Origin of the sequence: Xanthomonas cassavae CFBP 4642 (assembly GCF_000454545.1) — a bacterium.
Classification (GTDB): Bacteria; Pseudomonadota; Gammaproteobacteria; order Xanthomonadales; family Xanthomonadaceae; genus Xanthomonas; species Xanthomonas cassavae.
The window spans coordinates 5,063,210-5,176,086 of the sequence record NZ_CM002139.1 but is presented as its reverse complement, the minus strand read 5'-3'; the positions used below and the strand labels follow the sequence as shown (position 1 = coordinate 5,176,086).

Here is a 112,877-nt window from a genome sequence, read left to right as displayed (position 1 = left end):
CCTGCACGGCACGCGCTACTGGGCGAGGTTCGCCAGTGCCTCTGGCCCTGCGCGCCGCTGCCGTCCTGCGCTTGGATACCGCGCCTGGCCGCGATGGCTGCAGTGCAGCGCTGCCGCACCAGCGACCGGGAAGTTCCCGACTTGCCAGCGGCCCGGGCGGCGGCCAAGCTAGCGCGCTTTTGCGATTGTCGATACACATGCCCAGCCTGCCTGCTTCTGCTGTTTCCCACCCCATGGCCATCGGCGCGCCTGGCCGCCCGCTGGCGTGGCGCGCGGGGCAGTCGGTCGATCTGGCAACCTTCATCGCGCACGTGCACGGACTGGCGCAGCAGCTGCCCGACGGGCGCCATGCGGTGAACCTGTGCGAAGACCGCTACCGGTTCATGGTGGCCTTCTATGCCTGCGCGTTGCGCGGGCAGGTGTCGCTGCTGCCGTCCTCGCGCGCGCCGGCCGTGGTCGGCGAGGTGCAGGCGCGGCACGCCGATGCCTATTGCCTGGGCGATCTGGCGCTGGAGCTGGTGCCGCCACGCTACTGGCAACTGCCCACCGAGCTGCCACAAGCCGACGGCCCGATACCGCAACTGGCCGACGACGCCCTGGTGGCGATCGGTTTCACCTCCGGCAGCACTGGCAGCCCGCAGCCCAATCCCAAGACCTGGGGCAGCTTCCTGACCAGTACCCGGCAGGATCTGGTTGCGCTGCAAGGCCTGTGGGCGCACACCGACGCGGTGCCGCACGTGGTGGCCACGGTGCCGCCGCAGCACATGTACGGCATGGAATTGTCGGTGCTGCTGCCGATGGTGACCACGCTGGCGGTGCACGCCGGCCGGCCGTTTTTTCCGGACGATGTGGCACGCGCGTTGTCGGAGGTTCCGGAGCCGCGCGTGCTGGTGACCACGCCCGTGCATCTGCGCGCGCTGGTCGAATCGGGCGTGGTGTTGCCGCCGCTGGTCGGCATCGTTTCGGCCACTGCACCGCTGGCGCAGGAGATCGCGGCGGCGGCCGAAGCGCGCTTCGGCGGCGAAGTCCGCGAGATGTTCGGCTCCACCGAAACCTGCGTATTTGCGGTGCGCCGCACCGCGCTGGAGGCCGCATGGACGCCGCTGCCGGGCGTACGCTTGGAAACCCAAGCTGCCGGCACGCTGGTCCATGCGCCGCATCTGGCCTGGCCGGTGTTGCTGGCCGACATGATGGACGTTGCAGAAGACGGCCGTTTCCAGGTGCGCGGGCGCCAGGCCGATCTGCTGGAAATCGCCGGCAAACGCGCCTCGCTGGCCGATCTCACCTGCCGCCTGCTCGCCATCCCCGGCGTGGTCGACGGCATCATGGTGCAACTGGCACCGGAGTCCGGGCACGCCGTCGGCCGCATCGCCGCACTGGTGGTCGCCCCGTCCCTGGACGAGGAGCAGATCCTCGCCGCCCTGCGCGTCAGCGTCGACCCGGTATTCCTGCCGCGCCGCCTGCGCAAGCTCGCGGTGTTGCCACGCAACGAAACCGGCAAGCTGCCGCGTGATCTGGTGCTGGGCCTGCTCAACGGCTGAGCAGTACACGCGCAGCTGCGCCGTGGAGCGCGCATCCTGCGTGCCGGTCATCCAGGTGTTGGATGCGCGCAGAGATAACGCGAAAACTACGCCAGCAGATGGGTGCGTTGCAGCGCGTCCAGTGTTGCTTCGACCGGATATGTCAGGCCATTGCGATCGGCGCAACGCGCTGCCGCCGTGTCGGCTGCATCCAGGCGCGCGCGGTCGTGGGGTGCCAGTTGGTCTTCGAATGTTTCCTGCGTAAAATCCAGATCGCCAGGCGTCATCGACCTGGCCTGTCCGGATGGACACGCGGTATCGGTTTGCGCGGCCAGCGCCTCGAATGCCGGCCCGATGAACCGCTGTGGGCTGCTCGGTACAGCTGCGGCCAATACGATCGCAAGCAACAGCGTGGTGGTTTCCGCACGCGCGTCGGGTCGAAGGCCAGCTCAAAAGCGGCGAGATGTCTGCGTTTGTCAGCCGATGGCCACGGCGGCCTGGACGGCCTGGGCGGAACGGGCCACAGCGTCACCGACCAGGAATGTGCGGGGTCGGGTCCCTGGCGCGTTGCGCCATGCCTCGGGACGAGCGTTACCGCGCCGCAGGCGGCAGCTGCGGCAACCGGGGTTTAGCCATGCACCCCATCGATCTCCACCGCCAGCTCGTCGCGGCAGATCACCGCGTGCAGCAGCAGGCGCGGCACCGCATCGCCGAAGCGCGCATCCAGGGCGTGTGCGACCTTGGCCAGGTCGTCCTGCTCGCGCACATACACCTTCAGCCGGGTGCCGGCGCCGAACTGCGCGGGCAATGCAGGTGCATGCGCACGTGCAGCACCGAGCAGCGCATCGAAATTGGCGAAGGTTTCTTCCAGTTGCGCCAGCAATTGGCCGGTATGCATCGAGGCATGCCCGACCACGGCGGCGGTGCCCGAGAGCAGCAGCGGCATGTCGCTGCCGGCCGGAGGAATCATGGCGCGCGCAAAGCTCGGCGGCTGCGGGCCGTACTGACGCGGGTAGTGGTAGGCGCTGACCTGGCGCGGATTTTCCAACGGGGTGCCGGCATCGGCGGCGGCCAGCCAGTAGATCTGGATGATGCGTTCGGCATCGCAACGGCCCACCGCGGTAGCGGCCGGTAGCCGCGCGGTGTCGAACGCGCCCAGCCCACGCGCGCGACCCACGCAGAACTGACGGTAACGCTCGCGATCGCCGCTGCCCAGGGTGATGGCATCCAGGTAGTTCCAGATGCGCAGCAGGCGCGGGGTGTCGCTTCCGCTGACGAAGGCGGTGATCTCGGCATAGGCCTTGGCGGCGGCGTCTTCGATATCGACATCCCGCTCGTCGATTTCGATCACGCCGAACTGCAGGCGGCCGTCGCTGGACCAGGCGATGTTGCCATCGCGGCCGCTACGCACCGGCGCATCGGTACGCCACACTTCCAGCATATCGGCCTGGTACGGCTGCAGCGGCACACGCAGATAGCGCGGGTCGTGCAGGTGTGGCGCAGTTGTGCCAAAGCCGAATACCGCCAGCACCTGCTGATCGGTCAGTAGCGCGGCCGGATCGGTCTGGTCGACGTAATCGACCTGCAGGCGGGGGTGGCGCAGTGGCTGCGCGGTGTGGGCCGGGGAAGCGGTCATTGACTGTCTCGTTGCAGGGTGTCGCCGTCAAAATCCAGCCTGGCCTGGCGTCGACGCAGGCGCCACGAGTGCCAGGCACGCGGCAGCATCGACAGCGTGGTGAGTGCATAAATGGCGCGGAATGCCCGTAGGCGCAGGCGGACCTTGGGGCTGTCGAACACATCGCCAGCCAGCATTGCCACTACCGCCTGCTCCAGCTGCCAGGTGTTCTGCGGCTGCGCGAACAGGGTGCGCATGGTCGGCGAGGTGAAGCGGTAGATGAACCACTTGAACTCGTCGATGCCGCGGTTGAGCTCACGCTGCAGGGTGCGCTGCAGCCTGGCTTCGTGCTGCGGCGCGCGCAGCGCCGCGTCCACCATGGCTGCGCCGCGTTCGGCGCTGTGCATGGCCAGGAACACGCCGGAGGAGAACATCGGGTCGACGAAGGTATAGGCATCGCCCAGCATCAGCCAGCGCGGCCCGGCCATGCGCGTGCATTCGTAGGCGTAGTTGCCGGTAGCATGCACCGGCGCCACCCGCTGCGCATCGGCCATGCGCTCGGTGACTTCGGGGTTGAGCGCCAGCGTGCGCATCAAAAACCCCTCGCTGTCGCCCTTGCGGGTCTTCATGTATTCCGGGTAACAGACCGCGCCCACGCTCATGATGTCGTCGGGGAGCGGAATCAGCCACATCCAGCCATGCGCGTGCCGGTAGATGCTGATGTTGCCGGCATCCTCTCCCGGCCGCCGGGAAACGCCGCGGAAATGGCTGAAGAGTGCTGCGGATTGGTGCTTGGCATTGGCGCGTTTGAGCTTGAGCCGGTTGCCCAGGAACGTGTCGCGGCCACTGGCATCGAGCAGGTAACGCGGACGGAATTGCTGGATCCGGCCGTCGGCCGTGCGCGCCTGTAGCAGCGGTTGGTCGCCGTCCAGGTCCACCTGTTCGACGGTGACCTGCTCGCGCGCGTCCACCCCGACTGCCCGCGCGCGCTTGAACAGCACCTCGTCGAACTGCGCGCGCGGCACCTGGAAGGCGAAGTCGGCCTTGGCGTTAAGCGCGTGGGAAAAGCGGAACGTGTTGTAGCCGCCGGCGTCGTTGGGAAAATCCGCGCCGCGCTTGAGCACACCGATGCTGCGGACCTGATCCAGCACGCGCAGGCGTTCGAGGATCGGCATGTTCATCGGCAGCAGCGATTCGCCGATGTGAAAGCGCGGATGCTGTGCCTTCTCCAGCAGTGTCACCGTCCAGCCGAGCTCGGCCAGTACGATTGCCGCAGCGCAGCCAGCCGGTCCGCCGCCAACGATCACTACGTCCGGACACTCCGGTCCAGGGGCCGGCCCGGCTGCCGGCGTGGCGGTCGGGATGGGGCGAACAACGGCGGAAGTCATCCTGGAACGAACCTGCAGCGGGCGAGCGTCATGCAGTCATGATAGCCTGTCCGGCAGCCCGGGCATCTGTCTGGCTGCCGAGATCACGCTTGACCACCACCGCAAGGACAGGACGATCGCCGGTGCGCCGCGGGACGCGCTCGGACGCGACAGGTACGACCACGTACACTGCCGGCTCGATGCGCCGCGTGCACCAGACTGGTTGCGCGCTGTCGATTGCCTGCTCCGACGCCTGCCCGACCCTCACCCTGGAACTTTCTGGATGTCCTCGCAAACCGCTGCCGAACGTGAACTGGCCGAACTCCTGGTCGAAGGCCTGAACCTGGAAGACGTCCAACCCGCCGACATCGATCCGGAGGCGCCGCTGTTCAACACCGGCCTGGGCCTGGACTCGATCGATGCACTGGAACTGGCGCTGGCGATCAGCAAGCGCTACGGCTTCCAGTTGCGCTCGGACAACGACGAGAACCGTCGCATCTTCGCGTCGCTGCGCGCATTGTCGGCGCATGTTGAAGCCAACAAGACCGTCTGAGGTTCCGACCGCTGCGGCCAGTGACCCGCCGCCGTGGGTGCTGGGCGTAGGCGTCCTTCTGGCGGTGGCGTACTCGCCGCTGGCGCATTGGGCCAACGCCAGCCATCGCCCCGAACTGGCCGTGATCGCCGGCGCCACGTTGGTGCTGATGGTGTTGATCGAACCGTTGGTGGCGCGGCGGCCATGGGCCTGGGGCCTGGGCGTGCTGATCCTGGTCGGCCTGGGCGCATTGTGGCACTCGCCGTACGCCGTGCTGCTGCTGGCCGCACCGCCGGTGGTGTTCACCGGCTGGGTGGCCTGGTTCTTCGGGCGCAGCCTGCGACGCGGGCGCACGCCGCTGATCGCCCGTATCGTCGAAGGGCTGTACCAGCAGGCCGGGATGCCGATCACGCCCGAGCAGTACCGCTATACGCGCAGGCTCACCCTGGCCTGGGCGCTGCTGCTGTGCGGGCTGACCCTGGTCAACCTGGTGCTGGGGCTGTGCGCCGAACCCAGTGGCGTGCTGGCGCAGCTGGGCTATGCCTCGCCGTTGCCGATCAGCGATGCGCGCGCCTCGTTGTTCGCCAATTTGCTGGTGTACGGCGTGGTTGGCGGGTTCTTCGTTGGGGAATATCTATTGCGCGGGCGCTGGTTTCCCCAGCGTCCCTATCGTAATCTGCCGGACTTCATGCGGCAGATGGCGCGGCTCGGGCCGGCATTCTGGCGCGATTTGCTACGCTGAGGGCGTGGCCCAAGGGCACCGACGTACGTGCGCAGTTTCGGGGACAAGATAAAAATGCCGTTGGCAAGGATGCCGTCGCGCCTGGCGTGGGCTGTGTTCAACCTGTTGCAGTTGGCGTTCACGCTGGTGTTCACCGCCGGCGGCATCGTCTATGCGCTAGTGTTGCTGGCGATCACCCGTGATGCTGATCGCCTGCTGCGCATGGGCGGCTGGATGTGGTCGCCGGTGCTGTTCCGCGGCGCGGGCGCCAAGGTGATCGTGGAAGGCCGCGAGCGGGTCGACTGGTCCAAGAATTACCTGTTCGTCAGCAACCACCAGTCGATCATCGACATCTGCGCGCTGTTCCATGCATTGCCGGTGCCGTTGCGGTTCCTGCTCAAGGAAGAAATGCTCAAGGTGCCGTTCGTGAACTGGTATGCGCGCGCCACCGGCATGCTGTTCCTGGATCGCGACAGTCGGCGGGCCGGGGCGATGGTGCGGCGGCAGGCTGCCGCGCTGCTGCGTGAGGGCAAACAGTTGTGTCTGTTTCCCGAGGGCACCCGCAGCCGCAGCGGCGCATTATTGCCGTTCAAGGCCGGGCTGTTGCAGGCCGCTATCGATGCTGGCGTGCAGGTGGTTCCTGTGGCGCTGGATGGCTGCGGCAAGGTGCTGCCGGTGGATGGTGTATTCAGGGTGCGTCCCGGCATCATCCGCGTACGCATCGGCGAGCCGATCGCGGTGACCGGGCCGGATGTGCCGGATCGCCAACAACTGACCGAGCAGGCACACAAGGCCGTGGCTGCAATGCTTCAACCCAGGATCTGAGTTTCGCGCTATGGATTTCGTCGTGCCGCATGATCATCCCTGCCTGCCCGGGCACTTTCCGGGTCGCCCCGTGGTGCCCGGCGTGGTCGTGCTCGACCATGTGCTGCAGGCCGTGGAAGCGCTGCATGGCCCGCGCGCGGCGACACGGCTGCCGCAGGTGAAGTTCGTGCAGCCGCTGCTGCCGGGCCAGACCGCGTCGGTCACGCTGGAAGGCGACGGCCCGCGCTGGCGCTTTCGTGTGCAGCGTGCCGACCAGTTGCTGGTCAGTGGCGAACTGGTGGCGGAGGCGATGGTATGAGCAATCACTGGAAACAGCGTCCCGAAGGCGGCGGACGCTTCGCGCTATGGCTGATCCGCGGCATCGCCCGCCACGCCGGGCGCGCGGTGGGACGTGCGCTGCTGTACCCGATCACGCTGTACTTCCTGCTGGTGCGTGCGCCCGAACGCGCCGCCTCGCGGACCTACCTGGCGCGGGTGCTGGGCCGGAAGGCAACGCTGCGCGACGTGGCCCGGCATATCCACACCTTCGCCTCCACCATCCTGGACCGGGTGTACATGCTGTGCGGGCAGATGCAGCGCTTCCGCGTGGACATCACCGGCCTGGACCAGCTGCATACGCAGATGGATCGCGGCCGCGGCGTGCTGATCTTCGGTTCGCACCTGGGCAGTTTCGACGCGCTGCGCGTGCTGGCCACCGAGCGCCCGGACGTGCAGGTCAAGGTGGTGCTGGACAAGGCGCACAACCGCGCCATGACCGACCTGCTGGGCGCGCTGAACCCGCAACTGGCCGCCAACATCATCGATGCCGGCATGGACGCGACCTCGATCGTCATGGCGATCAAGGACGCGACCGATGCCGGCGCGCTGGTGGCGCTGCTGATCGACCGTCCGCGCGAGGGCGACCCGGCGCTGCCGGCGATGTTCCTGGGCCGCAATGCGATGTTCCCGACCTCGCCGTGGCTGATCGCCGCCGCGCTCAAGGTGCCGGTGGTGCTGGCGTTCGGCCTGTATCGCGGCGGCAATCACTACGAACTGGCCTTCGAGACCTTCAGCGAAGGCCTGGACCTGCCGCGTCGCCAGCGCGCCCCGGTGCTGGCGGTACTCATGCGCGATTACGCTGCCAGGCTGGAACATTACACGCGCCATGCGCCGTACAACTGGTTCAACTTCTACGATTTCTGGAATACCCACCATGCCGATGCGCCGCACCCTGCCGTGGATGCTGATACTGCTGTTCAGCGCCGCACCGCTATGCGCCGCACCGCCTGAGGCCTTGGACGTCGGCATGGTGCTGCAGCGCCTGGCGCGCCCTGCGCCGGTCAGTACCGAGTTCGTCGAACTGCGTGGCTCGGCGCTGCTGAAGACGCCGTTGCGCGTGCAGGGCCACTACCGCCGCCCGGATGCGCAGACATTGGTGCGCGAGGTCAGCGCGCCGTATCACGAGACCACCACCTTGCAGGGCGATGAGGGCGTGCTGGAACGCGACGGCAAGCCGCCGCGCCGCTTCTCGTTGAGCCGCGTGCCCGAGCTGGCCGGGTTGAAATCCGGCTTCGGCGCGCTGCTGGCCGGCGACCGCGCGCTGCTGGAACAGCAGTATCGCCTCAGCGGGCAAGGTACAGCGCAGACCTGGCAGCTGACGCTGCAGCCCAAGGACGCCGCGGTGGCCAAGCAGGTGCGCGAACTGCGTCTGTATGGCCGCAATGATGAGTTGCGGTGTATCGAAAGCGTACCCGCCAAGGGGGATGTGCAGCGCACGCTGCTGGCCGGCGCGGCCCGCGCGGCGGCCGACGTGACCGATGTCGTAGCGCTGACGACGCTCTGCCACGGTCCGGGCGCGTGACCGCGCGCGGGATGGCTGCTTGCCTCGTCCCCAGAAACATCACACCAGTCGCAGCCGGAAAGCGCACGATGCCGACGACGCCCGTTGCCGCGCGCTGGGCTAGTGGACGTTGCGCTGGCACAGCGAGGCGTGTCCATGGCGTTTAAGTTGACTGCAAACCGCCGCATCGGCCTGGCATTGCTGTGGCTGGCCTTGCTGGCGGTCGCTGGATTCTGGTTGAGCGAGACGCTCAAGGTCACCGGCGATCTGCGTAAATTCATGCCCGCCCCGCGCACGCCGGCGCAGAAACTCCTGATCGAAGAACTCGGCGAAGGCCCCGGATCGCGGCTGCTGCTGATGGCGTTGTCCAACAGCGACCCGGTCACCCTGGCCGAGCAGTCGCAGCAACTGCAGAAAGCGCTGTCCGCACAGCCGGACCTGTTCGAACTGGTTGGCAACGGTGGCAACGCCGGGCTGGAGGGGATTCCGGAACGCTTGCTGCCGTACCGCTACCTGCTCAGCGACAGCTTCGACACGACACGGCTGGACGCATCGACCCTGGAAGCGGCCCTGCAGGCGCGCGTGCAGGATCTGGGCTCGCCGGCGGCGGCGCTGGTGGAGCCACTGCTGCCACGCGACCCCACCCTGGAGGTGCTGCACCTGGCCGAAACCCTGCAGCCAGCGGCCGCACCGCAGACGCGCAACGAGGTGTGGTTCGACCGTGCCGGCAGCTCGGCTCTGCTGGTGGCGCAGACGCGTGCGGCCGGTTTCGATCCCACCGGGCAGCAGCGGGCCTACGACGCAGTGCAGGCGGCGTTTGCCACGGCCACCCAAGGCAGCAGCACACGGCTGACACTCACCGGCCCGGGAGCGTTTGCGGTGGAAATCACCGCACGCACGCAGGGCGAATCGCAGTGGATCGGCACGCTCGATACGGTGGGCCTGGTGCTGCTGCTGTTGATCGCCTACCGCAGCTGGAAGATCCCGGTCCTTGGCGTGTTGCCGCTGGCGAGCGCTGGCCTGGCCGGGCTGGCCGCCGTGGCGCTGCTGTTCGATGGCGTGCATGGCATCACCATTGCCTTTGGCTTCACCTTGATCGGGGTGGTGCAGGATTATCCGATCCACCTGTTCAGTCATCAGCGCCCCGGTCTGGATCCACGCGACAACGCGCGGCATCTATGGCCGACGCTGGCCACCGGCGTGGTATCCACCTGCATCGCGTATGTGACCTTCCTGTTCTCCGGGGTGGACGGCCTGCGCCAGCTGGCGGTGTTCACCATCGCCGGGCTGGCCGCCGCCGCGGTGAGTACACGCTGGCTGTTGCCGGCCTTGATCGACCCGGCCGCGCGCGACCACGCCGATTCGCGGCTGCTGGCCACGCTGTGGCGCGGCATCGCACGGCTGCCGCGGCCGCGCATCAGCCTGGCGGTGATGGCGGTGATCGGCATCGCGGTGATCGCGTTCGCGCCCGGTCAGTTCTGGCAGAACGATCTCTCCAAGCTGACGCCGGTACCGCCCAATGCATTGGCCCAGGACACCCACCTGCGCCAGGAGCTGGGTGCGCCGGATGTGCGCTACGTGCTTGCCGTGCCTGCGGCCAGCGACGAAGCCGCGCTGCAGGCCAGCGAGCAGCTGCGCCCGCGTCTGGATGCGCTGGTGCGCGCCGGCGCGCTGAGCGGCTACGACATGGCCGCGCGGTACCTGCCCAGCGCCCGGACCCAGCAGGCACGTCAGGCGGCGTTGCCGGATGCCGCGCAGGCGCGCGCCATGACCGAGCAGGCGGTAGCGAGCACGCCATTGCGTAGCGATGCGTTTGCGCCCTTCCTGCAGGATCTGGACACGGCCAAGCATGCCGCGCCGCTGCTGCCCAGGGATCTGGTCGGCTCGCCGCTGGCTACCTCGGTCGGTGGGCTCCTGCTGGGGCGTGGCGACCGCAGCACCGCGCTGGTGTCGTTGACCGGCCTGCGCGACCCGGCAGTGCTGGCAGCGGCGGTGCAGGGCAGTGGTGCGCAGCTGCTGGACCTGAAGGACGCGTCCGAATCGCTGGTGGCCGCCTACCGTGGACGCGTGCTCGGCGCGCTGGTGTTGGCCGCCTTGCTGCTGGCGGCGACGGTGGCGATCGCGCTGCGCAGCCCGCGCCGCATCGTGCGCGTGCTGCTGCCGATGGCGCTGACCACGGTGCTGATCCTTGCCATCCTGCGCGGCATCGGCGTGGAACTCACTCTGTTCCACCTGATCGCGCTGATCCTGGCTGCCGGGCTTGGTCTGGACTACGCGCTGTTCTTCGATCATGCCGGCGACGACCATGCCGATCAGCTGCGCACGCTGCATGCCCTGATCGTGTGCAGCCTGATGACGCTGCTGGTGTTCGCCTTGCTGGCCGCCTCCAGCATTCCGGTCTTGCGTGCCATCGGCAGCACGGTGGCGCTGGGGGTATTGTTCAATTTCATTCTGGCCTTGCTGGTGTCGCGCGAACCGGCGCAGGAACGCATGGCCAACGGAGAGCCGCATGCAGGGACGTGACGCGATTGCCACCTTGATTCCGCACCGGGGCGCGATGTGCCTGTGGGAAGACGTGGTGGAGTGGGATGCGCAGCGCATCGTGCTGCGTAGCCACGCGCACCGCGACCAGACGCATCCGTTGCGCGCCGCCGGGCGCCTGCGCGCGCTGCATCTATGCGAATACGGGGCGCAGGCGATGGCCGTACATGGCGGCTTGCTGGGCCGCGCCTCGGGCAAGCCGGTGCGCCCGGGCATGCTGGTGGCCCTGCGCGGCGTAGAGCTGCATGTGGCCTATCTGGAGCAGCTGCCCAATGCAATCGTGTGCGAGGCGCAGGTGCTGATGCAGGGCGAGGACAGCCAGCAATACAGCTTCCGCCTGAGCCAAGGCGCGCAACTGCTGGCCGAAGGCCGTGCCACGGTGATGCTGGGTCAGGCGCAGGCGTGATCCCACGCCTCGTGCGTGGAGCCGCGCTGCGCACGGATGCTGGCGCACAGTTGGCATCCACGCGCAATGGGCTCTGCACGCACGTCCACATGGACCTGGTGTGTTGCCCCGCGGCGTCGCGGCGATGCGAGGGCGCAACGCAGAGGTTGCGCTCGATGGTCAGACCTCCGGCATCCTCAACTGGAACGGCACGCGCGACCGGAACGACATGCACAGGGCCTGCACCTGGCAGCGGGACGCTGTTGCAGGAGTGACCACGTCGTCAGACGCACAGCGCATGCCGGGATGTGGCAAGGCTGTTCCGGCGGCAGCAGCGAATCGCTAGGATAACGGGCTCGCCGCTGCCGTTTGCGGCTTTCATCGAGGCGTCCATGAGCACATCCCTTCCACAGCGTCGTGCGCTGGTGACCGGCGGCAGCGGCGATCTTGGCGGCGCCATCTGCCGACAGCTGGCCGCGCAAGGCCGGCACGTCATTGTGCATGCCAACCGCAATCTGGCGCGCGCCGAAGACGTGGTGGCTGCGATCGTCGCCCACGGTGGCAGCGCAGAGGCGGTGGCCTTCGATGTGGCCGACGCGCAGGCAGCAACGGCCGCGCTGGAGGCCCTGCTGGACAGCGGCCCGATCCAGATCGTGGTCAATAACGCAGGCATCCACGACGACGCCCCGATGGCGGGCATGAATGCTGCCCAGTGGCATCGGGTCATCGATGTGTCGCTGCATGGGTTCTTCAATGTCACCCAGCCCTTGCTGCTGCCGATGGCGCGCACGCGCTGGGGGCGCATCGTCAGCGTGTCGTCGGTGGCGGCGGTGCTGGGCAACCGCGGGCAGACCAACTACGCCGCAGCCAAGGCGGCGCTGCACGGTGCCAGCAGGTCGCTGTCGCGCGAGATGGCCAGCCGCGGCATCGCAGTCAATGTGGTGGCGCCGGGCGTGATCGAGGGCGAGATGGTCGGCGAAAGCTTCGCCCCGGAAGTGATCAAGCAACTGGTGCCGGCCGGCCGCGTGGGCAAACCCGAGGAAGTGGCCGCACTGGTCGCCTTCTTGTGTTCGGAGACCGCCGGCTACATCAATGGCCAGGTCATCGGCATCAATGGTGGGATGGGCTGAGAGCGGCTAACAGCATGACTATGCCTGCCGCGAGATGGGCGCAGTCCGCTTTGTGGTTTCTATCGGCACACGACCACGTTGCCAGGTGCAATGTCCTCATCGTTTGCGGGACCGTGTGGCGGCATGGATGCCGCCACCGTGCCTACATGGACGTACTTGCGGCGTGTCCCGCAGGCGGTGAGGGTGTTGCGCCCTCGACGACTTTGGCTTGAGAACGTCCAGACTGCGCTGAAGTTAACGCTCTCGGTTGCCTTGAGAGGTCATTGAACGGCGCAGATGCGTCTGGTCTGGAGCGGCTGATCTGGGCCTTCGTTACGTGGCCGTTGCCCGCCCACTCTCACTGGAGACGCTGCAAGTACGCCGGTGTAGGATCCTGCGCGGCATCCACGCTGCGGAAGGTCCCGCTACGGTGGGCTGACAAGGACGAGAGAGCGTCGGTGTGCAGGGCTGTGAGCAGTGCACGCCGTCATGACCGGCTGCGCTCGCGTACAGCACGCGCGGATCAAGAAAGCGTGGACCAAGCAAAACGCGCCGTTGCCGGCGCGTTCGATCAACGCTACGCCGCGTCGGCGTACCACGTGGCGGCCAGGATCGCCTCGCCGCTGGCATCGGCCGTCAGCGCGCCCAGGCCGTGGTCGGGCAGGCCCGGGTGGCGCTGGCGTGCCTGCTGCAGGATCTCGCGGGCCAGCACGGCCATCTGCGCGACATTGCCATGGATGCGGGCCACGAACGCATCGTCGTCGAGGGTGTCGTTCAAGGCGCCATTGAGTTCGTTGAACCAGCCGATCAAATACTGGTCCAGCAGGCGTCCATCGCCGCCGGTGATGCCCTGTTCGGTGTTGCGCACGCCCCAGTCGTGCAATACGCGTTGCATGGCCAGGTTCATGTCGCGCGCGTAGAAGAAATCTGCCTTCATGCGCGCCAGCAGGCTCAGGTCGGCGATGCGCCCGGCGCAGAACAGCGGCGCCAGCAGCGACCAGTAGTAGGTGTAATCCCAGATCACCTTGACCGGCATGACCTGTTCGTCGCCGAACAAGGCATATTGATCCTGGTACAGGGTCAGGGTGTTTTCGTAGAACGAGAAATACAGCTGCTGGTACAGCTCCACATACGGGCTGAGCGACTTGCCGGCGCGGTCGCGGCCGATCAGCTCGCAGATGTAGGTGTTGGAGATGGCGATGAAGTCGCTGCCGGGCGAATAGAACGGGTCCAGGAACAGGCCGGCCTCGCCGGTGAGCGCCCAGCGCTGCGGGGAGAACACCTGGGTGCAGCCATAGGAGAACTTGCGCAGGAACAGGAAGTCCTGCAGCCGGTAATCGGCGCTGTCGAGCGTGGCGGCCACCTGCGGTTGATGCAGGCGTAGCCAGTCCATGGCTTTTTCGTGGGTGTTCATGCGCTCCAGCGGATGCATCGCGGCATCGCAGACGATGCCCAGCGAATGCGCGCCCGAAGACAGCGGGATCAACCAGAACCAGTAACCCGGCCCGCACATGTGGTTGGTCGAACGCCAGCGGTCCGGCGGCGTGCAGCGTTGCAGCCAGCTGCTGTCCTGCGACCAGCCGTTGGGGTCGATCAAGCCTTCCACGCGCCACCACACCGCGTTGGCATTGTGTGCGTTGTCCTGCGCCAGTCCGAGCTTGCGCTTGAGCAGGCCGGCGCGGCCGCTGGCGTCCACCACCCAACGCGCGCTCAGCGTGCCGGGCGCGCCATCGCGCTCGAAGCGCACCGCATGGTCGGTGTCGTCTTCGGACAGGTCGAGGCCCTTGACGCTGCAACTGTCGACGAAGGTGATGCCTTGCGCGCGTGCGCGTTCGCCAAGGAAATTCTCGAAACGGCCGCGGTCGATCTGCCACGACGGCGTCGGCAGGATCTTGCTCACGCCCAGCTCGGTGCAGCGGTCGATGTCTTCGCGCTTGTCGGAGAAGAAGAAACGGAACCCGAATTTGCGGATCTGTTCGGTCTCCAGATGCTCGCGCAGGCCCAGTACCTGGGCGAAATAATGCGCGCCGATCTCCACCGTGGATTCGCCAACCTTGAAGGCGGCCTCGCGCACCGGGTGGGCGCGCCGTTCCAGCACCGTGATGGCCAGCGCAGGGTCGCGCTGCTTCAGTTGCAAGGCCAGGCTCAGGCCGGCCAGGCCACCACCGGTAATGACGACATCGGCGCGCGCTGCATTCATGAGGAGTGGTTGCTCTTGGTGACCGCGGGCACAGTAGCAAATTCGCCATCGACGTCGTCAACGATCACCGGATTGGCGCGCACGCGGCGGTATTCGCGCCAGACATGGCCGTACGCCCAGACCTGCTTGACCACGTGCGAGGTGATGTTCCACAGGTCGCGCACCAGCCGGAAATGGCTCTTGCGAAAGGTGCCTGGCGCGCTGCCGGCGTAGCGGGTCTCGATCGGCACCGCCACCACCCGCGCGCCGGCCTGGCGGGCGGCCGAAATCAGCAGCTGCGCTTCGAACACGAAGCCTTCGCCGGGCACATTCGGCAGGGTGAACACCGATGCCGGATACAGCCGTTGGCCGCTTTGGCTGTCCACCAGCTTAAAACCGCAGCCCCAGGCAATGCCCCAATCGCCGAAATCGTTGCCGATCCGGCGGATGGTGGGTTGGGTGGCGCGCTTGCGCATGCGTGCGCCGATCACCACGCTGCCGGGGTGGCGGTTGGCCGCGGCCAGCAGGCGCGGAAAATCGGCGGCCTCGTGCTGGCCATCGCCGTCCATGGTCATCACCGCGCGCATGCCCAGTTGCCGGGCCTTGGCAAAGCCGCTGCGCAGGGCGGCGCCCTTGCCCATGCGCTGCGGGTGGCGGATCACCGTCACCGGCAGGTCGGCGATGCAATCGGCGGTGCCATCGTCGGAGCCGTCGTCGATCACGATCACCTGCGGGCAGTACTGCAGTGCATCGGTGACCACTTCGCGAATGCGCAGCGATTCGTTCAACGCCGGCACCAGGATCGCGGTGTCCTGCGGCGTCAGCGGCACGCGGCTCACGGCAGGATCTCCACGCGCAGGACGCGGCCGGGGCCGGCCTGCAAGGCCACGCAGTCGCCGCGCCCGGCCAGCAGTTCGAACAACGGCAGCATCGGCGCCATCGCATTGCCGGCGACCTGCTGCGCCAACGGGCCATCGCCCGGCGACGGGGTGCCATCGTCCAGCCGCGCCCGCAGCTGCGGCTTGCCTGCCTGGCCGGCGCTGCCAAGCACCAGCGCCCCGCCAAGCAGCCCCTGGCTGGGCGAGACCCGGCCCAGCGGCCCGACCGAACGCGCGTCGTAGCTGGCCAGCAGCACCGCGTCCACGCCGGCGGTGAGCTGCACGAGCGCCTCCAGCAGCCCCTGCGCGAAACTGGCATTGGAGGCGCTGATGGCCGTGGTCGGCGTCATCGCACCCGCACCGATGGTCCAGTAACCGGCAGCCGCGTTATGCACCGAGTTGTGGAACTTGGTCGGCGAGATCGCCAGCGGGTCGCTGGCCAGGGTGGTGCACATGTAATCGGTGATGGCCAGGTCGCCATGGGTGGAGGTGAACACCGACGGCAGGCTGGCCGGGTCGCGGCTGGCAGCAGCGCAGGCGGCCAACGCCGCTTCCAGCGACACCGCCACCGTATCCGGTGCGCGGCGGCGTTCGTTGGCGGCCAGCAGCTGCGGCGCCGGGCGTGCCGGGGTCTCCTGCAGCGCAGCACCGTGCACGAAGGCGCGTGCGGCCTCCCAGGTGGGCAGGCCCTGGCTCCAGAAGCCGATTCCTTCGATGCTGGCAGCGAGCATCAGCGTGCCCGCCCGAACAGCAGCGAGCAGTTGTTGCCGCCAAAGCCGAAGGAATTGTTCATGGTGTAATCGATCCGGGTATGGGCGTTGTCGAAGCGGATCTGCGGGCCGCAGGCGGGGTCGGGCACTTCGCTGTTGAGCGTGCCCGGCAGCAGGCCGTCGCGCAGCGCCAGCAGCGCGATCACCGATTCCACGATGCCGGCCGCGCCCAGGGTGTGGCCGGTCCAGGCCTTGGTCGAGCTGGCATGCAAGGTGTCGGGGAAGATCGCCGCCACCGCGGCCGCTTCCACGCTGTCGTTGGCCGGGGTGGCAGTGCCGTGCAGGTTCAGATAGCCCACCGCGGCCGGCTCAACGCCAGCGCGTTGCAGCGCGCCGCGCATCGCCAGCTGCGCGCCCAGTCCCTGCGGGTGCGGGGACGACATATGGTGCGCATCGCTGGATTCGCCATAGCCATACAGCCACACCGCCGCGTCTGGTGCGGCCGCGGTACGTTGGACCAGCGCAAAGCCGCCGGCCTCCCCCAGGCTCAGGCCCACGCGCCGCGCATCGAACGGCTGGCACGGCTCGGGCGCCACCACCTGCAGGGAGTTGAAGCCGAACAGCACACTGCCGCACAAGGTATCCACGCCACCGACCAGGGCCGCATCGATCACCCCGGCCTCGATCAGCCGCGCCGCCTGCGCGAACACCTTGGCACTGGACGAGCACGCGGTGGCCACGGTCACGCTGGGGCCGCGCAGGCCGGTGGCGTGCTGCACGAAGTCGCCCAGCGAATGCGGAGTGTGCACGATCGGGCGTTCAAGATCCGGCGGGAAGCGTGCGCCGTCGGCGTCTTCCAGCAGCCGCGCATAGGCCTCTTCGCTGGCACCGATGCTGGAGGTAGAGGTGCCGACGATCACCGCCACGCGCTCGGCGCCATAGCGCTGTGCGGCGGCCTGCGCCGCTTCCAGCAGGCCGTCCTGCTGCAGCGCCAGCCAGGCCAGGCGGTTGTTGCGGCAGTCCCAGCGGTGCAGTGCATCGGGCAGGACCACTTCTTCCACGCCGTCGACGCGGCCGATCCAGCACGGCAGCGGTTGCGGTCCGAAATCGTTGCGACGCAGGCCACTGCGGCGCGCCTGCAAGGCGGCGGCCTGGGCGGCGAGCCCGGCGCCCAGCGCGGTGGTGGAGGTGTAGGCGGAGACGGCGACCGGGGCCATCTGGGACGGATGCTGCGCTTGGCTCACGGTGGTCCGGCTGGCAAAAAGTGCTTGCAGTATATCGGTGGCGTGCGCCTGTCCCGTCGACGGCACAACTGAACGTGCCGGTCATGTCGCTGACGCGGCTGGGATTTTTCGCACCCGCCGCGCTTTCGCCATGGCCGCAATTGGGACACAATCGACGCGACCCACCGCTCTTCGAGCGCGATCACGCGCGCATGCACGCCTACGTCTATAAAAGCCAACGCAAGCAGGACACCTTCGTCTATCTCGGCACGCGTGACGACTTCGCCGGTCTTCCTGCTGCCGTGCACGCGCAGTTGGCGCCGTTTGTCTTCGTGCTGGAGGTGGCAGTGACGCCGGAGCGCCGGTTGGCGCAGGCCGACGCGGCCACGGTGCGCGAGGCGCTGGGCAAGCACGGCTTCTACCTGCAACTGCCCAAGACCGTGGTGCTGGCGGGCGAGTGCGACCATGATTGATCCGCAGCGTGCCGCGCGCCTGCGCGCCGCAGCGCTGGCGGCGGCGGCCGGCGTGGTGTTGTCCCTGCTCGGCGGCCTGGGCGGTGGCATTGCCGCGCTGAGCCTGTGGCTGGCCCAGCCGGCCTTTGCGCTGGCGGTGTCGTGGGCACGCGGGACGCGCGCGCTGCCGGCGCAGCCGCGCGCCATCGCACAGGCGCTACCGCCGCTGCTGGCGATCTGGGGTGTGGGCCTGCCGGCCCTGGCTGCATTGATCAGCTGGCCGCTGACTGCGCTGCGCGACAGCGGCAGTCTGGCCGCCGCGCTGGCGCTGAGCGTGGCGATCAGCGCGGCCCTGCTCGGGCTGTGGCGGACCTGGCCGTTGTGGGGCGAGGTGGAACGCGATGGGCGCGCGCTGGCGCCACGCTGGCATGCGCTGGCCACGCAGGAACTGCATGCCTGGCGTGGGTTGCTGGCGGCCGCATTGGTGCTGGCGATGTGCACGCTGTGCGTGACCCTGGCCTGGCCGGGCGGCGTGTCCGCCGGGCTGCGTTGGGGCCTGGCGATCGCCGCCTGCGTGGCCTTGCCTGCCGGCCACCTGCTGTTGCAGCGCACCGCCGCGCCATCGCGCAGCACGGCACCGGCCGTCCCGCAGGCGACTGACTTCTTCAATGAGGCCGCCGCCGCGCCGCGCCCGTTGGAGCCGGTGGCGCAGCATCAGCTGGTGCCCGAACTGTTCGAAGCCGCCCGCAGCGGGCGGGTGGATCGCGCGCTGCAACTGCTCGAAGCCGGCGCCGACCCGCAGGCGCTGCCGCTGCCGGAATGGCGCGACCAGCGCAGCCTGCCGGCGCTGGCAGCGGTGCTGCCGGACCTGCGCCTGCTGCGCGAACTGATCGTACGGCGCGTGGACGTCAACCAGCCGCACCGCGGCATGACGCCGTTGCTTGCCGCCACCCGCGACAGCTGGCATGGCCGCCCGGATGCGGTGATGACCCTGCTGGCCAACGGCGCCGATCCGCGCGCCAGCGACAACGACGGCAACACCCCGCTGCATCATGCCGTGCGCAGCTCCGACCCCGGCGTGGCCGCGCTGCTGCGCGATGCCGCCGCAGAACTCGATGCGCTCAACAACGATGGCCACTCGCCGCTGGCGATGGCCTGCCAGGTCGGCAACTGGCGGTTGGCGAAGTTCCTGCTGGAGCGCGGCGCGCAGTCCGAACCGGATGGCGGCGCGCCGGTATTGCTGGCCGCCGCCGGCACCGAAGAAGACGACCCGGCCGGCGTGCAGCTGCTGCTCAAGCACAAGGCGCGCGTGGATGCGCGCGACCGCCAGCGCCGCAGCGCCCTGCACGAAGCCGCACTGGCCGGTCATGGCGACATCGTCGAAGCGCTGCTGTCGGCCGGCGCCAATCTGGAAGCGCGCGATCTGCTCGGCCGCACGCCGTGGCTGGATGCCGCGCGCCAGGCACGCAGCGCGGTGCTCGAACGCCTGGTCGCGCGCAAGGCCGATGTGCTGGCCATCGATGGCGACGGCCGCAACGCGGTGATGCGGGCTTGCGCCGCGGACAGCGTGTCGCCGGCGTTGATCCGCCGCTTGCTGGATCTGCAGGTGCCGGCTGACAGCGTCGATGCGCATGGCCGTCGCGCGGTGGATGTGGCTGCCGAAGCCGGGCGTTGGGCGATCGTGCAACTGCTCGATCCCAGTTACCCGTTGCCGGCCGCGGTGAGCGACGGGCATGGCGACACGCCTGGCGTTGCGGTATTGCCCGATCGTCCGCCATTGGTGCTGCTGCGCGAAGGCCTGCAGTTCGGCCAGCGCGATGGCCTGGTTGCGCTGGCACGGCTGTGCGCCCCGGAAGAACTGGGCGGGCTGTTGCACGATGCGCATCTGGCCTTGAACGCCGAGGCGGTCGACTGGTTGCTGCGCCACGGCGCCGATGCCGAAGTACGCGATGCCTGCGGCGATGTCCCGATGTTTGCGCTGCTCTCGCGCGGCGTGGAGGCGGTGCCGGCGCTGCAGGCGTTGCTGCGGCATGGTGTCTCGCCGGCGGGCGCCGGTGGCTTGACCCGGTTGCTGAGTGCCTGCGTGCAGCATGACGCGGCATCGCGCGGCTTGGAACAGTTCGCGCTCGAGTTGCTCGAACGCGGCGCCGACCCGTTCGCTCCGTCGGCTGCCGGCGATCCGCCGTTGTCGCTGGCGGTGCGGCTGGGTTGGCTGCGCCTGCAGCAGTGGTTGCTGGAACATGGCGTGGACCGCGAAGCGCGCGACAGCCACGGCATGACCGCGCTGCATCTGGCCACTGCGCTGGGCCGCGACGCTTCGCTGAAACTGCTGGTTAAACAAGGCGCCTCGCCGGAAGCGCGCGCTGCCGATGGGCAGACCCCGCTGGGCGTGGCGCTGTCGATCGGCCGCCGCGATCTGGCCGACTGGCTGGATTGGCGCATCTGGTCGTTGCCGCGCCGCACCTTGCGCGAAGCGGATGTGCCGGCCGCCGCGATGACCGGCGACACCGACGCGGTGCGTCGCCTGATCGACCTCGGCCTGCCGGTCGACGCCGTCGACGCGCAAGGCTGCACCGCGCTGCTGCGTGCGGCCGGTGGTGGCCATCTTGGCGTGGTCGCGCATCTGCTCGGCCGTGGCGCCGATCCGCAGCGTGCCGCCAACAGCGGCGCCACGCCGTTGTCGGCGGCAGTGAGCATGCGCCAGACCGAGATCGTGGCCGCCCTGCTGCAAGCCGGCGCACAGATCGAACACCGCCTGCCGGGCGGTGTGACCGTGTTGATGCTGGCCTGCGCGCTGGGCCTGCCGGACATCGTGGCGCGCCTGCTCACTGCCGCCGCCGACGTGCACGCCACCGACAATCAAGGCTTGGCGCCGCTGCATTGCGCCGCGTTGTACGGCTTCACCGCGCGCGACAAGAGCCGCCTGCTGGCCTTGCTGGACACCTTGCTGCTGGCCGGCGCCGACCCCGAGTACCTTGCCGGTGGCCGGGTCAGCCCGCTGCTGCTGTTGCTGGGCGCACGTGCCGAACCGGGCACCGCCTGCGACGAGAAGGTGGTGCTGGCCGGGGTCGAGCGCCTGCTCGATGAAGACGTCTCGCTGGAGGTTGCCGATCAACGTGGCTTCGGGCCGCTGCATCTGGCCGCCCTGCATGGCCTGCCGCTGCTGGTGCAGCGCCTGCTGCGCGCCGGTGCCGATGCCGACCGCCGCGACGCGCTCAACCGCACCCCGCGCGAGATCGCCATCATGCGCGGCTTCATCGATGTGGCCAGCCAGTTCGAACCGGCGCTGCCGGGCGTCTCGTCGATGGCGCGCTTCCTGCGCGAGGGGCGCTGAGCCTGCGCGGCGGACAACCGCCGCGGGTGCTGTTCGTGTGCAGCCGCAACCGCCTGCGCAGCCCCACCGCCGAGCGCGTGTTCGCCGACTGGCCCGGCGTGCAGGCGCAATCGGCCGGACTGGCCGCCGATGCGCAAGTGCAGGTCGCCCCGGAGCTGTTGCAGCACGCACAGGTGGTGCTGGTGATGGAACGGCGCCATCTGCAGCTGCTGCGCAAACGCTTCGCCGCGCATCTGCGCCACTGCCGCGTGGTCTGCCTGCAGATCCCCGACGACTATGCCTACATGGACCCGGCACTGGTTCGCCGGCTGGAACACACGGTGCCACCGCTGCTGCGTTTGCCGGCGCAGTCGTAACCTGATCCCGACACCGCGCGTGCGAGACTGCGGGCTCTTTCGCAGGAAGGAAGCGCCCGCACGATGAGCGTTCGTATCGAAGACCACGCCATGCTGGGCAACTGCCACAGCGCGGCCCTGGTCGACCACCGCGGCACCATCGACTGGCTGTGTCTGCCACGCTTCGATTCCGATGCGGTGTTCGCTGCATTGCTGGGCGACGAGCAACACGGGCAGTGGGCGATGGCCCCCGCAGCCGATTACCGTAGCGAACGCGCCTATGAAGACGACAGCCTGGTGCTGTGCACGCGGTTGATCACCGACACCGGCACGGTGGAACTGATCGACTTCATGGCCGCCACCGAAAATGGCGAGCTGCACCAGCATCTGGTGCGCATCGTGCGCTGCGTGCAGGGCGAAGTGCCCATGCACATGCGGCTGACCTTTCGTTTCAACTACGGGCGCACGGTGCCGTGGGTGACCCGCATCGACGGCGGCATCCGCGCCATCGCCGGGCCCGACCAGCTCGTCCTGCGCTCGCCGCAGGAACTGCATGGCCAGGACCTGGGCACCGAAGCCGACTTCACCCTGCGCGATGGCCAGAGCACCTGGTTCGTGCTCAGCCATGGCGCCTCGCATCTGCCCACGCCGCCGCCGATCGATCCGGAACAGGCGCGGCAACGCACCACCGCGTTCTGGCACGGCTGGGCGCGCCGCTGCACCGACGTGGGGCCGTGGACCCAGCAGGTGCGCCGCTCGCTGGTGGTGCTCAAAGGCCTGAGCTATCTGCCCACCGGCGGCATCGTCGCCGCGCCCACCGCCTCGCTGCCCGAGCACCTGGGCGGTACCCGCAACTGGGATTACCGCTATTGCTGGCTGCGCGATTCGGTGTTCACGCTGATCGCCTTGTTGCAGGCCGGCTATCGCGACGAGGCCGCCTCATTCCGCGACTGGGTTCAACGCACCATCGCCGGTTCGCCGGACCAGCTGCAGGCGCTGTACGGCATCGGCGGCGAGCGCCGCTTGCAGGAGTGGGAGGCGCACTGGCTACCGGGCTATGAAAATTCCGGCCCGGTGCGCATCGGCAACGGTGCGGTGGATCAGTTCCAGCTCGATGTCTACGGCGAGCTGATCGGCGCATTCCATTACGCCCGCGAAAAAGGCGTGGCGCTGCCGTCGGACGACGACGGCTCCGCCGCCGCCTTGCTGGAAAACATCCTCGACACGCTCGAAGACCTGTGGCGTCAGCCGGACGAAGGCATCTGGGAAATCCGCGACGAGCGCCGCCACTTCGTGCATTCCAAGGTGATGGCGTGGCTGGCCTTCGATTGCGGCACGCGCGACGGCATCACCAACGCCGATGCCGACAAGCGCGCGCGTTGGGGCCGGATCGCCGAGGAAATCCGTGCCGAGGTGCTGGACAAGGGCGTGCACCCGGATGGCCACTTCGTGCAGAGCTACGGCTCCGAGCGCCTGGATGCCGCATTGCTGCTGATCCCGATCGTGGGTTTCCTGCCGCCGGACGATCCGCGCATTGTCGCCACCGCCGACGCGATCGCACGCGAGCTGACCATCGATGGCCTGGTCGAACGCTATCGCGCCGACGATAGCGCCGACGGCCTGCCGACCGGCGAGGGCACTTTCCTGGCCTGCAGTTTCTGGCTGGTGGAGAACTACGCCTTGATCGGTCGCACCGATGAGGCGCGCGTGCTGCTCGAACGGCTGCTGGCGCTCTGCAACGACGTGGGCCTGCTTGCAGAAGAGTACGACCCACGTGCAAAACGCATGCTTGGCAACTTCCCCCAAGGGTATTCCCACGTGGCCCTGGTCAATGCGGCATTGCGCCTGCATGGACGCATGGGCGAAAAGGAAACGCATCCATGAATGAGCAACAGACCACCCCGCCCTGCATCATCGTGGTGTTCGGCGCGCGCGGCGACCTGACCCGGCGGCTGGTGATGCCGGCGCTGTACAACCTGCGCCGTTCCGGTGCGCTGGGTGATGACTTCGCCATCGTCGGCATGGACCACGGCGACATCAGCGAGCGCGCCTGGCGCACCAACATGGGCAAGGCGATGACGCAGCTGCTCAGCAGCCGCGATGCCGAATTTCAGGCCGATTCCTTCGATACCGCCACCTGGGAGTGGTTGCGCGAACGCATGCATTACGTGCGTGGCGACTTCACCGACCAGGGCGCCTACCAGGCGCTGGGCGGCGTGCTGGACAAGCTGCACAAGCGCTACGGCACCCAGGGCAATGTGCTGTTCTACCTGGCCACCGCCGCGCGCTTCTTCGAGCCGGTCCTGCTCAACCTGGGCGAGGCCGGTCTGGTCGAGCAGCGCGAGGGAGAGGGCTGGCGCCGCGTCATCGTGGAAAAACCCTTCGGCCACGATCTGCCCAGCGCCATCGCGCTCAACGCCACCGTGGCCAAGGTGCTGCACGAGGACCAGGTGTTCCGCATCGACCATTTCCTGGGCAAGGAAACCGTGCAGAACATCCTGGCATTCCGCTTCGCCAATGGCCTGTTCGAGCCGGTATGGAACCGCGACCGCATCGATCATGTGCAGATCACCGCCGCTGAAACCATCGGCGTGGAAGGGCGCGGGCGCTTCTACGATCCCACCGGCTGTCTGCGCGACATGGTGCCCAACCACCTGTTCCAGCTGCTGGCGATGATTGCGATGGAACCGCCGGCCGCCTTCACCACCGAGGCGATGCACCGACGCCGCGCCGAAGTGATCGAGGCGGTGCGCCCGATCAGGCCGGAAGACGTGGTGCGCGGCCAGTACGCATCCGGCGCGGTCAATCGCAGCGCCGTACCCGGCTACCGCGAAGAAGACACCGTGCCCGAGGATTCGGACACCGAAACCTATGTGGCGATGAAGCTGCAGGTCGACACCTGGCGCTGGGCCGGCGTGCCGTTTTATCTGCGCACCGGCAAGCGCCTGCGCGAGCGCACCACCGAGATCGCGATCCGCTTCAAGCCCGCGCCGCTGGCACCGTTCCGCAGCACCGAAGTGGGCGGTTACGGCCCCGACTGGCTGGTGCTGCACATCCAGCCGGATGAGGGCATCTCGCTGCTGTTCGACGTCAAGCGCCCCGGCGCGCAGGTCGCATTGGCGCCGGTGCGCATGGACTTCCGCTACCGCGACTGGTTTCCCAAGGAATACACCGTGGGCTACGAGCGCCTGCTGCAGGACTGCATGAACGGCGAGGCCGGCCTGTTCCAGGATGCGGCGATGGTGGAAGGCGCCTGGCGCATCGTGCAGCCGATCCTGGATGCCTGGAAACAACCGGCCAGCGACTTCCCCAACTACGCCGCCGGCAGCGCCGGCCCCTCGGCCGCCGATGCCTTGCTGGCCATGAACGGCGGACATGCCTGGCGCGCGTTGACTCCGGGCCGCAAGCCACCGCCACGCCGTGCGCCGGAAGCGCGCAGCAGCGTCACGACGCCGATCAAGAAAGCCACCGACAAATCTGCCACGAAGGCCACCAAGGCGCCGGCCAGGACGATCACCAAGGCGACAGCCGAAAAAATCACCAAGGCGCCAGCCAAACGCGCATCTGCGGCTTCAGCAAGACCATCGCAGGATGCTGCTACATCGCCCGGCAGCGCGGCCAAGAAAGCCGTGGGCAAACGCGCAACCGGCAAGGTCGCAAAGACCGCTGGCAAAACCGCGGCACGTACACCACGCCGCTGACGGATGCGAGCGGCAGGCAGCCACCGCAGCTCCACGGAGGAGCGTGCCTGCGCGCGACGGGCTTTGCCGGTAACGCCCGGTCGCGCGCAGGCACGCTCCTACGAAAGAGCTCAGTGATTCTGTGTGGTTGATGCGGGTTCGCCGTCCACATCCGCCTTGACGTCGGCTTCGAACAGGTTCATCAGGTCGGCGCGTGCGTCGCGCGAGGTCTGGATCACCTTGGCTTCGTCGTCGTAGACCAGGTGCTGGCGGCGGAGCAGGTCTTCGTCGTGCTGGCGGAAGCGTTTGACGTGCTCGCGTGCGTCCGCTTCGCCAAGTCCCAGCGAGGTCAATACCCGCCCGCTCAGTTCCAGGCTGGAGGCAAAGACCTCGCGGAACGGTTCTGCACCGAGGTCCATCAGCTTCCAGGCGTGCTGGCGGTTGCGCGCGCGCGCCAGCACGGTGGCCTGCGGGTACAGGCGGCGGATCAGCCGCACGGTCTTGATGTTGGTGTCCGGGTCGTCCACCGCGATCACGAACACCTTGATGCGGTCGGCACCGGCAGCGCGCAGCAGTTCCGGGCGGGTGGGATCGCCGTAATACAGCTGGCTGCCGAAGCGGCGCAGGTCCTCGACGGTGTCGGGGTTGTGTTCCAGCGCCACGAACGGCACGTGGCGCGCCGTGAGCAGGCGCGCAACCACCTGGCCGAAGCGGCCCATGCCGGCGACCAGCACCTTGGGTGTCTGCGTATCGATGGTGTCGAACGGGCGTTCGGACTTGGGTTCGCGCAAGCGCAGTGGTCCGTTGAGGATGCGTTGCATGCCAAGCAGCAACAGCGGCGTCAGTGCCATCGAGACACCGACAATGGCCACCAGACGGTCGTGATTGGCAGCTTCCAGCAGGCCGACGCGGTCGGCCTCGTTGAACACCACGAACGCGAACTCGCCGCCCAGCCACAGCACGCTGCCCAGCATCAGGCTGCTGCGTAGCGGCAGCTTGGCCACGCTGCCGATGCCGACCAGCAGCGAGAACTTCACCACCAGCAGGATCGCCACGCCAGCGGCGATCACTCCCGGCTCGGCGACGACGCGATTGAGGTCGATGCCCATGCCCACCGAGATGAAGAACAGGCCCAGCAGCAGGCCTTCGAACGGCTCGATCTGCGATTCCAGCTCGTGGCGGAATTCCGAATCGGCCAGCAACACGCCGGCGATGAAGGCGCCAAGGCTGGCGCTCAGGCCAGCCTCCTGCATGATCCACGCAGCGCCCAGCACCACCAGCAGCGCGCTGGCAGTGAACACCTCGGGCATGCGCGTGCGCGCCACCACGTTGAACAGATGGCGCAGCACGAAGCGCCCGCACAGGATCACCAGTGCCAGGGCGGCGACTGCCTTGGCCACATCCGGCCAGGCCAGGGTGGCATTCTTGCTGCCGCCCAGCAGCGGAATGGCCGCCAGCAGCGGAATGGCGATCAGGTCCTGGAACAGCAGGATGGCGAAGGCCAGCCGGCCGTAGTCACTGTTCAGTGCCTTGCGCTCGGCCAGCAACTGCAGGCCCACCGCGGTGGACGACAACGCCAGTGCCACGCCGACGATCAGTGCGCTCTTCCAGCCGAGTTGGCCCAGCATCAACAGGCCACCCAGAATCACCGCGGTCACCAGCACCTGGCTGGCACCGGCACCGAACACCGAATGGCGCATTACCTTGAGCCTGGCTGGCGACAATTCCAGGCCGATCACGAACAGCAGCATCACCACACCGATCTCGGCTGCACCGCTGATGCGTTCGGCATCCTGCACCACGCCCACGCCGTCGGGCCCGAGCACCACGCCGGCGACCAGATAGGCCAGCACCGCGCCCAGGCCGAAGCGTTTGAACACCGGCACGGCCACGATCGCCGCCAGCATCAGGACCAAGGCCACTTCGAGGCCGCCGCTATGCATGTCGCACTCTCCGTTGAGGCGCGCATTATGCCGCGCGAGGCGGCCGGCCGGCTTGCACGCTGTGCCGGCGCCGCGCGGCATACGACGCGCCCGGTGTGCAAGGTCAACGCGTTGCGGCGGCAGGCAGTGGCCAGCGCTTGTCGGTGGCAACCGCGAGGGTCTGCCGGCGTCGCGCTAGACGCGCCGCGCCTGGGCCGGGCTCACCGGCGCTTGAGCAGGAAGCGACGGTCCAGTGGCTGCAGCGGACGCGCGTCGAACCGATACATCCGCTCGAATGCGTTGATCTGTTCCCTGGACACCTGCACCGGTTGACTCAGTACCACCCAGTCCACCGTTTCGCTGCATGGCGGGGTGGTCAGCGAGCCCTGGTAGCGATAGAAACTGCGTGGGTTGCCGGGTGGTAGAAAATCGCTGGCACGCACGGAGGCGTCGGCCACCTTCCGGGTCTGATCTTTGTCGCTTGGCATCGCATCGAGCACGCGCTGGAAGGCCGGATTGGGCTTGCCGTCATACGCGCACTGCAGCGGGCCGCACGTGAGGCATTGACCAAGCCAGCTCAGGCGCGCAGACTGCGCCGCGCCGCCGCCCGGATCACCGGTCGGTGCGCACCTTTCGGAGCCTTATCCATGTCCAGCGACAGTCACCCTAGACCCGGGTCGATGACCTGGTTGGCGCGCGCCTGAGGTTTTGGGTTCGCCGGCTGTCATCGACGACGGTCGTCACCAGGCGAACCACCATGTACGACGAAACCCTGCGCCTTGCCCAAGGCGTCGATGCACTGACCGCACCCCTGGCCGAGCTCAACACGGCCGATGCGGTGGAATATCTCAACACCCTCGACCGCACGGACGCAGCGCAGGTGCTGGCCGCGTTGCCGCCGCCGCGTGCGGTGAAGCTGCTGGAACAACCCGAGCTGCGCGATGCCAGTGCGCTGGTGGCCTTGCTGCCGGCCGAGCAGGCCGCGTCCCTGCTCGGGCAGATGGCCGACGACCGTGCCACCGACATCTTCCACGGCCTGGATACCGAGCAGCGCCAGCCGCTGCTGTGGCTGCTCAGCGCCGAGGCGCGGCTGTCGATCCAGGCCTTGATGCGCTACCCGCCCAATACCGCCGGCGCGCTGATGACTACCGAGTTCGTGGCGGTGCCGGCCGACTGGACGGTGGGCCGCACCCTGCAGCACATCCGCGAAGTGGAGCGCAGCCGCGAGACCGTGTACGCGATCTATCTGCTCGACCCGCACAGCCGCGTGCTCACTCAGGTGGTCACCATGCGGCGGCTGATCACCGGCGCGCCGGAGGCACCGATCCTGGAGGTGGCGCAAGTCAATCCGCCGGTCACCGTGGACCCGGCGCTGGATCAGGAAGAAGTGGCGCGGCTGATCCGTCGCCACGACCTGCTCGCCATTCCGGTGGTGGATGCGCGCGGCCACGTGCTCGGCATCGTCACCGTGGACGACGTGCTGGATGCATTGACCGCCGAATCCACCGAAGACGTGCACAAGTTCGGCGGCATGGAAGCGCTGGACAAGCCGTACATGCAGATTGGCTTCGGCCAGATGATCAAGAAGCGCGCCGGCTGGTTGAGCGTGCTGTTCCTGGGCGAGATGCTCACCGCCAGCGCGATGCAGCACTTCGAGGACGAGCTGTCCAAGGCGGTGGTGCTGACCCTGTTCATTCCGTTGATCATGAGCTCGGGCGGCAACTCCGGCTCGCAGGCCACCTCGCTGCTGATCCGCTCGCTGGCGCTGCGCGAGATCCGTCTGGGCGACTGGTGGAAAGTGGCGTTGCGCGAACTGCCGACCGGCCTGACCCTGGGCGCGATCCTGGGCGTGCTGGCGATCATGCGCATCACCATCTGGCAGACCGCCGGCCTTTACGACTACGGCCCGCACTGGCAGATGGTGGCGCTGACCATCGGTGCGGCGCTGATCGGCATCGTCACCTTCGGCTCGCTGTCCGGCTCGATGCTGCCGTTCGTGTTGCAACGCTTCGGGTTCGACCCGGCCAGCGCCTCTGCGCCATTCGTGGCAACGTTAGTGGATGTCACCGGGTTGGTGATTTATTTCAGCATCGCTGCGGCGATCCTGAGCGGCACGTTGTTGTAGCGCAGCGGGTAGTGGCATGACGCGCCGCGAGCTGCGCGCGTCATGCCCTGTTGGATGGCTGCGATGTCGAGGTGGCGCATGGCGTGCGGCACCTCTTATCTGGTCATCGATTCGACGGAGCTGCAGTCGGCGTATCGCTACCCGCGCAGCGCGTGCATGACCACGCTGTAGTGCCTGGCCCATCCTTGCATCGCATGCACGACAGTCCGTGCCGCGATACGCAGCGGTGACTGCGCCTCAGAACGTCACGTACAGCGTGGCGCGCAGATTGCGCCCCGGTTCGCTGTAGCGGCCGATGCCGTCGTCGGTGGCATAGCCGTACAGATAGAAATCGCCGCGGGTGACATTGCGGATGCGCGCCCATTGCCAATAGCGTTCGTCGAACAGGTTGTACACGCCGAGATTGACGCGCACGTTGGCGTTGAAGCGGTAGCTGCCGAACAGGTCGACCACGCTGTAGGCGTCGCTGAGGAACGGCTCGGCCGGGACGCCGAAGATATCGTTCTCCACGGTGACCTCCTTGGCTTTCTTGGCCAGTGCATGGGTGATGTTGGCGCTCACACGCAGGCGCTCATCCAGCCCCTGCCAGCTCAGGCCCAGCACGCCGCGATCGGGATTGATGCTGTCCAGCGGACGGCCGTCTTCCAGCTCGCCCTGGTTGTGCGTCCATGCCGCGCGCAGCAGCCAGGCATCGCCGAGCCTGAACTGCGCCTCCAGTTCGACGCCCTTGACCTCCACCTGGCCGACATTGAGCAGCGTGGTGTAGGCGTAGCCATTGCGCGCGGTGCACACGCCGCGGGTACAGGTCTGGTAACGCGTGCCGGCGTTGGCGGTGACGGTTTCGCTCTGGATGAAGTCGTCGTAGCGGTCGCGGAACACCGATAGGCCCACGCGTGCCCAGTCGCTCTCCCAGCGCCAGCCCAGTTCCAGGTTGAGGCTGCGCTCTGCCTGGAGCGCGGGATTGGCGGCCACGGTCGGCACGTTGACGGTAGTGCCGGTGGCGACCTCGGTGAGCGCGGTGATGCTGGTCGGGGCGTACATCTCGGCGGTGGTCGGCGCACGGAAGCCGCGCCCGGCCTGGAACCACAGCGTCTGCTGCGGGGTGAAGGCGTAGCTGATGCCGGCCTGCCAGGTCGGTGCGGCGAAGGTCACCTCGCGCACTGTGCCAGTGACATCGACGAAGGTGGACGACAGCGTCGGCGTGTAGCGGTAGTGGTCGTAGCGTGCGCCCAGGGTGAGCTGCAGGCGGTCGTCGCGCAGGCCGATGCGGTCGCGCAGGTACACGCTCCAGGTGTCGGCATCGGTCTTGGGCACCTGCGCCGGGTCGACGGTGGCGGTGTCCAGCGCGCCGGCGTTGTTCCAGCGGTAGTCGATCGCGCTGAAGTCGATGCTGCGGCGCTGCCAGGCCGCCCCGTACAACAGCGCTTGCGACCAGCCGCTGTCGTGCAGCTGCTTGTCGAAGTCGACCGCGAGGCGGTCCAGGGTCTGCTCGGTGTCGCGGTCCTCGGCCCGGCGGCACGGCAGCGCCACCGTGCAGCGCGTGGTGGCGGCGGTGGCCGGCGTGCTCGAGCTGCCGCTCTGGGTGAGGATCCGGGTGGTGCCGCGGCTGTCGGTCTGCTGACGGTCGAGCTGCGCCTGCAGGGTGTCGAACAGGGCGTTGTCGGCCTTCCAGAGGTAGCGCAGGCCGTAGCGGTCACGGTCGTTGCTGTCTTCGCCGATGCGCTCGGCGTAGCTGGGCGCGCTGACGCGGCTGAGGTTGTCGACCCGGTTCTGCGAGCGGTTGCGTTCGTACACCACGCCGACGCGGTGTTGTGCGTTCGGCACCACGTCGAGCTTGACCAGTATGTTGTCGCTCTGGCTGTCGACCGGGTCGGGCGTGCGCCGCGCGCTGCCGGTGTCGATGTCGGTGCTGGAATACCAGCCCTCGGATTCGTGGCCCTCGCGGCGGGTGTAGCTCAGCATCGATTCAACGATGCCGCTGCGGTTGGCGACGGTGAGGTTGCCGAGCAATTGGTCGTTATGCCCGGTGTAGCCGGTCTTCAAGCCGACATAGCTGTCGTTGCCCTGCGCCTTGAGGTAGTCGTAGGGGTCCTTGGTGGTGAACACCACCGCGCCACCGAGCGCGCCGCTGCCGGCGCTGATGGAGTCGGCGCCCTTGACGATATCCACGCGCTTGAGCGAATCCACATCCACGCCGCCGCGGCCGGCGCGGAAGAACTCGTAGTCGCGCGCGGTCTCCACGCCCTCGGCCATCGACAGGCCATCGATGGTCATCGCCACCCGGTCGCCTTCCAGGCCACGGATGTTGAAGCCGTTCTCGCCGAAGCGGCCCATGTCGGCGATGCTCACGCCGGGGATGTAGCGCATCAGGTCTTCCATGCTCTAGGCCTGTTCCTGCTGCAGCTGCGCGGTGTCGAGGGTGGTGACGTTCTGGTTGCTGGAGGCGCGCTTGTCGCGCGCGGCCTTCACCTCGACCGGGTCGAAGGTGGTGGCGTCGGCAGATGCCTGTTCGGCATGCAGCGGGAAGGCCAGGCCGGCAGCGATCGCCAGGGCCAGCAGGGTCGGTGTCGAGGTCATCGTCGGTTCCACAGTCAGGAAAGGAATGGGCGCGCAAAGGCGCGAACCTGGCTGCGGGCGGCACGGGGCGGTCGCGTGGCTGGGTGGGGCCCGCCAGTGGCGGGCCATGTGGCGCGGATGGCGCGGGCCTCAAGGCCCGCGTCAGCAAGTCAGTCGGCCTGGGACGGCGTGGTGGCTGGGGCTGGCGCCGTTGCAGGTGCCGGCAATGCGGCGTCGCTGGCATCGACCACGCCATCGTGATTGCGGTCGACGCGGGCAAACGTGCGCAGGCCCGAGGCCTGGTACTCGGCGAAGCTCATGCGCGTGTCCTTGTCGGTGTCGAGCACGTTGAAGCGCACGTGCACCTGGCGGTCGTCGGCCTGCTCGAGTGCGGTGATGCGACGGTTGAGCCGGTCCTCGAACTCGACGCGGTACTCCTGCGTCGACAGCGCGCCGCTGCGGTCGTCATCGGCACGCGCGAACTGCGCCGCGCGCAGGTCCGTGTATTCGGTGCGGCCCACCTTGCCGTCGCCGTTTTCGTCGTACAGCGCAAGAAAGCCGTCGGCCGACTGGCTGTCGGGCATGCCCGGGCGGCCACCGTCGCGATCGAACGTCAGCGTGCTGTCGACGCCTGCCGTCTTGGTTGCCGCCGCCAGTGCCGCCTGTCCACGCGCCCAGTCCTGCGCGCCGGCCGCGTCGAATTCGGCGCGCGACACCTGCTGGTCGCCATCGAGATCGAGTGCGCTAAAGCGCGCGCTGCTGCGTGCTGCCTGCGCGCTGCGTTCCTGTTGCAGCGCCTGTCGCCGACGTGCAATGAATTCGTTGACGTATTCGTCTTCATCGACCGTGCCGTCGTGATTGCGGTCGGTGGCATCGAAGCGGCTGCGGCGGAAGGCAGCGAAGTCGGCGGCAGTGATGCGGCCGTCGCGGTTGTCGTCGTGCTGGGTGATGAAGGCCTGCACGTTGTTGCCGTGACCGCCGAGCAGCGGACGCGGGTCGGATTGGGCGGTAGCGACGGCAGGAAGCAGCAGCGCGCATAGACACGCGCCGGCCAGGGAGCCAGTGTTCATGGATTGCCTCGTGGGGAAGAAAAAGTGCCGGGCCGTGGCGTCGGTGCGACAGGCAGAGCGCTGCCTGTAGACGGCTAGCTGTGCCAGGCAGATGCGTCCGCACCGGTGTGTGGACGCCGCAAAACACGCAACCGCCGCAGCGGTTGCGTAGCGCTACTGCTCCAGCACCTGGAAGGTGAGCGTGGTGCTGTTGCTGTACTCGCGCACCGGGGCGTCGGCCGGCGCCGGGGTGCGGTGGCGGGTCAATGCCAGCCAGGTGCCGGCCTGATCCAATTTCAAGATTGCGCGGCCGGCGTCGTCGGTGGTCACGCTGAGCACGGTCGCCTTGCGGTCGGAGGTCCATACCGCCTCGCTGATGTCCACGGTCTGCTTGACCAGCGGCACGCCGTCGTACTGCACCGTGAAAGCGAACGTCTCGCCCACAAACAGATCGTTGGGGTGGGTGACCGGGATCAGTTCCAGGCCACGATTACGCGGCGACAATGCACTGCGATCGGGCTTGCCGACGCTCACATAGGTTTCGGCCAGGGTGCGCGACTGGAAGCTGGCGATCAGCGTGGCGCCCTTGGGCATGGGCACCTTCGGGTCGCGCACGGTCTCGCGCTTGCCGTCCAGTTCCCAGGTGCGGAACTGCGCGCCGACGCGCAGGCCGCTGCTGAACCGATAGGTGCCGGGTTGCTTGCCCAGGGTGTGTTCGACGACGGTGCGGGTGTCGAGCACCTGCACACGCAGTGGTGCGATGTCGCTGCCATCGGGTCCGGTGATGCTGAAGCGGCTCTGGTCGAAGGCCGCTTCCGGGACGAAGAACGTCTCGGCGAACGCTGCATCCAGGGTCACTGTCTGACCGGGCTGGGGAGCGAAGGTGTTCGGTGCCAGATAAGGCGTATGCGCGGAAGCGGAGGCGGCAAGCAGCAATGCCGACAGCGTCAGAAATTTCATGGGGGGCCCTGTTCCGAATGGGTCGCTGGCGAAACGGGCGCGTGACGGCGCACTAGCTGGCTGACCACGCGATATTAACGAAAATGCGAATCGTTCACAACAAAAGCAGGTGCCATGTTGCGCCGTCGCCGCCGCATGGGCAATGACGGCAGCTTGGGCCGACGTGTACCGTAGTGCGATGGCATTCGCGTCCCCGGTCCGATGAGTACGTACCACCTGCAGCAGGTCTTTCGTCCCAGCACCGTGGCGGTGGTGGGCGGCAGCCCGCGTGATCGCTCGGCCGGGCGGGCGGTGGTGCGCAACCTGCGCGCCGCCGGATTCCCGGGGCAGGTCGGCTGGGTGAGCCCGCGTTACAGCGAGATCGATGGCGTGCGTACGGTGGCGCGGCTGACCGATCTGCCGTGGGTGCCCGACCTGGTGGTGATCACCGCGCCGGCGCGCATCGTGCCGCGCATCGTGTCGATTGCCGCGCGGCGCGGGGTGGCCGCGGCGATCATTCTGACGGCCGGTCTGGGCAGCGGCCCCGGCTCGCCGGCCGCACGCATGGAAGCGGCCGCGCGCGCCAAAGGCATGCGCATCCTCGGCCCGCACTGCCTGGGCGTGATCGCCCCGCATGCGCGGCTCAATGCCAGCATCGCCGCGCATTGTCCGCAGGCCGGCGATCTGGCGTTGATTTCCGAATCCAGCGCCATTGCCGCTGCGCTGGTGGAGTGGGGCGTGGCGCGCTCGGTCGGGTTTTCGGCGGTGGTGTCGCTGGGCGATACGCTGGATGTGGATTTCGGCGATCTGCTCGACTACTTCGCCACCGACTACCGTACCCGCGCGATCCTGCTGTACGTCGAACGCATCGGCGACGCGCGCAAGTTCATGTCGGCTGCACGTGCCGCCGCGCGTGCCAAACCGGTGGTGGTGGTCAAATCGGGGCGCCAGTTCCGCATCAATCCCAATGCCGACACCCACGCGCAGGCGCTGGCCGGCTCGGATGCGGTGTATGGCGCGGCGTTCGCGCGTGCCGGGTTGCTGCGGGTGGGCGCGCTGGACGAACTGTTCGCCGCCGCCGAAACCCTGGGCCGGCTCGGCAGTTTCCCCGGCCGGCGGCTGGCCATCCTCAGCAATGGCGGCGGGGTGGGGCAGCTGGCGGTGGACCAGCTGGTGCTGCGCGGCGGCACCCTGGCCGAGTTGTCGGCCAAGACGCTGGAAACACTGGATCAGTCGCTGCCCGAAGGCTGGTCGCGCAGCAACCCGGTCGACATCATTGTCGACGCCGACGGCGCGCGCTATGCCGCAGCGATCGAAGCGTTGCTCGACGATCCGGAAAACGACGCGCTGCTGGTGGTCAACGTGCCGACCGCGTTCACCTCGTCGGCCGATGCGGCCAAGGCGCTGACCCGCGCGCTGGAGCAACGCAACCGCTATCAGCGCGAAAAACCGGTGTTTGCGGTGTGGCTGGGCCAGGACGACGCGGCAATCGCCGCGCTCAATGCCGCGCGCGTGCCCACCTACGCCACCGAATCGGACGCGGTGCGCGGCTTCACCCACCTGGTGCGCTACCGCGAAGCGCAGGCGGCGCTGATGGAAACCCCGCCCAGCCTGCCGGAAGACTTCGTGGTGGATGCCGGCATCGCGCGGACGCTGGTAGAAGAGGCGCTGGCGGCTGGCCGGCGCTGGCTGGACCCGGTCGCCACCAATCGCCTGCTGGCCGCCTACGGCATCCCGATCGTGCCGTTGCAGGTGGCCGCCACCGCCAACGAGGCCGCATTGCTGGCCGACCCGCTGCTGGCGGTCGGCCGTACGGTGACCTTGAAGGTGCTGTCCAGCGAGATTGCGCACAAGTCCGATGTGGATGGCGTGCGGTTGAATCTGTCCAGCGTCGCCGCAGTGCGCGAAGCGGCCACCGGCATCCTGGCGCGTGCGCGCGCCGCACATCCCACTGCGCTGATCGAAGGGGTGATCGTGCAGCCCACCGTGCTGCGGCCCAAGGCGCGCGAACTGATCGCCGGAATCGCCGACGACCCGGTGTTCGGCCCGGCGATCGTGTTCGGGCGCGGCGGCACCGCGGTGGAAGTGATCAACGACCGCGAGCTGGCGTTGCCGCCGCTGGATCTGCGCCTGGCCCATGAGCTGATCGGCCGTACCCGCGTCTCGCGCATCCTCAAGGCCTACCGCGACGTGCCGGCCGCCGACGAGCGCGCGGTGGCGCTGGTGCTGGTCAAGTTGGCGCAGCTGGCCGCCGACATCCCCGAAATCACCGAGCTGGACATCAACCCGCTGCTGGCCGACCGCGACGGCGTGATCGCGCTGGACGCCCGTGTGGCGGTGGCGCCGGCGCGCAAGCTGCACAAGGGTCGCGGCCACCCGCGCTTTGCGATCTTTCCCTACCCCAAGGAGTGGGAGCGCCAGATCGGCCTGGGCGATGGCACGCATGCGCTGGTGCGCCCGGTGCGCCCGGAAGACGATGCGCTGTTCCGCGCGTTCTTCGCCCGCGTCACCGACGAAGACCTGCGGCTGCGCTTCTTCCAGTCGGTCAAGCATTTCAGCCACGAATTCATCGCCCGCCTGACCCAGCTCGATTACGCGCGCTCGATCGCGCTGGTGGCCATCGACCCCAGGACCGGCGACATGCTCGGCGCGGTGCGCCTGCATGCCGACGCCGATTACGAGCGCGGCGAGTACGGCATCCTGATCCGCTCCGACCTCAAGGGCCACGGCATCGGCTGGCAGCTGATGCGCATCATGATCGAGTACGCGCGCTGGCTGGGCCTGAAGCAGATCGAAGGCCAGGTGCTGCGCGAGAACCGCACCATGCTGGCGATGTGCCAGAGCCTGGGCTTCGGGGTCCGCCCGGATCCGGACGATGCGAGCCTGATGGCGGTGACACTGCCTATAATGGGCGAGCCACGCCCGGCCTGACCTTGCGTCATGCCGCGGTCCCCCATCCTCCACCGCATGCCGGATCTGCCGGGCCTCGCCCTGGCCGGTTGCTTCGGCTGTCGTCTCGGCCCGCCTGGGAGTGTCAATGTTCCGCGATTTCAGAATGTCGTTTTTGGTCACAGCGATCTGCCTGGGCCTGGCTGCCTGGTGGGGTCATACCTCCGCGATGGGCATCTGGCAGGCGCTGTGGCTGTGCCTGGTGCTGAGCGTGCTGGAGGTGTCGTTGTCGTTCGACAACGCGGTGGTCAACGCCGGCGTGCTCAAGCACATGAACGCGTTCTGGCAGAAACTGTTCCTCACCGTCGGCATCCTGATCGCGGTGTTCGGCATGCGCCTGGTGTTTCCGATCGTGATCGTGTCGGTGGCCACCGGCATGGGCCTGGTGCCGGTGATGCAGATGGCGCTGAAGGAGCCGGACCGCTACAGCCAGGTGCTGACCGACAACTACCCGTCCATTGCCGCCTTCGGTGGCATGTTCCTGCTGCTGGTGTTCCTGAACTTCCTGTTCGACCAGGAGCGCAAGCTGCACTGGCTCGGCCCGGTGGAACGGCTGGTCGGCAAGCTGGGCAAGGCCGATGCGATGTCGGTGATCGTGGCGGTGACGGTCCTGCTGTGCACCAAGTTGTTCCTGCCCGAGGCCATCTTCCAGAGCGTGCTGTTCGCCGGCCTGGGCGGCATCCTGCTGTACCTGCTGGTCGGCAGCGTGGATGCCTTGTTCGAGTCCGAAGAGAGCGAAGACGGCATGGGCCCGGCCAAGCGCTCGGGCATTGCCGCCTTCCTGTACCTGGAAGTGCTGGACGCCTCGTTCTCGTTCGACGGGGTGATCGGCGCGTTCGCGATCACCCGCGATGTGGTCATCATCATGCTGGGCCTGGCGATCGGTGCGATGTTCGTGCGTTCGATGACGGTCTATCTGGTGCACAAGGGCACGCTGGACGAGTTCGTGTTCCTGGAGCACGGCGCCCATTACGCCATCGGCGTGCTGGCGATCATCATGCTGGTCGGCACCGTGTACCACGTGCCGGAAGTACTCACCGGCCTGATCGGGGTGGCCTTCATTGCCGCCTCGGTGTGGTCGTCGATCCGCTACCGCAAGCGCAACCGGCTGGGCCCGACCGAGATCTGAGCGGCGCCGCGCCGGAGGCGGCCGCAGGCCGACGGTGTGGGTAGTCGCGACCGCCGTGGCAGCGCCAGAAAAACTGCGACCGATACCACGTTTGGCGTGCACGTCGGGTGAGTGCGCCAGCCGGTTCAGAACCTTCCCGACTTGACCTGCGCAGTCGGATTCGTCCTCCGGCCACCGCGCCCGACCGCTTGTCCGAGCAGCCCATTGCGGCACAAGGCTTGCGGTAATTTGGGCACATTTGGTGTTGACCCCCCGGGGGTACCCCACTATCTTGGGGTTCGGTGGTGACCGCCCCCAAGTGGCACCGAGTGACGACGCGGATGCGCAAGCCGCATCGCCTGCAGCTTCCCGCGCAGCGGCCTGGACGCGTTCCGGCAGGGCCGCGGCCGCTGCAGGATCCGACGACGGCAGCGCGTCGCCACCGACCGAACCATCACGCGACAGCACACCGCGTGATGGCGGCCATGGGACTCGGAAGATTGGTAGGAGACGCTGCCGTGGGCCCTGGGGCCGCGCGTCGTGTCTCCTGTCTCGCCAATGCCATCCGCAGTCCCCTGGCCGTCGCCTGCTCCCCAAGCGGGTTCGTGTGCCTACGCATGGAGGACGCATGACCACCAACGACACCCTTGCCGCGATCGCCGCCGGTACCGCAACACCCACCAGCGTTCCCGCCAGTGTCAGTGCGCCTGCCTGCGGCGCGCCGGAATTGACCGACCCGTCGGACATCGTGCCGCCTCCCCGCCAAGCCATTGCAATGCACGCACAGACCATCGAAGAACAAACCGTCGCCACCTGGATCACCAAGGAAGCCGGCAATCGCAAGATTCCGTTCGAGGCGCAGCGCCTGGAGCATGCCATCGACCAGATCCATGCCGAGTTCCCGCAGCTGGACGTGGCCGACTACAAGCGCTCGGTGTTCGGGTTCGTCGAGCGCAAGGACAGCGTCAACGCCGACGATCTGGTCGACCACCTGATCCGCGAGGCCGAAGCCCGCGTCGATCTGACCACCCCGGAGTGGGAGCACTTCGCTGCGCGTCTGTACCTGCGCCGCCTGTACAAGCGCGCCAGCCGCAACCGGTTCTACGATGCCAGCCAGAAGTACGGCTCGTTCGTCGGCCTGCAGGAAAGCCTGGCCGACCGCAATGTCTATTCCAACGACATCCTGCGCCGCTACTCCAAGGACGAACTGATCGAAGCCGGCAAGATGATCGAGCCCGAGCGCGACACGCTGTTCGCCTACAACGGCCTGTACCTGCTGGCCACGCGTTACCTGGCCACCGACAACTCGCGCGGCGTGTTCGAGCTGCCGCAGGAGCGCTGGCTGACGATTGCGCTGTACCTGATGCAGGACGAGATCGGCACCGGCAAGGGCAGCCGCGAGCGCCGCATGCAGCTGGTGGGCGAGGCCTACTGGGCGCTGTCCAATCTGTACATGACCGTGGCCACCCCGACCCTGGCCAATGCCGGCAAGGTCGGCGGCCAGCTGTCGAGCTGCTTCATCGACACCGTCGACGACAGCCTGCAGGGCATCTACGACTCCAATACCGACGTGGCGCGCGTGTCCAAGCACGGCGGCGGCGTGGGCGCGTACCTGGGCTATGTGCGTTCGTCCGGTTCGGCGATCCGCGGCGTGTCCAACTCCTCCGGCGGCGTGGTGCCGTGGATCAAGCAGCTCAACAACACTGCGGTGTCGGTGGATCAGCTGGGCCAGCGCAAGGGCGCCATCGCGGTCTATCTGGACATCTTCCACCGCGACATCGAAGCGTTCCTGGACCTGCGTCTGAACAACGGCGACCAGCGCCTGCGCGCGCACGACGTGTTCACCTCGGTGTGCATCCCCGACCTGTTCATGGAAGCGGTCGAGCGCCGCGGCGACTGGTACCTGTTCGACCCGCACGAGGTCAAGCGCATCAAGGGCTGGTATCTGCAGGACTTCTTTGATGAGAAGAAGGGCGACGCCAACAGCAGCTTCCGTCGCAAGTACGAAGAAGTCGTCGCCGACGAGCGCATCACCCGCAAGACGGTCAAGGCGATCGACATCTTCAAGCGCATCATGGTCAGCCAGCTGGAAACCGGCAATCCGTTCATGTTCTATCGCGATGAAGTCAATCGCAAGAACCCGAACAAGCACGAGGGCATGGTCTATTCGTCCAACCTGTGCACCGAGATCCTGCAGAACATGAGCCCGACGCGGATGATGCAGGAGATCATCAGCGGCAATCAGATCGTCACCACCAAGAAGGCCGGTGACTTCGTCGTGTGCAACCTGTCCTCGATCAACCTGGGCCGCGCGATCACCGTGCAGGCCGACCAGGCCGATCTGCTGGGCGCCGACGTGCTGGAGCGGTTGATCCCGATCCAGGTGCGCATGCTCGACAACGTGATCGATCTGAATCAGTTGCCGGTGCCGCAGGCCACGATTACCAACCAGAAGTACCGCGCGATCGGTCTGGGTACCTTCGGCTGGCACCACCTGCTGGCGCAGAAGGCCATCCACTGGAATGCCAAGGACGCCGAGGACTACAGCGACGAGCTGTACGAGCGGATCAACTACCTGACCATCCAGGCGAGCATGGAGCTGGCCAAGGAAAAGGGCACCTACAGCGTGTTCCGGGGCAGCGACTGGCACACCGGCGAGTACTTCCGTGCGCGCGACTACAACAGCCCGCAGTGGCTGGAGCTGTCGGCGCAGGTCGCGGTCAATGGCGTGCGCAATGCCTGGATGCTGGCGGTGGCGCCGAACATGAGTACCGCGCAGATCGCCGGTTCCACCGCCTCGATCGACCCGATCTACAGCGCGTTCTACTACGAAGAGAAGAAGGACTTCCGTCGTCCGGTTGCCGCGCCCGGCCTGTCGCTGGACACCTGGCCGTACTACGAGAAGGGCGCCTACAAGGTCGACCAGTTCGCCAGCGTGCGCCAGAACGCGCGTCGCCAGCGTCACGTGGACCAGTCGATCAGCTTCAACTTCTACGTGCCCAGCACCATCCGTGCAAGCACGCTGCTGGACCTGCACATGACCGCCTGGCGCGAAGGCTTGAAGACCACGTACTACGTGCGTTCCAACGACATCGACATCAGCGAATGCGAGTGGTGCAGTAGCTAAGCGCATTCGCGCTTCGCTTCCACGGTTCGCGTTGCGAACCGTGGACCCTGCTTCACCAGCTCCCACACCCCGCGCCTTCGGCGCGCCCCCTGACTCAGGGGGCTTTGCTCCAGCAGGTATAGCGTCGTCATCGGCGCAGTGAAACCCGAGAAAGAATATGGCCCTGTCTGCAACACCGCTTGAACGCATCAAAATTCTTGAGCCGCGTCACCCGAACCGTTCGACCGGCATCATCAACGGTCAGACCTCGGGCATCCTCAACTGGAACGACATTCCGTACCCGTCCTTCTATCGGGCCTACAAGGAGCTGTCGACCAACTTCTGGATCCCCGACGAGGTGGACATGAAGGGCGACGCGCGCCAGTACAACGAGCTGTCGGCGCGCGAAAAGAATGCCTACGATTCGATCATCGGCTTGCTGGCCACGCTGGATTCGCCGCAGACGCGCTTCATCTACAACGTCGCCGAATACATCACCGACCCGGCCGCGCATGCCAATGCCGCCATCATCGGCCAGCAGGAAGTGATCCATAACGAGAGCTACAGCTACGTGCTGGCCTCGATCACCGGCCTGGCCGACCAGAACCGCGTGTTCGAGATCGCGCGCACGCACCCGACCATCATCAAGCGCAACGCGCCGATCATGGGCGCCTACGAAGACTTCATGCGCGAGAAGACGGCCGAAACGCTGATTCGTTCGCTGATCCAGTCCTCGATCCTGGAGGGCATCAACTTCTATTCCGGCTTTGCGTACTTCTACAATCTGGTCCGCCAGAACCGCATGACCGGCACCGGCAAGATCATCAGCTTCATCAACCGCGACGAACTGGCGCATTCCAAGTTCATCAGCGAACTGGTCCGCGCCATCATCGGCGAGAACCAGGCGCTGCAGGGCGATCAGCTCACCGATTACGTGCACAAGGCCTTCGAGCACGCGATCGACCTGGAAACCCAGTGGACCGCCGAAGTGCTGGACGGCATCGACGGCATCGACGTGGACGAGATGATCCGCTACGTGAAGTACCGCGCCAACAAGATGGCCGGCATGCTCGGCATCGAGAAGCTGTACGAAGGCGCCAACGACAACGTGATGCCGTGGATCAAGGCCTACGCCGACAACTTCACCGAGACCAAGACCGACTTCTTCGAGATGCGCAATGCCTCGTACAAGAAGACCAACTCGGATAACGGCTTCGACGATCTGTGAGTAGCCGGGATTCGGGATTTGGGATTCGTTGAAACGCCGGGATTAGGCAGTCGAGATTTGGGATTCGTCACAGCAGCATTTGCGCTACGACAAATCGATTAACGACTTTCAATGACGTATCAGTTGCCGCCTTTGCGAATCCCCAATCCCGACTCCCCAATCCCCGCCCCATGAACATCCTGCTCGCCCTGGCTTCGTTGAGCGGCAACACGCGCGATCTGGCGCGTGCGGTGGCGCTGCGCTGCGAAGCGGCGGGGCATGTGGTGACCTGGCTGGAAACCGATGTGCAGCGGCTGGAACAGGTGCCGCATGCGCCCGGGCAGTACGAGCTGGTGCTGCTCGGTAGCTGGACCGACAATGGCGGGCGTACGCCGGCGGAGATGAAACGTTTCATCGTCGAGCTGGTCGAGACGCTGGGCAAGCCGCCGCGTGTTGCCGTGTTCGGCACCGGGGAAACGCAGTGGGGCGAAGAGTATTTCTGCGGCGCGGTGCATCGTATGGCGCGCTTCTTCGACAGCCCGTTTCCCCGTTTGACCATCGAACAGATGCCCCACGGTCAGCGCGATGCGCAGGCCATCGCCGCCTGGACCGAGACGGTCCTGGCCCAATGCAAGAACGATCCCAATGCAGACCATTACCGTCACGTCGCCTGAGCACTACACCCAGACCCTGGCTACGCATCCGCGCGCGCTGGTGGATTTCTACAAGGACAATTGCCCGGGCTGCAAGATGCTCGACATGTCGCTGACCAAGTTCGCTGCGAGCGAGGACGCCGCGGGCGTCGCACTGCTCAAGGTGAAGCTGGAAGTGGTGGGCGAGGCGTTCTTCCGCGATCTGGGCCTGCGGCAGACGCCGACCCTGGCGTTGTTCAAGGACGGCGCCGAAGTGGCGCGTCTGCCGGGCTTCCAGTCGCCGGCGCAGGTCGAAGCGGCGGTCCGCAGCGGACTGTGAGCGCAGTGGCCGCCCGCGCAAGACGCCGCGGCCCGCGATGAGCCCGGTTGTCTCGTTGGTGGCCTGGAGCTTGCTGATCCCCGGGCTGGGCATGCTGCCGGGCGCGGCGCTGTTGCCGGACCAGGCGCGCTGGATCCTGTCGTTGCTGGGCGTGGGAGGCGGCATCCTCGGCTATCGCGCCTGGCATGCGCGTCGCGCCCTCTGGTTGCGCCAGCATGGCACGGTGCTGGAGGTGACCTTCGTGTGCGTGGAACGCAATGCGTCCCTGCAGGTCAAACGGCGTGCACCTGTTCCGTATCCTTGCCCATCGCCACGACCGCACGCATAACGCCTTGGCCGAGTATCGCAGCGACAACCTGTGGACGGACCCGCAGCCGTTTCTGGCCGATGGGCAGCCACTGCGCGTGTTCGTCGATCCGCAGCGACCCGCGCGTTATCACATGGACCTGAGTTTCCTGCCGACGCTGCGTCGCTGATCGACGGGCTTTCCTTCCTTCTTCCGGTGCCGCCTTCATGACCAACTCCACCCCCGTTGCACCGACCGAAGCCCGCATGGCCGAGATCGTGTTTCCCAACCACACCAATCACCTGGGCACCTTGTTCGGTGGACAGGCGCTGGCGTGGATGGACAAGGCCGCGTTCCTGGCCGCCTCGCGCTATGCGCGACGGACGGTGGTGACCGCACGTTCGGACCAGGTGGATTTCAAGCTGCCGATCCGTCAGGGCCAGATGGTGGAAACCGTCGCGCGCGTGGTGTCGGTGGGACGCAGCTCGATCAAGGTGGAAGTGGAGCTGATCGCCGAAGATCTGCTCAGCGGCGCGCGCGAGCTGTGCACGCGCGGGCAGTTCGTGATGATTGCGCTGGATGCCGATGGCAAGCCCACGGCGGTGCCGGCATTACCGGCAGCCGACTAAGCGCAGCCAACCTACTGTGCTCACCGCCAGGCGGGCGCGGCCGGTCTCGGTGCGGCATGTGCCACGCGTACACCGCGGTTCCTCCGCACCGTCCACCCCCGCCTGACTGTTCGCTACGCTGTGTGGGCCGCGCTTAGTTGATTTTGCCAACCCCGGCGTTCTCGCGCACGGTGTTCGCGTTGCTGGAAGCCGAAGCGGGTATCACCAGCGATGTGCTGACCGGGCCGAACGCTGCCAGGGCTTGTTCGTCCAGCGGCCGATTCTTGCTGCCACTGGTGATCTGGTCATTGGCCACGCATTCTCGACCGAGGTATTGCATGCAGAGGTCGTTACGCGGATCGCTCATGCCGGCGAAGGGCGCAAACGTGTAACCGGGACCTGGGCTGTGCGGATAGAGATAGACCGGCAGGCTCACCTTGTTGAAGTAATTGCCTTCCAGCAGCAGCGCCGTTGAGGTCAACGGCATCGCGGCGCCTTCCTTGGAAAGGTCTTCGAAATAATTGTTGACCATATGCGCCAGCACCGACGCGTTATTCAGGCCGCCGGCATGCGGTCCACGACCGGAGGTGTGATGCACATAATTGCGTGCGACGGTGATGGTGTCGTGCGCGCCCAGGAACAGCCATAACCAGTAATGCCGATTGTCGCAAGTGGAGGAGGTGCTGGTGCGTCCATCGAATTCGTTATTGGACAGGGTCACGTGCGAGGCGCTGCCGAAGCCGGTCACCACCATTTGTCGGCCGATTCGGGCGGTCCACCCAGACCCCGTCCGCGTCGTCGATTGCGAGCGCATCGCCGCCCCAGACCACGCTTGGATTGATATCGGAAATCGTGATGTTCTGGATGATGACGTTGCTGTTGCCGCCGCCCACGCGTAACCCGCGTCCCGTGATGGCGCCATCGCTGCCCAAATCGATCAGGGTCTTGTTGGAGCCGATCTGCAGGGGCGTGCGTCCGGCATTATCGAAACTGACCCGCAAAGCCGTGCGGCCTGCGCAATAGTTGGAGATATTCAAGCCCAGCTGGCTGGTGCCGGTGCTGCACGTGGTGGCCACGCACCCGGTCGTGGTCGTGGTGGGAGACCCATCGTTGATCTGTGAGCCGGTGAAGTCGAAGGTTCTGTCCAGCACGATCACGCGCGGGGTGGTGTCGGTGCACTGGTTGCCTGCGAAGCTGCTGCAGAGCGCTTGCTGCAGCTCCAATAGAGAGGTGGGTCTGACAGCGGGGGCATTACCGCCACCTGTGACGCCGACGGCGAAACCATCCCGGGTGCCGACTGCTTGGGCGCAGGCCTGGTTGGTAAACACAGCTGCGGCCAACAACAGTGCTGATGAAGCACAACGAAGACAATGAGAAGGCATGGAGGGCTTCAAGAAAAATCCTCGCCAGGGAGAGTTGAGCGAGGAGGGGTCGAGGGGAGAGTTGTTATGTTCAAGTGATGGCAGCCTGAACAAGCGGACTCTAGCACCCAAACGAAGCGTATTCAGCCTTGAGCGGCGTCGATGGGGCCACTGCAGAGAATCTTGATGCAGCAATTTCGCTGCACGCGACAGGAGTGCGTAATCGCGTACATGCTTCGACCATAGCGCACGGGTTCCTCGAGGGCCTCATCCGGCAATGCGCGCACCGCCTGCGCAAGTGAGCCCTGAATGTCCTACTCCTGCACCTCGCGGTCTTCGCGCTTGGTTTCTTCCATCGCTTCGGGTTCCAGCTCTTCGGCGCTGCGATTGAGTTTGACGAACACGCCCCAGGCGATCAGCAGCAGCGCGGCGCACGAGCCAACGGCGGCGGCGTACGGCAGCTTGGCCGGGTCGGCATGCATCAGTTCGAAGATCGATACCAGCGTCTCGATCGCCAGCGCAATCACGATCACCACGAAAAAGCGCGAGAGATAACGCCGCACCCGCGTGGGACCACTGACCTTGACGTCACGCAGGATCTCTTCTTCGAAGATGGTCTGACCCAGCTCCAGCGTCACCAGCGCTACGGTGAGCAGGCCGACGGCCTCCAGTACCACATTGAAACGGTCGCGTACCACCATGTCGCCGCCGGGAGTGAAGCCATGCCACAACTCCAGCCCGGCCATCGCCACCAGCCCCGCCGCGCACAGCACGAAGAACGCCAGGATGACGAAGTGACCGGCACGGAACAGGTGGCTGAGCAGCTTCATGATGACGGCGGCGATGGAGGGATGCAAAGCATCGTGTGCGTGGTGTCGTGGCTGTGCGAAGGCTACGCCAAGCTGATGCGCCCTCATCCGGCGCTTCGCGCCACCTTCTCCCGCAGGCGGGAGAAGGGATCTACCGGAGCCGGGCGGTGGACTGGCGAAGGTCGACGCGGCGGTGCGAAGGCTACGCCAAGCAAACACGCCCTCATCCGGCGCTTCGCGCCACCTTCTGCCGCAGGCGGGAGAAGGGATCTACTGGAGCCAGGCGGTGGACTGGCAAAGGTCGACGCGGCGGCACGAAGGCTACGCCAAGCAAACGCGCCCTCATCCGGCGCCTCGCGCCACCTTCTCCCGCAGGCGGGAGAAGGATCTGCCGGGGCCAAGCGGCGTAGAAGTACGCAGGTCGCTCGGCCAGTCATGCAGCGCCAGCGACCACTCCCTTCTCCCGCGTGCGGGGGAAGGTGCCCGAAGGGCGGATGGGGGCGGGGCATGCGTCGCATGCGCATGGCCACCCGCCATCCCCATCAGCTATGCCGCAGCACCTGATACGCCTGCAGATGCACATTGGCGGCCATCAGCAGCGGCGCGTTGCGCCCGGTCTCGCGCACGCGCGCCAGCATGTCGCCGACGATCTGCGCCGCTTCCACGTCCTGGCCGGCTTCCAGGTCGCGCAGCATCGAGGCCTTCAACGGCGAATCCACCTGCAGCAGGGTCTGCAGCGCCTTCGCGCGAGCGCCCTCCGGAATCGACTGGCCGGCCGCATCGGCAGCCCACAGGCATTCGTTGTACAGGCCGTTGATCAACGCACGCCCATCGTCGGTGGCCACGATCGCTCCCACCGGCGCACGCATCAAACAGGTGGCCGCGGCCAGCGCGGTGAGGAAGCTGTACTTGATCCATTGTTCCTGCGCGATCTGCTCGCTGGCCACATGGGTGATGTCGGCCTGCGCGCAGGCCGCGGCAAACGCCTGCACCCGTGCCGAATGCGCGTCACCGCTACGCTCGCCGAAGGTGATCGCCGCCGGCTTGCCCAGGTGCAGAATCTCGCCGTGCTCGCCCTTGGTCGCGCTGATGAAGCACAGCCCGCCCAGCACGCGTGCGGCGCCGAAGCGTGCGTCCAGGGCCGCGTAATGGCGCAGCCCGTTGAGGATCGGCAGCACCGTGGTGCGCTCGCCCACCGCCGGCGCAATGGCCTCGATGGCGCTGTCCAGGTCGTAGGCCTTGCAGCTGAGCATCACCAGGTCGAACGGCTGTTGCGCTACCAGCGCCGGCAAGTCCTGCGCGGTGCCATGCGCCACCTGCAGATCGGCATCGCCCAGCGGGCTGCGGATGCGCAAGCCGTCGGCCTGCAACTGCGCCGCACGCGCTTCTCGCACCAGGAAGGTGACGTCCACACCGGCCTGCGCCAGCCGCCCGCCGAAATAGCCACCGGTACCGCCGGCGCCCAGGATCAGGATGCGCATGGCCCATCAGCTCCGCAACCCCACACCCCGCCGCAGCAGCCACAGCGCCAGCGCGCTGAGCACCGCGACAAACCCCAGCATCAGCGCGTAGGCCACCCAGATCGGCACATCCGAGCTGCCGAGCAGGCCGTAGCGGAACGCGTTGACCATGTAGAAGATCGGGTTGGCATGGGTGGCCGCCTCTGCCCAACCGGGCAGCAGCTTCACCGAATAGAACACGCCGCCCAGGTAGGTGAGCGGGGTCAGGATGAAGGTGGGCACGATCGCCACGTCGTCGAACTTCTTGGCGTAGACCGCGTTGACGAAGCCAGCCAGCGAGAAGATGGTCGCGCCCAGCAGCACCGTGGTCAGCGTGACGATCGGATGCGGGATGCGCACCGGGGTGAAGAACATCGCGATGATCAGCACGATCGCGCCCACCATCACGCCGCGCAGCACCGCGCCGGACACATAGCCCCACAGGATCACCCAGTTGGGCATCGGGCTGACCAGCAGCTCTTCCACGTGGCGGCCGAACTTGGCGCCGAAGAAGCTGGAGGAGATGTTGCCGTAGCTGTTCTGGATCACGCTCATCATCACCAGGCCCGGCACGATGAACTGCATGTAGCTGTAGCCGCCCATGTCGCCCACGCGCGAGCCGATCAGCCCGCCGAAGATCAAAAAGTACAGCGTCATGGTGATGGCCGGCGGCACCAGGGTCTGGCCCCAGATGCGCAGGATGCGCTGCACTTCGCGGCGCACGATGGTGCCCAGCGCGATCCAGTTGCGCTGGCGGGGTGTTGCGGGCGTGGCGGACATCGACGGCTCCGAGGGACTCATGGGTGGCCTGCCGGGCGCAACGGCGCCGCTGAGGCAGGGGCCGGGGCGGCGACGGTCTCGCCAGGCTCGGTCAAACGAACGAACAATTCTTCCAGCCGGTTGCTCTTGGTGCGCATCGAGCGCACCCGGATGCCGGCATCGCCCAGCGTGGCGAACACGCGGTTGAGGTCCATCGCGCGCGGTATGTCCAGGTCCAGCGTGTGGCCGTCGATGGCGGTGAGAGTGGTGCCTTCGATCACCGGCAGCTGGGCGGGCAGCTCACCGTCGATATCGAACAGGAAGCCTTCCACGTCGAGCTTGGACAGCAGTTCGCGCATCGGCCCCTGGGTGACGATCTGGCCGTGGTTGATGATGGCCAGGTTGCGGCACAGGTGCTCGGCTTCTTCCAGGTAATGGGTGGTCAGGATGATGGTGGTGCCGGCGGCGTTGATGTCCTTGAGCACGCGCCACATGTCGCGACGGATCTCGATGTCCACACCGGCGGTGGGTTCGTCCAGGATCAGCAGGCGCGGCTGGGTCATCATGGCGCGGGCGATCATCAGCCGGCGCTTCATGCCGCCGGACAGCGTGCGGCTCATCACCTGGGCCTTTTCCCACAGGTGCGCGCGGCGCAGTTCCACTTCGGCCAGCGCTTCGGCCTGGCTGCGCGGCATGCCGTAGAAGCCGGCGTAATTGACCAGGATGTCGAAGGGCTTTTCGAACAGGTTGAAGTTGATTTCCTGCGGCACCAGGCCGATCAGGCGCATCGCCTCGCTGCGATGGGCGACCAGGTCGGTGCCGAACACTTCCACCTGCCCGCCGGACAGGTTCACCAGCGAGCTGATGATGCCGATCAGGGTCGATTTGCCGGCGCCATTGGGGCCGAGCAGGGCGAAGAAGTCGCCGGGCACCACGTCCAGCGACACGCCCTTGAGCGCCTGGGTGCCGTTGTCGTAAGTCTTGCGCAGGTCGCACACGCGCAGGGCGGGCGTACCGGGAGTTGGGGAATTCAAGCAGGATCCTTCGCGCCAGGGTCACGGCGCAGCGAGTTGCAGCCCGTTATTATAGAAGCCCGTGGGGGCTTGCCCCGATCACAGACTGTCCCAAATCCGTTCGTGCCCGTTCAATTCCCCCTCAAGCTTGTCGACCGGCGCATGCTTGCGCCCACCGTGGCCCACTGCCAGTTCGTGCGTGATGACGGACAGCCGCTGGATTTCCAGCCCGGGCAGTTCATCCAGATCCATTTCGCCGCTGCCGATGGCACGCCAACCAAGCGCAGCTATTCGCTGGCGACCCTCCACGACCATGCGCTGGGACCGGGCGAGGCGGTGGACATCGCGGTGAGCTTCGTGCCCGGCGGCTCGGCCACGGCGCTGTTCGAAGGTCTGGAGATCGGCGACCAGTTGCAGGCCAGCGGGCCGTATGGCCGCTTCTGCCTGCAGGCAGGCGACCATAACCGGCGCTACCTGCTGATCGCCACTGGCACCGGCGTCACCCCGTACCGCTCGATGCTGCCGTTGCTGGCCGAGGCAATCGCCACGCGCGGCGTGCAGGTGGTGTTGCTGCAGGGCGCGCGTACCCCGGCCGAGCTGCTGTATGGCGAGGATTTCCGTGCGTTTGCCGATGCACACCCACAGTTCCGCTATGTGCCCTGCTTCTCGCGCGAGTTGCCTGCCCAGCTGCATGCCGATGTGCGCCACGGCTATGTGCAGCAGCATCTGCCCGAGTTCGCGCCGGCGGCCGATGGCGATATCGCCTACCTGTGCGGCAACCCGGACATGGTGGATACCTGCCTAGCAGCGCTGAAGGAAAGCGGCCTGCCGAGTGCGCAGATCCGCCGCGAGAAGTACGTCAGCTCCACGCCGCCGAAGGTCTGAGGGCCCGGCGCAGGCGTCGAACCACATTATCGGCGTCTGTGAGCGCGCGTGGTCAGGTCGCGTCCTGCGCGCTCACGGATGCTCGCGCGCTCAAGCGTCCTCGCCAGCATCGCGATGCCCGCCGAACACGCGCCGGTATTGCGTTGGTGAGAGCGCGAGTGCGCGCCGGAAGTGATGCCGTAGCGTTTCGGTCGACCCGAAGCCGCAGCGCGTTGCGATCTGTTCGATGTCGGCGCCGGAGGTTTCCAGCATTTCGCGCGCACGGTTGAGCCGCTCGTTGACGATCCACTTGCCCGGCGACATGCCGGTGGTGGCTTGAAACCGACGCAGAAACGTGCGGCGGCTCATGCCCGCTGCGCTGGCCAGTGCGTCCACACAGTGATTCGCGGTGAGGTCCTGGGTGATGCGCTCGAGCAGCGGCCCGAGCCGGGTGCTTTCGTGGATCGGCGGCACTGGGCGGTCGATGAACTGGGCTTGCCCGCCGTCGCGGTGCACCGGCATCACCAGCCGTTTGGCGACCTGGTTGGCCACTGCCGGCCCGAAGTCGGCGCGCACGATATGCAGGCATAGATCGATGTCGGCGGCGCTGCCGGCCGAGGTCAGGATGTCGCCCTCATCGACGTAGAGCACGCCCGGCTCCACGGTGATCTGCGGGTAATGGCTGGCCAGCACCGCGGCGTTGCGCCAATGCGTGGTGGCCCTGCGCCCCTGTAAAAGGCCAGCCTGGGCCAGCACGAAGGCACCGGCGCAGATCGACACGATCCGCGTCTTTCGCTTGTGCGCACGTTGCAGCGCCTTGATCAGCGCAGCCGGTGCCGGTGCACTGGTATCTCTCCAGCTGGGAACGATGATGGTGTGCGCAGCGTCGAGAAGATCCAGCCCACCATCCACCTCCAGGCGAAGCCCGCCAAGCGCGCGCAGCGGGCCGGGTTCGGCCGCTGCAATGGCAAACCGGTACCAGCCCTGGCCCACTTCCGGGCGCGGCAATCCGAAGATTTCGGTGGTGATCCCGAATTCGAACAAGCCCAGCTGGTCGTACGCCACCACCACCACAAGGGGCGGCAACGCGTCGCGGCGTCTGCGGGGTTTGGAAGTTGGCATGAAATGACCGTCATGTGGCGTTTACGCCACTTTCACCCATCGCCTGCTGCTGCGCAACATGGGCACATGGTCTTTGTCATGCGAACCGAGCCATTGGCCGGTTTGTCCCTTCCCCTGGAGAACGATCGGTGAGTAACCCGTTGATGCGCGACACCTTATTCCTAGCCGAGGCTGCATTTGCGGTCGATGGCGATGGCCCCTTCTACTGTGGCGACTGCATTGCCATCGAAGGCTTGCTCAGCTTGGCCACGGCCATTGCCGGTGGGCTGGAGATCCGCCGGCTGCCATTCCCGCGGCCCCGGCAGGTGCTGGTCGACCTGCTGGGCGAGCAGCATCAGTCGCTGCCGGACCTGGTGTTGGCCACCGCCGATGCCGATGCCACCGGCAGCAAATCGGTTGGGCACTACCACGTGATCGACGACGAGGCAGCCATTCGCGCCTACCTCTCGCAGCGCTTCGGCGTTGCCCGGCAGCGCTGAGGCGGACCCCGGCCCAGTCTTCCCCCCGCCTTTCTGGAGAACGCACATGACGTGCACGCAAGCCACGCTGCTGTCCTTGTCGATCGCCGCCGCACTGGGCTGCATCGGAACCGCACGCGCGCAGCAGACAGCGACGGTGCCAGCCACCGAGGCGACCACGTTGGACCAGGTGGTGGTGAGCGGGCGCCTGCGCTCGCTGGAGCAATTCACCCCGACCGGCAGCCGGCTCAATCTGTCCGCACGTGAGACGCCCGGCACGCTGGATGCGATCAATGCTGCGGCAATCGATGCGCGCGGCCTGCGTAGCGTGGAAAAGGCGGCCGAAAGCCTGCCGGGCATCAATACCGGCGGCTCACCGGGAAATCCGGCAACCTTCTCGATGCGCGGCTTCACCGACGGGCAGATCACCATCCTGCACAACGGCCTGTATCTGGGCCCGTCGAACATGACCAACCGGCCGCAGAACACCTTCAACCTGCAATCGGTCGAAGTGTTGAAAGGCCCGGCGTCGGTGATCTACGGCCAGGGTGCGGTGGGCGGTGCGGTCAACGTGACCAATAAGGCGCCGACCTTCGGGCCGGCGCAACACGAAGCGCTGCTGGGCGCGTCCAGCTACGGTGGCCGGGTGTTCGGTGTCGGCGCCGGTGGCGGCATCAACGACGACTGGGCGTACCGCGCCGACGTCAGCCAGGTGTCCTCCGATGGCTATGTGCACAGCGCCGATTCCAGCGCGCTCAATGCCACCGTGTCGCTGCTCTGGCATCCGCGCGACGACATCAGCGCGCAATTTTCGCTGGACTACGCAAGGGACCAGCCCTCGACGTACTTCGGTACCCCGCTGGTGCCGGCCGATGTGGCGCGTAACCCCATCAACGGCATCCTGCGCGCGCCCAATGGCGAGGTCGTCGATGGCGCCACCCGCCGCAACAACTACAACGTGGCCGATGCCAGCATCGACTCACGTCAGGTGTGGCCGCAGGCGTATCTGAAGTGGGAGGTCTCCGACGCCGTCACCTTGCAGAACATGGCCTATTACTTTCATGCCGATCGGCGCTGGCTGAACTCGGAGAGTTACAGCTACAACGCGCAGACGAACCTGATCGATCGCGATCGCTTCTTCGTGTATCACGATCAGACGCTGTGGGGGAATCAAACCAGCGCGACCTTCGACCACCGCATTGCTGGTTTGAACAATCGCCTGGTGGTGGGCCTGGATTACAGTCGCCTGGATTTCGTCAGGAACCGCGGTTTTCCTGATGGCGATAGCGTGGTGTTGGACACGCGGGACCCAAGCGGCACGTTCGGCGAGCGGGTGCGCCGACGCAGCCCCACCACCTGGACCAATCCCGCGCTGTTTTTTGAAGATGCGCTGGATGTCACCGACAAGGCAAAACTGGTACTGGGCGGGCGCTACGAATATCTCAATCTAGATCGCAAGAACTTCGGTCCGGATGGTGGGTTTCAGGCGGCATCGAGTTTCTCGCGCACCTATCGCCCGGCCAATGGCCGCGTCGGTCTGGTCTATGCGCTCACCCCGGCCATCACCCCCTATGCGTCCTACACCATCGCCACCGATCCGGCTGGCTCCAATATCTTCATCGTCAATGCGGGACAGGATTTTGCATTGAGCAAATCGCGGCAGGCGGAAGTGGGCGTCAAGGCGGCCACGGCCGATCAAGGTCTGAGCGGCACGCTGGCGGTCTATGACATCAAACGCAACAACATCCTGGCGCTGACGGCGCAGGATGCGCTCAGCAACATCGGCCGGCAAACCTCGCGCGGGTTTGAACTCAGCGTCGATGCGCAGCTGACCTCGCAGTGGAGTGCAAATGCCAATTACGCCTACGTCGATGCCGAGTACGCGCAATTCATCGACAGCAACAGCGGCCTGGATGCCTCCGGCAACCGCCCGACCAACGTGCCCAAGTCGCTGTTCAATGCCTGGACCAGCGTCAGAAACGTGGCTGGCTTGCCATTGGAACTGGGCGCCTCGGTGCGGCATGTCGGAACGCGCTATGGAAACCTCGCCAACACGCTGCGCCTGGAGTCGTACACCTTGACCAGCGCGTATGCGACTTACGATGTGAGTTCCGAAGTATCGCTATCGCTGCACGCGGACAACCTGTTCAACACCAACTACGTCCAGTGGGCAGACGTGTTCTATCCCGGGCAGGTCATTCTGGGCCTGCCGCGGACAGTGGAGCTGAGCCTGCATGCACGCTTCTAACCGGGTGGCGCGGCCCAGGCCGAAGATGTTTTGGGTTGCCTGGTTGCATCGCTGGACCGGTGTGGCGTTCTGCCTGATGTTTGCGGTGTGGTTTGCCAGCGGGCTGGTGCTGGCGTTCGTGCCGTTCCCGGTGTTGAGCCCGCAACAGCGCTGGAGCGAGGCCGAGCGGATCGATCTGAGCAGGCTGGTGATTGCGCCTGCGCAGGCCCTGCGCCAGGTGCGCGATGCCACCACGCTGCGGTTGGTGTCGATCTCCGGGCGCCCCGGGTACGTGGTTGGCAACGCGACCACCATCACCACGGTCGATGGCATCGATGGTCGCGCGCGGGGCATGCTGAGCGCCGAGACGGCCAGCGCGATCGCTGCCGGCTTCGGCCATGCCGGCGTGCAGCGACTGGATGGCCCGCTGAAGTACGACCAATGGGTGGTGCATCAGAAGTTCGATCCGTGGCGGCCGTTCTATCGCGCCGCGCTGGACGACGACCTGGGCACGGTGCTGTACGTGTCGGCGCGCACCGGCGAAGTAGTGCAGCGTACGCATGCGAACGAACGCGCGTGGAACTGGGTCGGCTCGATTCCGCACTGGCTGTATTTCACCCAGCTGCGGCGCAGTTTCACTGCCTGGGACCGCACCGTGTGGTGGCTGGCGTTGGCCGCGCTGTGTAGCGCGAGCGCCGGCACCGTGCTGGGCGGGTACCGCACCTGGCAACGCGCACGCAGCCCCAAGCCGGCGTGGTCCGGTTTCCGCGGCTGGCTGCGCTGGCATCACGGGCTTGGCCTTGTCGCGGCCGTGTTCGTACTGGGCTGGATCTTCAGCGGCTGGCTGTCGATGGACCACGGCAGGCTGTTTTCCAGGGGCATTCCGGACCCGGGTCAGGTGGCGCGTTATTCCGGGGCGCCATTGCACGTTGCCTTTGCCAACGTCGATGCCAATGCACTGCGCTGTTTGTCGGGTGCAACACAGATCGACTTCACGACAGTCGGTGGCCGGCCGATCGCTGCTGCACGCGGGCCTGCAGGCACTGCAGTGAGCGATGGGGTGGGCGGTCGCATCACCGGCGCCCGTCTGTCGCCTGCGGCGATCCGGCAGGCGGCCGCAAACGTGTGGACACTCGACCCGGTGCTGTCCGCCCCCGACAGTGGCGAAGCGTTGTATCGCCAGGCCGACGCGATCGCGGCCGATGCGGTGCGGTTGACGGTGGCATCGCCGGCGCGCACTGCGCTGTATTCGACCCGGCCAGCGGCACGCCGCTGTTGGCGCTGGATGCCAGCCGCCGCACCTATGCCTGGCTGTATCTGGCCATTCACACCACCAACTTTCCGCTGTTGCAGTCGCATCCGCTACTCAGGCGCAGCGTGCAGATCGTGCCGCTACTGCTCGGCTTGGCGTTCTCGCTCACCGGTGTGGTGCTTGGCACGCGGCGACTGCTGTTGAGCCTGCGCAAGATCAGGCCGGCGACGCCGTAACGTGCGCAGCAACGGCAAGCCACCGAACATCGCGCGCCCATCGGCGCGCGACCGGATCGCAGCGCTGCACGACTAGGCCGCAGCCGGTAGCGCCGGTGGGCGCTGCAGCTCAACCGTGACATGCACCAGTTCTTCGTGAATCTGCAGTGCGTTGCGCACCAGGTCCGCATCGATATCTGCCGCGGTGACCAGGCTGACGACGCAGGCATAACGCTCGCTGCCGACGCGCCAGACATGCAGGTCGGCGATGTCGATCGCATGCGGCAGCTCGGCGATGACCTGCTTCACTTCTGCCACCACCGGTGCGTCCATCTCCGCATCCAGCAGCACGTTGCCGGTACTGCGCAGCAGCCCCCAGGCCCAGACGGTGACCAGCACTGCGCCGACGATGCCCATGATTGGGTCCAGCCAGGTCACGCCCCAGTGCATGCCGGCAACCAGCGCGACGATGGCCAGCACCGAGGTCGCGGCATCGGCCACCACGTGCAGATACGCCGCGCGCAGATTGAGATCGCTGTGCGCATCGTGGTGATGACCATGACCATGACCATGACCATGACTAGCGTGCGCGTGGCCATGATTTTCATGCCCGTGAGCGTGACCGTGTGCATGCCCGTGGGAATCGCGCAGCCACCATGCGCAGATCAGGTTCACCAGCAGGCCGATCACCGCAATGACGGTGGCTTCCTGATACTGGATGGGCTTGGGTGTGAACAGTCGTTCCACCGACTGGAAGGCCATCAATCCGGCCACGCCCAGCAACAGGATCGCGCTGGTGTAACCACCCAGCACCTCGACCTTCCATGTGCCGAAACTGAAACGCACGTCGCCGGCATGCTGCCGCGCAAAGCGGTAGGCGAACAACGCCAGCCCAAGTGCCAGCGCGTGCGAGCTCATATGCCAGCCGTCGGCCAGCAGGGCCATGGAATTGAGCATCCAGCCGCCCACGATCTCCACCACCATCATGATCACGGTCAGGATCACCGCCTTGCGGGTGCTGTGCTCCGCGAGCGGGTTGGCGCTGGCAAACGTATGCGACTGCGCGCAGTGGGGCGCGGGGTGCGTGATCGACATTGGCGGTGGCTCTGGCTAAGGTACCCCCACAGGGTATCCCAAATACCCCTGGGGGGTATACGGCAATGGCACATCTCAATCAGGACAAATCCAAATTGCTCGCACGCGTGCGCAGGATTCGCGGGCAGGTCGAAGGGCTGGAAAAAGCCCTGGCCCAGGACGTGGAGTGCACGGCGTTGCTGACCCAGGTGGCCGCGTTCCGCGGGGCGGCGCAGGGCTTGATGGTCGAATTGCTCGGCGAGCATCTGAAGCATCACGTCGCCACACCGGAGGCACTGGGCGAGCGCGAGCTGGCGGTGGATGACATCACCGCCATCCTCAAGACCTATCTCAAGTAAGCGCGACCGACGAAACGATCGCGCCTCGGCAGGCGTGGGCACGGCCTGCCTTCAATGCGGCGTACGCAGGCGTTGTCGCCCCTGCGTCGTGTGCCGCATGCAGCTGACATGCCGCATCGCATGCGTCACGACACGACATGACGTTGCGCGCGACGCCATCAGGCACGTCGCGCGCTGCAACGCTCTGCATGCCGGTGGCACGCCATGACGTAGGAACCGCGCATGCCGATCAAGAGCGGCCCGAACCCAATCGGCAGCTACCAGGCAGGCGCGGCCGGCACTCGGTGCGGCACGCGCCATTGGTCCCTTGCGGTTGGTCTGCGTGTTCACCGCCTGCCTGACAACGGCACGCTCGGTGTTGCTGGCCGCTCCAAATGCGCAGCGCCGTGCCTCTGGCGCTCAGCGCGCCGCCGGCTCCAGCGTCAGCAGCACCACATCGTTGCTGCGCATCGGCACGTTGATCTCGACCACGCCGTCGGCGCCCACGCGCACGCGGCGATCCTGCTCGGGGGCATCGCGCGTGGCCTGCTGCAGCTGCGTCAACTGACGCGGCGCCAGGTCCTTGGGCATGCCCATGTCGATGTACAGCGACAGCGGGTCGTTGCGCCGGTAGCCGGTCTTGCGCACCTGCAGGCGGTACTCGCCGGCCGGCACCTGGGTCATGCGCAGCCGCAGTGGCGCGCTGTCGGTGGCCGCCACCAGCTTGGTATAGAACGGCGTATTGCTCACCGCCTGCACCGGCTGCTGCCAATCCCACACCAGCGCGGCAATGCGCTTTCCATCCACCGCGGCCAGTGCATGCGCATCGGACAGCGGAATGGCGCGGCCGCTCAGCGCGTTCAAGTACTTGTAGGCAAACCAGGCCGGCTTCCGAATGCCTTCGCGGTTCATCAGCCCGAATCCACCGTGGAAGGGCGTCGGCGGCGGGCCGGGTTCTTCGAACAGATCGGTATAGGTCCAGTAATTCATGCCCTGCACCAGGCCTTGCACCTGCTTGAGCTTGGTCAGGATGTACGGCGCGCTGATGTAACTGTCGTGGACGAAATCGCGCGGCGTATAGCTGCTGCTCCACTCGGTGAAGTACAGCGGCAGGTCCGGAAACGGCGAGGCCTGGATCTGCGCGCGCACCCGGCGCACATCGCCGACGATGGCGTCCGGCGATGCGGACAGCTTGGTGTCCTGCTTGCCGTTTTCATCGAGAAACCCGCCATCCACGCCATAGGTATGCGTGGTGACGAAATCGATCGGCAGCTTGTTCTTCGCAACAAAGGCCAGCAACTCCGGCACCCAGGCGGCACCCGCCGTCGATGGGCCGCCGACGCGCAGCTGCGGATCGATCGCCTTGATGGTGCGCGCGGTGTTCGCATACAGATCGAAATAGGCCTGCTGGTCGGCGTTCTCCCAGAAATCCTTCAGGTTCGGCTCGTTCCAGACCTCGAAATACCATTGCCGAACTTCGTCGGCGCCGTAGCGCGCACGGATGTGCTGGATGAAGGCATTGATCAACTGCGTCCACTTGGCCGGATCCGGATGCGAGGTGTTGCCCTTCCAGTAGAACAAGGTCTGTTCGGAGGTCTTCATCGCATTCGGTGTGAAGCCCAGTTCGACGAACGGGCGAATGCGCTTGGCCAGCAGCGCATCGTAGAGCTGGTCCAGCTTGGTCCAGTCATAGACAAGCTTGCCATCGACCTCCTTCACCGTGCCGAGCGCGTCGTGAAAGACGTCATGGAAGCGGATGTAGCGAAACCCCAGCTCCTGCACCGCGGGCACCAGATGCGCCTGGGTGTCGGGGCGGATCAGCGTGCCTGGGAAATCCGAGCCGACCGACAGATCATAGAAACGATCCACCGGCTTGGCGGCAGTGGAGAGATCCAGATCGATCGTGCGCGGTGAAGCGTCACGTGCCAGGGCCGGCAACGCCATGCCGCAGGCCAGTGTCATCGCAAGCAAGGTGTTCAACCGCATCGTCTGTCCTGGTAGCGGGTGCAGCGACCAGAGCGGTCTGCATGCGCGTCGAGCGCACACAACTGCCGTGTGGTTGCCGTTGCGAGGTGGTCAAGCGTAGCGGAATCCGTGTGGGCGCCATCGGGCGTTTGTGCGCCTTTCAAGCGGGGCAGCCAACACGGTAGCGTCCGTTGGCAGACATCTCGTTGGCCTGTGCGGTGAAGTGCCGTGTCGTTGATGCGGATGCCATGCAACGCAAGCGCCACCTGGCGTCACGCGCTCGCTGCCTGCCCCGGGCTGCAAGGCGTCGGCGTTGCTCTCCACGACTTCGGTACACCCGAAGCACATGTAAAGGACGCTTGACATGGTTGTCAGCGGCGCGCACTCTGAGTGTCAAGGGGACTTGACACAGGGGTGTGGGGTGAACAACGACCGGAACCGATCGTCTGCACGCGCGCACGATTGCAGCGCTGCGACGCTGCGGCCCCGCTTGGGCGCGGCCATGCGACAGCCGGCCTCGCAGTGCAGGGCGGCCAGTGTGTTGGGAGCTGCACGATGAGCGCAAAGACGGTGGCGGTCCGTGCGCTGCAGGTCGTCGGTGTCGTGCTGATCCTGCTGGGGTCTGTGCGGCGTCGGTTGCCGTGGCAGATGAGCGACTACACCCAGGGTCTGCTGATCGGCTGCGGCATCAGCGGTTTGCTGGTGGCCCTGATGCTGTACGTGGGGCGCGGCAGTCTGCGCGACAGCGCGCCGCCTGCGCTGGTGCGCCGCTACCGCAACGGGTTTGCGCCACCGATGCTGGGCTATGTCGCGGTGATGCTGTGCTGGAGGTACTTGCTGGCCAGTGTGGCGACCAACGCGATGCGTGTGCTGATTGCGCTGCTGCCCGCGCTGCTGTTGATGCTGATGATCCGCGCGGTGGCGCGTTTCGTGCGCGATTCGGATGAAATGCAACGCCGCATCGAGTTGGAGTCGATTGCCATTGCGGCCGGCCTGGTCGGCATGACCTATATGACCGCCGGTTTCCTGCAATCGGCGCACTTGATCGCGGTGCCGGCAGCGGCCGCGATGATCTGGGTGTTTCCGGCGCTGTGCATGACCGATGGATTCACCAAGGCCATCAACACGCGCCGTTATCAATGAACAGCCGCGTGCGTGCGTTGCGCGAGTCCAATGGTTGGTCGCAAGGCGAACTGGCCGAACAGCTGGGCGTCTCGCGGCAGACCATCAACGCGCTGGAAACCGGCAAGTACGATCCCAGCCTGCCATTGGCGTTCCGCATCGCGCGCCTGTTTGGCGAGCCGATCGAGCAGGTGTTTCTGTATGAAGAAGGTCAGTAGCTGCAGCGGTCACACGCGGCCGGCAGCACCGTCGGGGAACAGGCACTAGGAGAGGTGGAATGGGAAGACAACTTACGCTGGCCGCGCCGGTACTGGCCGCGATGCTGGCTGCCGGATGCCAGCGCGCGCAGGCGCCCGCCGGTGGCAGTACCGATGCATCTGCACCCGGCACGACGCAACCGCGCAGCGCGACCACGCCGACTGCCACCGGCAATCAGTACGGCCGCCTGCAGTTCGTACCGTGCACGCTCAGCTCCGGCAGCGCTGCGGGCAACATCGAGGCGCAATGCGCGCAATTGCAGGTCGCGGAAAATCCGGCCGCGCCGAAGGGGCGGCAGATCGCGCTGAAGATCGCATGGCTGGAAAGCGATGCCGGTGGTGGAACGACGCAGGACCCGGTGTTCTTCATTGCCGGCGGGCCAGGGCAATCGGCAACCGAGGTATCGGCCATCGCTGCAGCTGCGTTGCGTGAAGTGCGCAAGACGCGCGACATCATTTTGGTCGATCAACGCGGTACCGGCGGCTCGCATCCATTGCGCTGCGACCACCCCGATGGCACGCCGCTGCAGGCGCAGATCTCCTCCAACCCGGAGGCGATGCTGGCCTATGTGCGCCAGTGTGCGCTGGCGCTGAGCGCGTACGCCGATCCACGCTACTACACCACCGCCGAAGCGGTCGGCGATCTGGATGCGGTCAGGGCGGCCTTGGGTGTGCCGCAGATCGATCTGGTCGGCGTGTCCTACGGCACGCGCGTTGCGCAGCACTACGCCAGGCGTTATCCCGCGCATACGCGGGCGATCGTGCTCGATGGCGTGGCCCCCAGCGACCTGGTCATCAGTGGCGAGTTCGCACGCACCTTCGAAGACGCACTCACGCTGCAGGCCGAGCAGTGCCGTTCCAATCCGGCATGCCGCGCGCGCTTTCCCACCGATGTGCGCGCGCAGCTGCGTAGCATCATGGAGCGGCTGCGCAAGGAGTCGCCGGAGGTGGACTACCGCGATCTGCGGACCAATGCGGTCAAGCGCGATCGGGTGACGGCCGATGCGGTGATCGGGTTGGCGTTCATGTTCTCCTATGCGCCACAAAGCGCGGCATTGCTGCCGCTGGTGCTGGATGAAGCGGCCGCCGGGCGCTACGCGCCGTTGATGGCGCTGTCGCACATGGACATGCAGATCAACCAGCCGATGCAATGGTCGGTGGTGTGCGCAGAAGACGCGGATCGCTATCGTCCGGGTCCGGCGCACCAGGCGCTGTTGCTGGGCGAGGAAGTGCCGCGCAGCGTGTTTGCCGCCTGCCCGGTGTGGCCTACCGGCAAGCGCGCCGCCGACTTCACCGCGCCGCTGCGCTCGCAGGTGCCGGCGCTGCTGCTGTCCGGTCAGCTGGATCCGGTGACGCCGCCCCGCTATGCCGAGGTGGTGCTCAAGGGCTTGCCGAACGGCCGGCATCTGGTGGCGCCCGGCCAGGGCCACAGCGTCATGGCACTGGGCTGCATGCCCAAGCTGATGGCCCAGTTCCTGGAAAGCACCGACGCACGTGCACTGGACACGCACTGCGTGGCCGATCTTTCCGCCGTCCCCGCCTTCACCTCGTTCAACGGATGGGAACCATGAGCCGCATCGACCACGCCACGGAGGCGCACGCATGATCGTCGTCGAGAATCTGCACAAGTCGTTCAAGACCAAGACCGGCGTGGTGAAGGCGGTGGACGGGGTCAGTTTCAGCGCAGAAGATGGCCAAATCACCGGCCTGCTCGGGCCCAACGGTGCCGGCAAGACCACCACCTTGCGCATGCTGTACACGTTGATGTCGCCTGACCAGGGGCGCGTCGCCGTCGATGGCGTGGATGCCGCGCTCGACCCGGTGACGGTACGCCGCGCGCTAGGCGTGCTGCCGGATGCGCGCGGCGTGTACAAGCGGCTGACCGCGCGCGAGAACATCGCCTACTTCGGCGAGCTGCATGGCATGACGCGTGCGCAGATCGCGCAGCGCACCCAGCTGCTGGCCGGCGCGCTGGACATGGGCGACATTCTCGACCGCCAGACCGAAGGCTTCAGCCAGGGCCAGCGCACCAAGACCGCGATTGCGCGGGCGCTGGTGCACGACCCGCGCAACGTGATTCTGGATGAGCCCACCAACGGCCTGGACGTGATGACCACGCGCGCCATGCGTGGATTCCTGCAGCAACTGCGTGCCGAAGGGCGCTGCGTGATCTTCTCCAGCCACATCATGCAGGAGGTGGCGGCGCTGTGCGATCGCATCGTCATCGTCGCCAAGGGCACGGTGGTGGCATCCGGCAGCGCCGACGAACTACGTGCGGCCACCGGGGAAGACAATCTCGAAGACGCCTTCGTCAAGGCGATCGGATCGGAAGAGGGACTGCACGCATGAGCAAGACATCCCCGTTGGCCACCTTGTGGACGGTATTGCGCAAGGAACTGCGCGATATCTCGCGCGACCGCCGCACGCTGGCGCTGGCCTTGCTGCTGTCGCCGTTGCTGTATCCGATCCTGATCCTGGGCATGGGCGCGTTGAGCGAAAGCCGCGTGCGTACCCAGATCGACAAGCCGCTGGACATTCCCACGCTCGGTCGCGAGCACGCTCCCAATCTGGTGCGCTTCCTGGCCGCGCAGGGGCTCAACGCGGTCGCGCCACCGGCCGACATGACCGCGGCCATTCGCAACCAGGACGTGGATGTGGCGCTGCGCATCAGCGACAGCTATGCGCAGGACTGGCGCGAAGGGCGTCCGGCGCTGGTGGAGATCATCAAGGACAGCACCCGCCGCGAGGCCGACGTGCCGAGCATGCGCCTGCAGGCGGCATTGAGTGCCTACAGCCAGCAGGTGGGTGCACTGCGTCTGCTGGCGCGTGGCATCGATGCGCAGGTGGGCAGGCCGCTGGAAGTGGCCGCGCAGGACCTGGCCACCGCCGATGCCAAGCGCGGCCAGGTCATGGCGATGCTGTTGCCGGTGCTGCTGGTGATCACCTCGTTCCTGGGTGGCGCCTCGCTGATCCTGGACGCCACCGCCGGCGAGCGCGAACGTCAGTCGCTGGAGCCGTTGCTGGCCACGCCTGCACCGCGCGGTGCGATCGTCAGCGGCAAGATCGCCGCCGCCTGCGTGATCGGGATGGTGTCGTTGCTGCTCACCTTGCTGGCGTTCAAGCTCAGCGCGCAGTTGTCCACCTCCAACCTGGGGCGCCAGCTCAATGTTGGCTTCGTGCCGATGCTGCAGATGCTGTTCATCCTGGTGCCGATGCTGTTCGTGGGGACCTCGTTGCTGACCTATCTGGCCGCTGCGGCCAAGAGCATGAAAGAGGCGCAGGCGCACATGACCTGGCTGCTGCTGCTGCCGATGCTGCCGGGCTATGCATTGATGGCGTATCCGCTGAAGACGCAGCTGTGGCACTTCGCGGTGCCGTTCCTGGCGCAGAACCAGATGCTGCTCAAGGTGATCCGCCACGAGACCATCAGTGCGCAGACCTGGGCGGTGTATCTGCTGGCCGGCTTCGGCGTGGCGGCGGTGCTGTGGTACGCGGCGGTACGTCGTTACCACCAGGAACGCCTGGCCATTTCGGGGTAGGTGCTGCTCGATGCTTCTGCCGCGTGCCCCAGTCGTTCCGCATCCAGCGTAGGAGCGGCCGGGGCCGCGATGGAGCGTTACCGATGGCGATGAACGCGTCGTCGATCGCGGTAAAGCCCTCGCGGCCAGGTCCGCTCCTACAGGATTGCGGCGGTTGAGGGGATGCCGGTGCGCGGATGCCACGGCATTTCGCGTTGGTCGGCGCGATGCGCTGATCGTCAGTGTCCTGGCGGCACACGATTCACCCATGCAGCGCCATTGCAGCAAGGCTTCCGCCTCCCGCATCACTCGTTCGGCATCCAACGTAGGAGCGGCCCGGGCCGCGATGGAGCGTTACCGATGGCGTCGCATCGCTATCGCTGATGCAACCAGATGCATAAAGGCCCGCAGTGCTGCGGGCCTTTGCGTGTCTACTCTCGATGGCGTCGATCCGCAGCGGCCAATGGGCAGGTAGCTCGCGCTGGAGACTGTTCCCGATCCCAGTTCCAGTTCCAGTCCTAGCGCCGGGCTCTCCACTCGGCGCGCGGACTCAGCAGCCGCATCAACCGCCCGGATTGAACGACAGCGTGCGGCGGGTGGTCACCGGTGCGGCCACCGGTTCGAAGCGCCAGCGCTTCACGGCGTTGAGCGCTTCGCGATCGAACACGCGCGGCGGGTTGGCCCGCAGCACGCGCGAGGCGGTGATCGAGCCGTCGGTGCCGACGGTGAGTTCCACCAGCACTTCGCCGGAGGTGCCGGCGCGCAGCGCTTCGGGCGGGTAGCGCGGTGCCGGGGTGCTGATCGGGCGCAGTGATTGCGCCGCCGGTGCAGCGGCCGCGGCCGCCGGTGTGGGGCGCGGTGCGGCGGGCGTCGGCGTTGCCGGTTCGGCAGGCCGTTTGGCCGCGGCCTGGCGCTCGGCTTCGGCCGCCTGCTGGCGTGCGGCGTCCTGCTGGGCGGCAATCTGCTGGGCAGCGGCAGCTTCGCGCGACTGCTGTTCGGCCAGGCGCTTCTGCTCGGCGGCCTGCTTGGCCTTGTCCTCGACCAGCTTCTTGGCCTGCTCGGCATCCTGCTCGGAGCGGCTGGCGGCGGTCTTCATGCCGGTTTCCAGGCCGCTCTTCAGGCGCGGCAGTGCCGGTGCCTTGGGGTCGACCTTTTCGATCAGCGCGATCAACCGCTGCGCCTCGGGGAATTCTTCGCGGCTGATGCCCTGTTCGGCGGCGATCAGGGTGTACGGCAGCAGGTCGGTCAACGCGCTGTTGACGGTGGCGTCCTGCGGCTGCTTCTCGCGCAGCGCCAGGTAGTACTCCACCGCGTTGTCGCCGGCCGGGGCGTACATGCGGTTGTCCTGCAGCGCCTTGGTGGCCGATTCGCGCAACTGGTCGGTGGCCATCGACTGCACCTGCGGCGACACCGCGGTGGCCGGCGTCGGCGCCTGCGTGGTCGGCGTGGTGCCGGCAGCTGGCGTGGTGGTGGCGGCCTTGTCTTCCTGCTTGGAGCAGGCAGCCAAGCCAACCAGCAAAATGACCGGCGCGATCCGGCGTGCCATACGGCCCTGTGTCAGATCCAACATGCGTCCCCCTTACCCCGAGTGCGAAAGATAGCGTTGCGGCGAGCGCCGGCCATTGTTCCCGCAATGGACGGCAATGCCGCAATCTAGCATTGCTGGGGCGGTGTAAGCCAAGGGTTGCGCATGCCGGATGCGAAATTCATCGTGCCGGGGGCGCCAGTGCGGCGTCGGCCGGCAGCCGGGCGGGCGGGGCGGGCAGCGGGGCGGCCGGGCAATGGTGTCGCAAAAAGTCCGCATGTGGCGGCAACCTGGTCACGGTGGCGTCCACGCGCTGGCGGATGCCCTCCAGAAAATGGCTCAGCTCCGCATCGCCCATCAGGTCGGCCACCGGGTGGTGCTGACGGGGCGTGATGCCCTGGCCCAGCATCACCTGCACCCACGAATTCTCCGCGAACAATTCGTTGGCGCGATGGAACACCCGCCCGCCCTCGCGGAACAGCGCGATCCGGTGGCGCAGCGAGTCGGGGATGTCCATGGCGGCGCAGTCGCGCCAGAACGGCGTGTCGCGGCGATCGGTGGCGTGGTAGTGCAGGATCACGAAATCGCGGATATGGGCGATCTCCTCGGTGGCCTGGCGGTTGTATTCGGCGATGTCCACCGGATGGATGACCTGCGGAAAGGTCTGCAGCAGGCGCACGATGCCGCGCTGGATCAGATGGATGTTGGTGGACTCGATCGGCTCCAGGAAGCCGCTGGCCAGCCCCAGCGCCACGCAGTTCTTCTCCCACACGCGGTGGCGCTGGTTGGGGGTGAAGCGCAGCGCGCGCGGTTCGGTCAACGCGCGTCCCTGCAGGTTGCGCTCCAGTACCGCCCGGGCGCTGTCCTGGTCGGTGTAGCGGCTGGAATAGACGATGCCGTTGCCCACCCGGTGCTGCAGCGGAATGCGCCACATCCAGCCCGACTGGTCGGCGCGCGCGCGGGTGTAGGTCACCGGCGGGCCCACCGACTCGGTCTGCACCGCCAGCGCGCTGTCGGCGAACAGCCACTGCGACCAGTCCTCGCTGCCCACGCCCAGCGTCTTGCCGATCAGCAAGCCGGCAAAGCCGGTGCAATCGATGAACAGGTCGCCCTCCACGCGGGCGCCGTTCTGCAGGGTCAGCGCGGTGAGGAAGCCGCTCTCCGGGTCGGTCTCGACCTGGCCGATGCGCCCCTCGATGCGCTGCACCCCCAAGCCTTCGCTGAAGCGGCGCAGGAAGCGCGCATACAGGCCGGCATCCAGGTGGTAGGCATAGTTCATGCCGCCGCTGGGCAGGTGGGCAAACCGCCCTTCCTGGGTGGCGCGCAGTTCCAGGCAGTAGTCGCCGAAGTCGCGCGCCACCCCGCGCTGCTGGCCCTTCAGCCAGAAGTGGTGGAAGCCTGCGCTCCAGTGATCGGTGCCGGTATGGCCGAAGGAGTGGATGTAGTGCCTGTCCACATCGCGCCAGTGCTCGAAGGCGATGCCGAGCTTGAAGGTGGCCTGGGTGGCGGCCATGAAGGCAGCCTCGTCGATCTCCAGCAGGCGATGGAAGGTGACCAGGCTGGGGATGGTGGCTTCGCCCACGCCCACGGTGCCGATCTCGTCCGATTCCACCAAGGTGATCTGCAACTGCCGGCCAAGCAGCTTGGACAGGGCGGCCGCGGCCATCCAGCCGGCGGTGCCGCCACCGGCGATGACCACGCGCCGTACCGGGCGCTGGCGTGGATCGGAAGCGGCGGCAGGGTCCATCGGCAATCCTCAGCGATTCAAACGTTGCAGCAGCCGTGCGCGCAGGGTGCGGGCACGGGTGTCGTCCATCGGCGCCAGCACGCCGCGCGCGGCCTCGGGCACGTGGGCGGCGGTGTGCGCATCCGGCTCGAACACGTAATGGCGGAACACCTCCTGCCAGGTGGCGCGCTGCTCGGGCGGCAGGTCGCGCACGGTGAGCAGCGCCAGCATCAGCGCGTTCATCGGCGAATCCATATAGGCCGGGCTCTGTCGCCACCAGAAATTCACCAGCACGTTGAAGCCGTCCAGCGCCTGGACGTGATGCCACCACATGCTGGGAATGAACAGCGCATCGCCCGGCTCCAGTTCGGCCACCACCGCGTGCTCCAGCGCCTGGGCATAGCGCGGAAAGCGCTGCAGATCCGGCGCGGCGATGTCCACCAGGCTGATCGGCTGCCCGGCCGGGGTGAGATCCAGCGGGCCGATGTAGAGATTGGTCAGCTGGTCCGGCGGAAACAGGGTGAAGCGGCGGCGGCCGGCGACCACGCAGGCCAGGTTGTCCGGCAGGTCCTGGTGGGCGGCGATGCGGGTGCGGTTGCCGATCCAGATGCTGCCCAGCGGCGCGGCCTGCCCCAGCGCGATCGGGTTGGCGGCACGCAGGCCGGGCAGGTAGGTGTCCAGCGTGGTGGAGCCGACATAGATCGCCGGTGGCTGGGCGCTGTCCAGGTCGCGCAGCAGCGTGTCCAGCACCACGCCCAGCGGCACGCGCTCGGGGCGGAAGTTGAATCCGCTCAGGTCCGCGTTGTAGAAGAAGCGCCCGCCGATCTCCGGCGGCCCGACCTGCGCCACCACCGCCTCGCCGCGATCGAAGCCGCGCAGGTACGCGGCGGCGGCCTGCGCGGACTGCGCGCCGGCGCGGGCCAGCGGCCAGTCGCCTACCAACCCGCGCAGCACCAGCGGCGTGGGCGAGCGCAGCAGTGCCGGATCCAGCTGCTGCGCATCCAGGCCATGGCGTTCGTCGATGGCACGCGGCTCAGCCGGCATGGCGGCGGTTGAGGCGTTCGAGCAGGTGACGGAATTGCGCGATCGAGGCCACCGCCATGTACAGCGGTTCCAGGTCGCCGTGGCGATGCAGGTCCAGCAACGCGGTATTGCCAAGCCCGCGCAGGCGTTCTTCGTGCACGGTGTGCAGGCCGGCCAGGCGGCAGTCCAGGCCATTGTCCAGGGTGGCCTCGAACACGAACGGTTCCAGCAGTTCGTAACGCAGCAGGCGTTCGACGAAGGCATCGCTGGCCGCCAGCCCATCGTGCAGCGTGCGCAGCAATTGGCTGATGTGATACAGAAAGTCGGTAGTGCCGCCATGTTCGCGGAACAGCAGTTCGCCGTCCTGGGTGCTCACGCGCGGGCTGTCCAGATCCACGTGCACCATCGGCCCTTCCGGTTGCTGGCCGATCAGGAACGGCTGGCGCTGGATCGCCAGCGGAATATACGGTGCATCCCAGCGCGCGCCGTCCAGGAACAGGTTTTCACCCAGGCGCAGGCCCAGCAAGGCCAGTGGCTGAAACCGCCTGCTGTCGCTGCGATGGAACACGATCGGGTACTGGCCCTGCAGCTGGCGGAATTCCTGCGGAAACGTCGCCGCCGACATCACGTCGTCGCCATAGGCGCCGCCGCGGGCGGTGATCACGCGCAGATCGCGGTGATCGAGATTGTTCAACAACACGGCATTGGTCATGGGGGTCGCTATATCACGCGGGGGCGCGTGGCCCATGCTTGGACATTTCCCCATCGCGCGGCAAGTGCCGGATGCGCCGCATCCGGGCACTGCGCGTGAGGGTTGCAGCAGCGTCCCGCCAGCGGTGCCGCCGGGACGCGTGGTACAGGCCTCAGATCACCAGAACTTGTAGCGCAGGCCCAGCATGTAGCGCGGGCCGGTCTGGGTGGCATACACGATCTGGTTCGGGTGCCGGCCGTGCTGACGCTGCACTTCGTCGGTGAGGTTGATCGCCTCCAGACTCAGCGACAGGTTCTCGTTCCACTGGTAGCCGATGCTCAGGTCCAGCTGGCCATAGGCTTCGGTATAGACCGGGTTGGGCTGGCCACTGCCGTCGAAGCGCGCAGCCAGGAACTCGTCGCGCCAGTTGTAGGCCGCACGCACCTGCCACTTGTCCTTGTCGTAGAAGCCGACCACGTTGGCCGAATCGCTCAGGCCTTCCAGCGCGAACTGCTCGCCGATCACCGCATTGTTGTAGGTCAGCCCGGAGTCGACCATGGTGTAGTTGGCCGACACGCCGAACCCGCTGGCGCCGAACATGTGCTGCAGATTGAATTCCCAACCGTCCAGCGAGGCCGAGCGCTGGTTGGCCGGCGCGGTGATGGCGAAGTTGGCCACCGGGTCGCCCGGTTGCCCGCTGATCACGCCGGTGGCGTTGCCGTTGGCATCGTCCGCACCCCGCACCACGCCCGGGGCGCTGCCGCGGTTGCGGAAGATGTAGTTGCGGATGCAGGTCAGGTCGGCCGAGGCGCAGCCGTTGGCCAGCGCTTCGTTCCAGTACGCACCGCCAATCGGGGTGTTCAGGCCCAGCGAGGTGTCGTTGCGCGTGGTCACGCCGATGTAGTTGTCGATGTTCTTGCGGAAGAAGCCCACCGAGGCGTAGCTGGCATCGTTGTAGTACCACTCCAGCGAGACATCGATGTTGTGCGAGAGCAGCGGCTTCAGACCGGGGTTGCCTTCCTGGCCGGTGCCGCCTTCCAGGCGCGCGATCTGGTTGAGCGTCTGCCCGCCCTGGATGTCGCCCCAGCCGGGACGGCCGATGGTTTCGCCGTAGCTGCCGCGCAGCACCAGGTCTTCGGTGAGCTTGAAGCTCAGGTCCAGGCTGGGCAGCCAGTATTCGTACTTGCCGCTGGCGCCGGAAAACGCCGAGTCGGCCAGGCGGATCGGCAACTCGTTGTTGGCGACCCAGTCGATGCCCACCGCCACCGGCACCAGCGCCTGCGCGTCCACCTTGGTTTCTTCGTAACGCACGCCCGCGGCCAGGCTGATCGGCACGCGCAGATCGTCCCAGCTGTTGTTCCACTGCAGATAGGCGTTCTTGGATTTTTCGGTGACGCGGCGGTCGGTGGTGAACACCGGCGAGATGCGGTACAGCGCGTCATCGCCGGCAGCTTGCGCGGCAGCCTGACGTGCACGCTCGAAGTCGAACAGGAACAACTGGTTGAACTGCGCCGGATTGCCGCTGCCATCGATCGCATCGAAGTACTGCGCGAACGAGCTCGGAATCCACAGGTCGTCCGGATAATCGGCCGCAGTGCCGTTGCCGCCCCAGGTGTCGCGCTGCACGTTGGAGAACGCCGAACGGTTCTTGACCTCGGTGCTGCCGATACCGAACTTCAACTGCGAATAGTTTTCGAAGGTGAAGTCGCCGTTGACCTGGGCCTGGTCGATCTCCGACTTCATGTAGCTGTTGCGGAAGGCCGAGCCGGTGACCAGCGTACGCGAGGGATCCAGCCCGTTCAGCCCAAAGCCCAGCTGCTGCTGCAACACCGGGAAATCCTTGCTGAAATCCACCACCGAGGTGCCGCGATAGAACCCGGACACGCCCAGCGAGTTGCTCGACCCGTACGGGCTGTCCGCGCCGGCTTCGGCGGTGGAGCGGTGGATGTCGAAGTTGAGCTTGAACTGATCGTTCACCGCCCAATCCACGTTGAAGCCCAGCGACTTGTTCTGGTTGCGCGTGGCCGCCTTGGAGCCGGCGGTGGCCAGATCGCTGGTGGCCGGATCGACGATTTCCGAATAGGTGATGGGACCTGCCACCGGACCGTTGGTCCAGGCGCTGGCCGACGGGCCATAGTTGAACCACACCGACATCTCGTTGCGCTGCTGCTGGATCTTGTTTTCCGAATACGTGTAATCCAGCGTGGTGGTGATGTTATCCAGCGGCTTGTACTGCAGCACCAGCTGGCCGTTGGTGCGCTGGCGTTCCACGCCGACCACGCGGTAGTTGAGGTTCTGCGGCACCGAGTAGATATCGTTCGGACCAGGGCGGTTGACGATGTTTTCCGAACCCGGCGCGCCCGGCTGCGGAATGGTGCCGTAGGCGGTGGAATCGCCACGGAACGAGCGCCAGCCGTTGGGCACGCCGACCTGGCTGTAGCCGAAGTCGCGTTCCTGGTAACTGCCGCTGAGCGACACGCCAAAGCGGCCATCGTCCGAGGTGGTGCTGAAGATGCCGGAGATTTCCGGCGTCAGCGAATCGCCCTGCAGGCGGCCCGGCAGGTTCTCGTTGGACGCATCGTGCACGCCCTTCAGACCCACGTTGGCATGCATGCCCGGGTTGTCCAGCGGCCGGGCGGTCTTGATGTTGATGGTCGCACCGATGCCGCCGGTAGGCGTGCTGGCACGGCTGGTCTTGAACACCTCGATGCCGGAGATCGATTCGGACGCCAGGTTGGCGAAGTCGAACGCGCGCGAGTTGGAGGCGTTGGATTCCTCAATGCTGGCGCCCGGCATCTGGCGGCCGTTCAACAGCACCAGGTTGAAGTCCGGGCCGACGCCGCGCACGGTGACGCGCGAGCCTTCGCCCAGCGAGCGGTCGATCGACACGCCGCTGATGCGCTGCAGCGATTCGGCCAGGTTGGTATCGGGGAACTTGCCGATATCCTCGGCCACGATGCCGTCGACGATGCCCTGCGCATCGCGCTTGACGTTCATCGACGAGGTGAGGCTGCCGCGGATACCGCTGACCTGGACGGTATCGAGGGTGGCAGGGTCGGCCTGGCTGGAGCCGGGGACGGTAGAGGCCGACTGCGGCGCCGGCGCGGTCTGCGCGGCCAGCGGAGTCGACAGGGTAAACAGCAGGGCAGACGTCAAGCGCCGCGTGCGCGGCAGGGTGCGTAGCTCTCTCACGATGATTCCATCCCCAAGCGAAGAAAAAACCGGCCCCGAACGGGACAGGCAAAGGTCAGTGGTGCAATCGCGCATTTGTTAGCGCCGGCTTAACAAAGTCAATTTGCAGTGCAGCATCGGCCGCGAGCCAATGGCGTCACACATCGTTGCAGCGCCGGCAATCGCTTGGTCGTACCATCAGGCGTCGATGGCATGGCAGGAGTCGGGAGTGGTCATTCGGGATTGGCACGGCGGTAACGCTCATGCGCGTGCGAATCCCCAATCTCCACTGCCGAATCTCGTCCCGAACAACTATCGCCCCGACCGACAGGGCCAAGCGCAGGGTTGGCTTGGCCGCAAGCCAGCTTGCAGCGCGTTGACGCGTGGCGATGCACGCTGCTGGCCCCGTGTTGTCTCAGCCGCGCATCACCCCTTACGTACCGGAGCACGCATGATCGACCTGTATTACTGGCCCACCCCCAACGGCCACAAAGTCACCTTGTTCCTGGAAGAAGCCGGGCTGGACTACACTCTCAAGCCGGTCGACATCGGCAAGGGTGAGCAGTTCGAGCCGGCGTTCCTGCAGATTTCGCCCAACAACAAGATGCCGGCCATCGTCGACCATGCGCCGGCCGCTGGCGGCGCACCGCAGAGCGTGTTCGAGTCGGGTGCGATCCTGCTGTATCTTGCCGAGAAGACCGGCCGCTTCCTGCCACGCGACGCCCGCGGCCGCATCGCCGCACTGGAATGGTTGTTCTGGCAGATGGGTGGTCTGGGCCCGATGACCGGCCAGATGGGCCACTTCAACGTCTACGCGCCCGAAAAGATTCCTTACGCAATCGACCGCTACAACGCCGAGGTACGCCGCCTGCATGGCGTGCTCGACAAGCGTCTGGCCGATCATGCGTTCCTGGCCGGCAACGATTACGGCATTGCCGACATGGCCAGCTACCCCTGGCTGGAAGTCTATGGCGACCTCAAGCCCGACTTTGCGGCATTTCCCAATCTGCACCGCTGGCACGCCGCCATCGCCGCCCGCCCGGCCACCCAACGCGCGTACGCGCTCAAAGAGCAGGTTAACCCCAACGCAGGCAAGCCGCTCAGCGACGAAGAGCGCAAGCACCTGTTCGGCAAGCGCTGAAGTTCGCGTCGGGCGAGGACCCGACGCGACCCTGGCGCGCCGCGTCGGCAGAGGCATGCATGTGCATTGCGACGCGGCGCCTGCCCGCCCTGCACCGCTTGCCTGAGGTATGGTGTGGCTTGGGTAAGCGACCGGCGGTCGCCTACAACTGGCGTTGCACTTCGCGCATGCCCACATCTGCGGCACGCCGGAAGGCGGTTTTCACCAACGCGCAGTCCTTCTCTGACACGCCCAGTTCCTCAAACACTTCGCGCCACGCACGCACCGCACCTGCAACGCGATCGATCAACCAGGCCGCCCGCTGCTGGTTGATTCCGAAGTTGCCATGGCCGGCCAGGGCGTTGTCCAGCGTGGCCCACCGTCCCCTGGGGCCCACTCCGAGGTGCAGAGTCCGCTCGCTGCCGACCTGCGGCTTGGGCACTACGTCGTACAGCGGGCTCAGGTTCCATGCGCCATCGTCGTGGACGAAGGCGTGGTTGCGCAGATGATCGTCATCGTTGGTGACCAGGATGTTGAACACCATGCGGGCGAATAGTTCCTCGCGCTGGGCGGCCACTTGGCCATCAGTCGCCCAGTCTTCGATCACGCGGACGATCTGTGCATAACTCGCGTCCGGGGACTGCTGTTCGGAGAGCCCCAGCATCGTGAGGGCGCTGACCGTGTGCCGGCGCCCCATTCCGCCAGCGACAGGCATCCGGTCGAAACGCTCGATTAGCATGACTTGCCGGCCATCGGCCAAGGTCTGCAACGCAGTTTCGGGGACGGACAGCCCTGCCCGCCGTGCCAGCTCCAAGGTGGCACGCTCCACGCCAGGCACGTTGAATCTGTCGCGCATAGAGGGGAACTTGGCAATCCATTCACGCCCGTCATGGGTAATGGTGGCTTTCGGTCGTGCTCCACCCAGGGAAGGGGCGCCGACGAAATAGTTCTCCAGCGCCTTCGGCACTGGTAGCCCTTCCTCCACCCGCTCGGCGGCCGCTACCAGGTACTGCAGGTCGATCGCGGCGGGCATTCCTGCATTGTCCGGCGTGCTGTCCAAGTCGGGCCGCACGTCGAGCGCGCCGACCCGGTTGCTGCCGGCCAACAGCATGTACTGGGATTCGGGCAGCCCGTTGGCGGGAACCCCCAGTCGGTTCTCGATCACACGCCTGCCCCAGTCATCGGGAGTGGCATCGCGCAGGGCGCCGAACATGCTCAGGCCGTTGACCGGCACCTGTTCGCCAGCTGCATCGGCCAATGGCAGGGAGACTGGATCAACAGCGATCGCTGCCGGCGCGTTCCGGTTCGGGTAGCGCCGGCCGTAGGCGAACCGCGAGGCCTGCAGTTGGATACCCTGCTCGAACAGCGTCACCAGTCCGGCAGGGACGGCGGTCGTTTCGCCAGGGAGATGCACGAAGACATAGGGCATGTCCTAGAAGTCCATGTCAGGTGCGTCGGGACGCACCGGTCGTTTGGCGCGCGTGCTATCGAGGATTGCTTCAGAAGCGGGATCACTCAACTGCGCGAGTTTGGCTAGCAGCCCCAGCCGCTCGAATACCGCGAGCCAAGTGCCTAACGAGGCACCTAAGTTGCCTTGCTCGATACGGCTCATGGTGGCAGGGCTAATCCGGGCGCGCTCGGCCAGACTCAGTTGGGACCAGCCACGTGCAATCCGGGCGTTCTTCACCAATGTGGCCAAGTGCCGCGCGGTTTGCTGGCTGGCAGGGGTGGTATAGACAGTCTCGAGACGGCGCATATATTTCATAAATTATATGAACTCCGGTCAATCATATCATTTAAGAAATTTTCTGCCAGTTGGAGGTGGTGGGCATACCATGCCACCAAGCGGGATGGGCCAGGCACCTCATTGGCCAGTGGCGACACACGACAGGATAGGAAATTTCATAAATTATAAGAAATATGGATATTCATATCATTTAAGAAATATGAATGGCCTTGGCCGGGATTGCTGCCTCGGGCTGCTCAGACCCTGCCAAAGTCCCACTCCGTCAGCCGATCTGTGACCATTCCTCGCGCGTCGTATGTCTTCGACCACTAGCACCTCATGGACATGTTCCCTGCTACCGCCATCACAGCCACATCAGCTATCTCCGTCCTGCAGGATTGCAATGGCCTGGGACCGGCAGTCTGCTTCCCGGGATGGCCACCGCTTCTCAAACCCACACCGCCCCTGCATCCTGTCCGCGTACTCCCGCCAGGATCTTTGATGCGCGCCCTGTTCGCCGCCCTTGCCCTCATGCTCAGCACCGTTCCCATGGCCCACGCCGAAAAACTCACCCTGGAGGCCATCACCGGCCCATTGCCGCTGTCCGGCCCGACGCTGATGAAACCCAAGGTGGCCCCGGACGGCGCGCGCGTGAGCTTCCTGCGCGGCAAGGACAGCGACCGCAACCAGCTGGACCTGTGGGAATACGACATCGCCAGCGGCCAGACCCGGCTGCTGGTCGATTCCAAGGTGGTGCTGCCCGGCACCGAGACCTTGAGCGATGTCGAAAAGGCCCGGCGCGAACGCCAGCGTATCGCCGCCTACGCCGGCATCGTCGATTACCAATGGGCGCCGGATGCGCACGCGCTGCTGTTTCCGCTCGGCGGCGAGCTGTATCTGTACGACCTGCGCAAGACCGGTGCGGCGGCCGTGCGCCAGCTTACCCATGGCGAAGGCTTTGCCACCGATGCCAAGCTCTCACCCAAGGGCGGTTTCGTCAGCTTCGTGCGTGCGCGCAACCTGTGGGTGATCGACCTGGCCAGCGGCAAGCAGGTGCAGCTGACCGGTGACGGCAGCGACACCATCGGCAACGGCGTGGCCGAGTTCGTCGCCGACGAAGAGATGGACCGCCATACCGGCTACTGGTGGGCGCCGGACGATTCGGCGATCGCCTTCGCGCGCATCGACGAATCCCGCGTGCCGGTGCAAAAGCGCCCGGAGGTGTATGCCGACCACACCGAGGTGGTGGAGCAGCGCTATCCGCAGGCCGGCCAGCCGAACGTAGCCGTGCAACTGGGCGTGATCGCCCCGCGCGCAGGTGCGACGCCGCAATGGATCGACCTGGGCAAGAACCCGGATATCTATCTGGCAAGGGTGGACTGGCGCGATGCGCAGCGGCTGACGTTCCAGCGCCAGTCGCGCGATCAGAAAACCCTTGAGCTGATCGAAATCACGCTGGCCAGCGGCGTACAGCGCACTCTCATCACCGAAACTTCGCCCACCTGGGTGCCGCTCACCAACGATCTACGGTTCCTCAAGGACGGCCGCTTCATCTGGAACTCTGAGCGCAGCGGCTACGAGCACCTGTATGTGGCATCGGAAGACGGGCGCACGCTCACGCCGCTGACGTCCGGCCCCTGGGTGGTCGATGCGCTGCTCGCCGTCGATGAGCAAGCTGGGCAGGTGTATTTTTCCGCCAGCAAGCAATCGCCGACCCAGACCCACATCTACGCCGTGCCGCTGGGCGGCGGTGCGATACAAAAGCGTTCTGCCATCCACGGCACGCATGCGGCCAGCTTCGCCAGCAATGCCAGCGTGTATGTCGACACCTGGTCCAATACCACCACCCCGCCGCAGATCGAACTGTTTCGCGCCAATGGCGAAAAAATCGCCACGCTATTGAACAACGATCTGGACGACCCGCAGCATCCCTACGCCAGGTACCGCGACGCCCAGCGCCCGATCGAATTCGGTACGCTCGGCGCGGCCGACGGCAAGACACCGCTGCAGTACCGTCTGATCAAGCCGGACAACTTCGACCCGGCCAGGCGCTACCCGGTCATCGTTTACGTGTATGGCGGCCCGGCGGCGCAGACGGTACTCGATGCCTGGCCCAGTCGCGGCGATGCCTTGTTCGATCAGTACCTGGCGCAGCGCGGCTACGTGGTGTTTTCGCTGGATAACCGCGGCACCCCGCGGCGTGGCCGCGATTTCGGTGGCGCGCTGTACGGCAAGCAGGGCACGGTGGAAGTAGACGACCAGTTGCAAGGCGTGGCCTGGCTCAAGCAGCACCCCTGGGTCGACGCCAAGCGCATCGGCGTACAGGGCTGGTCCAACGGAGGCTACATGACGCTGATGCTGCTGGCAAAACACAGCGACGCCTATGCCTGCGGCGTGGCCGGCGCACCGGTCACCGATTGGGGCCTGTACGACACGCACTACACCGAGCGCTACATGGACCTGCCGGCCGGCAATGCCGCCGGTTATCGCGATGCGCGTGTCGCCACCCACCTGGACGGCCTGCACGCCAGGTTGCTGTTGATCCACGGCATGGCCGACGACAACGTGCTGTTCACCAACTCCACCGCGCTGATGAGCGAGCTGCAGCAGCGCGGCACCGCATTCGAGCTGATGACCTATCCCGGTGCCAAGCACGGCTTGTCCGGCAGCACCGCCTTGCATCGCTACAAGACCGCGGAGGCATTCATCCAGCGCTGCCTGATGCCCTGAGCGGCCGGCAATCGGGTGCCGGGGAGACGGAACTGCAGTGGTAAACGGTCGCCGATGCCTGGCATCGGCGACATTCACAAGGCCGGTCGGGCAGCAGATGCCCGTCGCAGCGTGGACCTGCAAGGGCCGCGCGGCGAGGGAAGCCGGCGCCAGGTGGACGCCGGTCGCAGGCACGGGCGATGGCGCTAGCAAATGCTGACATTCGCCAGCAGACCGCCGATCCAATCAACCTGGTAGCCGACGCCGCCGCACTCCTGCCGACCATGACCTAAGACGCATTGCCGCGGCCACTGCGGATGGGTAGGGTCGCGCTACTCAACTTGCGGATCCGCCCGATGAAACCACTTGTTCTCGCCATTGCGCTGGCGCTCGGTGCTTCGCTGCCATTGCAGGCGCAGACCGGTAAAGCCGCGCAGGCCCAACCTGCCACGCCGGCCTGGGTGCAGACCAGCAACGGCTACGCGCAGATCCTGCTGAACGCGCAGGCGCCGTTCCAGCCCGAATACGCCAGCTTCTTCGGCGTACCCGGCTACGACGACCAGGTCATCGACCTGGGGCCAAACAACGCCGCGCGCTATCGCGATGCCATGCGCAAGGCGCGCGCCGCGTTGCAGGCCAAGCTGGCCACCGAGCGCGATGCCAACGTGCGCCAGGACCTGCAGATCATGATCGGCGCCGCCGAGCAGAACATCGAAGGCAGCGAGCTCAACGAGCGCTATCTGCTGCCCTGGAGCGACGCTCCGGAGGCGGTCTTCAGTGGCCTCAACGGCCTGCTGTCCGACCAGACCGTGCCCGAGCGCCGCGCCAAGGCGCTGGATCGCCTCAAGCGTTATGTCGGCCTGGTGCCGGGCAGCACGCCCACCACCACGCTGGCGCGCCAGCGCTACGAGGAAAAGCTGGGCAACGCCGCGCTGCTGCAGCCCACCCAGCGCGAAGTGGAGCAGGCCCTGGCCAATGTGGACACCTACGTCGCCGGCATCGGCGAGCTGTTCGCCAAGTACAAGATCGCCGGCGCCGACGAGGCGCTCAAGGCCATGTCCACCCAGCTCAAGGACTATGCCAGTTGGACCCGCACCAGCGTGCTGCCCAAGGCGCGCAAGGACACCCGCCTGCCGGAACCGCTGTACGCGTACCAACTCAAGCAGGTGGGCATCGATATCGCCCCGCAACAGCTGATCCAGCGCGCGCAACTGGAGTTCATGGAGACCCGCTCGGCCATGCGCCAGCTGGCCCCGCTGGTGGCCAAGGCCAAGGGCGTGCAAGGCGAGGATTACGTGCAGGTAATCCGCGCGCTCAAGGGCGACACCATCGCCGACGATCAGCTGGAGACGCACTACCGTGGCGTGATCGACCAGATCGACCCGATCATCCGCCAGCAGCGCATCGTCGATGTGCCCAACCGCCCGATGCAGATGCGCCTGGGCAGCGCGGCCGAAAGCGCGGCGCAGCCGGCCCCGCATTTCCTGCCGGCCCCGCTGATCGGCAATACCGGCCAGCAGGGCCAGTTCGTGTTGCCGCTGGGCAACCCGACCACCGATGGCGCCAAGAAGGAGCAGTACGACGACTTCAACTTCGGCTCGGCCGCCTGGACGCTGAGCGCCCACGAAGGCCGCCCCGGCCACGAGCTGCAGTTCACCGCCATGGTCGAACGCGGCGTGTCGCTGGCGCGCAGCATGTTCGCCTTCAACTCGGTCAACGTCGAAGGCTGGGCGCTGTATGCCGAAGCGGAAATGGTGCCGTACGAACCGCTGGACGGTCAGCTGATCGCCCTGCAGTTCCGCCTGCTGCGCGCCGCCCGCGCCATGCTCGACCCGATGCTCAACCTGGGCCTGATCGACCGCGAACGCGCGCGCCAGGTGCTGGAAGACGACGTCGGCCTCTCGCCGGCGATGACCCGCCAGGAACTGGATCGCTACACCGTCCGCGCGCCCGGCCAGGCCGGCAGCTACTTCTACGGCTATACCCGCATCCTGGAACTGCGCATGCGCACCGAACTGGCGCTCGGCAAAAAGTTCGATCGCCTGGCCTTCAACAACTTCCTGCTCGACCAGGGCCTGCTGCCGCCAGATCAATTGGCCAAGGCGGTGGAGACGCAGTTCATCCCGACGCAGCAGCGCAGGAATTGAAAGTGATGATCAGGCGCTAGAGTGACACGACCCAAAACCAGGGTGAGCCACACGTGCAGAAACAGGTGTGGCATACGCGGCTGGCTCAGTGCTTGAATGGCACCATTTCAGGTTGTTTTGTTCCTTTCCACTGCCCTTGCTTCAATGCCCCCGGACAGATGCTCGTGTATTGGTTAAGCGCGGCGATTGCCTTCATTGTCCAGCCTTCGCAGTAGTTCGTTGAGACCGGTGTCGGGCCTGGGCAATACGGAGCAACTGCCACCCACGTGCCAGAAATCGGGTCTACTGGCTTCCAATTGTAATCGGGGGTGTCGCACCCCTTCGTGCAGAATAAAAAAGGATCGTCCATACGACAAACCAGGGTCTGGTGCGGCGTCGAGGCTGAAGCGATGTTTTGCAAACCAATAGCGCCAACCAATATCCATATCCAGCGTTTCATAACGATTCCCTCTGTCAGTGAAGTAACACCGTGTGCCCGGTTGTGTCCTAGTCATCATGGATCTGCACGCTTGAGCGGAGGCCTGAGCAAGGCCGGCAGTCAGCAATAGGCGGAGGATACTATCTGACGACGTCTTACCAAAAGGGGCATCACATGGCATCTGCTATGCCATAGCTGCCGCCCTAGGTAACCATGACATGGCAGCCGAATATCACTACTCCCTGCAGGCGGGATCAGCGGACTTGCGGCGATGATGGTCGTGTGGGTTGCGGAACTTCCGCCCCCGCCGGTACCCAGATCGCCATGCCGGACGCGCGTTTTTGCGTGGTCGGGATGCCGATGCCCAGGCCGCCGCCGACGCGGCCGCCGTAGCTGCCACCACCCACCGACAGCCCGCCGCCGGAGCGCTCCGAGCCGACGCCGACGATCACCACGCCATTGGCGCCCAGCTTGGCCGCTTCGCGCTTGAGCCGTTGCACGGCGGCGTCGGTCTGGCCCTGGGTGCCGAAACCGGCGGCGCTGGTGGATTCGAGCTGGGCGATCTCCACCGAGCCGACCGGCGCGTGCGAATACACCTGCACCTGGGCCGGATCGATTGGTGCGCGGGCCTGGCCCAGCATCACCTTGGAGCTGCTGGCACACCCGGCCAGCACGGTGGCGGCCACCGCTGCGAGCGCAGCGTGCCGGAACGGCGACTGCAGTTTCATATCTGGCCCCCCGTAGGTCGTGATGGCGATGATCCGGCGCCTGGACTGAATCGCACCGGACTTTGCGGCACCCTAGAGCGTGGCATGTGGTTTGGGGGTGAGCGTCCGGGACATGATGGCGCGCAGTGGCGCTGCGGCCGCGCATGGGGTCCGGCGGCGTGGCAGGGCTGGGCGGCCACGCAGTCGCCCACCTGCGATGCGTCGTTTGGGCTGGGCGATCGGCGCCATGGTGCAGGCATCGCCGGGCTGGCGGCGCTGCCGCGCAAATACAGCTGAAGCCCAGCGCGTACCGTGCGGCGGCAGGAATGCGGCCAGCCGCCAAGGTGGCGCCAGCCCGGCACGTGACGCACACGGTCGCGCACAGGTGGGTCGCCAAGCCGCCATTGGTCACGGTGACCACCCGCCCACGGCGTCTTGCCGGGGACAGGGCTAAGCTCAACCCTTCTTTGAACGACGAGGTGGCATGTGGGATTGATCAGCCTGCTCTGGGGTATCGTGGCATTGCTGTGGATGGTGCTGGCCTTCATCCCGTTGCTGGGGTGGGGCAACTGGTTCCTGATTCCGTTTGCGGCCGTCGGTGCGGTGATTGCCGCGATCGCGCTGCTGTTGACCTCGGCCGGTAATCGCGGCCGGGCCAAGACCGGATTGCTGCTCAACGGCCTGGTGATCGTGGTCGGGGTGATCCGGCTGAGTCTGGGTGGCGGGGTGATCTGAGGGGCGCATCCTGCGCAGGTCCGGGTCGATCCTCGGGGCTGTGTTCATCTGCAGCGCACCTCGAGGGCGTGCATGCGGGCGGCAGCAGGCACCTAAGGTCGTGCCGGACCGCTCCCGCATCTGCACCAGCGTCGCTCCTTGCCGACCCACCTGAAATCCCACGACCTTCGATCATCGACCTCGGGCCGACGCTGTCGCAGGCGAGGCGCGCGGCCTGCCGACCCAATTGCGCGCTGCCGTTGCAGCGCTGCGACATTGCGTCGCAGCGCGTTCCGCATGGGATGGCGGGCGTAAACTGATGCGCTGTCTAAAGGAGCCTTGTCATGGCCCATCCGCACTATCGCCCCCGCCGCATGCGCCACGACGCATTTTCGCGTCGGTTGATGCGCGAAAACACGTTGACCACCGACGACCTGATCTGGCCGGTGTTCGTGCACGAGCTGCCCGGCCGCGTGCCGATCGCCTCGATGCCGGGCGTGGAGCGCCTGTCGCTGGACGAGCTGCTGCGCGAGGCGGAAAGCGCGTTGGAGCTGGGCATCCCTGTGATCGATCTGTTCCCGGTCATCGATCCGGCCGGCAAGAGTCTGGACGCCGCCGAAGCCTGGAATCCGGACGGTCTGGCGCAACGCGCGGTGCGCGCGCTCAAATCACGCTTCCCGGAGCTGGGCGTCATGACCGACGTGGCGCTGGACCCGTACACCACGCACGGCCAGGACGGGTTGATCGACGAAAAGGGCTACGTGCTCAACGAGATCACCGTCGAGGCGCTGGTGAAGCAATCGTTGTCGCATGCGCAGGCCGGCGTGGACATCATTTCGCCCTCGGACATGATGGACGGCCGTATCGGCGCGATCCGTCACGCGCTGGATGCCGACGACCATCTCAACGTGCGCATCATGGCGTATTCGGCCAAGTACGCTTCGGCGTTCTACGGCCCGTTCCGCGACGCAGTGGGCAGCGCCGGCAATCTGGGCAAGGCCGACAAGACCACCTATCAGATGGATCCAGCCAATGGCGATGAAGCCTTGCGCGAGATCGCACTGGATCTGGAAGAAGGCGCGGACATGGTGATGGTCAAGCCGGGCATGCCCTACCTGGATGTGGTGCGGCGGGTGAAGGAAGACTTCCGCGTGCCAACCTTTGCGTATCAGGTCAGCGGCGAGTACGCGATGCTCAAGGCGGCCGCAGCCAATGGGTGGCTGGATGAGCGCAAGTGCGTGCTCGAGGCACTGATGGCCTTCAAGCGCGCCGGTGCCGATGGCGTGCTGACCTATTTCGCGCCGCAAGTGGCGCGCTGGTTGCGCGAAACGCGCTGAGCGCGAAGGCCCGCGGCCACCTCGCCGCAGGCGCCGCTGGGTGCCGACAGCGATCTGGCACCGCTGGCGCTGATCGGTGCCGGATGCGCCATCGGCTTCTGCCAGGCCGCGCTCGCGCAACGGATGCCGCGCCTGCGGCCGGTGTTGCCACGGCAGGTTTGCCCCGGACGTCTGGGTCACGATGCATCAGGACCTGCGCGCCAGTGCCGCCTGCAGTGCAGTGTTCGCGGCCCTGGCAGAAGGATTGCCCACGCACTGCGCCGCGCCAGACGCTGGCATCGGCGACACCTGACAGCGGCAGTGCGCGTGCGCCGGGCATGCGCACCGCCGCTGCGATTGCCGATTGCCGTCTGCGTGCCACGTCCACCAGGTTGCTGAGCGTGCAGCGGCCTGCTGCGCGCCAGCGTGGACGTTACGGCAACACCAACGCAACCGCCTGCGACTTCATGGCTGCGCTGATCGACGGGAACGGGTCCACGTTGGTCATCACGATCAAATCGTCGATGGACACCACGTCGCAGTTGATGCTGCTGTCGTTGGCACACAGATAGGCGCCGGCACCCACGCCCGGTTCGTGGATCGCCTTCCACGCATAGGCCGGAACGGCGACCTGGTCGGTGCCGATGGTCTGTGCGGTGCCGCTGTCGAAGGCCGGGCCGGTCACCACGTACAGCTCGCCTTGCTGCTTGGCCAGCTGGCGCACCTGCGCTTCGATATGCGCCCATTCGCCGGTGTTGAGCATGTGGTCCTGCGGCACGACGTTGGCCATGGAAAAGGGTTCCTCTTCCGAGCTTTCGGTCGTTGCATCGCCAGCCGGGGGCATATGCCCGCGATCGAAGCCGGTATTGGTGTAATCGCTGCTCCTGAAACGATCCGCTGCCGGAAGGCCGGTTTTCTTCATGGAAGGAGCTGCCCCGGTCGATCGCGTCGGCGCCGGCCACCTGCTGGTCGGTCGGATGCTCGGCCGAATACACCGGGTCCTTGGTCGCGCCCGAGGCCAGCGACGCGTATTCGGTGTGGCAGACCTCGGTGGTGCGCGTGGTGGCGCCGTGCACGCCCGGCGGCGTGCCATTGGCGTACAGCGAAGGACAGCGGGTAGCGGCCAGCGCCGCAGAGGTGCTGAACAACGCTGCCAGGATCAGGCAGCCATGCGCTGAGAAAGACATCGGACAACTCGCTTGCCAATGCAGGAGCGAAGAAGGTGGCAAGGCAGCGTGTCCATGCGATGAGATGACCGCGGGATTTGCATCAGGTGACCGCTGGCGATGTGCCTGCAGCAATGGGCGAGCGCGCTGTCTGGCGCGCTGCACCGCATGAGACGCATTCTCATCTACAATGCCGTCACGTCATTCAGTCTTCCCGTCTTGATCAAAACGCTGTTGTTTCAACTGCATTGGCTGCTTGGCATCACTGCCGGCCTGGTGCTGTCGGTGATGGGAGCGACCGGCGCGTTGATGTCGTTCGAGGACGAGGTCGTCCGGTTGGTCAACCCGGCCATCGCGCAGCTGGCACAGCGGCATGCGGCCGGCGAACAGGCATTGCCAATGGACGTGCTGCTGCAGCGGCTCGACCTGGCCCGGCAGGCTCCCGGCACGGGGCCGGCGGTTACGCGCATGCTGATCGACCCCACCGGTATGCGGCCGTCCAACGCGCGCCTGGCCGCCAAGGGCAGCGCACGGGTGTACTTCGACCCCTACACCGGGCAGCGCGTGGCGGCGCCACGGCTCAGTGACGCATTCGCCTTCATCGAAGACCTGCACCGGCATCTCACTGCCGGCAAGCGTGGCCAGGCGGTCACCGGTGCCTGCACGCTGATCCTGCTGTTCTTTTGTGCCTCGGGCTTGTACCTGCGTTGGCCACGGCGCTGGTGGAGCCCGCGCACCTGGCTGGCGGTGGAATGGCGGCGGCAGGGGCGCAGCTTTCTGTGGAGCCTGCACGCGGTGTTCGGCACCTGGTGCCTGCTGGTCTATCTGCTGGTGGCCCTGACCGGGCTGACCTGGTCCTATCCCTGGTACCGCGATGGCATGGCGGCGTTGCTGGGCGCCGAACCGGCGCCGCACGCCGAGCAGCGCTCGCACGCCAAGGCCACGGTGGATTTCGCGCGGGTGCAGCGCACCCTCGGCAGCATTCCCGTCACCCGCCACGCGGCATTGGATGTGCGCATTCCCGCGCGCGCAGGGCAACCGTTGATCGCGCGGTTCCTGCCTGAGGATCCCGATCACGACCGTGCCTTCGACACGCTGGAAATCGATCCCGCCAGCGGCGCCTTGCTGACGCGCCGTGACTACGCGCAACTGGCGCGCGGGCAGCAGTGGATGGCCAGCATGTTTCCGTTGCACACCGGCAGTTTCTTCGGCCTGCCGGGGCGCATCGTGGTGATGCTGGCCAGCCTGGGCATGTCGGTGTTCTTCGTCAGCGGCTGGATGCTGTATCTGGATCGGCGGCGCAAGAAGCGTGCGGCGCGTACGGCGCGTGTGGTGCTGCAAAGCGCGCCGCCGGCCTCGCAGGCCGAGCCGTGGTTGATCGCCTTCGCCAGCCAGAGCGGTTTTTCCGAACGGCTGGCCTGGCAGGCGGCCGGACATCTGCAGGCGGCCGGCCTGCCGGTGCAGGTGCACCCGCTCGGTCAGGTGGATGCGCAGCAACTGCAAGCCACCCGGCATGCATTGTTCGTGATCAGCACCTTCGGTGACGGCGAGCCGCCGGATGCGGCGCGTGGCGTCGAACGCGAGTTGCTGCGCCAGCGCATTGCATTGCCGCAGCTGGCCTATGCGGTGCTGGCGCTGGGCGACCGCCAGTACGCGCAGTTCTGCGGGTTTTCGCGGCGGGTCGAACAGTGGGTGCAGGCGCAGGGCGCGCGCGCGCTGTTCCCGGCGGTGGAAATGGACAACGCCGATCCGCAGGCGCTGGCGCAATGGCATGCGCAGCTGGAGCAGATCGCCGGTACGCCGCTGACTGCGGTAGCGCTGGCGCGGCCGCGACGGACGCCCTGGGTACTGGCGTCGCGCACGCATCTGAATCCGGGCAGCGCCGGCGCGCCGATCTGGCGCATCGACCTGCAGCCGCCGGCCGATGCGCAGTGGCAGGCCGGCGACATCCTGGAAGTGCAGCCCGCGCATGCCGACGCGCAGGTGCGTGCCTGCCTGGCGGAATGGGGGGTGCCAGCGGAGGCATCGGTGCACGTGGAGGCGCAGCTGCTGCCGTTGCATCGCGCCGCCGCCGAGCGCGTGTTGCCCGAAGCGCCGGCCAACGGCCCGACGCCACGCCCGGACCCGCAGGCCTGGCTGGATGGCTGCGACTGGTTGCCCACCCGCGACTATTCGCTGGCCAGCGTGCCGGCCGATGGCCTGGCGACGGCGGTGGTGCGGCTGACCACTGGCGCCGATGGCCGCCCGGGGCTGGGCTCGGGCTGGCTGATCCATCACGCACCGATCGGTGCGCCGGTGCATGCGCGGCTACGCACCAATCCCGGCTTCCATCGGGTGGAGGCCGCCCCGATGGTGTTGATCGGCAACGGAACCGGCATTGCGGGCCTGCGCGCCTTGTTGCGCGAGGCCGAACTGGCCGGCGTGCACGGGCACTGGCTGCTGTTCGGCGAACGCCAGGCCGCCCACGACCGGCTGTTTGCCGACGAGCTGCAGGCCTGGCAGGCCTGCGGCCACCTGCAACAGCTGGACCAGGTGTTCTCGCGCGACCAGGCGCACAAGCGCTATGTACAGCATCGTCTGCACGAGGCCGGCGACGCATTGCGCCACTGGATCGATCGCGGTGCGGTGCTGTACGTGTGCGGCAGCCTGGACAGCATGGCGGGTGCGGTGGACGCCACGCTGCGCGACGTTCTGGGCCAGGCGCGGGTGGAATCGCTGACCGCCGCCGGTCGTTACCGCCGCGATGTCTATTGATCCCAGGTCACGGCAGCTGATGGCTGCAGTACGACGCGTTTCCAGGGCAGGGGTGCGGGGTCAGCAAATGCGATCTGCGCCTTGATGTGAGCGCGAAACGGTGAGGGTGCGTCGTTTCGCGGCAGTCCTGCGTACAAAACAGGTTGGCTGTGAGTGTGCTGACCGTATGCCACGGAACCGGCCGTCGCACCAGGCAGGCCGGCGTCACGGAGCTGGCGCCCGGCGCAGTGCATCTTCGCGCGCAGGGGATTCACCAACGGCCGCTCGGTCGTTGGCGGGCGCAATGCCACCACCGGCTTGCCTGCCGACCACGGTCGCGTTGCGCCATGTCGCCGTTGCGCGCGGTGATGCCTGCCGGTGGCGCCAATGGGTTGCGCGGTGAGGCTACGTGTCGCCTGGCCTGCGCCGCCCAGGCTCCGGCCGTGTGGCAACTGGTGCGCCGTGCGGGTGCCGACCGGTGGCCGCGCGCTCAGCGGCAGCCGGCCTCTCCATCCACCGTCGGTGCCTTCATCCTGTAGATGTCCAGTTGCCCGGCACGCGGTGCACGCGCACTGCCGGTCACCAGCAGCTCGCCCGGCTTGGCCGCATCCACCACCGCACCGAAGGTACGTTCCTGTGGCCCGTTGAACGACAGCGGCAGCGGCTGGCCCGCGCCGTAGTGGCCGCCCTTGCAGGCCGCCAGCAGCAGCTGGCTGGGGCCACCGGGCGCGCCGCGCGCCCACACCAGGCCACGGCCATCGGCAAGCCAGGCCGCATCGGATTCGTCGGCAACGGTGTTGATGTCGCCCAAGGGCGTGGGGGCGGTGAAGGCCTGCCCGTCCCAGCGCGCCACGAACAGGTCCATGCCGCCGGCGCCGCCATGCCCATCGCTGGCGAACAACAGGCGCGTACCGTCCAGCGACAGCGTCGGTGCGCGCTCGTTGCCGGCGCTGTTGATCGCCGCGCCCAGCGACTGCACCGCACCGAGGCGGCCCTGTGCATCCACCGGCACGCGGTACAGGTCGCTGCCGCCGGCTCCGCCAGGCCGCGACGAGGCGAACAGCAGCCAGCGTCCATCGGCACTGAACACCGCCGTGCTCTCGTCCTGGGCGGTGTTGATCGCGAGCGGCTGCGGGTCCTGCCAGCGCCCGCCACGCAGTTGCGCCTGCCACAGGTCCCATCCGCCGGCTCCACCGGGGCGGTCGCTGGCCCAGACGATGCGTTGCCCGTCCGGGCTGAGCGTGGCGCGCGCCTCGTTGGCCGGCGAGGAGACCACGCCCATGCCTTCGATGCCGAATTCGGCCAGTCCCGACGCAGACGGCGCGAAGAGTAAACTCGCCGCCAGCGCGGGCAGCGTCCATCGAACTTGCATGCGGTGTTCCTGTCTCATCTTGCGCACAGTCTAGTCAACCAGAGAGCGTTACATGCCCGTATCCCGTTATGCCGTGTTCGGTCACCCCGTTGCCCACTCGCTGTCGCCGGCCATCCATGCCGACTTCGGGAAGCAGACCGGCATCGCGCTGGACTACACCGCCATCGATGCGCCGCCGGACGACTTCGCCGCCGCGCTGCAGCGCTTCGCCGACGAAGGCGGCAAGGGGGCCAACGTCACCCTGCCATTGAAGGAGGCCACCTGTGCCCTGTCCAGCAGCCTGAGCGCGCGCGCGCGCCTGGCCGGCGCGGTCAATACCCTGGTGCGCAACGACGGCCAGTGGCAGGGCGACAACACCGACGGCGCCGGCCTGGTACGCGATCTCACCGAGCGCCACGGCCTGGATCTGCGCGGCCGCCGCGTGCTGCTGCTCGGCGCCGGCGGCGCTGCCCGCGGCGTGGCGCCGGCGCTGCTGGAGGCCGGCATCACCGAAATGGTGGTGGTGAACCGCTCGCCCGAACGCGCCGATGCCTTGTGCGATGCGCTGGGCGAACCGGCGCGAGTGATGTCGCGTTACATCGAAGACCTGCGCGAGCTGGGCGACTTCGAGCTGATCGTCAATGCCACCGCGGCCGGGCGCGACCGCGATGCCGGCGCCTTCGCATTGCCGCTGGGCCTGGTCAACAGCCTGACCGCCGCGGTCGATCTGAACTACGGCGCCACTGCCATCGCGTTCCTGGCCTGGGCACGCGCGGCGCAGTGCCGTTACGCCATCGACGGGCTGGGCATGCTGGTGGAACAGGCGGCCGAAAGCTTCGCGCTGTGGCATGGCATGCGCCCGGAGACCGATCCGGTCTATGCCGCGCTGCGTGCCCGTGAGGCGGTGCTGGTCAGCGCCGACTGAGCCGGCCGCCATGACGCTGACCGACATCCTGCTCAGCCTGATCACCAGCCTGCTGTCGCGGGTACCGATGCTGATCGCCGTGCTGCTGGGCCTGGTGCTGCTGTGGCGCGCCCCGCAGGGCCCGCTGCGGCGGGCGGGGCTGGTCGGGCTGTGGCTGCTGCTGGGCTGCGTGCTGGCTGACGTCGCGTTCCAGGCCATCCCGATGCTGCTGCTGGAGCAGGGCAATGTGCGCCAGATCGGCATGGTGATGGGTATCAGCCGCGTCGTGCTGACGGCGGTGCAGGCAGTGGGCATCGGCCTGCTGGTGTGGACGCTGGCGCGCAGCCTGCAGGGGCCGGCGAAGCAGGCCGGCCCGCGCGGGTGATCCCGCTCAAGGCCCTGGCGCTGGCCGTGGTGGGGCTGGTGTGTGCGGGGCAGGGCGGCTGGACGCTGCTGCATCCGCAGTCGCTGGCCACGGTCAATCGTGCCGGCATGCTGTACGCACGGTTCGGACCGACCGGTGTCGGTGTCGGCATGCTGCTGATGGGAGTGGCGATGCTTGCCATTGGCGCACTGTGGGCATGGCATGCGTGGCCGCGTTCCAGGCGCGGCGGCTGACCGCAGGCAGCCAGCGGCACGCAGGCCCGGGCCGCTGCCCCATCGCGTCGCAGCGGCGCATGGCGTGCATCGCTGCGACAGCCGGCATGCATGACCGGCGCCGACGCTGCGCGGTCTCCAGGGATACGACGCATCATGCGGCAGGCAGCGCCTGTCTTGCCACGCGCAAGACCATTGCGTTCACCCGCGTGGCGCGACGGTCGCAGGCGCTGCGCCGGTCCGTGCGAAAATGGCGCGATGAGTGATCTTGCCCCTCCGGCCGCGCCGTCTGCGCCCGTTCCCCCCCAGCGCGTGCTGACCGACCCGATCAAGGCCGGCATCCGCGATGCCTATGCCAAGCTGCAGGCCAATACGCCAGGTTTTGCCACCCGCCGCGCGCAGAGCCAGATGATCGGCCTGGTCTCGCGTGCGCTGGCCACCTCCGGCGGCATCGGCATTGCCGAGGCACCTACCGGCGTCGGCAAGAGCCTGGGCTACCTCACTGCCGGCGTGCCGATCGCCCTGGCCACCAAGAAGAAGCTGGTGATCAGCACTGGCACCGTGGCGCTGCAGTCGCAGCTGGTGGAACGCGACATCCCGGCCTTCCTCAAGGCCACCGGGCTGGAGGCCACCGTGGCGCTGGCCAAGGGCCGCACCCGCTACCTGTGCACGCGCAACGCTGCCGAGCTGGAAGGCGACACCAGCCAGAACGCCATGTTCGAAGACGAGCAGGCGCTGTACGACCGCCCGCTCAGCCCGGTCGATGCGGATCTGGCCAAGCGGCTGGCCAAGGCCTATGCCGCACGCACCTGGAACGGTGACCTGGACGATGCCCCCGAACAGGTCTCGGTGCCGCTGCGCATGCGCATCACCACCCCGGCCTCCGGCTGCGCGGGACGCCGCTGCAGCTACGCCGCGCAATGCCCGGTGCTCAAGGCGCGTACCGATGTGCGCGAAGCGCAGATCGTGGTGACCAACCACGCCTTGCTGCTGTCCTCGTTGTCGCTGGGCGATGCCGAAAACGGCCAGCCGCTGATCGCCCCGCCATCGGACATGCTGCTGGTGCTCGACGAGGGCCACCACATCGCCGGCGTGGCGATCGACCAGGGCGCGGCCAACCTGCCGCTGGATGACATGGCCAGGCGCACCGGCCGCATGCAGATCCTGGTTGCCGCGGCGTATCGCGCGGTGGACAAGGACAGGATCGGCAACCTGCTGCCCAACGAGGCCATCGAGGTGGCCGCGCGCGTTTCCAAGTTGCTCAAGGCCTTCCATGCCGAGGTCGAGCGCGTCTGGAAGCCCGAGCCCGGCGAGCGCGATCCGTTATGGCGTGCGGCCAACGGCAAGTTGCCGCCGCAGTGGGGCCCTGCCATCGAAGAACTCGGCGAAGAAACCCGCGCGCTGTTCAATTGGGTGCACGCCGCGCACGGCGCGGTGGCCAAGGGCAAGCAGGACGATGCCGCACGCGAGCGCCTGCAGCGCAGCCTGGGGCTGGCGCTGGAAATGGCCGAGCAGCAACACAATCTGTGGAGTGGCTGGCGGCGCGAGGACAAGGAGGGCCAGCCGCCGATGGCACGCTGGATCACCCTCGCGCGCGATGGCGATCTGATCTGCCACTGCTCGCCGGTGTCGGCCGCGCAAGTGCTGCGCACGATGATCTGGAACGAGGTCGATTCGGTGGTGATGACCTCGGCCACGCTCACCGGCGGCGGCGACTTCCAGTCCTTCGCCATCGATAACGGTCTGCCCGATCACGCCGAAATGGCCTCGTTGGCCTCGCCGTTCGACCTGCCCAATCAGGCCGAATTGATCGTGCCCAATTTCCCGGTGACCCCGGACGACCGCGAAGGCCATCCCAAGGAAGTGGCCAGGTATCTGGTGCGCGAACTGGATTGGAACGCCAAGGGCAGCATCGTGCTGTTCACCTCGCGCTGGAAGATGGAAAAGGTGGCCGACCTGATGCCGTTGGCGCAGCGCAACCGCGTGCTGGTGCAGGGCGAAGGCAATAAGTCGCAACTGATCACCGAACACCTGCGCCGCATTGCCGCCGGCGAGGGCTCGGTGTTGTTCGGGCTCAATTCCTTTGGCGAAGGCCTGGATCTGCCGGGTGAAGCCTGCACGACCGTGGTCATCACCCAGGTGCCGTTTGCCGTGCCCACCGACCCGCAGACCTCCACCTTGAGCGAGTGGCTGGAAAGCCGCGGCCACAACGCCTTCAACCTGATCGCGATCCCGCATGCGCTGCGCACGCTTACACAGTTTGCCGGACGCCTGATCCGCAGCTCCAACGACCATGGCCGCGTCATCATCCTCGACTCGCGCCTGCTCACCCGCCGCTACGGAAAACGCATCATCGATGCCTTGCCGCCGTTCAAGCGGGTGATCGGGCGCTGACAGCGGTCGTTGCGCGTGCTCTGCAGCGACAAAGCGCGCAGCAGGTGAATAAGTCATCGGCTGCGCGCGCATCAACGATGCACTGCTGCAGTACCGCACCTGCCCGCCCGGCCTACTGGACCTGCGAGCGGAGCCATGAGCACTCGCTTTCATGCCCTGGCACTGTTCCTGACGCTCTTGACGCATGCAGGCAGTGGCATCGCCACGGTGCCGGACCGCTTGGTTGGAGAGTGGGCTGGGAGCGCCTTGCGGGTCGGACGCAGACGCGTTGGTGCTGCGCATTGCGGCTGGGCATATCACCTAACAATCCCCGAGACCAAGCGCACGCGGCCTGAGAATGTGTCGGAGCCGCGCCTGCTTCGTGAGCCGGCTGCAGTGAGGCATTGAACAACACTCCAGGCAATAGCGCTGCATCGCAGCATCAGTGCATCGCATTCGGCAGTTTCGTCATGCAATGCGAACGCCCATAGCGCAGCGCCTCCCAGGAAAGCGCTGTTATCTGCAACACGATGCCACATCCAAAGCGATGCTTATCACGCAACGCGGCCATCATCATGTTCGCCTATCGTAGCGATCAGAACTAACGACTTCTCACGCTACGGTCCGCTGGCCATGATTCAGCTCCCTCAACACGAGCTGACGCCATGCGCCCTGGATCCCTCATGGTGCTAGCCCTGCTAGCCCCCACGCTGATCGCCCCGCCGGTCTTTGCCCAATCCGTTCTGACCCGCGACAACGGCGCCAAGGTGGGTGATAACCAGAACTCGCAGACCGCGGGCGCCACCGGCCCGACCTTGCTGCAGGACGTGCAGCTGATCCAGAAACTGCAGCGTTTCGATCGCGAGCGCATCGCCGAGCGTGTGGTGCATGCGCGCGGCACCGGCGTCAAAGGCGAGTTCACCGCCACCGCCGATCTGTCCAGCCTGACCAAGGCCAAGGTGTTCAGCGCCGGCGAAAAGACCCCGGTGTTCGTGCGCTTTTCATCGGTGGTGCACGGCAACCACTCGCCGGAAACGCTGCGCGACCCGCATGGCTTTGCGACCAAGTTCTATACCAGCGAAGGCAACTGGGATCTGGTCGGCAACAACTTCCCCACCTTCTTCATCCGCGATGCGATCAAGTTCCCCGACATGGTCCACGCGTTCAAGCCGGACCCGCGCACCAATCTGGACGATGACTCGCGTCGCTTCGATTTCTTCTCGCACGTGCCAGAAGGCACGCGCACGCTGACCCTGCTGTACTCCAATGAAGGCACGCCCGCCGGCTACCGCTTCATGGACGGCAACGGCGTGCACGCCTACAAGCTGGTCAACGCGCAGGGTGAAGTGCACTACGTCAAGTTCCACTGGAAGACGCTGCAAGGCATCAAGAACCTCGATCCCAAGCAGGTCGCCGCGGTGCAGGCCAAGGATTACAGCCACCTGACCAACGACCTGGTCGGCGCAATCAAGAAGGGCGACTACCCGAAGTGGGACCTGTACGTGCAGGTGCTCAAGCCCGAAGATCTGGCCAAGTTCGACTTCGATCCGCTCGATGCGACCAAGATCTGGCCGGACGTGCCGGAGCAGAAGGTCGGCCAGATGGTGTTGAACAAGAACGTCGACAACTTCTTCCAGGAGACCGAGCAGGTCGCGATGGCGCCGGCCAACCTGGTGCCGGGCATCGAACCTTCGGAAGATCGCCTGTTGCAGGGCCGCATCTTCTCCTACGCCGACACTCAGCTGTATCGCATCGGTGCCAATGGCCTGAGCCTGCCGGTCAACCGCCCACGTGTGGCCGTCAACAACGGCAACCAGGACGGCCAGGGCAACATCGGCCAGACCACCAGCGGCGTGAATTACGAGCCGAGCCGCCTGGAGCCGCGTCCGCAGGACGCCGCGGCGCGCTACAGCGAATTGCCGCTGTCGGGCACCACCCAGCAGGCCAAGATCATCCGCGAGCAGAACTTCAAGCAGGCCGGTGAGTTGTATCGCTCCTACAGCAAGAAGGACCGCGCCGATCTGGTGCAGAGCTTCGGCGAGTCGTTGGCCAACACCGACACCGAAAGCAAGCACCTGATGCTGTCGTTCCTGTACAAGGCCGACCCGGAATACGGCACCGGTGTGACCCGTGTTGCCAAGGGCGACCTGGCCCGCGTCAAGCAGCTGGCCTCCAGCCTGCAGGACTGATCCACCCGACGGTATCGCGGCCTCCGCCGCGGTGCCGTCCTTCTTCAGGAGAGCGACATGCGCACTCTGATGTTGATCCTGCTGAGCGCGCTCTGCGCGTCCGCCATGGCCGCCTCGCCGACGGCCACGCCGGCAGCGGCACGCACCGCGGCAGCCAGCCCCGAGCAGATCAAGCTGCAACTGCGCGACTATTTCTTCGACGCCGCGCGCGAAGGTCGCCAGGACATGCTGGCCGAATTCATCCGCTCGCACTACGACCTCAACACCCGCGACGAAAAGGGCTACACCGCGCTGATCCTGGCCGCCTACCACGGCCAGCGCCCGGCGGTGGAGCAGCTGCTTGGCGCCGGCGCCGACCCTTGCGCGCAGGACAGGCGCGGCAACACCGCCCTGATGGGCGCCATCTTCAAGGGCGAGCTGGCGATCGCCAAGCGCCTGATGCAGGCCGATTGCGCGCCCGACCAGCGCAACAACGCCGGCCAGACTGCCGCCATGTATGCCGCGCTGTTCCAGCGCACCGACGTGCTCAAGGATCTGGCCGCCAAGGGCGCGGATCTCAGCCTCAAGGATGGGCAGGGCAACGACGTGACCAAGCTGCAACGCGGCGAGTTCGCTACCGCCCCGGCACGCTGAGCCGGCACCGCCGCGGCTATCGCATGGGCCTGCGTGTCTCGGCGCTGGCGTGCACGCGCAAATTGCAGGCAACGCCGCGGCGTATGTACCGGTCATCGTCGTTTGCTGGATGTCGCTCCCCCTGATGGGGCCTGGAACGCACTGGAGTTGGCTGCATCGAGCCGAAGCGACAACGCATCAAGCGTGGACAGCCGGCATCGGCAGGCCGCCTGCCGCGCTCAGGCAACAGGTTCTGCCGTGGCGGTATCGGGTGGACGATAACGCCTCGTCCAGCATGTGCGCCTGGGGATTTTGCAGTGCAACATCGCCTGTTTTAGCACTGTCGGTTTTCCGCCGCGCCTGCGTTGGAACTCTGGCGAATGTGGTGATTCCGCTGCCCGCAAGTCAGGGAATTTCCGACGCGCAAAGCCTTGTGCGCCAAGGCTTTGACAGAAAACTGAGCGTGCGCTGACTTGTGTTGGATCGGTCGAAAAAAAGCGTAGAAAACAGTTCAAGAACGGGTCGGGAACGCCGATGCTTCAGCCATCGCAGCCTGGAACCCCCACCATGAAGATCGATCCCTCCATCCCTTTCCTGATGTCGCTGCTGGCCATGGTGCTATGCACCGCAACCGCCGTCGTCGCGCTGGTGTTCGGCCAGGTGCATGTGCTGGCGACCTCGTGGAGCTTCTACGCGGTGATGGGGACTTCGCTGATCGTGCTGGCTGCCTCTTACCACGCCCTCGGCAAGCCGCTGAGCGCTGAAGAGCGTGTTGGTTTCCGTAATCCGTAATTGCACCTGGGTCCGGGGAGCGGGCGCGCGACGCGCCTATCCGAGCACCGGACGAAAGAAGCTGCGTTCGTAACTGATGATGCAACGCGTTCGCTGCGCATAGGCGAACGCCGCCAGGCATGCAGCGATGCGTCCCGATAGCGCGCGTACTCGGCGAGCGAGGGAAACGAAAACAGCGCCAGGGCGATGTTGTTCGCCCCTTCCGAGGGCAGGAAGTAGCCGTGATGTCGGCCGCCGAAGCGCGCCACCAGCGGAATCCACAAGCGAGCGTCATATTCGAATTCGGCCAGCTGATACGGGTCGATCACATGGCGCAGCGAACAGGTGATCATCCAACGCCTCCGGCAGACAGGGCGCCCCGGCATGCCATGCCGGCCTGCCGCAGATTCATCGACGCCCGTGTAAGCTGTTGATCCTGCTTCGCATTCCAATGGCTGCCTGGCGCGGCCGACCGTCAATGACCGCTGCTTCCGATCGTTACGCCGCCTCCCTGCGTCTGTCCGTCGCCCCGATGATGGACTGGACCGACCGCCACTGCCGGGTGTTCCACCGCCTGCTGGCGCCGTCGGCCCGCCTGTATACCGAAATGGTGCATGCCAATGCGGTGATCCAGGGCGATCGCGCCCGGTTGATGGGTTTCGATCCGGTGGAGCACCCGCTGGCGCTGCAGCTTGGTGGGAGCGAGCCGGCTCTGCTGGCGCGGGCTGCCGCCATCGCCCAGGACTGGGGCTACGACGAGATCAACCTCAATTGCGGCTGCCCGTCCGATCGGGTGCAGGCCGGCCGCTTCGGTGCCTGCCTCATGCGCGAGCCGGCACTGGTGGCCGACTGCGTCGCGGCCATGTGCGCTGCCACCGATCTGCCGATCACCGTCAAATGCCGGCTTGGCGTGGACGACGATGACGACTACGCGGTGTTCGCCAGCTTTGTCGATCAAGTGGTCGCCGCCGGTGCAGCGATGGTGGTGGTGCACGCCCGCAATGCCTGGCTTAAGGGCCTGTCGCCGAAGGAGAACCGCGAGGTTCCGCCGCTGCGCTACGACTGGGCCTATCGGCTCAAGCGCGAGCGCCCCGGGCTGCCGGTGGTGCTCAACGGCGGCATTGCGACCGTCGACGCTGCCCTGGCGCACCTGCAGCAGACCGACGGCGTCATGCTTGGGCGCGCCGCTTATCATGATCCGTATGTGCTGCATCAGCTGGATGCGGCCTTAAACCGGCGTCCGCCGCAGTCGCGTAAGTCGCTGCTGCGCGCGCTGCAGCCCTATGTGGACTGGCACCTGGCGCAGGGCCTGGCGTTGAAGCACATCACCCGGCACGTGCTGGGGCTGTTCCACGGCCAGCCCGGCGGGCGGGCTTTCCGGCAGGTGTTGAGCGAGGGTGCGCACCGCCCCGGAGCCGGCTGGGAGCTGGTTGAGCAGGCCTTGCAGCGCACCGATAGCCAGCCCTGGCGCGTCGTGGCCTGAGTGGCCCGGCACTTGCATAAGTTGAAACAGGTGGCCCGGAGGTTCCGGTTCGAACGGTTTCCCGGCTTGCCCGCGTGATGGGAACGTCTGTCGATGAGGGCGACATCCCCTGTCGATATTCATTTCACTGAATGGCGTTAACACGAAGCTAAAAAGTTCAGATCGGATTCACCCCCCAAAATCAAGAATTTGGCTCGATTTCGAGTTCCAGCTGCAGTGTGACGCGCGGCCGGTTTCACGAATTTTGAATGTTCCTGAACAACCCGCTAGGATCCCGGTGTGACCCATTTCCTCAGCCGCGCTCGCTCTGTTGCCCTGGTTGCCCTTTGGGCGGCCATGGTTGCGCCGTCGGCGTGGAGTCAGGGCTATCCCCCGATGGGGCAGGGTGGGCGCGAGGCAATGCCGGCATCGGCTCGCGGCGGCAGCCGCACCCTGTCGGACACCATCCGCCACGTGCAGCGGTCTACCGGTGGACAGATCCTTGGTGCAGAACGTGTGCCGTTCGACGGCGGTAATCTCAACCGGGTCAAGTACATGAAGGACGGTCGCGTGCACACCGTGTACGAGCCGGAGCAGACCCAGGATGCGCCACCGCGCAACCCGGCTGCGCCCGACCTGCCACCACGCGACGATAACCACTGAACGTAGATAGTCCCACGTTCAGTCACATAAATTCCCCGGCCGCCGGCCGATAACGTAACTAGGGAGAGTGCATGCGTATTCTTTTGGTCGAAGACGAAGCTCCGCTGCGCGAGACCCTTGCCGCGCGCCTGAAGCGTGAAGGCTTTGCTGTCGACGCTGCACAAGACGGCGAAGAAGGCCTCTACATGGGGCGCGAGGTGCCGTTCGACGTCGGCATCATCGACCTGGGCCTGCCCAAGATGTCGGGCATGGAACTGATCAAGGCGCTGCGTGACGAAGGCAAGAAATTCCCGGTGCTGATCCTGACCGCGCGTTCCAGCTGGCAGGACAAGGTCGAAGGCCTCAAGCAGGGTGCCGACGATTACCTGGTCAAGCCGTTCCATGTCGAGGAACTGCTGGCGCGCGTCAACGCGTTGCTGCGTCGTGCGGCGGGCTGGAGCAAGCCGACGCTGGAATGCGGGCCGGTGGCGCTGGATCTGGCGGCGCAGACGGTCAGCGTCAACGGCGCCAATGTCGATCTGACCAGCTATGAGTACAAGGTGCTGGAATACTTGATGATGCATGCCGGCGAACTGGTCTCCAAGGCCGACCTCACCGAGCATATCTATCAGCAGGATTTCGACCGTGACTCCAATGTGCTGGAGGTGTTCATCGGCCGCCTGCGCAAGAAGCTCGACCCTGATGGTGAGCTGAAGCCCATCGAGACCGTACGCGGTCGCGGCTACCGCTTCGCCATCCCGCGTACCGAAGGCTGAGGTCGCACGTCGGCAAGCAGGACGATTTCGTGCCGGGGCGCTCCAAATGGTACAAGCGCTGGCGCCCGCGCTCCTTGCAGGCGCGCCAGCTGCTGGCCGCCAGCCTTAGCCTGGTGGCCTTCCTGGCGCTGGCCGGTTATGCGCTGGATGTGGCGTTCGCCGATACCGCCGAGCGCAACCTTCGCGAGCGGCTGAAGAATTACGCCTCCGCCTACGCGGCCAATATCGATTTCGTTCGCGACGGCTCGCTGTATATCGGCGGACAGCCGCCGGATCCACGTTTCGATGTGCCCGGTGGCGGGTTGTATGTCGAAGTTGTGCGGCCGGATGAAAGCTGGACCTCGATGTCGGCCGAGGGGCCGAATATTCCGCATGGGCGCATGCTCGAGCCGCGGCAGGAAGAGTTCATCGGCCCGCTGGAGATGACCCAGATCGACGGCAGCGTGGGCCAGTTGTATCGCTATGGCCTGGGTGTGAGCTATGTCGAGCGTGAGCACGGTGGCGAGATTCCGTACACCATCTATGTGATGGAAGACGCCCGTTCGATGGGCGCGCAGCTGCGGGTGTTCCGTGGCGCGGTGTGGTTCTACCTGGGCAGTGCCGGCGTGGTGCTGCTGGTCCTGCAGGCCTTCATCCTGCAATGGAGCCTGCGCCCGCTGCGGCGGGTCATCAACGAGCTGACCAAGGTGCAGCGCGGCGAGATCCAGCGCATGAGCGAACAGCATCCGCGCGAGCTGGAGCCGTTGACCGACAGCATCAATGCCTTCATCGAGAGCGAGCGCGATAATCTGGAGCGCCAACGCAATACGCTGGCCGACCTGGCGCACAGCCTCAAGACGCCGATTGCGGTGCTGCGCACCCAGCTGGACAGCGGTGCCTCCGAGCGCGATCTGCACGAAGAGATGGACGTGCAACTGCGTCGCATGAACGACCTGGTGTCGTATCAGCTGGCGCGCGCGGCCTCCAGCGGCCACAAGCTGTTTGCCGCGCCGCTGCCGATCGAGCCGACCGCCGAAGAAATCGTCCGCGGCCTGGAGAAGGTCTATTCGGTCAAGGGCGTGCTGTGCGAGTTCGATATTTCGCCGGAGGCGCGTTTTCATGGCGAGCCGGGCGATCTGCAGGAGCTGCTCGGCAACCTGCTGGAGAACGGCTTCAAGTGGGCGCGCAGCCGCGTGCTGCTGACCGCCCAGCCTGGTCCCACCACCGGGAGCCGGCGTGCCGGCCTGATCCTGTCGGTGGAAGACGATGGCCCCGGCATCGCGCCGGAGGATGTCGCCAAGATCCTGCAGCGTGGCGTGCGGGGCGATGAGCGCGTGCAGGGCCACGGCATCGGCATGTCGATCGTGCAGGATTTGATCAAGGCCTATCGCGGCGAGCTGCAGGTGGTGCGTTCGCAGGAACTGGGCGGCGCCCGCTTCGATGTGACCCTGCCGCCGGGACTGTGACGCCCGGTCTGGGCCGATGAACTCTTCGGCAATGGCGGTCGACGCTCCGACAACCGTTTAACGCCTCGCGCGTTGGCACGACCATACTGGTCCGGTTGCAGGCAGTTGCATGGAGAGCCGCATGTTCAAGCGTGTTGTACAGGCACCTGGCGTGGACGCGCGCTGCGCGGGCATGCGCCGACGACGCTGGCGCATGCCGGTGCTGGTTGCCGGCTGCGCCTGCGCCATCATCGGCCACGCTGCCGAAACACCACTGACGGCAACGCAGACGCGTTGGCTGCAGCGCGCCACCTACGGTGTGGACGGCGAGAGCGCAACCCGGTTGCGGCGGCTCGGCCCCAAGCGCTACGCCACATTGCTGCTGCAGCCCAGCGACGATGCCGTTCTGCCGGCACCCATCCGCACGCAGCTGCAGCAGTTCGATGCGCTGCATACGCCCCTGGCGACCCTGCTGACCCGGTACGAGGCCGACAAGATCCGCCTGCAGGGCATGCCCGATGGCGACGAAAAGGCCGCCCTGCGCAAGGACTGGCAGGCGCGTGGCGGGCAGATGCTCACCCAGGCGCGTCAGGCCCAGCTGTTGCGGGCGGTGTACGCGCCGGATCAACTGCGCGAACAACTGGTGTGGTTCTGGCTCAATCACTTCAGCGTGTATGCCGACAAGGGACGGGTGAAGTGGATGGCGGCCGATTACATGGAGAACGCGATCCGCCCCAACGCCACCGGCAAGTTTGCCGATCTGGTGATGGCCACGCTGGAAAGCCCGGCAATGCTGGAATATCTGGACAATGCCAAGAACGCCAAGGACAAGGTCAACGAGAACTACGCGCGCGAGCTGATGGAGCTGCACACGCTGGGCGTACATGGCGGCTACAGCCAGCGGGATGTGCAGCAGCTGGCCTTGATCCTCACCGGTGCTGGCCTGGTGCCGGTCAAGGCAGAGGGCGTGCCGCCGCTGCCGGCGACCACGCCTGGTCGGCCACCAGTGGTGCGCAAGGGATTGTTCGAGTTCAATCCGGCGCGCCATCAGCCCGGCGACAAGCTACTGCTGGGCCAGCGCATTGCCGGTGGCGGACTGGAGGAGATCGAACAGGCGGTGCACCTGCTGGTGCGCCAGCCGGCCTGCGCGCATTTCGTGTCGCAGCGCCTGGCCGAGTATTTCGTCAGCGACACGCCACCGCCTGCATTAGTTGCGCGCATGGCCAGCACGTTCCAGCGCAGCGATGGCGATATCGCCAAGGTCATGCAGACCATGCTGGCGTCTGCGGAATTTGCACAGGCGCAACCGCGCAAGTTCAAGGACCCGAACCGCTTCGTGGTGTCGGCGATGCGGCTGGCCTACGAGGACCAGCCGGTGATCAATGCCGCCCCGATGGCCAGCTGGGTGCAGCAACTGGGCGAGCCGTTGTTCGGCCGCATCACCCCGGATGGATGGTCGCTGCAATCGCAGGCCTGGACCAGCTCTGGACAACTGGCACGCCGGTTCGAGGTGGCGCGTTCGCTGGGCAGCGGGCCCAAGCAATTGTTCCGGCGCGAGGGCGATACCGACACGCCGATTCCCGCACTGACGCAGATCGATACGCGTGCGTCGTATCGCTGGTTGGCACCGTCGTTGTCGGCGGGGACGCGTCAGGCGCTGGAGCAGGCGCGCTCGCCGGCGGAGTGGAATGGCTTCCTGTTGTCGTCGCCGGATTTCAACTATCGCTGATTCACCGCATGCGGTGTGGGCATCGCCGCAGGAGAACCTTCATGCAACGTCGCCACTTTTTGCTTGCCTCTGCCGCTGCCGCAAGCCTGCCGTGGACCGGCCGCCTGTTTGCCGCCCCGCGCGACAGTGCCCGCTTGCTGGTGGTGTTCCTGCGTGGCGGCTACGACAGCAATAACCTGCTGGTGCCGCATGCCAGCGATTTCTATTACCAGTCGCGGCCCACGCTGGCGATCGCGCGGCCGGATCCTGCAAATCCCGGTAGCGCCATCGCGCTGGATACGCAGTGGGGTCTGAATCCGGTGATGCGCGATGCGCTGCTGCCGCTGTGGCAGCGCCGGCAACTGGCGTTCGTGCCGTTCGCCGGCACCGACGACACCTCGCGCAGCCATTTCGAAACCCAGGACGATATCGAATCCGGCCAGGCCGGCAAGCATCGTGATTACCGTTCCGGTTTCATGGCGCGCCTGGCGGGTGTGCTCAGTGGCGTACCGGCGATTGCCTTCACCGATTCGCTGCCGCTGACCTTCCAGGGCGGCAGCGATCTGCCCAACGTGTCGTTGAGGGGCATCGGCAAGGGCGGACTGGACGCGCGCCAGGCGCAGATCCTGTCGCAGATGTACGACAGCACGCCGCTGGCGGCCGCGGCGCGCGAAGGCCTGGCGTTGCGCCAGCAGGTCACCGCGCAGCTGCGCGAGGAGATGGAGCAGGCCGGGCGCGGTGCCGCCAGTGCGCGCACGTTTGCCGATGAAACCCGGCGCATGGCGACCTTGATGCGCGAGCGGTATCGCCTGGGTTTCGTCGATGTCGGCGGCTGGGATACGCATGCCAACCAGGGCAGTGTCGCAGGCGGTCTGGCCAACAATCTGCGCAACCTGGGCGAAGGGTTGGCCGCGTACGCCGATGCCCTGGGCCCGGCCTGGAACGACACCGTGGTGGTGGTGATTTCCGAGTTCGGCCGCACCTTCCGCGAGAACGGCAGCAAGGGTACCGATCATGGTCATGGCACCACCTACTGGGTGTTGGGCGGCGGCGTGCACGGCGGGCGCATCGCGGGCGAACAGGTTGCAGTGGAGCAGGCCCAGCTGCTGCAGAATCGCGATTATCCGGTGCTGACCAATTACCGCAGCCTGTTCGGCGGCGTGCTGCAGCGGCTATGGGGGCTCTCGCCGACGCAGCTGGAACGTGTGTTCCCGGGCGCGGCACCACGGGATCTTGGCCTGGTGTAGGGGCGCCGATCGCCGCTGGCAGGACCGTTGATCGCGCAGGGCGTTGAAATCGGCATGCATCGCGCACTGGGGTAGCCCCCATCTTCCAGATCGGCCCCGGATGAACAACCTACTGAGAGATCACAGCTAGCGGTGACGCGAACGGCGATGGCCCATACACGCCGACCAGATGTGCGGCCACGGCCGGCATCAGGCGTTCCAGCACCTGCGGCGCGGAGAAGTGGTATTCGCTGACGACCGCGAAGAATTCCTCCGGCGCTTCGGCAGCGTACGGGTCGATCTCGGTGTCGTCGCCGGCATCCACACGTTGGCAGAACGCATCGAAGGCCTGCTGGAAATCGCGTGCCCAACGGCGCTGCAGCTCGCGCGGCAGTGGCGGCGTACCATCGAGCGCGCCATCCAGGGCATCGAGCTTGTGCGCCATCTCATGCACGATCACGTTGAACCCGGCGCACGGATCGTGCAGGTCTGCCTGCACGTCGGCCCAGCTGACGATCAGCGGGCCCTGTTCCCAGGCCTCTCCGATCAAGGCGTCGTCCCAGGCATGCATCACGCCGGCCGCATCCATGTGGGTGCGCTGAACGCGGAAGGCATCGGGATAGACGATCAGCTGCGACCAGCCACGCCACCCGGCGGCCCCGAACTTCAGCAGCGGCAGGCAGCAGGTGGCTGCCAGCAACACCTGATCGCGGGGCTGCAGCTGCAGGCCATCGACCGGCGAAATGGTTTTCTGATGCAGGAACTGCGCGGACAGTGCACGCAGGCGTTGCCGACGCAGCGGATCCAGTGCGGCCACCCAGGCGCACTCGGTACAGACCGGATGCCACAACGCGTCGGGAATCTCCAGCGGCGGCCGGCGCAACCAGCGCATCACCCACTGGATCAGCGGAACATGCCCGGCAGGAAGCTGTGCCAGCGCGGCATCATGCGCATGCGCGGAAACAGGCCGTCGCCATCGCTGCCACCACCGCCGGTGGCAGGTGCGGGCTTGTGCTGTGGCGGCGTGCGTGCCGGTGTGGCCGGTTCGCCGTTGGGAGTCCTGCCACGTGCGACAGAGTTGGAACTGACGCAGCTGTCATGATCGCCGTCGGTCAACTGGTCCGATGCCAGTGCGGCAAGCGGAGCCAACAACAGAAGCAGGCAAACCGTGAGTCGGCGCATCGTCCACATCCAGGGCAAGCGGCGTGAGTCGCCGATCATAACGCGGTTTTCACTCCCTCACGCAAGCCGCGCTGGGCGGCCGGGAAGCCATGGCGCATACTTTCGCGCATCGATTTGGGAACCGTTGCCGTGGATGACCGCGCGTTGCTGGCCAAACTTGCGAGCGGCCGGCTGTCCGGCGATGCGCTGGCGCGTGATGCGGGCTTGACCCGCGCCGCGGTGTGGAAGCGCATTCAGAATTTGCGCGCCGCAGGCGTGGCGATCGAAGGACGCGCTGGCGATGGCTACCGGCTGGCTGCACCGCTGGACCTGCTGGACCCCGTGCGCATCCGTGCCGCCATGATCGCTGACGCCGCCGCCGGGCTGGCGGCGCTGGAGGTGGCCTGGACGCTGGAATCCACCAATACCAGCCTGTTGGCGCGTGCGGTACCGGAGCGCGGCGTGGAGGTGTTGCTGGCCGAGCGCCAGACCGGCGGGCGCGGTCGCCGCGGCCGGCAGTGGACCTCGCCGCTGGGCGCGCATATCTACCTGTCGGCCTCGCGCCGGTTCAGCGGCGGGCTGGGGCAGCTGGCCGGGTTGAGCCTGGCGGTTGGCGTGGCGGTTGCCGAGGCCTTGCGCGGCTGCGGGTTCGCCGATGTCGGCCTGAAGTGGCCCAACGACCTGCTGGCGCGCGAGCGCAAGCTGGGCGGGCTGCTGATCGAAGGCGGCGGGGAGATGGCGGGCAACGCGCGCGCCGTGATCGGCCTGGGTTTGAACGTGCATATGCCGCCATCGGCCGCGGCCACCATCGACCAACCGTGGGTGGACCTGGATACCCTGGCCGGCCGCGCAGTGACGCGCGATACCGTGGTGGTTGCGGTGCTGTCGGCGTTGTTGCCGGCGTTGGACCTGTTCGAAGCACAGGGGCTGGCTGCATTCCTGACCCGTTATGCGGCGCTGGATGTGTTGCGCGGCCGCACAGTGCAGGTGGAAGAGGCCGGCAGCCTGCATCGCGGCGTCGCCCTGGGCCTGGCCGCCGACGGCGCCTTGCGGGTGCAGATGGGCGAGACCGAACGGCTGTTCCACTCCGGAGAAGTCAGCGTGAGACCTGCATGAGCGAGTGGTTGTTCGACCTGGGGAATTCGCGGTTCAAGTACGCGCCGCTGCACGGCAACCGCGCAGGCGAGGTGCAGGCCTGGGCACATGGCGCCGAAGCGATGGATGCGGCCGCGCTGGCGGCGCTGCCATCCGGGCGCGTTGCCTACGTGGCCAGCGTGGCGGCGCCGGCATTGACGCAGCGCATGATCGGCTGCCTGCAGGAGCGTTTCGCGCAGGTGCGCATCGCACGTACCGTGGCCGACTGCGCCGGCATCCGCATCGCCTACGCCGACCCCAGCCGGTTTGGCGTGGATCGGTTTCTGGCCTTGCTGGGTGCGCGGGGCGATGCACCGGTGCTGGTGGCCGGGGTGGGCACGGCACTGACCATCGATGTGCTCGGTGCCGACGGCCAGCACCATGGTGGGCGCATCGCCGCCTCGCCCACCACCATGCGCGAGGCGCTGCATGCGCGCGCGGTGCAGCTGCCGGCCAGCGGCGGCGACTATGTGGAGCTGGCCAACGACACCGACGATGCCTTGACCTCCGGCTGCGACGGCGCCGCGGTGGCGTTGATCGAGCGCAGCCTGCATCACGCACAACGCAGCCTGGGCGTGCCGGTGCGACTCCTGGCGCATGGCGGTGGCGCGCCGCCGTTGCTGCCGTTGTTGCCCGATGCCAGCTTCCGCGCCGCACTGGTGCTGGACGGCCTGGCGACCTGGGCGACCGATGCGTCCTGCGCTTAGAATCCGGGCATGTACGTACGCGCGCTCATCGTTGTGCTGATCGTCCTCAATACCGGCGTGGCGTTGTGGTGGGCGATGCAGCCGCCGCCGGCACTGCCGGCCGCACCGCCGCAGCCAACCGGCGTGGCGCGGCTGGAGGTGTTGCCGATGCTGGCGACCGGGGTATCGCGGCCGTCGCTGGTCACCGCAGCGCAACCGGAGGCTGGCGCCATGCCGGCTTCCAGCACGCCGGCGCCCGCGACGGCTGCAGCGGGTACAGCTGTAGCCAACGCTGCCAACCCAGGCGCCGTGACGGCTCCCCCGCCGGCCGGGACGCCGGCGCTGCCCGTGCGCGATGCTTCGTCGATCGACGCGGCCACCGCCGCGGCCACCCCGGCATCGGCGGTTCCAGCACCACCGGCTGCGCCCGAGCGCTGCGCCAGTCTCGGACCCTACACGGCACGCAGCGACGCCGATGCCGCGCTGACGCGGCTGCAGGGGCAGGTGCGTCGCGCCAGCGTGCGCGAAGACACCGACGCCGGCGTCAGCACCTTTCGGGTGATGCTGCCCAACGTGGGCGACCGCGCGGCGGCGCAGGCGCTGGTCAAGCGGATTGCGGCCGCCGGCATCGGCGACTATTACGTGATCGCCCAAGGCGAGGGCAATACCGTTGCACTGGGGCAGTACCAGAGCCGCGAGCGCGCCGAGCGGCGCCAGGCGAGCCTGGTGAGCGCAGGGTTTCCGGCGCAGCTGGTGCCCAGCGGCAGCGGTCAGTCGCGCTGGTGGATCGATGTGCGCAGCACGGTGGCGGCTGCGACATTGCAGGGCGCCGCAGGTGCAGCGCGCCAGCGGTCGCTAGAGTGCGCCGCGCTGCGCTAGAATGCGCACCGGCGCGCACCGCGCCTGCCTTTGCCGGCATAGCTCAGTTGGTAGAGCAACCGCCTTGTAAGCGGTAGGTCCCCAGTTCGAATCCGGGTGCCGGCACCACGAAGGTCTTTGCGCAACACCCCCGCAAAGCCCCAATCGCCCGGAAATGCCCATGCGGCAAGGGGTTCAGCTGGTCGGTGTAAAACGTGGGCGCCCGGTATCGCAACGGTTTGGCCCTACCCGCTCCCCAGAAATTCCCCATACGATGCGGGCATGGCCAGCATCCAGCGAAACGGAAACAAATACCGAGTGCAGGTGTACGTCGACGGCGTGCGCGACTCTACGACCAAGGCAACGCGCCAGGAGGCCGCCCAGTGGGCGCTGGAGCGCGAGGCAGAGCTGCGCGGCACGAAGCTGCCGGACAAGACCTTCGACGCCGCTCTACGCCGCTACGAGGAGGAGGTGGCTCCCGAACGGGGGGGGGGCGCGGTGGGAGCTTGTGCGGGTCAAGTCACTGCGACGGGAGCCGATCGCCCTGCGTCGTCTTGCTGCACTGGGGCCGGATGACTTCGCAACGTGGCGGGACAGCCGGCTGGCGAAGGTGAAGCCAGGCACTGTGGCCAGGGAAATGAACCTGCTGCGCGCCGTGCTCGAGGTGGCCAGGCGCGATTGGCGGTGGATCCGGGAAAACCCGATGCGGGATGTGCGCTGGCCCAAGACACCAAAGGGTAGGGCGCGGCGCATCTCCAACGAGGAAGTGGAGATGCTGGCGCGCGCATTTGGGGTCTGGGACAAGCTGCAGGCGGAGACGGCAACGCGGTCTGGGGAAATCCTGGGTCTGACTTGGCCGAACATCCACCTCGACGCGCAGTATGTCCACCTGCCGAAGACGAAGAATGGCGACGCCCGGGACGTTCCCCTATCGCGGCGCGCGTGCGAGATCCTGCGCGCTGCCGCTGGGATTTGGGCCGGTCTTCCAGCTTGATGACGCGACCCGAGACGTACTGTGGCGCCGCGTGCGCGATACCACGAAGCACCGGGACATCCACTTTCACGACAGCCGGGCCGAGGCGATATGGCGCCTCTCCAAGAAGCTGGATGTGCTGCAACTGGCCCGGGTCATTGGTCATCGCGACCTCAAATCGCTGATGATTTACTACAACGAGCCAGCGTCTTCGCTGGCTCGGCAGCTCGGTTGATTCGGCGTTCGTCCTCCGCCCAACGGTCAACCTCAGACTTCTTCCATTTCTTCTCGTTGCCGATCACCAGCGCAGCAGGGAAGCTCTGCCGGCATGAGACCCGCTCGAGGAACCCGCGCCGATTTGGCTGGCCGGCATTCGGTTTGCCGTCTGGCACGATCAAGCCAAGGTACACCGCGCAGGCGTCCGCATTGAGCCAGCGATCGCCCTCGATCAGTGCCGCGAGTGCGGCTAGGGTGCTGTCCTTGCCTGCAGCATCAATCGACATCGACCACCTCCCACTCCGCACGCGTCAGCTTCCGGTGCATGCCGCTAACCGTTTCAGTGCCCAGGCCGGGCGCGGTGGCCACAAGCACATCGGCATCATTGCGACGCACCTGCACGTCGATAGACCGATAGCCAATCTCTGCGCACGAGAATCGATAGGCGCCAGGCACAGACGGCATCCAAGCGCGCGCGCTGTTTAGGGCAACGCTGATCAAGTAGTCGCAACGGCCAGCGAACTGGCCGATCCGGCTCATGACGCACTTGGATCTACGATCAGCCGTCCTTCCATGCCCGTTTCCGGGCGCTGNGGCAACGCTGATCAAGTAGTCGCAACGGCCAGCGAACTGGCCGATCCGGCTCATGACGCACTTGGATCTACGATCAGCCGTCCTTCCATGCCCGTTTCCGGGCGCTGCGGGCCGCTTTTGCGGCCCCGCAGGCGCAACTATCCCGCCAAACGCACCCGCGCCAGGTACAGGTTCGCCAGGCCCAGGGCCACGAAGCAGCGGTTCGCGTTCTTGTCCAGCCCGCGATAACGCACCTTGGCAAAGCCCCACAGCCGCTTCACCACCGCGAACACGTGCTCGACACGGGCACGGATCTTCGACTTGTTGCGGTTCCGCTGGCGCTGCACCTCATTCACTTCGCCACGCTTGCGAACCCGCTGGTTGGTGAAGTCCCGGGCGTGCGGTGCATGCGTGCCGATCAGCGCCTTCTGGCTGGCGTAGGCGCTGTCTCCATAGACCCGGCGTTCCTCCCCGTGCAGCAGGTCTCCCAGCAGGTGCTTGTCATGCACATTGGCCGCCGTCACCGCCGCGCTATGCACCAGGCCGTTACGACTATCCACGCCGATGTGCAGCTTCATCCCGAAGTACCACTGCTGCCCCTTGCGGGTCTGATGCATGTCCGGATCGCGGGCCTTGTCCGCATTCTTCGTCGAACTGGGCGCGCCGATGATAGTCGCATCCACGATGGTGCCCGTGCCCACCTTCAGGCCACGTGCTTCCAATTCCCGGTTCACTTGCAAGAACAGCTCCGCCCCCAGCTCGTGCGTCTCCAGAAGGCGACGAAACTTCAGCAGTGTCGTCGCGTCCGGAACCCGCTCGCGGCCCAGGTCGATCCCCACGAACCGCCGCAGCGCCGTGCTGTCCAGTAGCGCTTCCTCGCAGGCCTCATCGGCCAGATTGAACCAGTGCTGCACCAAATACATCCGCAGCATCCGTTCCAGGCCGACCGGCGGCCGGCCATTGCCTGCCTTCGGATAGTACGGCTCGATCACCGCGCACAGTGCCGACCACGGCACGATCTGCTCCATCGTCGACAGGAACACATCCCGGCGCGTCGGCCGACGATGCTGCTCGAATCCACTGCCCTGATCGGCCGCCATCGCCAATGTCTGCTGTTTCATCGGTCGTTCCGATTTGAAGGAAGGGGCATATTTTCTCCGATAGGGACCGACTTGATCAGCGTTGCCTTANCCTGATCGGCCGCCATCGCCAATGTCTGCTGTTTCATCGGTCGTTCCGATTTGAAGGAAGGGGCATATTTTCTCCGATAGGGACCGACTTGATCAGCGTTGCCTTAGACGGTGGCGCCGCAGAGCGGTGACGCATGACCTCTGCTCCCCAGCACGACCAGACCATCACTGGGCCAAGCATGCCACAACCGAAGTCACGTGGCTTGCCAAGGGAGCGTTGCCGCGCAGAGCAACCGAAGCCAAAGGCACTGAGCGCAGCGCAGCGGTAACGCTACAAGGCGAGGTAACAAGCAGACCGATCACCGCTGACGCAAAGACCGCGCACCGGAGCCGGCCGGGTACACCACCAAGGCGTTGCCGAAGACAGAAGCCACCAACGATGCCAAGCGCTACCGCCTAACACCTGAGTTAAGCCGCGCCGCGAAGCGGCGTCGGCTTGGACGAATAGTTAGGCGCCACTCGGAAGACCCCCAACTCCAGTTGATTGGAGCAGGCGTTCGCCATCTTCTGGCGCCAGTGATCGAGCAATATCTACAACGCGCAGGCGAAAAAGCCTGCTGAACTCGCCCAAGACCCAGTGGTAAGCGATCGTGTGGCAGTGCATGTCATCGTCAGTGACCTGAATGTCATAGTAGTTCTTGGGATGGGTCAAGCGGTTGCGCGCCTCCTTTGCGAGAAGAAAGTCCGCGAAATTCTCGCCCCCGGTTGCGAGCTTGAATTCAGTGAGGCCCCAGACCTTAGCTGCGAGGCGGAACGTTCTCTTGAGGTTGGCGTCAAGCGGTAACAGCTTGTCGGAACGTCGGTCACCAACCAAGTGCAGCGCGCCAAGCGTCTCTTGTTCTTTTTCGGTCAGTTCCGGATTAAAGAGTCCCGTCCTGATGTTTGAGCGGATCTCGACTTTGATCGTTTCCACGCAGGCTTCTATGAACGAGAAGACCGCCCGCACCACAGAACGCCGCAGGTATTGCGATTGCCGGTCATTCCCTAGTGCCTCATAGGCGCGCCCAACATCTGCCTGAAGTTCTTCGAGAAGATCGTGAGTTCGAATGAACCCCTCGCCTTTGTCGATCCTCGGAAAGCTGGGCATGGCGCCTAACGCCTGAATTAAGCCGACCCGCGAAGCGGGTTCGGCTTGAATGAGTTGTTAGGCGGCACCCGGCTATTGCCGAAGCACGCCGCTAACTTTGCCGTGCTCCGTGCTGCCGAACAGGCCATAAGAGACATGAGACCCCTTGAAGTTTGAGCCAGAAACATTGCCTATGAGAACAGTGTAGGCATCGCACAGCTCGGTGGATAGCAGGATCTCGAGCTTGCCAGATTGGTACTGATAAGCCGGCCGGGATACCTGCCCCCGCGGCGCAGAGAGCGGCTGTGCCTGGAACCAGTTGCCGGAAATGCAGGTGTCGGCGGGTGTGTCCGTGAGAGCAAAGCTAAACGATTGCGTCTGGCTCTTGTCGGTGACTACAAGATCCCAGATACCCGTCACCGCGTTTGGCGCAGACGCTTGTGTAGGGCTTATCCGGCCAAAAGACGCGCAGCCAGCCATGAAAAGGATTGAAAGAGTAGCCGCTGCGAGAACTCTCATTTCCACCCAACACTGGAATTAAGCCGACCCGCAAAGCGGGTTCGGCTTGAATGAATTGTTAGGTAGCGTACTGTGGTGATGCACTGCCTACACCTTGAAGATCAAATCTTGGAAGTCTTGAAGCGCGTATGGGCCGCTGCGACAATGTCTCCTTGGCGGTAACTTGCGAGGGAACGATCCAATGTTGCCGAAAGGCCGCGTTTCTGGTCAGCGCCAGGAAAATCTGTCTCAACGAGCGAGATGGCCTGCCTGAGCTCATCAAAGGCGCGGTCGAGGCTCATCTACTGGTCGGAAGGAAGATAGTCCCGCTTAGGGAATTGATCTGGTGCGCACAAGACAACGTATCCGATGAAATCGTAGAGGCCATCAATGCTTTGGATGCGACGTGCTGTCATTAGCTGCCTAAAGGATGGTCTGATCAACGCAGCCGGAAAACGAAACACGCCACATCCGCCGCGCTGAGGGCGCTCAAACCCCCGGTTTTTTGCCGTTTTCGGCACGTTTTCGGGGTATTGCNCCCCTTATCTCTTGGCGATCTGCCAGATTAGGCGTCGAGAGGCGGCGTGGTCGACCGATAACCCATAGGTCTGAGCGACCGCGGGAGAGCGAGGTCGCCACGCCGCAATCTCCTGGCAAACGCCCGAACAGTTGCTCGAGTAGGCGCTCGTAACGATAAGGCTGGGCTGCCCAGGAGAGCTCTCGACCCGTCGAGCATAGCGGAGTTGATCATGAACGAGAGTGTCGGAATCGATGTCTGCAGGCAGTGGTTGGACGTGCATGTGCATGGCTTGCAGCAGGCGCGGCGATTTGCCAATCAGGCCACGGGCCTGCGTCAGTTGCGTGACTGGCTGGCGCCGCTGACGTTGTACCAAGTGGTGGTGGAAGCAACCGGGGGTGCTGAGCAATTGGCGCTGGACACGCTGCATGCTGCCGGCCTGCCGATGGTGCGGATCAATCCGCGCCAGGCGCGCGATTTTGCCAAGGCCACCGGTCAGCTGGCCAAGACCGATCGGCTGGATGCGCGTGCGTTGGCACACATGGCGGCGGTACTGCCGCTGACACGCTATCAGCCGTTGGAGGACTGGCGCCGGCAACTGCGCGCCTATCAGCAGCGGCGGATGCAGGTGGTGACCGTCGTGCAGCAGCAGCGCCAGCAGCTGTCTACGCTTACCGATGCCTGGCTCAAGCGGCAGGCGCACAGCGCAGTGCGGCAGTTGCAGCAGCAGGTGGCGCAGCTGGACGCACGCATCGCCCAGCAATTGGCCGCGCGTGCAGAGTTGCAGGTGCTGCGTCAGGTCAAAGGTGTCGGCCCGGTGCTGCTGGCGAGCCTGGCGGCACAGCTGCCGGAACTGGGCCAGCTGAGCGGCAAGGCCATTGCCAAGCTGGTCGGGGTCGCACCGCTGGCGCGCGACAGCGGCGCGATGCGTGGGGTGCGGCGCATCTGGGGCGGGCGGGCCGGCATCGGCCAGGTGCTGTACATGGCCACCCTGGTGGCCGTGCGCTTCAACCCGCCACTGCGCGATTTTTATCAACGGCTGCGTGACAAGGGCAAGGCCGGCAAAGTGGCCCTGGTGGCGGCCATACGCAAGTTGCTGGTCATCCTCAACGCCAAAATGCGGGATCAACTGGCGGCTGCCGCCGCCAGTTGATCAAGACAGTTGCTCTCCCG

At 66.5% G+C, this 112,877-nt stretch carries 98 protein-coding genes, 1 tRNA gene, 1 other RNA gene and 4 pseudogenes; 62 read left to right on the top strand and 42 right to left on the bottom strand.

Annotated features, from left to right (window positions below):
• The first annotated feature begins 197 nt into the window (after nt 1–197).
• Entirely contained in the window at nt 198–1,541 is a 1,344-nt protein-coding gene (locus XCSCFBP4642_RS0123100) for an AMP-binding protein (protein WP_029221864.1), read from the top strand.
• An 86-nt stretch (nt 1,542–1,627) separates the two neighbouring features.
• Here XCSCFBP4642_RS0123100 and XCSCFBP4642_RS30300 read toward each other — a convergent pair whose 3' ends face one another.
• The 3 genes from XCSCFBP4642_RS30300 to XCSCFBP4642_RS0123085 form a co-directional block, all read right to left on the bottom strand.
• Nucleotides 1,628–1,807, bottom strand: a complete 180-nt coding sequence (locus XCSCFBP4642_RS30300) for a hypothetical protein (RefSeq protein ID WP_228325639.1) — start codon at nt 1,805–1,807, stop codon at nt 1,628–1,630.
• 341 nt (nt 1,808–2,148) lie between these two features.
• The gene (locus XCSCFBP4642_RS0123090) at nt 2,149–3,156 is read right to left on the bottom strand and encodes a chorismate transformation FkbO/Hyg5 family protein (RefSeq protein WP_029221862.1); all 1,008 of its coding nucleotides are present in this window, start codon (nt 3,154–3,156) and stop codon (nt 2,149–2,151) included.
• Nucleotides 3,153–4,523 (bottom strand): NAD(P)/FAD-dependent oxidoreductase, encoded by a 1,371-nt coding sequence (locus tag XCSCFBP4642_RS0123085; protein WP_029221861.1) that lies wholly within the window; start codon nt 4,521–4,523, stop codon nt 3,153–3,155. Before XCSCFBP4642_RS0123085 ends, XCSCFBP4642_RS0123090 begins: the two co-directional genes overlap by 4 nt.
• Before the next feature lie 262 nt (nt 4,524–4,785).
• Here XCSCFBP4642_RS0123085 and xanC point away from each other — a divergent pair, with 262 nt between their 5' ends.
• From xanC to fabG, 9 genes are all read left to right on the top strand, one after another.
• Nucleotides 4,786–5,055: a xanthomonadin biosynthesis acyl carrier protein XanC gene (gene xanC, locus XCSCFBP4642_RS0123080; protein ID WP_029221860.1), complete on the top strand. Its 270-nt coding sequence runs from the start codon at nt 4,786–4,788 to the stop codon at nt 5,053–5,055.
• A 37-nt stretch (nt 5,056–5,092) separates the two neighbouring features.
• The gene (locus tag XCSCFBP4642_RS0123075) at nt 5,093–5,776 is read left to right on the top strand and encodes a COG4648 family protein (RefSeq protein WP_029221859.1); all 684 of its coding nucleotides are present in this window, start codon (nt 5,093–5,095) and stop codon (nt 5,774–5,776) included.
• Nucleotides 5,777–5,830: 54 nt separating this feature from the next.
• Entirely contained in the window at nt 5,831–6,580 is a 750-nt protein-coding gene (locus XCSCFBP4642_RS0123070; RefSeq protein ID WP_029221858.1) for a lysophospholipid acyltransferase family protein, read from the top strand.
• 10 nt (nt 6,581–6,590) lie between these two features.
• Entirely contained in the window at nt 6,591–6,878 is a 288-nt protein-coding gene (locus XCSCFBP4642_RS0123065) for an ApeI family dehydratase (protein ID WP_029221857.1), read from the top strand.
• Complete coding sequence (locus XCSCFBP4642_RS0123060) at nt 6,875–7,849, top strand: lysophospholipid acyltransferase family protein (RefSeq protein ID WP_029221856.1); 975 nt, start codon at nt 6,875–6,877, stop codon at nt 7,847–7,849. Before XCSCFBP4642_RS0123065 ends, XCSCFBP4642_RS0123060 begins: the two co-directional genes overlap by 4 nt.
• Nucleotides 7,773–8,420 (top strand): LolA-related protein, encoded by a 648-nt coding sequence (locus tag XCSCFBP4642_RS0123055; RefSeq protein WP_033898740.1) that lies wholly within the window; start codon nt 7,773–7,775, stop codon nt 8,418–8,420. Before XCSCFBP4642_RS0123060 ends, XCSCFBP4642_RS0123055 begins: the two co-directional genes overlap by 77 nt.
• Nucleotides 8,421–8,555: 135 nt before the next feature.
• Nucleotides 8,556–10,922, top strand: a complete 2,367-nt coding sequence (locus XCSCFBP4642_RS0123050) for an MMPL family transporter (RefSeq protein ID WP_029221854.1) — start codon at nt 8,556–8,558, stop codon at nt 10,920–10,922.
• Nucleotides 10,909–11,346 carry a hotdog family protein gene (locus XCSCFBP4642_RS0123045; protein ID WP_029221853.1) on the top strand — a complete coding sequence of 146 codons (438 nt, stop codon included), beginning with the start codon at nt 10,909–10,911 and terminating at the stop codon, nt 11,344–11,346. The genes XCSCFBP4642_RS0123050 and XCSCFBP4642_RS0123045 overlap by 14 nt, the downstream gene beginning before the upstream one ends.
• A gap of 371 nt (nt 11,347–11,717) precedes the next feature.
• Entirely contained in the window at nt 11,718–12,455 is a 738-nt protein-coding gene (fabG, locus tag XCSCFBP4642_RS0123035) for a 3-oxoacyl-ACP reductase FabG (RefSeq protein WP_029221852.1), read from the top strand.
• Nucleotides 12,456–13,011: 556 nt separating this feature from the next.
• Here the strand turns inward: fabG and XCSCFBP4642_RS0123030 are convergent.
• Genes XCSCFBP4642_RS0123030 through XCSCFBP4642_RS0123015 form a run of 4 tightly spaced genes read right to left on the bottom strand, consistent with a single transcriptional unit; the run spans nt 13,012 to nt 17,418 of the window.
• Nucleotides 13,012–14,634 (bottom strand): NAD(P)/FAD-dependent oxidoreductase, encoded by a 1,623-nt coding sequence (locus XCSCFBP4642_RS0123030; RefSeq protein WP_029221851.1) that lies wholly within the window; start codon nt 14,632–14,634, stop codon nt 13,012–13,014.
• Entirely contained in the window at nt 14,631–15,452 is an 822-nt protein-coding gene (locus XCSCFBP4642_RS0123025) for a glycosyltransferase family 2 protein (protein WP_029221850.1), read from the bottom strand. The genes XCSCFBP4642_RS0123030 and XCSCFBP4642_RS0123025 overlap by 4 nt, the downstream gene beginning before the upstream one ends.
• The gene (locus XCSCFBP4642_RS0123020) at nt 15,449–16,222 is read right to left on the bottom strand and encodes a beta-ketoacyl synthase chain length factor (protein WP_029221849.1); all 774 of its coding nucleotides are present in this window, start codon (nt 16,220–16,222) and stop codon (nt 15,449–15,451) included. Before XCSCFBP4642_RS0123020 ends, XCSCFBP4642_RS0123025 begins: the two co-directional genes overlap by 4 nt.
• Entirely contained in the window at nt 16,222–17,418 is a 1,197-nt protein-coding gene (locus XCSCFBP4642_RS0123015) for a beta-ketoacyl-[acyl-carrier-protein] synthase family protein (protein WP_029221848.1), read from the bottom strand. Before XCSCFBP4642_RS0123015 ends, XCSCFBP4642_RS0123020 begins: the two co-directional genes overlap by 1 nt.
• A gap of 218 nt (nt 17,419–17,636) precedes the next feature.
• On the opposite strand from XCSCFBP4642_RS0123015, the gene XCSCFBP4642_RS0123010 reads away from it, so the two are divergent.
• From XCSCFBP4642_RS0123010 to zwf, 5 genes are all read left to right on the top strand, one after another.
• The gene (locus XCSCFBP4642_RS0123010) at nt 17,637–17,897 is read left to right on the top strand and encodes a YcgL domain-containing protein (protein ID WP_029221847.1); all 261 of its coding nucleotides are present in this window, start codon (nt 17,637–17,639) and stop codon (nt 17,895–17,897) included.
• On the top strand, nt 17,890–21,210 hold the full coding sequence (locus XCSCFBP4642_RS0123005) for an ankyrin repeat domain-containing protein (protein ID WP_029221846.1): 3,321 nt from the start codon (nt 17,890–17,892) through the stop codon (nt 21,208–21,210). Before XCSCFBP4642_RS0123010 ends, XCSCFBP4642_RS0123005 begins: the two co-directional genes overlap by 8 nt.
• Nucleotides 21,211–21,236: 26 nt before the next feature.
• Nucleotides 21,237–21,566: a low molecular weight protein tyrosine phosphatase family protein gene (locus XCSCFBP4642_RS0123000; protein ID WP_029221845.1), complete on the top strand. Its 330-nt coding sequence runs from the start codon at nt 21,237–21,239 to the stop codon at nt 21,564–21,566.
• A 63-nt stretch (nt 21,567–21,629) separates the two neighbouring features.
• Nucleotides 21,630–23,429 carry a glycoside hydrolase family 15 protein gene (locus XCSCFBP4642_RS0122995; protein WP_029221844.1) on the top strand — a complete coding sequence of 600 codons (1,800 nt, stop codon included), beginning with the start codon at nt 21,630–21,632 and terminating at the stop codon, nt 23,427–23,429.
• Entirely contained in the window at nt 23,426–25,246 is a 1,821-nt protein-coding gene (gene zwf, locus XCSCFBP4642_RS0122990) for a glucose-6-phosphate dehydrogenase (protein ID WP_029221843.1), read from the top strand. Before XCSCFBP4642_RS0122995 ends, zwf begins: the two co-directional genes overlap by 4 nt.
• 110 nt (nt 25,247–25,356) lie before the next feature.
• On the opposite strand, the gene XCSCFBP4642_RS0122985 is transcribed toward zwf, so the two are convergent.
• Nucleotides 25,357–27,168 (bottom strand): monovalent cation:proton antiporter-2 (CPA2) family protein, encoded by a 1,812-nt coding sequence (locus tag XCSCFBP4642_RS0122985; RefSeq protein WP_029221842.1) that lies wholly within the window; start codon nt 27,166–27,168, stop codon nt 25,357–25,359.
• Between the two features lie 200 nt (nt 27,169–27,368).
• Nucleotides 27,369–27,674: pseudogene (locus XCSCFBP4642_RS0122980) on the bottom strand (carbonic anhydrase family protein); the annotation flags it as partial.
• Between the two features lie 230 nt (nt 27,675–27,904).
• Here XCSCFBP4642_RS0122980 and mgtE point away from each other — a divergent pair.
• Nucleotides 27,905–29,272, top strand: a complete 1,368-nt coding sequence (gene mgtE, locus XCSCFBP4642_RS0122975; protein ID WP_029221840.1) for a magnesium transporter — start codon at nt 27,905–27,907, stop codon at nt 29,270–29,272.
• A 237-nt stretch (nt 29,273–29,509) separates the two neighbouring features.
• Here mgtE and XCSCFBP4642_RS25650 read toward each other — a convergent pair whose 3' ends face one another.
• From XCSCFBP4642_RS25650 to XCSCFBP4642_RS0122955, 4 genes are all read right to left on the bottom strand, one after another.
• Complete coding sequence (locus tag XCSCFBP4642_RS25650) at nt 29,510–31,651, bottom strand: TonB-dependent hemoglobin/transferrin/lactoferrin family receptor (protein ID WP_228325640.1); 2,142 nt, start codon at nt 31,649–31,651, stop codon at nt 29,510–29,512.
• A 3-nt stretch (nt 31,652–31,654) separates the two neighbouring features.
• On the bottom strand, nt 31,655–31,849 hold the full coding sequence (locus tag XCSCFBP4642_RS30295; RefSeq protein ID WP_228325641.1) for a hypothetical protein: 195 nt from the start codon (nt 31,847–31,849) through the stop codon (nt 31,655–31,657).
• A gap of 149 nt (nt 31,850–31,998) precedes the next feature.
• Complete coding sequence (locus XCSCFBP4642_RS0122960; protein WP_029221839.1) at nt 31,999–32,898, bottom strand: EF-hand domain-containing protein; 900 nt, start codon at nt 32,896–32,898, stop codon at nt 31,999–32,001.
• 153 nt (nt 32,899–33,051) lie between these two features.
• A complete protein-coding gene (locus tag XCSCFBP4642_RS0122955) occupies nt 33,052–33,837 on the bottom strand; it encodes a DUF4198 domain-containing protein (RefSeq protein ID WP_029221838.1) in 786 nt (261 codons plus the stop codon).
• Nucleotides 33,838–34,038: 201 nt separating this feature from the next.
• On the opposite strand from XCSCFBP4642_RS0122955, the gene XCSCFBP4642_RS0122950 reads away from it, so the two are divergent.
• The 9 genes and pseudogenes from XCSCFBP4642_RS0122950 (at nt 34,039) to XCSCFBP4642_RS27900 (ending at nt 44,202) form a co-directional block, all read left to right on the top strand.
• Nucleotides 34,039–36,747: a bifunctional acetate--CoA ligase family protein/GNAT family N-acetyltransferase gene (locus XCSCFBP4642_RS0122950; RefSeq protein ID WP_029221837.1), complete on the top strand. Its 2,709-nt coding sequence runs from the start codon at nt 34,039–34,041 to the stop codon at nt 36,745–36,747.
• A 106-nt stretch (nt 36,748–36,853) separates the two neighbouring features.
• Complete coding sequence (locus XCSCFBP4642_RS0122945; protein ID WP_029221836.1) at nt 36,854–37,894, top strand: DUF475 domain-containing protein; 1,041 nt, start codon at nt 36,854–36,856, stop codon at nt 37,892–37,894.
• 607 nt (nt 37,895–38,501) lie between these two features.
• Nucleotides 38,502–41,000, top strand: coding sequence for a ribonucleoside-diphosphate reductase subunit alpha (locus XCSCFBP4642_RS0122940; RefSeq protein WP_029221835.1), 2,499 nt, complete (start codon nt 38,502–38,504; stop codon nt 40,998–41,000).
• A 163-nt stretch (nt 41,001–41,163) separates the two neighbouring features.
• Entirely contained in the window at nt 41,164–42,207 is a 1,044-nt protein-coding gene (locus XCSCFBP4642_RS0122935) for a ribonucleotide-diphosphate reductase subunit beta (protein WP_029221834.1), read from the top strand.
• Between the two features lie 170 nt (nt 42,208–42,377).
• Nucleotides 42,378–42,860 carry a flavodoxin gene (locus XCSCFBP4642_RS0122930; protein ID WP_029221833.1) on the top strand — a complete coding sequence of 161 codons (483 nt, stop codon included), beginning with the start codon at nt 42,378–42,380 and terminating at the stop codon, nt 42,858–42,860.
• Nucleotides 42,832–43,158, top strand: coding sequence for a thioredoxin family protein (locus XCSCFBP4642_RS0122925; RefSeq protein WP_029221832.1), 327 nt, complete (start codon nt 42,832–42,834; stop codon nt 43,156–43,158). Before XCSCFBP4642_RS0122930 ends, XCSCFBP4642_RS0122925 begins: the two co-directional genes overlap by 29 nt.
• Before the next feature lie 37 nt (nt 43,159–43,195).
• Nucleotides 43,196–43,634, top strand: a pseudogene (locus XCSCFBP4642_RS25645) (hypothetical protein).
• 37 nt (nt 43,635–43,671) lie between these two features.
• On the top strand, nt 43,672–44,073 hold the full coding sequence (locus XCSCFBP4642_RS0122915; RefSeq protein ID WP_029221831.1) for an acyl-CoA thioesterase: 402 nt from the start codon (nt 43,672–43,674) through the stop codon (nt 44,071–44,073).
• 56 nt (nt 44,074–44,129) lie between these two features.
• Nucleotides 44,130–44,202, top strand: a non-coding RNA gene (locus XCSCFBP4642_RS27900) — sX9 sRNA.
• Nucleotides 44,203–44,206: 4 nt separating this feature from the next.
• Here XCSCFBP4642_RS27900 and XCSCFBP4642_RS29020 read toward each other — a convergent pair.
• From XCSCFBP4642_RS29020 to XCSCFBP4642_RS0122890, 6 genes are all read right to left on the bottom strand, one after another.
• On the bottom strand, nt 44,207–44,773 hold the full coding sequence (locus tag XCSCFBP4642_RS29020; protein WP_152527322.1) for a polysaccharide lyase domain-containing protein: 567 nt from the start codon (nt 44,771–44,773) through the stop codon (nt 44,207–44,209).
• Complete coding sequence (locus tag XCSCFBP4642_RS29015) at nt 44,757–45,446, bottom strand: pectate lyase family protein (RefSeq protein ID WP_152527321.1); 690 nt, start codon at nt 45,444–45,446, stop codon at nt 44,757–44,759. The genes XCSCFBP4642_RS29020 and XCSCFBP4642_RS29015 overlap by 17 nt, the downstream gene beginning before the upstream one ends.
• Nucleotides 45,447–45,727: 281 nt before the next feature.
• On the bottom strand, nt 45,728–46,243 hold the full coding sequence (locus XCSCFBP4642_RS0122905) for a hypothetical protein (RefSeq protein WP_029221830.1): 516 nt from the start codon (nt 46,241–46,243) through the stop codon (nt 45,728–45,730).
• Between the two features lie 521 nt (nt 46,244–46,764).
• The gene (gene panE, locus XCSCFBP4642_RS0122900) at nt 46,765–47,703 is read right to left on the bottom strand and encodes a 2-dehydropantoate 2-reductase (RefSeq protein WP_029221829.1); all 939 of its coding nucleotides are present in this window, start codon (nt 47,701–47,703) and stop codon (nt 46,765–46,767) included.
• A gap of 6 nt (nt 47,704–47,709) precedes the next feature.
• The gene (locus XCSCFBP4642_RS0122895) at nt 47,710–48,522 is read right to left on the bottom strand and encodes an ABC transporter permease (protein ID WP_029221828.1); all 813 of its coding nucleotides are present in this window, start codon (nt 48,520–48,522) and stop codon (nt 47,710–47,712) included.
• Nucleotides 48,519–49,514 (bottom strand): ABC transporter ATP-binding protein, encoded by a 996-nt coding sequence (locus tag XCSCFBP4642_RS0122890; RefSeq protein ID WP_029221827.1) that lies wholly within the window; start codon nt 49,512–49,514, stop codon nt 48,519–48,521. The genes XCSCFBP4642_RS0122895 and XCSCFBP4642_RS0122890 overlap by 4 nt, the downstream gene beginning before the upstream one ends.
• 36 nt (nt 49,515–49,550) lie before the next feature.
• Between XCSCFBP4642_RS0122890 and XCSCFBP4642_RS0122885 the strand changes: the two genes are divergently transcribed.
• The gene (locus XCSCFBP4642_RS0122885; RefSeq protein ID WP_029221826.1) at nt 49,551–50,378 is read left to right on the top strand and encodes a ferredoxin--NADP reductase; all 828 of its coding nucleotides are present in this window, start codon (nt 49,551–49,553) and stop codon (nt 50,376–50,378) included.
• Nucleotides 50,379–50,468: 90 nt separating this feature from the next.
• Here the strand turns inward: XCSCFBP4642_RS0122885 and ftrA are convergent, their stop codons facing one another.
• The gene (ftrA, locus tag XCSCFBP4642_RS0122880; protein ID WP_029221825.1) at nt 50,469–51,479 is read right to left on the bottom strand and encodes a transcriptional regulator FtrA; all 1,011 of its coding nucleotides are present in this window, start codon (nt 51,477–51,479) and stop codon (nt 50,469–50,471) included.
• A 128-nt stretch (nt 51,480–51,607) separates the two neighbouring features.
• Between ftrA and XCSCFBP4642_RS0122875 the strand changes: the two genes are divergently transcribed.
• From XCSCFBP4642_RS0122875 to XCSCFBP4642_RS25635, 3 genes are read left to right on the top strand one after another with little or no spacing between them, the layout of a single operon-like run.
• Nucleotides 51,608–51,958 carry a DUF3088 family protein gene (locus XCSCFBP4642_RS0122875; RefSeq protein ID WP_053329613.1) on the top strand — a complete coding sequence of 117 codons (351 nt, stop codon included), beginning with the start codon at nt 51,608–51,610 and terminating at the stop codon, nt 51,956–51,958.
• A 46-nt stretch (nt 51,959–52,004) separates the two neighbouring features.
• Nucleotides 52,005–54,185, top strand: coding sequence for a TonB-dependent receptor (locus XCSCFBP4642_RS0122870; RefSeq protein ID WP_029221823.1), 2,181 nt, complete (start codon nt 52,005–52,007; stop codon nt 54,183–54,185).
• A 25-nt stretch (nt 54,186–54,210) separates the two neighbouring features.
• Nucleotides 54,211–55,620 (top strand): PepSY domain-containing protein, encoded by a 1,410-nt coding sequence (locus XCSCFBP4642_RS25635; protein WP_235048246.1) that lies wholly within the window; start codon nt 54,211–54,213, stop codon nt 55,618–55,620.
• Nucleotides 55,621–55,724: 104 nt separating this feature from the next.
• On the opposite strand, the gene dmeF is transcribed toward XCSCFBP4642_RS25635, so the two are convergent.
• Complete coding sequence (gene dmeF, locus XCSCFBP4642_RS0122860) at nt 55,725–56,726, bottom strand: CDF family Co(II)/Ni(II) efflux transporter DmeF (RefSeq protein ID WP_029221822.1); 1,002 nt, start codon at nt 56,724–56,726, stop codon at nt 55,725–55,727.
• Between the two features lie 65 nt (nt 56,727–56,791).
• Here dmeF and XCSCFBP4642_RS0122855 point away from each other — a divergent pair, with 65 nt between their 5' ends.
• Nucleotides 56,792–57,064 (top strand): metal/formaldehyde-sensitive transcriptional repressor, encoded by a 273-nt coding sequence (locus tag XCSCFBP4642_RS0122855; protein ID WP_029221821.1) that lies wholly within the window; start codon nt 56,792–56,794, stop codon nt 57,062–57,064.
• A gap of 399 nt (nt 57,065–57,463) precedes the next feature.
• Here XCSCFBP4642_RS0122855 and XCSCFBP4642_RS0122850 read toward each other — a convergent pair whose 3' ends face one another.
• A complete protein-coding gene (locus XCSCFBP4642_RS0122850) occupies nt 57,464–59,029 on the bottom strand; it encodes a GH39 family glycosyl hydrolase (RefSeq protein ID WP_029221820.1) in 1,566 nt (521 codons plus the stop codon).
• Nucleotides 59,030–59,563: 534 nt separating this feature from the next.
• Between XCSCFBP4642_RS0122850 and XCSCFBP4642_RS0122845 the strand changes: the two genes are divergently transcribed.
• Genes XCSCFBP4642_RS0122845 through XCSCFBP4642_RS0122825 form a run of 5 tightly spaced genes read left to right on the top strand, consistent with a single transcriptional unit; the run spans nt 59,564 to nt 63,926 of the window.
• On the top strand, nt 59,564–60,151 hold the full coding sequence (locus tag XCSCFBP4642_RS0122845) for a hypothetical protein (protein ID WP_029221819.1): 588 nt from the start codon (nt 59,564–59,566) through the stop codon (nt 60,149–60,151).
• The gene (locus XCSCFBP4642_RS0122840) at nt 60,148–60,348 is read left to right on the top strand and encodes a helix-turn-helix transcriptional regulator (RefSeq protein WP_029221818.1); all 201 of its coding nucleotides are present in this window, start codon (nt 60,148–60,150) and stop codon (nt 60,346–60,348) included. The genes XCSCFBP4642_RS0122845 and XCSCFBP4642_RS0122840 overlap by 4 nt, the downstream gene beginning before the upstream one ends.
• 59 nt (nt 60,349–60,407) lie before the next feature.
• On the top strand, nt 60,408–61,958 hold the full coding sequence (locus XCSCFBP4642_RS0122835; RefSeq protein WP_029221817.1) for an alpha/beta hydrolase: 1,551 nt from the start codon (nt 60,408–60,410) through the stop codon (nt 61,956–61,958).
• A gap of 31 nt (nt 61,959–61,989) precedes the next feature.
• Complete coding sequence (locus tag XCSCFBP4642_RS0122830) at nt 61,990–62,736, top strand: ABC transporter ATP-binding protein (protein ID WP_029221816.1); 747 nt, start codon at nt 61,990–61,992, stop codon at nt 62,734–62,736.
• Nucleotides 62,733–63,926 carry an ABC transporter permease gene (locus tag XCSCFBP4642_RS0122825; protein ID WP_029221815.1) on the top strand — a complete coding sequence of 398 codons (1,194 nt, stop codon included), beginning with the start codon at nt 62,733–62,735 and terminating at the stop codon, nt 63,924–63,926. The genes XCSCFBP4642_RS0122830 and XCSCFBP4642_RS0122825 overlap by 4 nt, the downstream gene beginning before the upstream one ends.
• 541 nt (nt 63,927–64,467) lie before the next feature.
• On the opposite strand, the gene XCSCFBP4642_RS0122820 is transcribed toward XCSCFBP4642_RS0122825, so the two are convergent.
• The 5 genes from XCSCFBP4642_RS0122820 to XCSCFBP4642_RS0122800 all read right to left on the bottom strand — a co-directional run bounded on the left by XCSCFBP4642_RS0122820 (nt 64,468) and on the right by XCSCFBP4642_RS0122800 (nt 72,062).
• The gene (locus XCSCFBP4642_RS0122820; protein ID WP_029221814.1) at nt 64,468–65,475 is read right to left on the bottom strand and encodes an energy transducer TonB; all 1,008 of its coding nucleotides are present in this window, start codon (nt 65,473–65,475) and stop codon (nt 64,468–64,470) included.
• A 136-nt stretch (nt 65,476–65,611) separates the two neighbouring features.
• Nucleotides 65,612–67,177: a tryptophan halogenase family protein gene (locus XCSCFBP4642_RS0122815; protein ID WP_029221813.1), complete on the bottom strand. Its 1,566-nt coding sequence runs from the start codon at nt 67,175–67,177 to the stop codon at nt 65,612–65,614.
• 9 nt (nt 67,178–67,186) lie between these two features.
• Nucleotides 67,187–68,200 carry a cupin-like domain-containing protein gene (locus XCSCFBP4642_RS0122810; protein ID WP_029221812.1) on the bottom strand — a complete coding sequence of 338 codons (1,014 nt, stop codon included), beginning with the start codon at nt 68,198–68,200 and terminating at the stop codon, nt 67,187–67,189.
• On the bottom strand, nt 68,190–68,891 hold the full coding sequence (locus XCSCFBP4642_RS0122805) for a SapC family protein (RefSeq protein WP_029221811.1): 702 nt from the start codon (nt 68,889–68,891) through the stop codon (nt 68,190–68,192). The genes XCSCFBP4642_RS0122810 and XCSCFBP4642_RS0122805 overlap by 11 nt, the downstream gene beginning before the upstream one ends.
• A gap of 156 nt (nt 68,892–69,047) precedes the next feature.
• The gene (locus XCSCFBP4642_RS0122800) at nt 69,048–72,062 is read right to left on the bottom strand and encodes a TonB-dependent receptor (RefSeq protein ID WP_029221810.1); all 3,015 of its coding nucleotides are present in this window, start codon (nt 72,060–72,062) and stop codon (nt 69,048–69,050) included.
• Between the two features lie 430 nt (nt 72,063–72,492).
• Between XCSCFBP4642_RS0122800 and XCSCFBP4642_RS0122795 the strand changes: the two genes are divergently transcribed.
• A complete protein-coding gene (locus XCSCFBP4642_RS0122795; RefSeq protein ID WP_029221809.1) occupies nt 72,493–73,182 on the top strand; it encodes a glutathione binding-like protein in 690 nt (229 codons plus the stop codon).
• A gap of 142 nt (nt 73,183–73,324) precedes the next feature.
• Here XCSCFBP4642_RS0122795 and XCSCFBP4642_RS0122790 read toward each other — a convergent pair whose 3' ends face one another.
• Together XCSCFBP4642_RS0122790 and XCSCFBP4642_RS25630 are read right to left on the bottom strand one after the other, a co-directional pair.
• The gene (locus XCSCFBP4642_RS0122790; RefSeq protein ID WP_235048245.1) at nt 73,325–74,395 is read right to left on the bottom strand and encodes a type II toxin-antitoxin system HipA family toxin; all 1,071 of its coding nucleotides are present in this window, start codon (nt 74,393–74,395) and stop codon (nt 73,325–73,327) included.
• A 198-nt stretch (nt 74,396–74,593) separates the two neighbouring features.
• Nucleotides 74,594–74,926 (bottom strand): helix-turn-helix transcriptional regulator, encoded by a 333-nt coding sequence (locus XCSCFBP4642_RS25630; RefSeq protein WP_029221807.1) that lies wholly within the window; start codon nt 74,924–74,926, stop codon nt 74,594–74,596.
• A 462-nt stretch (nt 74,927–75,388) separates the two neighbouring features.
• Here XCSCFBP4642_RS25630 and XCSCFBP4642_RS0122780 point away from each other — a divergent pair, with 462 nt between their 5' ends.
• Together XCSCFBP4642_RS0122780 and XCSCFBP4642_RS0122770 are read left to right on the top strand one after the other, a co-directional pair.
• Nucleotides 75,389–77,617, top strand: a complete 2,229-nt coding sequence (locus tag XCSCFBP4642_RS0122780) for a S9 family peptidase (RefSeq protein ID WP_029221806.1) — start codon at nt 75,389–75,391, stop codon at nt 77,615–77,617.
• A 335-nt stretch (nt 77,618–77,952) separates the two neighbouring features.
• The gene (locus tag XCSCFBP4642_RS0122770) at nt 77,953–79,743 is read left to right on the top strand and encodes a DUF885 domain-containing protein (RefSeq protein ID WP_029221805.1); all 1,791 of its coding nucleotides are present in this window, start codon (nt 77,953–77,955) and stop codon (nt 79,741–79,743) included.
• Nucleotides 79,744–79,828: 85 nt separating this feature from the next.
• Here XCSCFBP4642_RS0122770 and XCSCFBP4642_RS27895 read toward each other — a convergent pair whose 3' ends face one another.
• Complete coding sequence (locus tag XCSCFBP4642_RS27895; RefSeq protein ID WP_084624644.1) at nt 79,829–80,182, bottom strand: hypothetical protein; 354 nt, start codon at nt 80,180–80,182, stop codon at nt 79,829–79,831.
• A gap of 233 nt (nt 80,183–80,415) precedes the next feature.
• Entirely contained in the window at nt 80,416–80,889 is a 474-nt protein-coding gene (locus XCSCFBP4642_RS0122765) for a hypothetical protein (RefSeq protein WP_029221804.1), read from the bottom strand.
• Nucleotides 80,890–81,360: 471 nt separating this feature from the next.
• On the opposite strand from XCSCFBP4642_RS0122765, the gene XCSCFBP4642_RS0122755 reads away from it, so the two are divergent.
• The 3 genes and pseudogenes from XCSCFBP4642_RS0122755 to XCSCFBP4642_RS30290 all read left to right on the top strand — a co-directional run.
• Complete coding sequence (locus XCSCFBP4642_RS0122755) at nt 81,361–81,603, top strand: hypothetical protein (protein WP_029221802.1); 243 nt, start codon at nt 81,361–81,363, stop codon at nt 81,601–81,603.
• A gap of 323 nt (nt 81,604–81,926) precedes the next feature.
• Entirely contained in the window at nt 81,927–82,919 is a 993-nt protein-coding gene (gene hemB, locus XCSCFBP4642_RS0122750) for a porphobilinogen synthase (RefSeq protein WP_029221801.1), read from the top strand.
• A gap of 36 nt (nt 82,920–82,955) precedes the next feature.
• A pseudogene (locus XCSCFBP4642_RS30290) lies at nt 82,956–83,211 on the top strand (LysR family transcriptional regulator); the annotation flags it as partial.
• A gap of 120 nt (nt 83,212–83,331) precedes the next feature.
• Here the strand turns inward: XCSCFBP4642_RS30290 and XCSCFBP4642_RS25625 are convergent.
• A pseudogene (locus XCSCFBP4642_RS25625) lies at nt 83,332–84,085 on the bottom strand (DNA/RNA non-specific endonuclease).
• A 198-nt stretch (nt 84,086–84,283) separates the two neighbouring features.
• Between XCSCFBP4642_RS25625 and XCSCFBP4642_RS0122735 the strand changes: the two are divergent.
• Nucleotides 84,284–86,818, top strand: a complete 2,535-nt coding sequence (locus XCSCFBP4642_RS0122735) for a PepSY domain-containing protein (protein WP_029221800.1) — start codon at nt 84,284–84,286, stop codon at nt 86,816–86,818.
• Nucleotides 86,819–87,287: 469 nt separating this feature from the next.
• Here XCSCFBP4642_RS0122735 and XCSCFBP4642_RS0122730 read toward each other — a convergent pair whose 3' ends face one another.
• Nucleotides 87,288–88,169, bottom strand: coding sequence for a TolB family protein (locus XCSCFBP4642_RS0122730; protein WP_029221799.1), 882 nt, complete (start codon nt 88,167–88,169; stop codon nt 87,288–87,290).
• A 52-nt stretch (nt 88,170–88,221) separates the two neighbouring features.
• Here XCSCFBP4642_RS0122730 and aroE point away from each other — a divergent pair, with 52 nt between their 5' ends.
• The 8 genes from aroE to XCSCFBP4642_RS0122690 all read left to right on the top strand — a co-directional run bounded on the left by aroE (nt 88,222) and on the right by XCSCFBP4642_RS0122690 (nt 95,615).
• Nucleotides 88,222–89,073, top strand: coding sequence for a shikimate dehydrogenase (gene aroE / locus XCSCFBP4642_RS0122725; RefSeq protein WP_029221798.1), 852 nt, complete (start codon nt 88,222–88,224; stop codon nt 89,071–89,073).
• A gap of 10 nt (nt 89,074–89,083) precedes the next feature.
• A complete protein-coding gene (locus tag XCSCFBP4642_RS0122720) occupies nt 89,084–89,437 on the top strand; it encodes a hypothetical protein (RefSeq protein ID WP_029221797.1) in 354 nt (117 codons plus the stop codon).
• Entirely contained in the window at nt 89,434–89,670 is a 237-nt protein-coding gene (locus XCSCFBP4642_RS0122715; RefSeq protein WP_029221796.1) for a hypothetical protein, read from the top strand. The genes XCSCFBP4642_RS0122720 and XCSCFBP4642_RS0122715 overlap by 4 nt, the downstream gene beginning before the upstream one ends.
• Before the next feature lie 237 nt (nt 89,671–89,907).
• The gene (dinG, locus tag XCSCFBP4642_RS0122705; RefSeq protein ID WP_029221794.1) at nt 89,908–92,043 is read left to right on the top strand and encodes an ATP-dependent DNA helicase DinG; all 2,136 of its coding nucleotides are present in this window, start codon (nt 89,908–89,910) and stop codon (nt 92,041–92,043) included.
• Between the two features lie 662 nt (nt 92,044–92,705).
• On the top strand, nt 92,706–94,211 hold the full coding sequence (gene katB, locus XCSCFBP4642_RS0122700; protein WP_029221793.1) for a catalase KatB: 1,506 nt from the start codon (nt 92,706–92,708) through the stop codon (nt 94,209–94,211).
• 57 nt (nt 94,212–94,268) lie between these two features.
• Nucleotides 94,269–94,844, top strand: coding sequence for an ankyrin repeat domain-containing protein (locus XCSCFBP4642_RS0122695; RefSeq protein WP_029221792.1), 576 nt, complete (start codon nt 94,269–94,271; stop codon nt 94,842–94,844).
• Nucleotides 94,845–94,893: 49 nt separating this feature from the next.
• Nucleotides 94,894–95,295 carry a hypothetical protein gene (locus XCSCFBP4642_RS29010; protein ID WP_152527320.1) on the top strand — a complete coding sequence of 134 codons (402 nt, stop codon included), beginning with the start codon at nt 94,894–94,896 and terminating at the stop codon, nt 95,293–95,295.
• 95 nt (nt 95,296–95,390) lie between these two features.
• On the top strand, nt 95,391–95,615 hold the full coding sequence (locus XCSCFBP4642_RS0122690; RefSeq protein ID WP_029221791.1) for a hypothetical protein: 225 nt from the start codon (nt 95,391–95,393) through the stop codon (nt 95,613–95,615).
• Here XCSCFBP4642_RS0122690 and XCSCFBP4642_RS27885 read toward each other — a convergent pair.
• Nucleotides 95,555–95,947 (bottom strand): NIPSNAP family protein, encoded by a 393-nt coding sequence (locus tag XCSCFBP4642_RS27885; protein WP_228325643.1) that lies wholly within the window; start codon nt 95,945–95,947, stop codon nt 95,555–95,557. The genes XCSCFBP4642_RS0122690 and XCSCFBP4642_RS27885 overlap by 61 nt on opposite strands.
• 125 nt (nt 95,948–96,072) lie before the next feature.
• Here XCSCFBP4642_RS27885 and dusA point away from each other — a divergent pair, with 125 nt between their 5' ends.
• The 6 genes from dusA (at nt 96,073) to XCSCFBP4642_RS0122660 (ending at nt 102,853) form a co-directional block, all read left to right on the top strand.
• Nucleotides 96,073–97,077 carry a tRNA dihydrouridine(20/20a) synthase DusA gene (gene dusA, locus XCSCFBP4642_RS0122685; RefSeq protein ID WP_029221790.1) on the top strand — a complete coding sequence of 335 codons (1,005 nt, stop codon included), beginning with the start codon at nt 96,073–96,075 and terminating at the stop codon, nt 97,075–97,077.
• A gap of 336 nt (nt 97,078–97,413) precedes the next feature.
• Nucleotides 97,414–97,719 carry a hypothetical protein gene (locus XCSCFBP4642_RS0122680; protein ID WP_033898708.1) on the top strand — a complete coding sequence of 102 codons (306 nt, stop codon included), beginning with the start codon at nt 97,414–97,416 and terminating at the stop codon, nt 97,717–97,719.
• A 71-nt stretch (nt 97,720–97,790) separates the two neighbouring features.
• Nucleotides 97,791–98,474: a response regulator transcription factor gene (locus XCSCFBP4642_RS0122675; protein WP_002808458.1), complete on the top strand. Its 684-nt coding sequence runs from the start codon at nt 97,791–97,793 to the stop codon at nt 98,472–98,474.
• A 74-nt stretch (nt 98,475–98,548) separates the two neighbouring features.
• Entirely contained in the window at nt 98,549–99,919 is a 1,371-nt protein-coding gene (locus XCSCFBP4642_RS0122670; RefSeq protein ID WP_029221788.1) for an ATP-binding protein, read from the top strand.
• Nucleotides 99,920–100,040: 121 nt separating this feature from the next.
• A complete protein-coding gene (locus XCSCFBP4642_RS0122665; RefSeq protein WP_029221787.1) occupies nt 100,041–101,627 on the top strand; it encodes a DUF1800 domain-containing protein in 1,587 nt (528 codons plus the stop codon).
• A gap of 41 nt (nt 101,628–101,668) precedes the next feature.
• The gene (locus XCSCFBP4642_RS0122660; protein ID WP_029221786.1) at nt 101,669–102,853 is read left to right on the top strand and encodes a DUF1501 domain-containing protein; all 1,185 of its coding nucleotides are present in this window, start codon (nt 101,669–101,671) and stop codon (nt 102,851–102,853) included.
• A gap of 109 nt (nt 102,854–102,962) precedes the next feature.
• Here the strand turns inward: XCSCFBP4642_RS0122660 and XCSCFBP4642_RS0122655 are convergent, their stop codons facing one another.
• Nucleotides 102,963–103,724 carry a M90 family metallopeptidase gene (locus tag XCSCFBP4642_RS0122655; RefSeq protein ID WP_053329612.1) on the bottom strand — a complete coding sequence of 254 codons (762 nt, stop codon included), beginning with the start codon at nt 103,722–103,724 and terminating at the stop codon, nt 102,963–102,965.
• 11 nt (nt 103,725–103,735) lie between these two features.
• Entirely contained in the window at nt 103,736–104,053 is a 318-nt protein-coding gene (locus XCSCFBP4642_RS0122650) for a hypothetical protein (protein ID WP_029221784.1), read from the bottom strand.
• Nucleotides 104,054–104,128: 75 nt separating this feature from the next.
• On the opposite strand from XCSCFBP4642_RS0122650, the gene birA reads away from it, so the two are divergent.
• The 5 genes from birA to XCSCFBP4642_RS30285 all read left to right on the top strand — a co-directional run bounded on the left by birA (nt 104,129) and on the right by XCSCFBP4642_RS30285 (nt 107,665).
• The gene (birA, locus tag XCSCFBP4642_RS0122645; RefSeq protein WP_266103959.1) at nt 104,129–105,109 is read left to right on the top strand and encodes a bifunctional biotin--[acetyl-CoA-carboxylase] ligase/biotin operon repressor BirA; all 981 of its coding nucleotides are present in this window, start codon (nt 104,129–104,131) and stop codon (nt 105,107–105,109) included.
• A complete protein-coding gene (locus XCSCFBP4642_RS0122640; RefSeq protein ID WP_029221782.1) occupies nt 105,106–105,834 on the top strand; it encodes a type III pantothenate kinase in 729 nt (242 codons plus the stop codon). The genes birA and XCSCFBP4642_RS0122640 overlap by 4 nt, the downstream gene beginning before the upstream one ends.
• Before the next feature lie 9 nt (nt 105,835–105,843).
• On the top strand, nt 105,844–106,692 hold the full coding sequence (locus XCSCFBP4642_RS0122635; protein WP_029221781.1) for an SPOR domain-containing protein: 849 nt from the start codon (nt 105,844–105,846) through the stop codon (nt 106,690–106,692).
• A 32-nt stretch (nt 106,693–106,724) separates the two neighbouring features.
• A tRNA-Thr gene (locus XCSCFBP4642_RS0122630) sits at nt 106,725–106,800 on the top strand.
• Between the two features lie 508 nt (nt 106,801–107,308).
• Nucleotides 107,309–107,665 (top strand): tyrosine-type recombinase/integrase, encoded by a 357-nt coding sequence (locus XCSCFBP4642_RS30285; RefSeq protein WP_029221779.1) that lies wholly within the window; start codon nt 107,309–107,311, stop codon nt 107,663–107,665.
• 152 nt (nt 107,666–107,817) lie between these two features.
• On the opposite strand, the gene XCSCFBP4642_RS29005 is transcribed toward XCSCFBP4642_RS30285, so the two are convergent.
• The 6 genes from XCSCFBP4642_RS29005 to XCSCFBP4642_RS0122590 all read right to left on the bottom strand — a co-directional run bounded on the left by XCSCFBP4642_RS29005 (nt 107,818) and on the right by XCSCFBP4642_RS0122590 (nt 111,489).
• Nucleotides 107,818–108,147, bottom strand: coding sequence for a hypothetical protein (locus XCSCFBP4642_RS29005; RefSeq protein ID WP_152527319.1), 330 nt, complete (start codon nt 108,145–108,147; stop codon nt 107,818–107,820).
• The gene (locus XCSCFBP4642_RS25615) at nt 108,137–108,400 is read right to left on the bottom strand and encodes a hypothetical protein (RefSeq protein ID WP_033898699.1); all 264 of its coding nucleotides are present in this window, start codon (nt 108,398–108,400) and stop codon (nt 108,137–108,139) included. The genes XCSCFBP4642_RS29005 and XCSCFBP4642_RS25615 overlap by 11 nt, the downstream gene beginning before the upstream one ends.
• A 191-nt stretch (nt 108,401–108,591) precedes the next feature.
• Entirely contained in the window at nt 108,592–109,554 is a 963-nt protein-coding gene (locus XCSCFBP4642_RS0122605; RefSeq protein WP_029218204.1) for an IS5 family transposase, read from the bottom strand.
• Nucleotides 109,555–110,071: 517 nt separating this feature from the next.
• A complete protein-coding gene (locus XCSCFBP4642_RS0122600; RefSeq protein WP_029220224.1) occupies nt 110,072–110,710 on the bottom strand; it encodes a hypothetical protein in 639 nt (212 codons plus the stop codon).
• A gap of 72 nt (nt 110,711–110,782) precedes the next feature.
• Entirely contained in the window at nt 110,783–111,109 is a 327-nt protein-coding gene (locus tag XCSCFBP4642_RS0122595) for a hypothetical protein (RefSeq protein ID WP_152527267.1), read from the bottom strand.
• Between the two features lie 200 nt (nt 111,110–111,309).
• Nucleotides 111,310–111,489 carry a hypothetical protein gene (locus XCSCFBP4642_RS0122590; RefSeq protein WP_029220226.1) on the bottom strand — a complete coding sequence of 60 codons (180 nt, stop codon included), beginning with the start codon at nt 111,487–111,489 and terminating at the stop codon, nt 111,310–111,312.
• A gap of 447 nt (nt 111,490–111,936) precedes the next feature.
• Between XCSCFBP4642_RS0122590 and XCSCFBP4642_RS0122585 the strand changes: the two genes are divergently transcribed.
• The gene (locus tag XCSCFBP4642_RS0122585) at nt 111,937–112,857 is read left to right on the top strand and encodes an IS110 family RNA-guided transposase (protein ID WP_029218350.1); all 921 of its coding nucleotides are present in this window, start codon (nt 111,937–111,939) and stop codon (nt 112,855–112,857) included.
• Nucleotides 112,858–112,877: the final 20 nt, after the last annotated feature.

Excerpts from the sequence above, each read along its gene's own strand:
- XCSCFBP4642_RS0123100 (WP_029221864.1), top strand. The coding sequence starts at position 198 with ATGCCCAGCCTGCCTGCTTCTGCTGTTTCCCACCCCATGGCCATCGGC.
- XCSCFBP4642_RS30300 (WP_228325639.1), bottom strand. The coding sequence starts at position 1,807 with ATGACGCCTGGCGATCTGGATTTTACGCAGGAAACATTCGAAGACCAA.
- XCSCFBP4642_RS0123090 (WP_029221862.1), bottom strand. The coding sequence starts at position 3,156 with ATGACCGCTTCCCCGGCCCACACCGCGCAGCCACTGCGCCACCCCCGC.
- XCSCFBP4642_RS0123085 (WP_029221861.1), bottom strand. The coding sequence starts at position 4,523 with ATGACTTCCGCCGTTGTTCGCCCCATCCCGACCGCCACGCCGGCAGCC.
- xanC (WP_029221860.1), top strand. The coding sequence starts at position 4,786 with ATGTCCTCGCAAACCGCTGCCGAACGTGAACTGGCCGAACTCCTGGTC.
- XCSCFBP4642_RS0123070 (WP_029221858.1), top strand. The coding sequence starts at position 5,831 with ATGCCGTTGGCAAGGATGCCGTCGCGCCTGGCGTGGGCTGTGTTCAAC.
- XCSCFBP4642_RS0123065 (WP_029221857.1), top strand. The coding sequence starts at position 6,591 with ATGGATTTCGTCGTGCCGCATGATCATCCCTGCCTGCCCGGGCACTTT.
- XCSCFBP4642_RS0123060 (WP_029221856.1), top strand. The coding sequence starts at position 6,875 with ATGAGCAATCACTGGAAACAGCGTCCCGAAGGCGGCGGACGCTTCGCG.
- XCSCFBP4642_RS0123055 (WP_033898740.1), top strand. The coding sequence starts at position 7,773 with ATGCCGATGCGCCGCACCCTGCCGTGGATGCTGATACTGCTGTTCAGC.
- XCSCFBP4642_RS0123050 (WP_029221854.1), top strand. The coding sequence starts at position 8,556 with ATGGCGTTTAAGTTGACTGCAAACCGCCGCATCGGCCTGGCATTGCTG.
- XCSCFBP4642_RS0123045 (WP_029221853.1), top strand. The coding sequence starts at position 10,909 with ATGCAGGGACGTGACGCGATTGCCACCTTGATTCCGCACCGGGGCGCG.
- fabG (WP_029221852.1), top strand. The coding sequence starts at position 11,718 with ATGAGCACATCCCTTCCACAGCGTCGTGCGCTGGTGACCGGCGGCAGC.
- XCSCFBP4642_RS0123030 (WP_029221851.1), bottom strand. The coding sequence starts at position 14,634 with ATGAATGCAGCGCGCGCCGATGTCGTCATTACCGGTGGTGGCCTGGCC.
- XCSCFBP4642_RS0123020 (WP_029221849.1), bottom strand. The coding sequence starts at position 16,222 with ATGCTCGCTGCCAGCATCGAAGGAATCGGCTTCTGGAGCCAGGGCCTG.
- XCSCFBP4642_RS0123015 (WP_029221848.1), bottom strand. The coding sequence starts at position 17,418 with ATGGCCCCGGTCGCCGTCTCCGCCTACACCTCCACCACCGCGCTGGGC.
- XCSCFBP4642_RS0123010 (WP_029221847.1), top strand. The coding sequence starts at position 17,637 with ATGCACGCCTACGTCTATAAAAGCCAACGCAAGCAGGACACCTTCGTC.
- XCSCFBP4642_RS0123005 (WP_029221846.1), top strand. The coding sequence starts at position 17,890 with ATGATTGATCCGCAGCGTGCCGCGCGCCTGCGCGCCGCAGCGCTGGCG.
- XCSCFBP4642_RS0122995 (WP_029221844.1), top strand. The coding sequence starts at position 21,630 with ATGAGCGTTCGTATCGAAGACCACGCCATGCTGGGCAACTGCCACAGC.
- zwf (WP_029221843.1), top strand. The coding sequence starts at position 23,426 with ATGAATGAGCAACAGACCACCCCGCCCTGCATCATCGTGGTGTTCGGC.
- XCSCFBP4642_RS0122985 (WP_029221842.1), bottom strand. The coding sequence starts at position 27,168 with ATGCATAGCGGCGGCCTCGAAGTGGCCTTGGTCCTGATGCTGGCGGCG.
- mgtE (WP_029221840.1), top strand. The coding sequence starts at position 27,905 with ATGTACGACGAAACCCTGCGCCTTGCCCAAGGCGTCGATGCACTGACC.
- XCSCFBP4642_RS25650 (WP_228325640.1), bottom strand. The coding sequence starts at position 31,651 with ATGGAAGACCTGATGCGCTACATCCCCGGCGTGAGCATCGCCGACATG.
- XCSCFBP4642_RS30295 (WP_228325641.1), bottom strand. The coding sequence starts at position 31,849 with ATGACCTCGACACCGACCCTGCTGGCCCTGGCGATCGCTGCCGGCCTG.
- XCSCFBP4642_RS0122960 (WP_029221839.1), bottom strand. The coding sequence starts at position 32,898 with ATGAACACTGGCTCCCTGGCCGGCGCGTGTCTATGCGCGCTGCTGCTT.
- XCSCFBP4642_RS0122955 (WP_029221838.1), bottom strand. The coding sequence starts at position 33,837 with ATGAAATTTCTGACGCTGTCGGCATTGCTGCTTGCCGCCTCCGCTTCC.
- XCSCFBP4642_RS0122950 (WP_029221837.1), top strand. The coding sequence starts at position 34,039 with ATGAGTACGTACCACCTGCAGCAGGTCTTTCGTCCCAGCACCGTGGCG.
- XCSCFBP4642_RS0122945 (WP_029221836.1), top strand. The coding sequence starts at position 36,854 with ATGTTCCGCGATTTCAGAATGTCGTTTTTGGTCACAGCGATCTGCCTG.
- XCSCFBP4642_RS0122940 (WP_029221835.1), top strand. The coding sequence starts at position 38,502 with ATGACCACCAACGACACCCTTGCCGCGATCGCCGCCGGTACCGCAACA.
- XCSCFBP4642_RS0122930 (WP_029221833.1), top strand. The coding sequence starts at position 42,378 with ATGAACATCCTGCTCGCCCTGGCTTCGTTGAGCGGCAACACGCGCGAT.
- XCSCFBP4642_RS0122925 (WP_029221832.1), top strand. The coding sequence starts at position 42,832 with ATGCAGACCATTACCGTCACGTCGCCTGAGCACTACACCCAGACCCTG.
- XCSCFBP4642_RS0122915 (WP_029221831.1), top strand. The coding sequence starts at position 43,672 with ATGACCAACTCCACCCCCGTTGCACCGACCGAAGCCCGCATGGCCGAG.
- XCSCFBP4642_RS0122905 (WP_029221830.1), bottom strand. The coding sequence starts at position 46,243 with ATGAAGCTGCTCAGCCACCTGTTCCGTGCCGGTCACTTCGTCATCCTG.
- panE (WP_029221829.1), bottom strand. The coding sequence starts at position 47,703 with ATGCGCATCCTGATCCTGGGCGCCGGCGGTACCGGTGGCTATTTCGGC.
- XCSCFBP4642_RS0122895 (WP_029221828.1), bottom strand. The coding sequence starts at position 48,522 with ATGAGTCCCTCGGAGCCGTCGATGTCCGCCACGCCCGCAACACCCCGC.
- ftrA (WP_029221825.1), bottom strand. The coding sequence starts at position 51,479 with ATGCCAACTTCCAAACCCCGCAGACGCCGCGACGCGTTGCCGCCCCTT.
- XCSCFBP4642_RS0122870 (WP_029221823.1), top strand. The coding sequence starts at position 52,005 with ATGACGTGCACGCAAGCCACGCTGCTGTCCTTGTCGATCGCCGCCGCA.
- XCSCFBP4642_RS25635 (WP_235048246.1), top strand. The coding sequence starts at position 54,211 with ATGTTTTGGGTTGCCTGGTTGCATCGCTGGACCGGTGTGGCGTTCTGC.
- dmeF (WP_029221822.1), bottom strand. The coding sequence starts at position 56,726 with ATGTCGATCACGCACCCCGCGCCCCACTGCGCGCAGTCGCATACGTTT.
- XCSCFBP4642_RS0122855 (WP_029221821.1), top strand. The coding sequence starts at position 56,792 with ATGGCACATCTCAATCAGGACAAATCCAAATTGCTCGCACGCGTGCGC.
- XCSCFBP4642_RS0122850 (WP_029221820.1), bottom strand. The coding sequence starts at position 59,029 with ATGCGGTTGAACACCTTGCTTGCGATGACACTGGCCTGCGGCATGGCG.
- XCSCFBP4642_RS0122845 (WP_029221819.1), top strand. The coding sequence starts at position 59,564 with ATGAGCGCAAAGACGGTGGCGGTCCGTGCGCTGCAGGTCGTCGGTGTC.
- XCSCFBP4642_RS0122840 (WP_029221818.1), top strand. The coding sequence starts at position 60,148 with ATGAACAGCCGCGTGCGTGCGTTGCGCGAGTCCAATGGTTGGTCGCAA.
- XCSCFBP4642_RS0122835 (WP_029221817.1), top strand. The coding sequence starts at position 60,408 with ATGGGAAGACAACTTACGCTGGCCGCGCCGGTACTGGCCGCGATGCTG.
- XCSCFBP4642_RS0122830 (WP_029221816.1), top strand. The coding sequence starts at position 61,990 with ATGATCGTCGTCGAGAATCTGCACAAGTCGTTCAAGACCAAGACCGGC.
- XCSCFBP4642_RS0122825 (WP_029221815.1), top strand. The coding sequence starts at position 62,733 with ATGAGCAAGACATCCCCGTTGGCCACCTTGTGGACGGTATTGCGCAAG.
- XCSCFBP4642_RS0122820 (WP_029221814.1), bottom strand. The coding sequence starts at position 65,475 with ATGTTGGATCTGACACAGGGCCGTATGGCACGCCGGATCGCGCCGGTC.
- XCSCFBP4642_RS0122815 (WP_029221813.1), bottom strand. The coding sequence starts at position 67,177 with ATGGACCCTGCCGCCGCTTCCGATCCACGCCAGCGCCCGGTACGGCGC.
- XCSCFBP4642_RS0122810 (WP_029221812.1), bottom strand. The coding sequence starts at position 68,200 with ATGCCGGCTGAGCCGCGTGCCATCGACGAACGCCATGGCCTGGATGCG.
- XCSCFBP4642_RS0122805 (WP_029221811.1), bottom strand. The coding sequence starts at position 68,891 with ATGACCAATGCCGTGTTGTTGAACAATCTCGATCACCGCGATCTGCGC.
- XCSCFBP4642_RS0122795 (WP_029221809.1), top strand. The coding sequence starts at position 72,493 with ATGATCGACCTGTATTACTGGCCCACCCCCAACGGCCACAAAGTCACC.
- XCSCFBP4642_RS25630 (WP_029221807.1), bottom strand. The coding sequence starts at position 74,926 with ATGAAATATATGCGCCGTCTCGAGACTGTCTATACCACCCCTGCCAGC.
- XCSCFBP4642_RS0122780 (WP_029221806.1), top strand. The coding sequence starts at position 75,389 with ATGCGCGCCCTGTTCGCCGCCCTTGCCCTCATGCTCAGCACCGTTCCC.
- XCSCFBP4642_RS0122770 (WP_029221805.1), top strand. The coding sequence starts at position 77,953 with ATGAAACCACTTGTTCTCGCCATTGCGCTGGCGCTCGGTGCTTCGCTG.
- XCSCFBP4642_RS27895 (WP_084624644.1), bottom strand. The coding sequence starts at position 80,182 with ATGAAACGCTGGATATGGATATTGGTTGGCGCTATTGGTTTGCAAAAC.
- XCSCFBP4642_RS0122765 (WP_029221804.1), bottom strand. The coding sequence starts at position 80,889 with ATGAAACTGCAGTCGCCGTTCCGGCACGCTGCGCTCGCAGCGGTGGCC.
- hemB (WP_029221801.1), top strand. The coding sequence starts at position 81,927 with ATGGCCCATCCGCACTATCGCCCCCGCCGCATGCGCCACGACGCATTT.
- XCSCFBP4642_RS0122730 (WP_029221799.1), bottom strand. The coding sequence starts at position 88,169 with ATGCAAGTTCGATGGACGCTGCCCGCGCTGGCGGCGAGTTTACTCTTC.
- aroE (WP_029221798.1), top strand. The coding sequence starts at position 88,222 with ATGCCCGTATCCCGTTATGCCGTGTTCGGTCACCCCGTTGCCCACTCG.
- XCSCFBP4642_RS0122720 (WP_029221797.1), top strand. The coding sequence starts at position 89,084 with ATGACGCTGACCGACATCCTGCTCAGCCTGATCACCAGCCTGCTGTCG.
- dinG (WP_029221794.1), top strand. The coding sequence starts at position 89,908 with ATGAGTGATCTTGCCCCTCCGGCCGCGCCGTCTGCGCCCGTTCCCCCC.
- katB (WP_029221793.1), top strand. The coding sequence starts at position 92,706 with ATGGTGCTAGCCCTGCTAGCCCCCACGCTGATCGCCCCGCCGGTCTTT.
- XCSCFBP4642_RS0122695 (WP_029221792.1), top strand. The coding sequence starts at position 94,269 with ATGCGCACTCTGATGTTGATCCTGCTGAGCGCGCTCTGCGCGTCCGCC.
- XCSCFBP4642_RS0122690 (WP_029221791.1), top strand. The coding sequence starts at position 95,391 with ATGAAGATCGATCCCTCCATCCCTTTCCTGATGTCGCTGCTGGCCATG.
- XCSCFBP4642_RS27885 (WP_228325643.1), bottom strand. The coding sequence starts at position 95,947 with ATGATCACCTGTTCGCTGCGCCATGTGATCGACCCGTATCAGCTGGCC.
- dusA (WP_029221790.1), top strand. The coding sequence starts at position 96,073 with ATGACCGCTGCTTCCGATCGTTACGCCGCCTCCCTGCGTCTGTCCGTC.
- XCSCFBP4642_RS0122680 (WP_033898708.1), top strand. The coding sequence starts at position 97,414 with ATGGTTGCGCCGTCGGCGTGGAGTCAGGGCTATCCCCCGATGGGGCAG.
- XCSCFBP4642_RS0122675 (WP_002808458.1), top strand. The coding sequence starts at position 97,791 with ATGCGTATTCTTTTGGTCGAAGACGAAGCTCCGCTGCGCGAGACCCTT.
- XCSCFBP4642_RS0122665 (WP_029221787.1), top strand. The coding sequence starts at position 100,041 with ATGTTCAAGCGTGTTGTACAGGCACCTGGCGTGGACGCGCGCTGCGCG.
- XCSCFBP4642_RS0122660 (WP_029221786.1), top strand. The coding sequence starts at position 101,669 with ATGCAACGTCGCCACTTTTTGCTTGCCTCTGCCGCTGCCGCAAGCCTG.
- XCSCFBP4642_RS0122655 (WP_053329612.1), bottom strand. The coding sequence starts at position 103,724 with ATGCGCTGGTTGCGCCGGCCGCCGCTGGAGATTCCCGACGCGTTGTGG.
- XCSCFBP4642_RS0122650 (WP_029221784.1), bottom strand. The coding sequence starts at position 104,053 with ATGATCGGCGACTCACGCCGCTTGCCCTGGATGTGGACGATGCGCCGA.
- XCSCFBP4642_RS0122640 (WP_029221782.1), top strand. The coding sequence starts at position 105,106 with ATGAGCGAGTGGTTGTTCGACCTGGGGAATTCGCGGTTCAAGTACGCG.
- XCSCFBP4642_RS0122635 (WP_029221781.1), top strand. The coding sequence starts at position 105,844 with ATGTACGTACGCGCGCTCATCGTTGTGCTGATCGTCCTCAATACCGGC.
- XCSCFBP4642_RS30285 (WP_029221779.1), top strand. The coding sequence starts at position 107,309 with ATGAACCTGCTGCGCGCCGTGCTCGAGGTGGCCAGGCGCGATTGGCGG.
- XCSCFBP4642_RS29005 (WP_152527319.1), bottom strand. The coding sequence starts at position 108,147 with ATGTCGATTGATGCTGCAGGCAAGGACAGCACCCTAGCCGCACTCGCG.
- XCSCFBP4642_RS25615 (WP_033898699.1), bottom strand. The coding sequence starts at position 108,400 with ATGAGCCGGATCGGCCAGTTCGCTGGCCGTTGCGACTACTTGATCAGC.
- XCSCFBP4642_RS0122605 (WP_029218204.1), bottom strand. The coding sequence starts at position 109,554 with ATGAAACAGCAGACATTGGCGATGGCGGCCGATCAGGGCAGTGGATTC.
- XCSCFBP4642_RS0122600 (WP_029220224.1), bottom strand. The coding sequence starts at position 110,710 with ATGCCCAGCTTTCCGAGGATCGACAAAGGCGAGGGGTTCATTCGAACT.
- XCSCFBP4642_RS0122590 (WP_029220226.1), bottom strand. The coding sequence starts at position 111,489 with ATGAGCCTCGACCGCGCCTTTGATGAGCTCAGGCAGGCCATCTCGCTC.
- XCSCFBP4642_RS0122585 (WP_029218350.1), top strand. The coding sequence starts at position 111,937 with ATGAACGAGAGTGTCGGAATCGATGTCTGCAGGCAGTGGTTGGACGTG.